The organism is Leifsonia sp. Y878, assembly GCF_057669685.1.
Map to the genome: position 1 here is coordinate 1 of NZ_JBYHFS010000001.1, position 115,343 is coordinate 115,343.

96 protein-coding genes (1 of these 96 running past the window's edge) are annotated in these 115,343 nt (G+C 65.2%); 54 read left to right on the top strand and 42 right to left on the bottom strand.

Going from position 1 to position 115,343, the window contains the following annotated elements:
* Positions 1-163: 163 nt before the first annotated feature.
* From AC25Y4_RS00005 to AC25Y4_RS00015, 3 genes are read right to left on the bottom strand one after another with little or no spacing between them, the layout of a single operon-like run.
* The gene (locus tag AC25Y4_RS00005) at positions 164-910 is read right to left on the bottom strand and encodes an alpha/beta hydrolase (protein ID WP_488118319.1); all 747 of its coding nucleotides are present in this window, start codon (positions 908-910) and stop codon (positions 164-166) included.
* A gap of 29 nt (positions 911-939) precedes the next feature.
* The gene (locus AC25Y4_RS00010) at positions 940-1,863 is read right to left on the bottom strand and encodes an alpha/beta hydrolase (protein WP_488118320.1); all 924 of its coding nucleotides are present in this window, start codon (positions 1,861-1,863) and stop codon (positions 940-942) included.
* Positions 1,860-2,681: an alpha/beta fold hydrolase gene (locus AC25Y4_RS00015; RefSeq protein WP_488118321.1), complete on the bottom strand. Its 822-nt coding sequence runs from the start codon at positions 2,679-2,681 to the stop codon at positions 1,860-1,862. The genes AC25Y4_RS00010 and AC25Y4_RS00015 overlap by 4 nt, the downstream gene beginning before the upstream one ends.
* Before the next feature lie 391 nt (positions 2,682-3,072).
* Here AC25Y4_RS00015 and AC25Y4_RS00020 point away from each other — a divergent pair, with 391 nt between their 5' ends.
* The 9 genes from AC25Y4_RS00020 to AC25Y4_RS00060 all read left to right on the top strand — a co-directional run bounded on the left by AC25Y4_RS00020 (position 3,073) and on the right by AC25Y4_RS00060 (position 12,259).
* Positions 3,073-4,359, top strand: a complete 1,287-nt coding sequence (locus tag AC25Y4_RS00020; RefSeq protein WP_488119493.1) for an aminotransferase class V-fold PLP-dependent enzyme — start codon at positions 3,073-3,075, stop codon at positions 4,357-4,359.
* Positions 4,356-4,814, top strand: coding sequence for a Fe-S cluster assembly sulfur transfer protein SufU (gene sufU, locus AC25Y4_RS00025; protein WP_488118322.1), 459 nt, complete (start codon positions 4,356-4,358; stop codon positions 4,812-4,814). Before AC25Y4_RS00020 ends, sufU begins: the two co-directional genes overlap by 4 nt.
* Before the next feature lie 201 nt (positions 4,815-5,015).
* Positions 5,016-5,375: a YidH family protein gene (locus tag AC25Y4_RS00030; RefSeq protein ID WP_488118323.1), complete on the top strand. Its 360-nt coding sequence runs from the start codon at positions 5,016-5,018 to the stop codon at positions 5,373-5,375.
* On the top strand, positions 5,372-5,725 hold the full coding sequence (locus tag AC25Y4_RS00035; protein ID WP_488118324.1) for a DUF202 domain-containing protein: 354 nt from the start codon (positions 5,372-5,374) through the stop codon (positions 5,723-5,725). The genes AC25Y4_RS00030 and AC25Y4_RS00035 overlap by 4 nt, the downstream gene beginning before the upstream one ends.
* Positions 5,726-5,911: 186 nt before the next feature.
* Entirely contained in the window at positions 5,912-7,336 is a 1,425-nt protein-coding gene (locus tag AC25Y4_RS00040) for an FAD-binding protein (RefSeq protein WP_488118325.1), read from the top strand.
* Entirely contained in the window at positions 7,333-8,823 is a 1,491-nt protein-coding gene (locus AC25Y4_RS00045; RefSeq protein ID WP_488118326.1) for a class I SAM-dependent methyltransferase, read from the top strand. Before AC25Y4_RS00040 ends, AC25Y4_RS00045 begins: the two co-directional genes overlap by 4 nt.
* Before the next feature lie 78 nt (positions 8,824-8,901).
* Positions 8,902-10,533, top strand: a complete 1,632-nt coding sequence (locus AC25Y4_RS00050; RefSeq protein WP_488118327.1) for an FAD-dependent oxidoreductase — start codon at positions 8,902-8,904, stop codon at positions 10,531-10,533.
* 223 nt (positions 10,534-10,756) lie between these two features.
* Positions 10,757-11,302 carry a hypothetical protein gene (locus AC25Y4_RS00055; RefSeq protein WP_488118328.1) on the top strand — a complete coding sequence of 182 codons (546 nt, stop codon included), beginning with the start codon at positions 10,757-10,759 and terminating at the stop codon, positions 11,300-11,302.
* A gap of 18 nt (positions 11,303-11,320) precedes the next feature.
* Positions 11,321-12,259 (top strand): hypothetical protein, encoded by a 939-nt coding sequence (locus AC25Y4_RS00060; protein ID WP_488118329.1) that lies wholly within the window; start codon positions 11,321-11,323, stop codon positions 12,257-12,259.
* A gap of 5 nt (positions 12,260-12,264) precedes the next feature.
* On the opposite strand, the gene AC25Y4_RS00065 is transcribed toward AC25Y4_RS00060, so the two are convergent.
* Both AC25Y4_RS00065 and AC25Y4_RS00070 read right to left on the bottom strand, forming a co-directional pair.
* The gene (locus AC25Y4_RS00065; RefSeq protein ID WP_488118330.1) at positions 12,265-12,777 is read right to left on the bottom strand and encodes a hypothetical protein; all 513 of its coding nucleotides are present in this window, start codon (positions 12,775-12,777) and stop codon (positions 12,265-12,267) included.
* Between the two features lie 179 nt (positions 12,778-12,956).
* Complete coding sequence (locus tag AC25Y4_RS00070; protein ID WP_488118331.1) at positions 12,957-13,766, bottom strand: nuclease-related domain-containing protein; 810 nt, start codon at positions 13,764-13,766, stop codon at positions 12,957-12,959.
* A 359-nt stretch (positions 13,767-14,125) separates the two neighbouring features.
* On the opposite strand from AC25Y4_RS00070, the gene AC25Y4_RS00075 reads away from it, so the two are divergent.
* A complete protein-coding gene (locus tag AC25Y4_RS00075) occupies positions 14,126-15,157 on the top strand; it encodes a DNA methyltransferase (protein ID WP_488118332.1) in 1,032 nt (343 codons plus the stop codon).
* On the opposite strand, the gene AC25Y4_RS00080 is transcribed toward AC25Y4_RS00075, so the two are convergent.
* The gene (locus tag AC25Y4_RS00080) at positions 15,117-16,076 is read right to left on the bottom strand and encodes a hypothetical protein (protein ID WP_488118333.1); all 960 of its coding nucleotides are present in this window, start codon (positions 16,074-16,076) and stop codon (positions 15,117-15,119) included. The genes AC25Y4_RS00075 and AC25Y4_RS00080 overlap by 41 nt on opposite strands.
* Before the next feature lie 478 nt (positions 16,077-16,554).
* On the opposite strand from AC25Y4_RS00080, the gene AC25Y4_RS00085 reads away from it, so the two are divergent.
* Positions 16,555-16,935, top strand: coding sequence for a hypothetical protein (locus AC25Y4_RS00085; protein ID WP_488118334.1), 381 nt, complete (start codon positions 16,555-16,557; stop codon positions 16,933-16,935).
* Between the two features lie 30 nt (positions 16,936-16,965).
* Here AC25Y4_RS00085 and AC25Y4_RS00090 read toward each other — a convergent pair whose 3' ends face one another.
* Positions 16,966-17,271, bottom strand: a complete 306-nt coding sequence (locus AC25Y4_RS00090) for an MmcQ/YjbR family DNA-binding protein (RefSeq protein WP_488118335.1) — start codon at positions 17,269-17,271, stop codon at positions 16,966-16,968.
* Between the two features lie 166 nt (positions 17,272-17,437).
* A complete protein-coding gene (locus AC25Y4_RS00095; protein ID WP_488118336.1) occupies positions 17,438-18,895 on the bottom strand; it encodes an MDR family MFS transporter in 1,458 nt (485 codons plus the stop codon).
* 70 nt (positions 18,896-18,965) lie between these two features.
* Between AC25Y4_RS00095 and AC25Y4_RS00100 the strand changes: the two genes are divergently transcribed.
* The 5 genes from AC25Y4_RS00100 to AC25Y4_RS00120 all read left to right on the top strand — a co-directional run bounded on the left by AC25Y4_RS00100 (position 18,966) and on the right by AC25Y4_RS00120 (position 22,434).
* On the top strand, positions 18,966-19,613 hold the full coding sequence (locus tag AC25Y4_RS00100) for a TetR/AcrR family transcriptional regulator (RefSeq protein ID WP_488118337.1): 648 nt from the start codon (positions 18,966-18,968) through the stop codon (positions 19,611-19,613).
* A gap of 344 nt (positions 19,614-19,957) precedes the next feature.
* Positions 19,958-20,185 (top strand): hypothetical protein, encoded by a 228-nt coding sequence (locus AC25Y4_RS00105; protein ID WP_488118338.1) that lies wholly within the window; start codon positions 19,958-19,960, stop codon positions 20,183-20,185.
* A gap of 35 nt (positions 20,186-20,220) precedes the next feature.
* Positions 20,221-20,451 carry an AbrB/MazE/SpoVT family DNA-binding domain-containing protein gene (locus tag AC25Y4_RS00110; RefSeq protein ID WP_488118339.1) on the top strand — a complete coding sequence of 77 codons (231 nt, stop codon included), beginning with the start codon at positions 20,221-20,223 and terminating at the stop codon, positions 20,449-20,451.
* Positions 20,452-20,617: 166 nt separating this feature from the next.
* Positions 20,618-21,712, top strand: coding sequence for an S-(hydroxymethyl)mycothiol dehydrogenase (locus tag AC25Y4_RS00115; protein ID WP_488118340.1), 1,095 nt, complete (start codon positions 20,618-20,620; stop codon positions 21,710-21,712).
* A complete protein-coding gene (locus AC25Y4_RS00120) occupies positions 21,712-22,434 on the top strand; it encodes an MBL fold metallo-hydrolase (RefSeq protein ID WP_488118341.1) in 723 nt (240 codons plus the stop codon). Before AC25Y4_RS00115 ends, AC25Y4_RS00120 begins: the two co-directional genes overlap by 1 nt.
* A 415-nt stretch (positions 22,435-22,849) precedes the next feature.
* Here the strand turns inward: AC25Y4_RS00120 and msrA are convergent, their stop codons facing one another.
* Positions 22,850-23,371, bottom strand: coding sequence for a peptide-methionine (S)-S-oxide reductase MsrA (gene msrA, locus AC25Y4_RS00125; RefSeq protein ID WP_488118342.1), 522 nt, complete (start codon positions 23,369-23,371; stop codon positions 22,850-22,852).
* Positions 23,371-23,925 (bottom strand): peptide-methionine (R)-S-oxide reductase MsrB, encoded by a 555-nt coding sequence (gene msrB / locus AC25Y4_RS00130; protein ID WP_488119494.1) that lies wholly within the window; start codon positions 23,923-23,925, stop codon positions 23,371-23,373. Before msrB ends, msrA begins: the two co-directional genes overlap by 1 nt.
* Before the next feature lie 379 nt (positions 23,926-24,304).
* Here msrB and AC25Y4_RS00135 point away from each other — a divergent pair, with 379 nt between their 5' ends.
* On the top strand, positions 24,305-25,261 hold the full coding sequence (locus AC25Y4_RS00135; protein WP_488118343.1) for a manganese catalase family protein: 957 nt from the start codon (positions 24,305-24,307) through the stop codon (positions 25,259-25,261).
* A 174-nt stretch (positions 25,262-25,435) separates the two neighbouring features.
* Here AC25Y4_RS00135 and AC25Y4_RS00140 read toward each other — a convergent pair whose 3' ends face one another.
* Positions 25,436-25,726 carry a DUF4287 domain-containing protein gene (locus AC25Y4_RS00140; RefSeq protein ID WP_488118344.1) on the bottom strand — a complete coding sequence of 97 codons (291 nt, stop codon included), beginning with the start codon at positions 25,724-25,726 and terminating at the stop codon, positions 25,436-25,438.
* Between the two features lie 404 nt (positions 25,727-26,130).
* On the opposite strand from AC25Y4_RS00140, the gene AC25Y4_RS00145 reads away from it, so the two are divergent.
* Together AC25Y4_RS00145 and AC25Y4_RS00150 are read left to right on the top strand one after the other, a co-directional pair.
* A complete protein-coding gene (locus AC25Y4_RS00145) occupies positions 26,131-27,450 on the top strand; it encodes an HNH endonuclease signature motif containing protein (RefSeq protein ID WP_488118345.1) in 1,320 nt (439 codons plus the stop codon).
* A 204-nt stretch (positions 27,451-27,654) separates the two neighbouring features.
* Positions 27,655-28,038 carry a PH domain-containing protein gene (locus tag AC25Y4_RS00150; protein ID WP_488118346.1) on the top strand — a complete coding sequence of 128 codons (384 nt, stop codon included), beginning with the start codon at positions 27,655-27,657 and terminating at the stop codon, positions 28,036-28,038.
* A gap of 108 nt (positions 28,039-28,146) precedes the next feature.
* Here the strand turns inward: AC25Y4_RS00150 and AC25Y4_RS00155 are convergent, their stop codons facing one another.
* From AC25Y4_RS00155 to AC25Y4_RS00170, 4 genes are all read right to left on the bottom strand, one after another.
* On the bottom strand, positions 28,147-28,830 hold the full coding sequence (locus AC25Y4_RS00155) for a DUF1294 domain-containing protein (protein WP_488118347.1): 684 nt from the start codon (positions 28,828-28,830) through the stop codon (positions 28,147-28,149).
* A gap of 98 nt (positions 28,831-28,928) precedes the next feature.
* The gene (locus tag AC25Y4_RS00160; protein ID WP_488118348.1) at positions 28,929-32,300 is read right to left on the bottom strand and encodes a beta strand repeat-containing protein; all 3,372 of its coding nucleotides are present in this window, start codon (positions 32,298-32,300) and stop codon (positions 28,929-28,931) included.
* A 121-nt stretch (positions 32,301-32,421) separates the two neighbouring features.
* A complete protein-coding gene (locus AC25Y4_RS00165; protein WP_488118349.1) occupies positions 32,422-33,051 on the bottom strand; it encodes a hypothetical protein in 630 nt (209 codons plus the stop codon).
* A gap of 50 nt (positions 33,052-33,101) precedes the next feature.
* Positions 33,102-33,458: an A1S_2505 family phage non-structural protein gene (locus tag AC25Y4_RS00170; protein ID WP_488118350.1), complete on the bottom strand. Its 357-nt coding sequence runs from the start codon at positions 33,456-33,458 to the stop codon at positions 33,102-33,104.
* Between the two features lie 198 nt (positions 33,459-33,656).
* Here AC25Y4_RS00170 and AC25Y4_RS00175 point away from each other — a divergent pair, with 198 nt between their 5' ends.
* Both AC25Y4_RS00175 and AC25Y4_RS00180 read left to right on the top strand, forming a co-directional pair.
* A complete protein-coding gene (locus AC25Y4_RS00175) occupies positions 33,657-34,409 on the top strand; it encodes an avidin-fold protein (protein WP_488118351.1) in 753 nt (250 codons plus the stop codon).
* 71 nt (positions 34,410-34,480) lie between these two features.
* On the top strand, positions 34,481-34,924 hold the full coding sequence (locus AC25Y4_RS00180) for a YdeI/OmpD-associated family protein (protein WP_488118352.1): 444 nt from the start codon (positions 34,481-34,483) through the stop codon (positions 34,922-34,924).
* Between the two features lie 51 nt (positions 34,925-34,975).
* Here AC25Y4_RS00180 and AC25Y4_RS00185 read toward each other — a convergent pair whose 3' ends face one another.
* Positions 34,976-36,064, bottom strand: a complete 1,089-nt coding sequence (locus tag AC25Y4_RS00185; RefSeq protein WP_488118353.1) for a hypothetical protein — start codon at positions 36,062-36,064, stop codon at positions 34,976-34,978.
* Entirely contained in the window at positions 36,065-36,484 is a 420-nt protein-coding gene (locus tag AC25Y4_RS00190) for a DUF1761 domain-containing protein (RefSeq protein ID WP_488118354.1), read from the bottom strand. It abuts the gene before it with no gap.
* Positions 36,485-36,812: 328 nt separating this feature from the next.
* Between AC25Y4_RS00190 and AC25Y4_RS00195 the strand changes: the two genes are divergently transcribed.
* The 3 genes from AC25Y4_RS00195 to AC25Y4_RS00205 all read left to right on the top strand — a co-directional run bounded on the left by AC25Y4_RS00195 (position 36,813) and on the right by AC25Y4_RS00205 (position 42,072).
* Positions 36,813-37,187 carry a TM2 domain-containing protein gene (locus AC25Y4_RS00195; protein WP_488118355.1) on the top strand — a complete coding sequence of 125 codons (375 nt, stop codon included), beginning with the start codon at positions 36,813-36,815 and terminating at the stop codon, positions 37,185-37,187.
* A gap of 140 nt (positions 37,188-37,327) precedes the next feature.
* A complete protein-coding gene (locus AC25Y4_RS00200) occupies positions 37,328-40,924 on the top strand; it encodes a TM0106 family RecB-like putative nuclease (RefSeq protein ID WP_488118356.1) in 3,597 nt (1,198 codons plus the stop codon).
* A gap of 392 nt (positions 40,925-41,316) precedes the next feature.
* Positions 41,317-42,072, top strand: coding sequence for a DarT ssDNA thymidine ADP-ribosyltransferase family protein (locus tag AC25Y4_RS00205; protein ID WP_488118357.1), 756 nt, complete (start codon positions 41,317-41,319; stop codon positions 42,070-42,072).
* Positions 42,073-42,309: 237 nt separating this feature from the next.
* On the opposite strand, the gene AC25Y4_RS00210 is transcribed toward AC25Y4_RS00205, so the two are convergent.
* The 3 genes from AC25Y4_RS00210 to zapE form a co-directional block, all read right to left on the bottom strand.
* On the bottom strand, positions 42,310-42,900 hold the full coding sequence (locus tag AC25Y4_RS00210; RefSeq protein ID WP_488118358.1) for an NADPH-dependent FMN reductase: 591 nt from the start codon (positions 42,898-42,900) through the stop codon (positions 42,310-42,312).
* A gap of 78 nt (positions 42,901-42,978) precedes the next feature.
* On the bottom strand, positions 42,979-46,266 hold the full coding sequence (locus AC25Y4_RS00215) for a DEAD/DEAH box helicase (RefSeq protein ID WP_488118359.1): 3,288 nt from the start codon (positions 46,264-46,266) through the stop codon (positions 42,979-42,981).
* A gap of 67 nt (positions 46,267-46,333) precedes the next feature.
* Positions 46,334-47,422, bottom strand: a complete 1,089-nt coding sequence (zapE, locus tag AC25Y4_RS00220) for a cell division protein ZapE (RefSeq protein WP_488118360.1) — start codon at positions 47,420-47,422, stop codon at positions 46,334-46,336.
* Between the two features lie 142 nt (positions 47,423-47,564).
* Here zapE and AC25Y4_RS00225 point away from each other — a divergent pair, with 142 nt between their 5' ends.
* The 5 genes from AC25Y4_RS00225 to AC25Y4_RS00245 are packed head-to-tail and all read left to right on the top strand — an operon-like array spanning position 47,565 to position 52,821.
* Positions 47,565-49,136: an ABC transporter substrate-binding protein gene (locus AC25Y4_RS00225; RefSeq protein WP_488118361.1), complete on the top strand. Its 1,572-nt coding sequence runs from the start codon at positions 47,565-47,567 to the stop codon at positions 49,134-49,136.
* Complete coding sequence (locus AC25Y4_RS00230; RefSeq protein ID WP_488118362.1) at positions 49,120-50,241, top strand: ABC transporter permease; 1,122 nt, start codon at positions 49,120-49,122, stop codon at positions 50,239-50,241. The genes AC25Y4_RS00225 and AC25Y4_RS00230 overlap by 17 nt, the downstream gene beginning before the upstream one ends.
* Positions 50,238-51,164, top strand: a complete 927-nt coding sequence (locus AC25Y4_RS00235) for an ABC transporter permease (protein ID WP_488118363.1) — start codon at positions 50,238-50,240, stop codon at positions 51,162-51,164. Before AC25Y4_RS00230 ends, AC25Y4_RS00235 begins: the two co-directional genes overlap by 4 nt.
* Positions 51,161-52,042: an ABC transporter ATP-binding protein gene (locus AC25Y4_RS00240; protein WP_488118364.1), complete on the top strand. Its 882-nt coding sequence runs from the start codon at positions 51,161-51,163 to the stop codon at positions 52,040-52,042. The genes AC25Y4_RS00235 and AC25Y4_RS00240 overlap by 4 nt, the downstream gene beginning before the upstream one ends.
* The gene (locus AC25Y4_RS00245; RefSeq protein WP_488118365.1) at positions 52,042-52,821 is read left to right on the top strand and encodes an ABC transporter ATP-binding protein; all 780 of its coding nucleotides are present in this window, start codon (positions 52,042-52,044) and stop codon (positions 52,819-52,821) included. The genes AC25Y4_RS00240 and AC25Y4_RS00245 overlap by 1 nt, the downstream gene beginning before the upstream one ends.
* 141 nt (positions 52,822-52,962) lie before the next feature.
* Here AC25Y4_RS00245 and AC25Y4_RS00250 read toward each other — a convergent pair whose 3' ends face one another.
* Complete coding sequence (locus AC25Y4_RS00250) at positions 52,963-54,036, bottom strand: dipeptidase (protein ID WP_488118366.1); 1,074 nt, start codon at positions 54,034-54,036, stop codon at positions 52,963-52,965.
* Between the two features lie 143 nt (positions 54,037-54,179).
* Entirely contained in the window at positions 54,180-55,631 is a 1,452-nt protein-coding gene (rox, locus tag AC25Y4_RS00255) for a rifampin monooxygenase (protein ID WP_488118367.1), read from the bottom strand.
* Between the two features lie 468 nt (positions 55,632-56,099).
* On the opposite strand from rox, the gene AC25Y4_RS00260 reads away from it, so the two are divergent.
* On the top strand, positions 56,100-57,377 hold the full coding sequence (locus tag AC25Y4_RS00260) for an exonuclease SbcCD subunit D (RefSeq protein ID WP_488118368.1): 1,278 nt from the start codon (positions 56,100-56,102) through the stop codon (positions 57,375-57,377).
* A complete protein-coding gene (locus tag AC25Y4_RS00265) occupies positions 57,374-60,508 on the top strand; it encodes an AAA family ATPase (RefSeq protein WP_488118369.1) in 3,135 nt (1,044 codons plus the stop codon). Before AC25Y4_RS00260 ends, AC25Y4_RS00265 begins: the two co-directional genes overlap by 4 nt.
* A gap of 191 nt (positions 60,509-60,699) precedes the next feature.
* Here the strand turns inward: AC25Y4_RS00265 and AC25Y4_RS00270 are convergent, their stop codons facing one another.
* The 5 genes from AC25Y4_RS00270 to AC25Y4_RS00290 all read right to left on the bottom strand — a co-directional run bounded on the left by AC25Y4_RS00270 (position 60,700) and on the right by AC25Y4_RS00290 (position 69,614).
* Entirely contained in the window at positions 60,700-62,898 is a 2,199-nt protein-coding gene (locus AC25Y4_RS00270) for a S9 family peptidase (protein ID WP_488118370.1), read from the bottom strand.
* Between the two features lie 38 nt (positions 62,899-62,936).
* Positions 62,937-63,989 (bottom strand): baeRF11 domain-containing protein, encoded by a 1,053-nt coding sequence (locus tag AC25Y4_RS00275; protein ID WP_488118371.1) that lies wholly within the window; start codon positions 63,987-63,989, stop codon positions 62,937-62,939.
* Positions 63,990-64,171: 182 nt separating this feature from the next.
* Positions 64,172-65,836 (bottom strand): APC family permease, encoded by a 1,665-nt coding sequence (locus AC25Y4_RS00280; RefSeq protein WP_488118372.1) that lies wholly within the window; start codon positions 65,834-65,836, stop codon positions 64,172-64,174.
* 227 nt (positions 65,837-66,063) lie between these two features.
* A complete protein-coding gene (locus AC25Y4_RS00285) occupies positions 66,064-68,265 on the bottom strand; it encodes a DEAD/DEAH box helicase (protein ID WP_488118373.1) in 2,202 nt (733 codons plus the stop codon).
* Between the two features lie 326 nt (positions 68,266-68,591).
* On the bottom strand, positions 68,592-69,614 hold the full coding sequence (locus AC25Y4_RS00290) for a LacI family DNA-binding transcriptional regulator (RefSeq protein ID WP_488118374.1): 1,023 nt from the start codon (positions 69,612-69,614) through the stop codon (positions 68,592-68,594).
* 221 nt (positions 69,615-69,835) lie between these two features.
* Here AC25Y4_RS00290 and AC25Y4_RS00295 point away from each other — a divergent pair, with 221 nt between their 5' ends.
* From AC25Y4_RS00295 to AC25Y4_RS00315, 5 genes are all read left to right on the top strand, one after another.
* Positions 69,836-71,878, top strand: coding sequence for a beta-galactosidase (locus AC25Y4_RS00295; RefSeq protein WP_488118375.1), 2,043 nt, complete (start codon positions 69,836-69,838; stop codon positions 71,876-71,878).
* On the top strand, positions 71,875-72,804 hold the full coding sequence (locus tag AC25Y4_RS00300) for a carbohydrate ABC transporter permease (RefSeq protein ID WP_488118376.1): 930 nt from the start codon (positions 71,875-71,877) through the stop codon (positions 72,802-72,804). Before AC25Y4_RS00295 ends, AC25Y4_RS00300 begins: the two co-directional genes overlap by 4 nt.
* A 152-nt stretch (positions 72,805-72,956) precedes the next feature.
* On the top strand, positions 72,957-73,763 hold the full coding sequence (locus tag AC25Y4_RS00305) for a carbohydrate ABC transporter permease (RefSeq protein WP_488119495.1): 807 nt from the start codon (positions 72,957-72,959) through the stop codon (positions 73,761-73,763).
* A 109-nt stretch (positions 73,764-73,872) separates the two neighbouring features.
* Positions 73,873-75,195, top strand: a complete 1,323-nt coding sequence (locus AC25Y4_RS00310; RefSeq protein ID WP_488118377.1) for an ABC transporter substrate-binding protein — start codon at positions 73,873-73,875, stop codon at positions 75,193-75,195.
* Positions 75,196-75,202: 7 nt separating this feature from the next.
* Positions 75,203-77,371 (top strand): alpha-galactosidase, encoded by a 2,169-nt coding sequence (locus AC25Y4_RS00315; protein ID WP_488118378.1) that lies wholly within the window; start codon positions 75,203-75,205, stop codon positions 77,369-77,371.
* A 101-nt stretch (positions 77,372-77,472) separates the two neighbouring features.
* On the opposite strand, the gene AC25Y4_RS00320 is transcribed toward AC25Y4_RS00315, so the two are convergent.
* Positions 77,473-77,889 carry a VOC family protein gene (locus AC25Y4_RS00320; protein ID WP_488118379.1) on the bottom strand — a complete coding sequence of 139 codons (417 nt, stop codon included), beginning with the start codon at positions 77,887-77,889 and terminating at the stop codon, positions 77,473-77,475.
* A gap of 244 nt (positions 77,890-78,133) precedes the next feature.
* Between AC25Y4_RS00320 and AC25Y4_RS00325 the strand changes: the two genes are divergently transcribed.
* The gene (locus tag AC25Y4_RS00325) at positions 78,134-79,459 is read left to right on the top strand and encodes a M18 family aminopeptidase (protein WP_488118380.1); all 1,326 of its coding nucleotides are present in this window, start codon (positions 78,134-78,136) and stop codon (positions 79,457-79,459) included.
* A gap of 81 nt (positions 79,460-79,540) precedes the next feature.
* On the opposite strand, the gene AC25Y4_RS00330 is transcribed toward AC25Y4_RS00325, so the two are convergent.
* Both AC25Y4_RS00330 and AC25Y4_RS00335 read right to left on the bottom strand, forming a co-directional pair.
* Complete coding sequence (locus AC25Y4_RS00330; RefSeq protein WP_488118381.1) at positions 79,541-80,086, bottom strand: type II toxin-antitoxin system Phd/YefM family antitoxin; 546 nt, start codon at positions 80,084-80,086, stop codon at positions 79,541-79,543.
* A 60-nt stretch (positions 80,087-80,146) separates the two neighbouring features.
* A complete protein-coding gene (locus AC25Y4_RS00335; protein WP_488118382.1) occupies positions 80,147-81,385 on the bottom strand; it encodes a low temperature requirement protein A in 1,239 nt (412 codons plus the stop codon).
* Between the two features lie 99 nt (positions 81,386-81,484).
* On the opposite strand from AC25Y4_RS00335, the gene AC25Y4_RS00340 reads away from it, so the two are divergent.
* Together AC25Y4_RS00340 and AC25Y4_RS00345 are read left to right on the top strand one after the other, a co-directional pair.
* Positions 81,485-82,054 carry a MarR family winged helix-turn-helix transcriptional regulator gene (locus AC25Y4_RS00340; protein ID WP_488118383.1) on the top strand — a complete coding sequence of 190 codons (570 nt, stop codon included), beginning with the start codon at positions 81,485-81,487 and terminating at the stop codon, positions 82,052-82,054.
* Between the two features lie 13 nt (positions 82,055-82,067).
* Positions 82,068-82,871, top strand: coding sequence for an SDR family oxidoreductase (locus tag AC25Y4_RS00345; protein ID WP_488118384.1), 804 nt, complete (start codon positions 82,068-82,070; stop codon positions 82,869-82,871).
* A gap of 115 nt (positions 82,872-82,986) precedes the next feature.
* Here AC25Y4_RS00345 and AC25Y4_RS00350 read toward each other — a convergent pair whose 3' ends face one another.
* Positions 82,987-84,168, bottom strand: a complete 1,182-nt coding sequence (locus AC25Y4_RS00350) for a MarP family serine protease (RefSeq protein WP_488118385.1) — start codon at positions 84,166-84,168, stop codon at positions 82,987-82,989.
* 61 nt (positions 84,169-84,229) lie between these two features.
* Positions 84,230-85,012, bottom strand: coding sequence for an RNase H family protein (locus AC25Y4_RS00355; protein ID WP_488118386.1), 783 nt, complete (start codon positions 85,010-85,012; stop codon positions 84,230-84,232).
* 119 nt (positions 85,013-85,131) lie between these two features.
* Between AC25Y4_RS00355 and AC25Y4_RS00360 the strand changes: the two genes are divergently transcribed.
* Both AC25Y4_RS00360 and AC25Y4_RS00365 read left to right on the top strand, forming a co-directional pair.
* Positions 85,132-85,776, top strand: a complete 645-nt coding sequence (locus tag AC25Y4_RS00360; protein WP_488118387.1) for a dienelactone hydrolase family protein — start codon at positions 85,132-85,134, stop codon at positions 85,774-85,776.
* Between the two features lie 141 nt (positions 85,777-85,917).
* Positions 85,918-87,366: a threonine/serine exporter family protein gene (locus AC25Y4_RS00365; RefSeq protein WP_488118388.1), complete on the top strand. Its 1,449-nt coding sequence runs from the start codon at positions 85,918-85,920 to the stop codon at positions 87,364-87,366.
* Between the two features lie 633 nt (positions 87,367-87,999).
* Here AC25Y4_RS00365 and AC25Y4_RS00370 read toward each other — a convergent pair.
* Positions 88,000-89,196 carry an FAD-dependent oxidoreductase gene (locus AC25Y4_RS00370; protein WP_488118389.1) on the bottom strand — a complete coding sequence of 399 codons (1,197 nt, stop codon included), beginning with the start codon at positions 89,194-89,196 and terminating at the stop codon, positions 88,000-88,002.
* 127 nt (positions 89,197-89,323) lie between these two features.
* Here AC25Y4_RS00370 and AC25Y4_RS00375 point away from each other — a divergent pair, with 127 nt between their 5' ends.
* On the top strand, positions 89,324-89,911 hold the full coding sequence (locus AC25Y4_RS00375) for a TetR/AcrR family transcriptional regulator (protein ID WP_488118390.1): 588 nt from the start codon (positions 89,324-89,326) through the stop codon (positions 89,909-89,911).
* 157 nt (positions 89,912-90,068) lie between these two features.
* Positions 90,069-90,440 (top strand): hypothetical protein, encoded by a 372-nt coding sequence (locus AC25Y4_RS00380; protein WP_488118391.1) that lies wholly within the window; start codon positions 90,069-90,071, stop codon positions 90,438-90,440.
* Between the two features lie 197 nt (positions 90,441-90,637).
* On the opposite strand, the gene AC25Y4_RS00385 is transcribed toward AC25Y4_RS00380, so the two are convergent.
* The 4 genes from AC25Y4_RS00385 to AC25Y4_RS00400 all read right to left on the bottom strand — a co-directional run bounded on the left by AC25Y4_RS00385 (position 90,638) and on the right by AC25Y4_RS00400 (position 93,887).
* Positions 90,638-91,138 (bottom strand): hypothetical protein, encoded by a 501-nt coding sequence (locus AC25Y4_RS00385; protein WP_488118392.1) that lies wholly within the window; start codon positions 91,136-91,138, stop codon positions 90,638-90,640.
* Positions 91,139-91,847: 709 nt separating this feature from the next.
* Complete coding sequence (locus AC25Y4_RS00390; RefSeq protein WP_488118393.1) at positions 91,848-92,411, bottom strand: GrpB family protein; 564 nt, start codon at positions 92,409-92,411, stop codon at positions 91,848-91,850.
* A gap of 124 nt (positions 92,412-92,535) precedes the next feature.
* Positions 92,536-93,342 (bottom strand): family 1 encapsulin nanocompartment shell protein, encoded by an 807-nt coding sequence (locus tag AC25Y4_RS00395; RefSeq protein WP_488118394.1) that lies wholly within the window; start codon positions 93,340-93,342, stop codon positions 92,536-92,538.
* Positions 93,343-93,344: 2 nt separating this feature from the next.
* Complete coding sequence (locus tag AC25Y4_RS00400; RefSeq protein WP_488118395.1) at positions 93,345-93,887, bottom strand: ferritin family protein; 543 nt, start codon at positions 93,885-93,887, stop codon at positions 93,345-93,347.
* 67 nt (positions 93,888-93,954) lie between these two features.
* Here AC25Y4_RS00400 and AC25Y4_RS00405 point away from each other — a divergent pair, with 67 nt between their 5' ends.
* A complete protein-coding gene (locus tag AC25Y4_RS00405; RefSeq protein ID WP_488118396.1) occupies positions 93,955-96,513 on the top strand; it encodes a DEAD/DEAH box helicase in 2,559 nt (852 codons plus the stop codon).
* 182 nt (positions 96,514-96,695) lie between these two features.
* Here the strand turns inward: AC25Y4_RS00405 and AC25Y4_RS00410 are convergent, their stop codons facing one another.
* Complete coding sequence (locus AC25Y4_RS00410) at positions 96,696-98,585, bottom strand: glycerophosphoryl diester phosphodiesterase membrane domain-containing protein (protein WP_488118397.1); 1,890 nt, start codon at positions 98,583-98,585, stop codon at positions 96,696-96,698.
* Positions 98,586-98,855: 270 nt separating this feature from the next.
* Here AC25Y4_RS00410 and AC25Y4_RS00415 point away from each other — a divergent pair, with 270 nt between their 5' ends.
* The 8 genes from AC25Y4_RS00415 to AC25Y4_RS00450 all read left to right on the top strand — a co-directional run bounded on the left by AC25Y4_RS00415 (position 98,856) and on the right by AC25Y4_RS00450 (position 107,740).
* A complete protein-coding gene (locus AC25Y4_RS00415) occupies positions 98,856-100,484 on the top strand; it encodes a TIGR04028 family ABC transporter substrate-binding protein (RefSeq protein ID WP_488118398.1) in 1,629 nt (542 codons plus the stop codon).
* A 167-nt stretch (positions 100,485-100,651) separates the two neighbouring features.
* Positions 100,652-101,692, top strand: a complete 1,041-nt coding sequence (locus AC25Y4_RS00420; protein WP_488118399.1) for an ABC transporter permease — start codon at positions 100,652-100,654, stop codon at positions 101,690-101,692.
* Entirely contained in the window at positions 101,689-102,633 is a 945-nt protein-coding gene (locus AC25Y4_RS00425; protein ID WP_488118400.1) for an ABC transporter permease, read from the top strand. Before AC25Y4_RS00420 ends, AC25Y4_RS00425 begins: the two co-directional genes overlap by 4 nt.
* Positions 102,630-104,312 (top strand): dipeptide ABC transporter ATP-binding protein, encoded by a 1,683-nt coding sequence (locus AC25Y4_RS00430; protein WP_488118401.1) that lies wholly within the window; start codon positions 102,630-102,632, stop codon positions 104,310-104,312. Before AC25Y4_RS00425 ends, AC25Y4_RS00430 begins: the two co-directional genes overlap by 4 nt.
* Positions 104,309-105,430, top strand: coding sequence for a putative FMN-dependent luciferase-like monooxygenase (locus tag AC25Y4_RS00435; RefSeq protein WP_488118402.1), 1,122 nt, complete (start codon positions 104,309-104,311; stop codon positions 105,428-105,430). The genes AC25Y4_RS00430 and AC25Y4_RS00435 overlap by 4 nt, the downstream gene beginning before the upstream one ends.
* Before the next feature lie 39 nt (positions 105,431-105,469).
* A complete protein-coding gene (locus AC25Y4_RS00440; protein WP_488118403.1) occupies positions 105,470-106,198 on the top strand; it encodes a CMD domain protein in 729 nt (242 codons plus the stop codon).
* Positions 106,198-106,842, top strand: a complete 645-nt coding sequence (locus AC25Y4_RS00445) for an alkylhydroperoxidase domain protein (protein ID WP_488118404.1) — start codon at positions 106,198-106,200, stop codon at positions 106,840-106,842. The genes AC25Y4_RS00440 and AC25Y4_RS00445 overlap by 1 nt, the downstream gene beginning before the upstream one ends.
* A 94-nt stretch (positions 106,843-106,936) precedes the next feature.
* Complete coding sequence (locus AC25Y4_RS00450) at positions 106,937-107,740, top strand: SGNH/GDSL hydrolase family protein (RefSeq protein ID WP_488118405.1); 804 nt, start codon at positions 106,937-106,939, stop codon at positions 107,738-107,740.
* Between the two features lie 22 nt (positions 107,741-107,762).
* Here the strand turns inward: AC25Y4_RS00450 and AC25Y4_RS00455 are convergent, their stop codons facing one another.
* Together AC25Y4_RS00455 and AC25Y4_RS00460 are read right to left on the bottom strand one after the other, a co-directional pair.
* A complete protein-coding gene (locus tag AC25Y4_RS00455) occupies positions 107,763-108,695 on the bottom strand; it encodes a sulfurtransferase (protein WP_488118406.1) in 933 nt (310 codons plus the stop codon).
* An 81-nt stretch (positions 108,696-108,776) separates the two neighbouring features.
* On the bottom strand, positions 108,777-109,253 hold the full coding sequence (locus AC25Y4_RS00460) for a LysM peptidoglycan-binding domain-containing protein (protein WP_488118407.1): 477 nt from the start codon (positions 109,251-109,253) through the stop codon (positions 108,777-108,779).
* Between the two features lie 230 nt (positions 109,254-109,483).
* On the opposite strand from AC25Y4_RS00460, the gene AC25Y4_RS00465 reads away from it, so the two are divergent.
* Entirely contained in the window at positions 109,484-110,515 is a 1,032-nt protein-coding gene (locus AC25Y4_RS00465; protein ID WP_488118408.1) for an ATP-binding cassette domain-containing protein, read from the top strand.
* Positions 110,512-111,327 carry an ABC transporter permease gene (locus tag AC25Y4_RS00470; RefSeq protein WP_488118409.1) on the top strand — a complete coding sequence of 272 codons (816 nt, stop codon included), beginning with the start codon at positions 110,512-110,514 and terminating at the stop codon, positions 111,325-111,327. The genes AC25Y4_RS00465 and AC25Y4_RS00470 overlap by 4 nt, the downstream gene beginning before the upstream one ends.
* Positions 111,328-111,598: 271 nt before the next feature.
* Here AC25Y4_RS00470 and AC25Y4_RS00475 read toward each other — a convergent pair whose 3' ends face one another.
* Entirely contained in the window at positions 111,599-114,880 is a 3,282-nt protein-coding gene (locus AC25Y4_RS00475; RefSeq protein ID WP_488118410.1) for an ATP-binding protein, read from the bottom strand.
* A 10-nt stretch (positions 114,881-114,890) separates the two neighbouring features.
* Positions 114,891-115,343, bottom strand: partial view of a helix-turn-helix transcriptional regulator gene (locus AC25Y4_RS00480; RefSeq protein WP_488118411.1) — the end only. Its footprint extends 537 nt past the window's final position; only the last 453 of its 990 coding nucleotides appear in the window; the start codon falls outside the window, past its right edge; the stop codon is at positions 114,891-114,893.

Genomic DNA, 115,343 nt, shown 5'->3' on the forward strand with positions numbered 1-115,343 from the left:
GGCCCCTTTCCCCGGGTCGGCCCTCGGTCGCTCCTCAACCAGCGGAGGGTTGCCGGTTTCGAGACGCGGCCTCGTTCCTCGGTCGCTCCTCAACCAGCGGAGGGTGGCCGGTTTCGAGACGCGGCCTCGTTCCTCGGTCGCTCCTCAACCAGCGGGGGAAGTGCTACAGGCCGAACGCGGCCAGCGCCTTCGTGATCTGCTCGTGCGCCTCGCTGTTGCTGATCGTCGCCTCGCCGTCGCCCGGTTGGGCGCCGTAGTCGCCGAAGCTCGCGTGGTTGGCGCCGTCGATCTCGACGAAGGTGGTGTTGGCGGGGAGGAGGTGGGCGGCATCCGCTATCTTTTCCGGCGTGCTGAGGCCGTCGTCGCTGCCGCCGATACTGAGCACGTCAAGGTCGGAGTCGCGGAGGTCGTTGGCGCAGTAGCTGCCGAACAGTACGAGGCCGCTCACCTCTGGTGAGTCGGCGAGCTGGCAGGCCCGCACGCCGCCGAGGGAGTGGCCGCCGATGAACCAGGTGGAGACATCCGTCACGTCATCGGTGAATGTGGAGAGCGGGCGGGTGTCGAAGAAGGCCAGGTTGAGGGTCGGCTTCGTGATGACGACCGTCGCGCCGCTCTCGGCGACGATGCCCGACAGCACATTCATGTATGCGTACGGGTCGACCTTGGCGCCGGGGATGAAGACAAGCCCGGTTCCGGAGGCATCCTCGGTGGGCGAGAGGATGACGGAGTGGTCGGTCGAGGTGATCTCCACCGCCGGATTGCGCCACACCTCCAGCGCTGCGGCACGGTCGCCCTGCATGACGATGTTGGCCCACGCCAGCACGCCGATGACCAGGAGCAGCAGCACGGCGAGCGCGGCGCAGGCGATGAGGACGATTCGACGACGGATGCGAGTGGCTGAAGTAGGCACGTGGACATACTCTCACCTCGGTGCCGGAACTACGGGGAGTCGCCGGGTGTGGCCGGGGATATGCGCGGGTCGGGCTCGGGGTCGGGCTCGGGGTCGTTGCTGGCGTCTGGATCGGGGTTGGCACCCGTGGACGTGCGCACTGCGTCGGCCAACTCGAGCGTCGCCTGCTCGACGGCATCCGCGAGGCTCGGGTCGACAAGCGGCAGGAAGTGCCCGGCGATCGGCAGCTCAACGTTGTGCGCTCCGGCCAGGGCACTCTTGCTCGGAATGTGCGGGTCGAAGTCGGCGTAGATCGACACGATGCGCTTGTTGACGTCCTGCTGGGCGAGTAACTCCATCACGACCTCGTCACGGGGCGAGAAGTCGCGGAGGATGCGAGACGGCATGAATCGTGCGTAGGTCGACCCGGAGAACGGGGTCGAGATGGCCACCATGCCGACGATGTTCAGAGGGGCAGGAGCAGGGGCAGGCTCGGCGTCCGTTTCGTGCGGCGCGGCATCCGTTTCCCGCAGTGCAGCCGAATCCGGCACCAAGCTCGCGTCGTGCAACACGACCGCGTCGTCAGGGTCTGCCGCCGCGGCGAGCATCAGCTGCTTGCCGATGAGGCCGCCCTTGCTGTGCGCCAGCAGGATGAACGTGTCCACCCCATGCTCGGCCTGCACCTGGCGTAGCGCGTCCTCGACGATCTCAGCTGAGCGGCGGATCGGCATCCGGTTGAAAGCGAGTTCCGGCACGGAGAACACCCGGAATCCGAGGGAGTTCAGGCGCAGCGCGAGCGGTTCGAGAAAGAACCAGGTTTCGAAGACGCCCGGCAGCAGCACGACCGCGGGGCGGGCAGGGTCGCCGTGCGTGAAGTGCGCGGGAACGTCCCGGTGGAACAGCGAGCGCGCCTGCTGCAACCCGGCGTAGGCGTAGTCACGCCCTCGCCACCCGAGTTGCCGCAGGAGATTCATGCGGGCTGCAGATGTTCCACAATGAGGTCCGCGGCGCAGACGCCGTCTTTGACCATGGTTTCGTGGCCCCTGCCCTCGATTTCGGCCAGGCGGGCATTCGGCAGGAGCGCCGTGACTTCCGCAGCCCAGTCGTGTGGGCAGACCGGGTCGCGCAGCCCGCGAATCACCAGGGTGCGGGCCTGAATGTGCGGCAGCGTCGCCTCGATCTCGTGCGCCATCATGCTGCGCAGCTTCTTCGCGAACCAGCGCGGCCCCGCTTTGAGATAGTTCTGGATGCCGAGGGCGAGCACGCGCGGGTCGTCGTTGTAGAGGTCCTGCACCATCCGCCACGCCTGAAGCCCGATGCTTCGCTCATGCCGGTTGACGGTCGGCGCGATGAGCACGAGTTCATCGAACAGGTCGGGGCGCTGCCTGGCGGCTTCGGCCACGACCTGCGTTCCCATGGAATGCCCGACGAGCACCGGATGCTCGAGTGCCAGCGCCTCCACGAATTCCACGAGCACCCGACCCAGCTCGGCCATGCTCATGTCGTTGTCTGGTTCGGGGGAGTCGCCGAAGCCGGGAAGGTCGATCGCGATCACGCGGCCGTACGGTTCGAGCGCATCACGCAGCTCGGCGAAGTACGACGTGCCCATGCCGATGCCGTGCACCAGCAGGAAGAGTGGAGATGCGGGGCTGGTGAAGGCGGTGAAGTCGACGTCGCTAGTGGCGTCGTCAGTTGCGTCGCCAGCAGTATCGGCGACGGCGGAGTCTGTGAAGGCGATGTCGTACTCGCCCACCCGCACCCGTCGCATCGCCATCTCACCATCATCGTGCATGACGGCAGCTGAGGGGCAGCTGTGGACGAACGCGACGCGCGGCGGCGGTTGCGCGGGGGGCGGACACGGGCGGACCTGCGGCGGATGCGCGGCTGGTGCGCTGCACGCGCCGCTCGCGGATGTCGCGAATACAGGATGCCACTGCGAATTCGGGCGGTTTCTTCCTGTTTTCGACTACAAATGGTCGATTCGTCCTGTTTTGGCGACGGGCACTGGCACGAGCAGGCACGCGGGTGTTCGCGGCTAGCGGCATCCGTTTCACTTAGTCCGGATGTTTCGGAACACGAAGGCGAGGAGAATGGTTACAGTCGTTGGTCGCCTGGGCGGCCGCAATGAGAGGTAGTCCGTGTCACACACCGAAGCACGCGAAGCAGGCGCCACTGCGCATCGCATCGCCGCCGAACCCTTGACCGAGCAGGAGGTCGAGGCGATTCGCGCTGACTTCCCCGCACTGGCGGAGCAGGTCAACGGCCTGCCGCTCGCCTACCTCGACTCTGGAGCGACGGCGCAGCGCCCACAGTCTGTGCTCGATGCCGAACTCGACTTCCTCGTGCACAGCAACGCTGCCGTGCATCGCGGCGCCCACACTCTCGCCGGTCTCGCTACCGAGGCCTACGAAGACGCCCGCGCCACGGTCGCAGCGTTCGTCGGCGCTCGTGAAGACGAGATCGTCTGGACCTCCAACGCAACGGATGCCCTCAACCTCGTCGCGTACGGCTTCGCCAACGCCAGTCGGGGCCGTGGGGGAGACGCCGCCCGCCGGTTCGCGCTGAGCGCCGGCGACGAGATCGTCATCACAGAGGCCGAGCACCACGCGAACCTCATCCCGTGGCAGGAACTCGCCGCGGTCACCGGCGCCACGCTGCGCTACGTGCCGGTCAACGACGAGGGCGTCTACACGGTCGCCGACGTCGAAGCCGTCATCAACTCGAAGACCCGCGTTGTTGCCGTCGCTCACGTCTCCAACGTCACCGGCTTCGTCGCTCCCGTCGCCTCGATCGTCACGCTGGCGCACGGCGTCGGCGCATACGTTGTGCTCGATGCCTGCCAGTCGGCGCCGCACCGCCGCCTCGACCTGGTCGCCCTCGACGTCGACTTCGCTGCGTTCTCCGGGCACAAGATGCTCGGCCCCACCGGCATCGGTGTTCTCTACGGCCGCCAGGAGCTGCTGAACGCGCTGCCGCCGTTCCGCACCGGCGGGTCGATGATCACGACTGTCACCATGGAGTCCGCCCAGTACCTGCCAGCCCCGCAGCGCTTCGAGGCCGGCACGCAGCCCGTCTCCCAGGCCGTGGCGCTCGCCGAAGCCGTGCGCTACCTCGAACGCCTGGGCCTTGACCGCATCGAAGCCCGCGAAGAATTCCTGGCAGAGCGGATGCTCGTGGGCCTCGCCAAGATCGACGGCATCCGTATCGTGGGCCAGCCGGCTGGCACCCCGCGCGCCGGGCTCGTCGCGTTCGACGTCGCCGGCGTGCACGCGCACGATGTCGGCCAGTACCTCGACGCGAAGGGCATTGCTGTGCGGGTCGGGCACCACTGCGCGCAGCCGCTGCACCGTCGCCTCGGCCTCACCGCCACCACGCGCGCCAGCGCCTACCTGTACACCACGACCGACGAGGTCGACCGCTTTCTCGCCGCCGTTGCCGAGGTCCGTCCGTACTTTGGAGAAACCTCATGACCGACCCGTTGGCCGGGCTCTACCAGGAGCTCATCCTCGACCATTCCAAGAAGCGCAGCGGCTACGGTGCGCTCGAGAACTCCGACGCCGAACGCTTCGAACGCAACCCCACCTGTGGCGATGAGATCACGCTGCAGATCGCGCTGGAGCCCGGCTCCGACCGGATCGCGTCGCTCGGCTGGGTCGGATCTGGCTGCAGTATTTCGCAGGCGTCGGCATCCGTTCTGGCCGAGATCGCGCCCGGGCAGACCATGGCTGAACTGCAGTCGACCATCGATGTGTTCCGCGAGATGATGCGCTCGCGTGGCGCCGGCGAACCCGATGAGGATGTGCTCGGCGATGCGATCGCCTTCCACGGCGTCTCCAAGTTCGTGATGCGTGTGAAGTGCGCGATGCTCGGCTGGGTCGCCGCCGAGGGCTGCCTCGCCGATGTGAAGGCGTCGCAGAGCGCGTAGTAACTCCTCGCTGATTGAGGAACGAGCGCCAGCGAGTGTCTCGAAATCTCGTAGGCCGATCTCTGATCTGTCTGGGATTCACGCCCGCGCTGGTTTCGAGACGGCCGCGGGCGGCCTCCTCAACCACCGGACTCCCGCTGGTTGAGGAGCGCCCGAGGTACGAGGCCGCGTCTCGAAACCCGCGCCCGCTACACTCGCAGCGTGAGTCCGAAACGATTTCCCCAGCGTGTGTACGCGCAGGGAACAGAGCCCGATCCGCGCTTCAGCCTGGCCAATGAGCGCACCTTCCTGGCGTGGATCCGCACGTCGCTCGCGCTGCTGGCCGGCGGAGTGGCGGTCGAGGCGCTGAACCTGAACATGGTCGAGTGGATCAGGGTCACGGTGATCGCGGTGCTGCTTGCCCTCGGCGTGATCACGCCGATCTACGCGTGGGTCAGTTGGATGCGTATCGAACTCGCCCTGCGGCTGAACCGGCCGATGCCGGGGCCGTCCCTCGCCCTGATCCTGGGCCTCGGCCTCTCATTCGTCGGACTGCTGGTGGTGCTGGGGCTGGTGTTGTGAGCGCGGCGTCCCCGTTCGATCCTGGCCTGCAGGCTGAGCGCACGCTTTTGGCCTGGCAGCGCACCACTCTGTCGCTGGCGATCTGCTGCGCCGTGGGAATTCGGCTGGCGGCACCGCTCATCGGTGTCACCGCGGTGGTGGTCGGTGCCGGGGGCGTCGTGCTTGCCCTGGTCGCGTACGTGACTGCGCGCAGACGATATCGGCACACGCACCGCGAGTTGACGGCATCCGGTTCGCTGGAGGCGGTGTCTTCCTGGCCGCTCGCCGCCCTCGCAGCAGTGACCCTGCTGGTGGCGGTGCTCGCGGTGAGCGTCGTGGTTGCGATGATGACGGGCCAGCGCCTCAGCTGAAGGGGTGCCGATTTAGCGTCCTGAACTTCCGGCTCATATGAGCCGCAAGTTCAGAAGGCAATCTCGACAGGGTCGGATGCTGCCCTCCCGCTGGTTGAGGAGGCCGCCAGGCCGTCTCGAGACCCGGTCGACTTCACCGCCAAAAGCCCTGTTCACCCGCAACCACCCGGGACTAACGTGGGAGGCGTGCCCGCTCCCGTAGCCGATGTGCGGAGCGCTCACGCCGCTGGCGTGCAGCGCCTTCTGGCGAGCTATCGGGCTGTGCCGGCGGCATCCGCTGTTCGGCTGGCTAAACCGACGTCGAATCTGTTCCGCACCCGAACCAAGACCCAGGCCAAGGGCCTCGATACGTCGGGGCTGACGGGCGTCATTGGTGTCGACGCGGAGTCCTGGACGGCCGAGGTGGCCGGCATGTGCACCTACGAAGACCTCGTCGACGAGACGCTGCGCTACGGGCTGGCGCCGCTGGTGGTGCCGCAGCTGAAGACCATCACGCTCGGCGGCGCGGTCACCGGTCTTGGCATCGAGTCGACGTCGTTCCGCAACGGCTTGCCGCACGAGTCGGTGCTGGAGATGGATATCCTCACTGGCGCCGGCGAGGTGGTCACCGCATCGCCACGCGAGAACTCGGATCTGTTCCGCGCTTTCCCCAACTCCTACGGCACGCTCGGCTACGCGGTGCGCCTCCGCATCGAACTCGAACCGGTGAAGCCGTTCGTCGCGCTCACCCACCTGCGGTTCCACTCGCTCACCGACCTGATTGTCGCGATGGACGGTATCACCCGCACCGGCAGCCTCGACGGTGTTGCCGTCGACTACCTCGACGGTGTGGTGTTCAGCGCCGACGAAAGCTACCTGTGCGTGGGCAGGCAGACGATGGCGCCCGGCCCCGTCAGCGATTACACCGGCCAGCAGATCTACTACCGGTCGATTCAAGAGAAGAGCGGCCAGCAGCAGGTCGTCCAGCACACGAGCGGCCGGCACGACAAGACGACAGCGGATGACCGCCTCACCATCCACGATTACCTCTGGCGGTGGGACACGGATTGGTTCTGGTGCTCGGAGGCGTTCGGCGCGCAGGATCAGCGCATCCGTCGGATGTGGCCGAGACGCTATCGACGCAGCAGCGTCTACGGGAAGCTGATGAAGTACGAGCAGCGGTTCCACATCGGCGATCGCATCGAGAAGCTGGGCGGACGGCCGCCGCGCGAGCGGGTCGTGCAAGACGTCGAGGTGCCGATCGAGCGGTGTGCGGAGTTCCTGGGCTGGTTCCTCGACAACGTGCCGATTGAGCCGATCTGGCTGTGCCCGCTGAAGTTGCGAGATGTGAGCGGATGGCCGCTCTACCCGATCCAGCCGCAGCGGCGCTACGTCAACGTGGGCTTCTGGTCGACGGTGCCGGTCGGGTCCACCGAGGGGGAGACCAATCGGAAGATCGAACGCTCGGTCGCCGATTTCGACGGCCACAAGTCGCTGTACTCAGACTCCTATTACTCCCGCGAGGAGTTCAACCAGCTGTACGGCGGGGAAATCTATCGCGCCGTCAAAGAACAGTACGACCCCGATGCACGACTTCTCGACCTCTATGCGAAGGCGGTACAACGACGATGACGACGTTCAGGGATGATTCGCCAGAGGTTGCTGGGCAGGCGGAGACAGTGGGCGGCGCGGAAGCGGTCGGTGCCGCGGAGAATGTCGGCGCCGCAGAGAATGTCGGCACAGGGGCCGACACCGCGAAGAACACTGACGCAGCTGAAGCGGCCGAACAGGCCGAAGCAACGGAGGCGGCTGAAGCGGCCGAAGAGGCCGACGCAGGGAAGTCACTCTCCCTCGCCGACGTCCTGGAGATCCTGGCCGGCAGCCAACTCCCACTGCGGTTCACGGCGTACGACGGCAGCTCGTCCGGCCCGGTCGATGCGCCGTTCGGGCTCGACGTGAAGACCCCGCGCGGCACGACCTACCTGGCGACGGGTCGGGGTGACCTCGGTCTGTCCCGCGCTTACATCGCGGGCGACCTCGACATCCACGGCGTGCACCCCGGCGATCCCTACGAACTGCTCAAGGCGCTGGCCGACGAGCTGGTCTTCAAGCTGCCGCCGCCTCGGGTGATGGTGGACGTCATCCGCTCAATCGGCATCCGTCATCTGCGTCCGATTGCGCCGCCCCCAGAGGAGGCACAGCCGCGCTGGCGTCGAATGGCCGCGGGACTTCGGCACAGCAAAAGCCGTGATGCGGATGCGATCCATCACCACTACGACGTGTCGAACACGTTCTATGAGTGGGTGCTTGGGCCGTCGATGACCTATACCTGTGCGTGCTATCCGGCCGCCGATGCGTCGCTGGATGAGGCGCAGGAGAACAAGTATCGACTGGTGTTTGAGAAGCTGCGGCTGAAGCCGGGGGACAGGTTGCTCGACGTCGGGTGCGGCTGGGGCGGCATGGTGCGGTACGCCGCGCGTCGCGGTGTGCGTGCCACCGGGGTGACGCTGTCGGCCGAGCAGACGGCGTGGGCACAGCAGGCCATCGCCGACGAGGGCTTGAGCGAGCTGGCAGAGGTGCGCTACGGCGACTACCGCGACATCGCGGAGGGCGGCTTCGATGCGGTGTCGTCGATTGGGCTGCTGGAGCACATCGGGGTGCGCAACTATGCGTCGTACTTCGAATTTCTGCGGTCGAGGCTGCGCCCTGGGGGGCTGCTGCTGAATCACTGCATCACGCGGCCGGAGAACGGTTCAGAACCGGCCGCTCACGGGTTCATCGATCACTATGTCTTTCCCGATGGCGAGCTCACCGGCTCGGGTCGGATCATCAGCAAGGCTCAGGATGCCGGCCTCGAAGTGCTGCACGAAGAGAATCTGCGGCAGCACTACGCGCTGACCCTCCGCGACTGGTGCGCCAACCTGGTCGAGCACTGGGACGAGGCGGTCGCCGAGGTCGGGCTCCCCACCGCGAAGGTGTGGGGCCTGTACATGGCGGGGTCGCGACTGGCGTTCGAGAAGAACGGCATCCAGCTGCACCAGGTGCTGATGTCGCGCACCGACGCTCACGCCAAGGCTGTAGCCGATGCTCTGCCGTTGCGCCCGTGGTGGACTCCGTAAAGTCAACGTGGCGGTAACGTGCGGCGCGCGTGGGCGTTCCGCACGCCGCCGCCTCCACCGAAAGTTGAGGCATTTGCCGTGGTCGAATACCAGACGGGTTCCGAGACAACTCCGACGCCCACGGATGTGCAATGGGCCCATCTGACGCAGTACGCCGTGCCGTTCGACGTTGCAGCGGGGGAGCAGATCGTCGGCACGGGCGACCCGGATTACCCGATGATCCTCGTCGAGGCCGGGCAAGTCGAGATCGTTCGCGATGCGTTGCGTTGGATTGATGAGGAGGTCCTGGCAATCGTTGGCCCGCGCAAATTCGCGGGAGAGCTGGGCCTCCTCAATGGTCAGCGCGCATTTCTGTCCATTCGGGCGAAGACACCCAGCCGAGTCTGGCGTCTGGATCGCACCGCTCTCCGCCGGGTGCTCTCCGAAGACGACGACCTGGGCGACATGGTCCTGCACGCGCTGTGGGCACGCCGGGAATCGCTCCGGAAGGGGTCGGCGGCGCTCACCCTCAAGTTCGTCGGGGCCGGCGACTCCCGCGAATTCCTCGCGCTGCGGCGATTCGCTGAGCGCCTCGACCTCGTGCACGCGGCCATCGGACTCGAGCCCGGTGAGACCGTTTCGCATCCCGGCTACGAGTGGGGCCCGGAAGATTTGCCCATCGCGTTCATCCAGGGGGAGGCGTTCGTGCGGGCGACGCCCGGCATGGTCGCCGAACATCTTGGCCTGAGCTACGAGCCGATCGGCGAGGACGCCGTCGATCTCGTCGTCATCGGCGGGGGACCTGCAGGGCTTGCCGCGGCCATCTATGGAGCATCCGAAGGGCTCAGCACGCTGTTGTTGGAGGCTGTCGCTCCGGGCGGGCAGGCGGGCGCAACCGCGAGGATCGAGAACTTCCTCGGGTTCCCATTCGGGGTCAGCGGAACGGCGCTGATCGGGCAGGCAACTCTTCAAGCGATCAAGTTCGGTGTGCGCGTCTGCGCCCCCTGCGAGGCCGCCGAATTGCGCTCCACCGCAGACGGCCTTGAGGTGGTGCTTGATGACGGGCGGGTGATCCGTGCACGTTCGGCTGTCGTGACATCAGGCGCCGCCTACAAACGGTTGCACCTGGAGCGCTGGGAAGACTTCGAACGCACGAGTATCCACTACGCAGCGACCGCGCTCGAGCTCAAGCAGGTACTCGGCTCCCCGGTCGTCGTTGTCGGCGGCGCCAACTCCGCCGGCCAGGCCGCCATCTATCTCGCTACTAACGGCTGCAGCGTGCATCTTGTGGTGCGCGGTGACGACCTCGGCACGCGGATGTCGTCCTACCTCGTCGACCGGATCGTGGACGACCCACGGATTCACCTGCACACGTCGTCGAACATCATCAGCCTCGGTGGCGGTCACGCCCTCGAGACCGTACAGATCGACACGGCCGGCACGATCCCGGCACGCGGCCTGTTCTGTTTCATCGGCGCCGACCCCGCGACGGGCTGGGTAAAGGACCTGGACTGCGATGAGGCGGGATTCATCCGGACCGGAAGCGACATCACGTCCCAGATGCTGGAGCGCTGGCAGGCTCTTGAACGAGAGCCCCTTCCCTTCGAGACGTCCACGCCACGCGTCTTCGCAGCCGGAGATGTGCGCCGAGGATCGATGAAGCGGGTTGCGGCCGCCGTCGGCGAGGGGTCTAGCGCAATCGCCTCAGTCCACCGCGTACTCGCCGAGTGAGCAACGCGCGCCGTCAAGCGGACCGGTGGATCGAGGCTTAGAACACGCCCAACCCGCGTCCGCTCTCCTGATCGCTGATTGAGGAGCACCGAGGAACGAGACCGTGTATCGCCGCTGCGCGACTGACTAACTCTGCCCGCGTTCCCACCGAAGTTGCAGCGCGATGATCCGGTGCCACTAGGCGACTTCGCGTGCCGAGACGCATGACCGATATGGTGAGCGAATGAAGACTCGGGGGAGCGTTCGGTGGGTCGCGGCGGCAGTGGTGACAGCCGGGATGAGCAGCATGCTGATGGGCTGCACTGTGGTCATTCCGCCACCACCGGTTGCGGTCACGGCGGTCGTTGACCACGCGGTGGCGATGATTCAGACAATCGAGGGTGTCGCATCCGCTGACTCGCACATATCGGCTGATGTCCTGCGGGGCGGCCCGCTGTCGAGGTCAGAGGCTTGGAGTGCGAGCATCAGCATCGATGTGGAACCGAACCTGCGTGATCTGAGCGCGGTGTCCAACAGCGTCGAGCAGGAAGTCGCGGCCGCAAATGCCACAGTTGCGACCTTCGGGACGATTCGCATCCCGGCGGACGCTGGCGGCGTGCAGGCATCGATCACGTTCTCCTCTCACGATGACTATCCGGCTGGGCCGCTCACCCCTGCGGAGCTCGCGGCCGCCGCCGTGTCGCTTCGAGGAGTCGACGGCGTGATTGACGTCCAGGTTTCGGACGACAACCGGCCGGTGAGAGTGTCGGTGGATTCGCCCCACGAGTGACCGCGCGTTGCTGCCACGATGCGCGCGCTCCGCGGATTTGGCGATCGGGCCCTCGCCGCCGTGACACTGGATAGTTCGCTCTCCAACTCGCTGCTGACCCTCAATTCCGTGTCGCCAAGCCAGAGCCTCATCGCGGATCTCAGCGCGCTGGCTGTGGATCCTGCCGTTGAGGCGCTCGGCTACTCCGGTGCACCGCCGAATGGCGACTCCAGCGGGTTGGCTATCTGGCGGCCATCGCTTTACGTCAGGGTGTCAGCGGATGCTGCCGCGCAGGCCGCTGAGGGGTCGACCAGCGCGCCGACGGCTAGCTCGAAAGCCAGGGCGGCGGCTCAGGCCGATGTCGAGCGGATCACCGCGATGCTGGTGCACCTAGACGACTCGCAGACGGCCGTGGAGGGCATTCCGCGGGCGTCGTTCACGGTCTCCGCCGACGTGGGAGCCACATCCACTGAAACCACAACGACCATCGAGCGAGTTGGGTATGTGGGCCTGCCGCTCGGCTCGGCAGAGCCCGACGACCACATCGTGCCACCCATCGACCCTGCCGTGTTCGGTATCCCGCTCGATGCGGATGCCGCCGCCGCGCGACTGCAGGGCGATCAGCTGCTGGTCAGGACGCTGCTCGACGATGCGGGCGACGCTGCCGGCATCCGTGGGCCGGCTAACGTCGCGATAGCCGCGTGCACCTCCGGGGTGGGGGAGCAGGTCAGCGGCTCGGTAGTGATTCCGATTTTCGAGATCGCTGACAGTGCCGACGACGCCTTCGACGCCATCACCTCGTCGTGGGTTGCCGACGGATACTCCGCGACGGATCGGGCGATGGGCAGGGACTTCTATTCGCTGCTGGGCTTACACGAGGATGGCGCCGAATACGTCGAGCTGGGGTTGTTGTCGATCCGCGGCACGGCGGACGGCATCTCGATCCTTGTGCAGTCGGAGTGCATCGTTGCGACGTGATGTTGTCAGGGAGCAGAAACCACTCGCCCGGCCTTGCGGTTGGCGAATGGGAGAGCGCCGAAATCAGCGACAAAGTCGGCGATCATCTTTGATTCCACGGATTCCGGATCGGAGTCTGGCGTCTCTTTCCACGCGACGAGAAGCTGGTCGCTTTCGGCGATCTGCCATAGGTAGCGACCGCCCCAATGTCCCACAGGTTCGCCCGCACCGTGGCGCCGGAATTCATCGAGGCGTTTCCGGAGTCCACGCCGACCCGTCGCCCCGGCGCCAGCTTTGCCAATGTAGAGGACCTCGGCACCGCGGATCCACGCTGCTCGCAGCTGCTCGATATCGACGGACGGGTCCTTTCCCTTGAACCATCCGGCTGCGCTTCGTTCGCTGAATGCTGGTGGCGACGAATCTGCGCGGAGCACTACATAGACACCGGGCGTTGCCGGGACCGTCGAAGTGGGTAGCTCCGCAAACCGTACGAAGCCGTTGAAGCCTGAATCTCTGAGTCCTTCGAGCGCCCAATTCACAGGTGCAGTCTATTGTCCTGGTGCTTTGGGATGAAGCGATTGTGGCGTGAGATGCGCACGATGACGTGGGATCAGCCCAAACCCAAATGGGGGGATGGAAGCATGAATCGAAATCGTCACATGACACAAGCAGCAAGACGTGGCAGATGCGAGTGCAGCCACAAAATCATGCGAACCCCTCATCGAGTCGACATCCACCAATACAAAACAGCGGATGCGCCAAGCAGAACCAAAATCGGAACAAGGCCCTTGGCCAGCCCCCTCCAATACGCCCGACGTCGATTGTGCGCATCCATCACTGCCACACCGGAATGAAGCGCATCGAATGCTGAATTGATGGCGGCCCCGTCTACGGCAATCTCAGGTGATGTGTGCCACGTGCCTGGCAGCACCGCAGCATCCACGATTCGTTGAACCTGCTCAACGCTTAAGACCGGCCGGGTCGTCAGTGTTCGCAAAAGCCGGCGCTCAGTGACGATGTGCAGTGCAACGTTTCCGCCATCTGGCGCACGCTTCGTGACGATCTCGCTTGCCCCGACGAGCGTGATGACGGCCGTCACTGGAACTGTCATTCCGCTTGCAGTCGAGAGCAGGGTTGCGGCGCGCTCGGCCTCGTGCGTGGCGTTGCGAATGTAGGGCACTTTGTGCCCGCCAACGCGCATGCCCTTTCCGCCTATCCACACCGACTTGCCTGGGTGGTGCTTCGTATTGATCGTAAACACGCCCGCCTGACCGATCACGACGTGATCGATGTCGCTCGCTCCGCTCCCGACCGGCACGGAATGGAGCACCGTCCACTCGCGCCCGAGCTCAGCGAGCACCTTCCCTACCCGTCGTTCACCAATTGCGCCGGTGTACCAGGGGCGGGCCTCGTCGCTGAGGCGAATCATTCCCTGGCGGGGCGACAGCTGCGCCTCGCCGCTTTCATGTGCGCTGAGCACCATGGCCATCAGCCCCTGGGCGGGCACTCGACTGCGTAGATCTGTCAACGGATGCTCCCCAAACCGGCGCACTTGCGCCTCATCCGATCTTTCAGGAAGCTTCCTTGCGGTGCTAACCCCCAAGCGGGGTTCCGTGGTCGGGCGTCGTTGCATCCTCGCTGCCGGCCGGCCGACCGAGCGTGGCCAGGTCGCCACCTTCCGCCCGATTCGCAATCATGACCAGAATTATGGCCGATGCCGCCTTCCGCAAGGGATTGCGTTTGATGGATCGTACCCACTTCGAAATTGATTGCCTGGTCGAAGTGGGGCAACCAACTGTTTCACACGTTCTTGTCTCTAGCGAATGAGAGACGCCTCCCCGCGGCGACGATTCGGACAGTGTCTCAGGCCGCCCTTATGCTGAGACGGTGAGTGAATGGGAAATCTTCAACGGAGACGCACTAGACGTCTATCACAAATGGGAGTCACCGACGACAATCGTGAGTGATGGCGCCTACGGTGTGGGTGGCTTTCACGGCGACCCACGTACAGCTGAGGAGCTACCCGACTGGTATCGACCGCACATCTCGGCGTGGTCGAAGCATTCGACTTTGTCGACTTCGCTTTGGTTCTGGAACACGGAAGTCGGGTGGGCGAGCGTCCACCCTGAATTGGTGAGCGCCGGGTGGCAGTTCGAGTTCTTGAACACCTGGAACAAGGGGATCGGCCAAGTTGCTGGGAACGTTAATAGCAAGACGATCAGGCGCTTCCCGGTTGTAACCGAGGTTTGCGCCTACTACACACGCACCCCCCAGCTTCCTGTCGAGCCTGGAAGCGATCACATCATCCACATGAAGAAGTGGCTGCGCGATGAGTGGAAGCGTTCTGGGCTCCCCGCTCGAGCTGCCAATGCGGCGTGTGGCGTCAAAGATGCAGCAACGCGCAAGTACTTCGATCAAGGCTGGCTTTGGTATTGGCCTCCCGTCGAGGTGATGATGAAGCTCGTCGCCTATGCAAATGAGCACGGAAAGCCTGAGGGCGCTCCGTACTACAGTTTCGACGGCGAAGCGCCGGTGACGGCTAAGGACTGGGCTGCGACCAGGAGCAAGTTCAATTACGCCCACGGAGTAACGAACGTTTGGGATCTTCCGTCATTGCGGGGCGCTGAGCGCTATCGAGGCAGCGGCAGCCGGTCCGCCCCAAGGACCCACAACCCCGGCAAGATGAGCACGAGCCATTTGAATCAGAAGCCACTGGCGCTTATGGATCGAATCATCAGCGCTTCAACGGACGAGGGGGATGTTGTGTGGGAACCGTTCGGTGGGCTGTGCACGGCTGCGCTGAGCGCTGTCAACCTACAACGCCGAGCCTTTGCCGCCGAGATCGACCCGAGACACTACGATCTCGCTCAAGAGCGGTTCAGAGATCGTGTGCCAACTCTGTTTGAGGTTCAGCCCTAAGCATGTCCGCGTAGAGGTCGACGATCATCCGCTCTGCTCGTAATCGCAGTCTGTCGCTGGTTCCATTCAGGTTTCTGAGGATAGTTATCCATTGAGCAAATGACTTGCCTAGGTATTTCTCTGCGAGCAGCTCTTTCTTGAACGTTTCTACCGCATCGGCGCCGACACGATCGATCTTGGCGAAGTTCGTGTCCAACCTGTAGACGAGCCTATTTTGTAGAGCAACAGCCTCGGCTTGCGCTTTGGGCGAATGCGGATCAATAGTCTTTGATCTATTGGCGTACTCAGCGCGCACTTCAGCAAGCACCACTGGGTCGCAGTGCGACTCTTGCAACTTGAAACCGTTGACATTGCTCTGCTGGAGGTTTGCCGTCCGAGCGGTCGTGTTGTTCGGTTCGATAATTAGGTAGTCAGGCGGCTGGTGATAGTGGCTGTCTCTGCTGGCTGCGAGTTCCGAACCTGAAACGGTAAGAACGCCGAGAATCTTGGGCTTCCCGTAGATCAGGTGGCTCATACACCATGCCACAATCGCGACGTTAACGTTCTTGCCGGAAAGCAGGTTCTGTGACTCTTTGAAGCGACCGGTGATCTCGGTGCTGAGGACATACCAAGCCTTGATTTCGAAGCCAGTGTCCGTGTTCAGGCCATCGGCGGTTCTCAAAATCGCGTCCGGGAAGCCGGGGTCTTGTCGATGCCAGTTATAGCCCTCGATGCTCGTCTTATCGAGCAAATCAACGATGCGTTGCTCCATGAGGTTGCCGACCATCGGACTCAGCTTGCTCACGACCTTCGCGAGGAACGGTGCCTCTTCAGTCCGCACGCTCTTCACTTCTATCGCATCGACGTTTTCACCCGCGAGTTCAAGCAGGGCGCTATTCGCGAGCTTTAGTAGCTCGGCAAGTTCATTGGTGATCGGCACGTTCCAAAAGTACTGTCTTACGCGGGCCACGCCTCCACATCAAGGTTTAGAGGTCAGCCCCAGTTAGGGGGGCGTTCATGAAGTAGTCAAACGATCTCGTAGTTCCCGGCATTGTCAGTTGCTTGCTTTCTTAGCTCAAACAGTGTGAGAATCGGGCTCTCGCTGTCTCCCGTTCTGTCGCGACCATTCCCTGAAGAGTGCCGCCGCCGAATTTGTTGCCCTCCTGCGCCCATCGCGGAGGATGCCGCGGGGTCACCCGCCAAGAATCATCGGGCTCGCAAGCCAGCGACGCGGACTGGCGATTTGAGACTTGATTAGAGACCTTAGAGCGCGCAGCGGAGGCGCCCAAAGAGAAACGCCCTGGCGCAAAAGGTCGACCTGGTGGCCGACGTCCACGCGTAGGTCGGTTGCCGCCTACTGGGGTGAGTAGTCGCAGCGACCAGGATTGCGAAGGCGCCGTGCTCCCTAAGCTGAGCCCATGACATCCGCTGCCGCCGTGCTCGTCTGCATCATCCTCGGGCTCCTCGCCGTCTTCCAGCTGCTGCTCATCGCTGGGCTGCCGCTCGGCCGGTTTGCCTGGGGCGGGCAGGACGAGGTGCTGCCGCGGGGCAAGCGCATCGGCAGCGTGATTTCGATTCTGCTCTACGCGCTGTTCGCGCTCATCGTGCTGGAGAAGGCGCAGCCGACGGACGTCATCTCGAACGAGACGTTCGTTGACGTGGCCATGTGGGTGCTCACCGGCTACTTCGCGCTGGGCATCGTCATGAACGCGATCTCGCGCAGCAAGCCGGAGCGCTTCACCATGACGCCGGTGTCACTGGTGCTGGCCGGGCTGTGCCTCGTGGTGGCGCTCGGCTAGCCGCCGGGGCGAACGCTCAACGCCCAACGGTCAGCGCACCGCACCCGCGATGCGATACGACTCCTCGAGCAGCTCCCCGAGTTCGTCCTCCTCCACCCTGGCCATCCGCACGAGCACCAGGCGGGGCCAACGCTCGTGGTGCGGGGTCCAGAAGTAGGTCTCGGGGTACGTCCCGGCCAGCGCCTCGCGATAGTCACTCTTCACGGTCAGGATGCCGTCGTCCCAGATCCTGGCCATCATGGTGCGCGCGAACCAGGTTGGCTGCCCCCAGCTGAGCCGTTCGGTCACACCCGGCATCGACAGGCAGATGCGGCACACGTCGTCCTCGGTGACCATGGCCGCCACTCTGCCACGGTGCACGGCCGCAGGGAACGGCGGGGGAGCGGATGCCGTCCCACGATACCCAGGAGCAGCCGCCCGGCCTAGGGGTCTAGACCGGGCGGCTCTGTTTACCGTCGAACCCGAGCGTGTCGGACTCGTCGCAGTGTGCAGCGACCAGCGCTCACTCGGCCGCGAGGGCTGGTGAGCGTTCGATTGTCGGGGCGGTCGCTTTCGACGCGGCGGGGAGGAGCAGTGCGAGAAGGAGCGGGATCGGGCTGAGCGCGAAAACCCACCAGAAGGTCGCGCTGAAGGCATCCAGCGCCTGCGGCACGGTACCCGCTTCGGTTAGGTAGCTCTGGAGGATCACCGCGATCACGGTGACGCCGAACGGGGCTCCGACGCGTTGCACGACGCTGAACGCCGCACTGCCGCGAGGAGTCTCTGCGTGGCTCAGGCCGGCGAAGGCGAGCGTCATCACTGGCATCGAAACGGCGCCCATGCCAAATCCTTGCAAGAACTGGCCGGCCAGAAGCAGGCTGTCTCCACCCGTGGATCCGGCCAGTGCGAAGGGCAGGATGCCGATCATGGTCAGGATGACGCCGCCCGCGATGACGAAGCGAGTGTCGACGCGGCCAGCCAGGCGTCGGTTGACGAGGATGAAGCACATCGTCCCGAGGCCTTGCGGGATCAGTAAGAGACCGGTGGCGAACACAGATTCTCCGCGGATCTGCTGGTAGAACATCGGCAGCAGGAACATCAAGGCGTAGAGCGAGAATCCGCCTGCGAAGGTGATCACGCTGCTGAGCCCGAAGCTGCGGCGAGCGAACAGTCGCACGTCCAGCAGTGCGGGGTGCTTCGCGTGCAAGGAGTGCATTGCGAACGCGACAACAATGGCTGCGCCGATGGCCAGGGGGAGCCAGGCTCCGACCGCGGCGAATCCGTCGACTCCGGCCGTCTGGACCCCGAACGCGAGGGCGGCAATCCCGGGAGTAAGGAGGAGGAGGCCGAGAACGTCCAGCGAGCGAGTGCGATCCTTCTCGCCGACCGGGAGGAACATCGGCGCGAGGATGAGGGCGGCCAGGCAGATCGGGATGTTGACGAAGAACAGCCAGTGCCATCCGATTGAGTCGATGATCGAGCCACCGATGAGCGGGCCGAGGATGGGGCCGAGCTGGCCGATGAGTCCGATCGTCGCGATGGCACGGCCGATCCGCTCCCTGCCAGCCGCGCGAGTGAGGATCGTAACGGTGATTGGCAGCACCAAGCCGCCACCGATGCCCTGCAGCACGCGGAAGCCGATCAGCGCCGGCAGGTTCCACGCGAGTCCGCACATGAGCGAACCGACCAGGAAGACGGCTACCGCGAACATCCATACTCGACGAGCGCCGAACCGTTCGGACGCCCAGCCTGAGACCGGGATGACGGCGACGTAGGCGAGGAGGTATCCGGTGGCGACCCACTGCGTGTTGGCGACGGAGGCGTTGAATGCCGAGTGGAGATGCTCCAGGGCGATATTCACGATGGTGGTGTCAAGGATGGTGGTGATCACGCCGAGCACGAGGACAAGGCTGATCAGGTTCAGTCGACGTTGCGAGACCGGCGGTGGGACAGGGGATATGAGTGGCGGAGAAAGAGTCATGGCAGTGACACTACACCGTGCAGTGTAGCCAGTACACTGGTCAGTGTAGAATCGTCGTCGGAGGCAGCCGATGACCGTACCGAGCACGAAAATCCTGCGCGAGGGTTCTTCGACGAAACGCGCCGCAATCCTCGTTGCAGCCAGAGAGCTGTTCCTGCGCGACGGGTTCGAGCGCACCAGCATGGATGCCGTTGCAGCGCAGGCGAACGTTTCCAAGCGCACGGTCTACGACTATTTCGGCGACAAGGCTCGTCTCCTGGTCGACGTTGTCAGCGACGCCGCAGAGTCGCTGCTGCGCTCGCTGAACACGGCCCTCGACGAGCACCTCGCCGATGATGCCCCCATCCGCACGACGCACGACCTTGAACAATCGCTGACCGCCTTCGTCGTCGAGATCGGCACGACAGTCGTCGGTTCCGCCGACTACGCCGCGGCGCTCACGCTTACCAAAGAGCACCGTGCCCTGCTTCCGGCAGCGGGAGGTTTGGAGTCCGCAGCGCCCGAGGAGGCAATCGCGGAACGCCTGGCGCATTTCCGAGACGCTGGCCTTCTGGATCTCTCGGATGCGCGTCTGGCGGCCGATCACTTCACCGCCCTTACCGTGCTCCTCGCTTACAACAACCAGCCCGATCCCGCTCGAGTCGACCCCGATGAGGTCCGACGGAGCATGACCGCCGGCGTCCACGTATTCATGCGCGCGTACGCGGCCCGCCCCTGATCCGAATCGTTGGGGTTGCTCTCGGAGCGGGTTTCGACGTCAAATGCGTTGGACACCTAGACACGGATGTCGCGCACCGGTTCGCACGGCTGGCCCTGTCGACCTGGGTCTGACGCGCTCTACTGTGGAGGTGCTCCCTCACAGGCGGCTCATCACTGGCCCCCATCCACAATCCGCTCGCTCGTCGATGCTCACCTCGTGCACGTGCGGTGGAATTCGGTATGGCAAAACCTTCGAAGAGAAGAAAACCCGTCCGACACCGGCCCGCGCGACCGGCACGTGCCCCAGCCGCGATCGAGGCCGATCGCTCTGACCCCACCGGCCACAACGAACTGAAACTTCTTATGGCGGATCTGAGACGAGCATCCGCTGGATTCACGACGCACGCGGCGGAACAGGCTGCCACGCCGCTGACCGATGAGGAGCTCGTCGAATTCGAGAGCGCCTTGACGGAGTACTCGCTTGCCATCGACAGGCTGAACGCGGCGTTGTTCTCAGAAATAGTACGGCGGGTCATGCTGAACCCAGGACTGTACGCAGAGAGCTACGCGGCGATCGAGCGCAAATTATGAGTATTACTTCTGGCGGTAAGAATTACGCTGAATTCATGCGCATAACGTCGAAGGGCCAGGTCACGATTCCACAGTGGGTTCGGGAGCGATATGGCCTGATGCCGCAAACCGATGTTCAGTTCATCGAGCGCGACGGCATGGTCATCCTCTCGCCGGCCGATGCAGCGTCGAAGCCTGATCGTGCCGACCAGCTTCTGGCGCGGCTTCGCGGGTCGGCCCAGCGCTCGTTGACCTCCGACGAGATCATGCGGCTCAGCCGCGCATAGCGGGTACTTCGGGCTCGATAGAAACGCACCCGACTCAATGATCGAGTCGCGCCGGGCGCGACGGCCCAAGCCGCCCGTCAGGCCCCCTCCGTTAGGGTTAAAGGAGTCCCAGCCGTACCCGGCAATACCCCTGCCTTACCCGGCAACCCCCAATCGGAGGAGCACCATGCCCACCACAGTCTCAGGCGTCATCGCCCGCTCGAAGGGCGCGCCGGTCGAACTGGTCGACATCGTCATTCCCGACCCAGGTCCAGGCGAAGTCATCGTCGACATCGAAACGTGCGGCGTCTGCCACACCGACTTCCACTACAAGGAAGGCGGCATCAACGACGACTTCCCCTTCCTCCTCGGACATGAAGCCGCCGGACGCGTCAGCGTCATCGGCGAGGGCGTCACCCACGTCGCCGTCGGCGACTTCGTGGTGCTCAACTGGCGCGCCGTCTGCGGCGAATGCCGAGCCTGCAAGCGCGCAGAGCCCTGGTACTGCTTCAACACCTTCAACGCCACCCAGAAGATGACCCTCACCGACGGCACGGAGCTCACCCCGGCCCTCGGTATCGGCGCCTTCGCCGACAAGACCCTCGTGCACGCCAAGCAGTGCACCAAGGTGAACCCGGATGCCGACCCGGCCGCCGTCGGCCTGCTCGGCTGCGGCATCATGGCCGGCATCGGCGCGGCCATGAACACGGGCAACGTCAGCTACGGCGACTCGGTCGCCGTGATTGGCTGTGGCGGGGTGGGGGATGCCGCGGTTGTGGGATCACGCCTGGCCGGAGCATCCGTCATCATCGCCATCGACCGCGACGCCAAGAAGCTCGACAAGGCGCAGCAGCTCGGTGCCACCCACGTCATCGACTCGTCGGCTCTCGATGAGGATGGCGTCGTCGCCGCCGTGCAGGCCCTCACCGGTGGATTCGGCGCCAACGTCGTCATCGACGCGGTCGGCCGCCCCGAAACTTGGCGCCAGGCGTTCTATGCCCGCGACCTCGCCGGCACGGTGGTGCTGGTCGGCGTGCCGAACCCTGACATGATGCTGGAGATCCCGCTGCTCGACGTCTTCGGACGCGGCGGCTCACTCAAGTCCAGCTGGTACGGCGACTGCCTGCCGGAGCGCGACTTCCCGATGCTGACCGACCTCTACCTGAAGGGCCGGCTGCCGCTCGACGAATTCGTCAGCGAGAAGATCGGCATCGGCGAGATCGAGGCCGCCTTCGAGAAGATGGCCCGCGGCGACGTGCTGCGCTCGGTGGTGGTGCTCTGATGTCCGCGATGTCCGCGCGCATTGACCACCTCGTCACCGTCGGCACCTTCAGCCTCGATGGCGGCACCTGGGACCTCGACAACAACGTCTGGATCATCGGCGACGACACCGAATGCGTCGTCATCGATGCAGCCCACGATGCCGACGCCATCCTGAAGGCTGTGGGCGACCGCACGTTGCTGGCCGTCCTCTGCACTCACGGGCACAACGACCACATCGGCGCGGCCGGCGGCGTGCACGCGGCAACGGATGCCCCGGTTTGGCTGCACCCGGACGACACCATGCTCTGGGAGATGGTCTACCCAGCGGATGCCGCGGGTGCGACTGATTCAGCGGATGCTGCTGGCGAGATCGGTGGCGAGACGGCTGCTGCTGGCGCAACTGCTGCGGCACCCCTGCGCCCGAACGCCCTGGCAGACGGCCAGCGCATTGCCGTCGCCGGCATCGAACTCCAGGTGCTGCACACACCAGGACACTCGCCCGGGTCGGTCTGCTTCTACGCGCCGGACCTCGGCACGGTCTTCAGCGGCGACACACTGTTCCACGGCGGACCGGGGGCAACCGGCCGCTCGTTCAGCGACTTCCCGACGATCATCGAGTCGATCACCAACAAACTGCTGACGCTGCCTGTCGACACCGTCGTGCGCACTGGCCACGGCCAGACCACGTTGATCGGCGATGAGACGCCCCAGCGCGAGGAATGGATCGCTCGCGGGCACTAGCTGCTGCCGCTGGTTGAGGAGCGACCGAGGAACGAGGCCGCGTCTCGAAACCAGTACGCCGACCCCGGTTTCCTGAGATCGGCTTGCGAGGTTTCGAGACGGCCGCGGGCGGCCTCCTCAACCACCGGGATTTCGCTCGAAACCAGTACGCCGACGTTCGTGATTACAACTGGGCGCGCGGTTTTCCGCCAGGCGCGCGAAATACCGCGCGCCTGGGGGAAAACTGCGCGCCCAGACTCGGCTATGGGCCCAAATGGGCGGTCTTGCGCATTCCGGTGGTTGAGGAGCGACCGAGGAACGAGGCCGCGTCTCGAAACCAGCACGCCGACCTCAGTTTCCTGAGATCGGCTCGCGCGGTTTCGAGACGGCCGTGGGCGGCCTCCTCAACCACCGGGGGGAGGCGGGTCGGACTCCGCTACGCGACGGACTCCGCGTCGCGCTTCGGCAGCACCCAACCTGGGCGTGCGAAGTGGCAGGTGTATCCGTTCGGGTAGTGCTCGAGGTAGTCCTGGTGCTCAGGCTCTGCCTCCCAGAACGGGCCAGCCGGCGCGATCTCGGTGACGACGGGGCCAGGCCAGAGTCCGGAGGCGTCGACGTCGGCGATGGTGTCGCGGGCGATGGCATCCTGCTCAGGGCTGGTCGGGAAGATCGCCGAGCGGTAGCTCACGCCGACGTCATTGCCCTGTCGGTTGCGGGTCGACGGGTCGTGCACCTGGAAGAAGAACTCCAGCAGCTCGCGGTAGCTCGTCTGGGTGGGGTCGAAGACGATCTCGATTGCCTCGGCGTGCGTTCCGTGGTGACGGTAGGTGGCGTTCGGCACGTCGCCGCCGCTGTAGCCGACGCGGGTGGAGAGGATGCCGGGGCGCTTGCGGATGAGGTCTTGCATGCCCCAGAAACATCCGCCGGCGAGGATGGCGGTTTCGGTCGCGTTGGTCATTATGCGTTCTCCTTCGGGGAGCTGTCGGGTGGAGTGGAGTCAGGAGTGGAGGAATCGGAGGCGGGGGCTGAGTCGGAGGTGGGGGCAGTCGCTGCTGTGGGGGAGTCGGCTGCTGCGAACAGCGAACGGTACTGTCCGTAGCCCTCAGCTTCGAGATCGGCGACCGGAACGAAGCGCAGCGCCGCGGAATTCATACAGTAACGCAGCCCTCCGGCATCCGCTGGGCCGTCGTCGAAGACGTGCCCGAGATGGCTACCGGCACCTGACGAGCGTACCTCGGTGCGCTTCAGGAACAGGGCGCGGTCGGTCTTCGTGGTGACGGCATCCGGCTCAATGGGCTTGGTGAAGCTCGGCCAGCCGGTGCGGCTGTCGTACTTGTCGGTGGAGGCAAAGAGCGGCTGCCCAGAGACAATGTCGACGTAGATGCCGGGGTCGTGGTTGTTCCAGTACTCGTTGCGGAAGGCGGGCTCTGTGCCCTCCTCCTGCGTGACCTGGTACTGCGCGGGGGTGAGGCGGGCGAGGGCCTCTGGGGTCTTGCGGTAGTCGGGCGACATGTCATCCTCCTTCTCGGCGGCGCTGGCTGCGTCGCTCGCTGACGCCTGTTCGTCGGCGTCATCTGAGTGAACCGTTGGCAAGCGGATGCTGTTCCACGAAGGCTGGGAGCCAGCTGTGGGTTTGGCTGGTGGGCGAAGCGGATGCCGCTGCTTGCCGCTTGCCGTCTGCCGCCGGTCGCCCCGCGACCCGCTGGTCGAGGAGTGAGCGCCAGCGAGCGTCTCGAGACCTCGTGAGCAATCCTCTCGACGCTGGTCGTGCATCCGCTTGCCGAGAGGTCATTGTGCTGCAAACCGAGCGCCCTGGCGTGGAGCCAACACACATGTACTCGGAGGATAGTCCTGGCTACTTCGTATTTTGTAACCAATTCAGGGGGTATACATGTACTTTCACGTGCAACGACTAATCAATGACATTGAGCAGGACGAGCCCGATCCCGCCGCAGCCAACGCCCTGCAGGAAGGTCTCGGCGGCCAGTTCGGCGAGATGCGCACCATGATGCAGTACCTGTTTCAGGCCATGAATTTTCGGGGCGCGGCAGCGAAGCCGTACCGCGACCTGATTCAGGGGGTGGGTACGGAGGAGATCAGCCACGTTGAGCTCATTGGAACCACCATCTCTCGTCTTCTGGACGGCTCACCGCGGTATCAGGGCAAGCCAACCGACCCGCTGGATAAGCCGGGTGCTGGTGGCGCGATCCCACTGAACATTGCGCTCGATCACAGCAATATCCACCACTATCTCGTTGGCGCTCAGGGGGCACTCCCCGTCGATGCTGCCGGAAACCCGTGGAGTGGTAGCTACGTCTACAACTCCGGAAACCTCGTGCTCGATCTGCTGTACAACCTGATGCTGGAATCCACGGGTCGGCTGCAAAAATGCCGGATCTATGAGATGACGGACAACAAGACTGCGCGGTCGACGCTGTCGTATCTCATCGTTCGTGACCAAGCGCACGAGAACGCCTATGCCAAGGCGCTGGAGACGTTGGGGGTGGACTGGAACAAGCTCTTGCCGATCCCCAAGACGAACGCGGAGAAGTTCCCCGAGGTGAAGAAGCTGGTAGACCTCGGTCTGCAAAGTAAGCAGTACAGCTTCGATCTGGCTGGCCAGTCTGAAGCGGGCAAGATCTTCCAGGGCCTGTCGCCGTCGAAGGACGGCACGAAGCTGGACGCCAGCGAACAGGCCCCAGAGGGTGTTCCGTCCACCATCGCGGAAGAGCGCTTCGAAGAGTTTGCGCCTGGCCTTGATCCTGAGCTCCTCAAGCTGATTCAGGCCACGGCCGATCTGGAACTCGCTGAAGTCGACGCGATGTTTGGCCCCGTTGCCAAGAAGTAGTTGTAGCTAGTCGTTCGAGGAGCGGCCAGGTCTCAGTGAGAGGCCTGGCCGTTTCGCTGTCTGGGCAGGTGCGTGGGCATCCGCGCGCACCAGCGTGCGCCACCGTGCGCCAGCGTGCGCCAGCGTGCACCAGCGTGCACCAGCGTGCACCAGTGTGCACCAGTACGTGTTCTCTTAAGCCGGGCGGCTTTGCTTTCCGTCAAGCCAGAGCGTGTCGGACTCGTCGCTGTGCGCGGTTCCTGTTCCCACGTGCTTGGCGTCGATCTTGTCGCCCTTTTTGATCACGTGCACCAGCGCCATGGCGTGGCCGCGGCCCAGATCGTAATCCTCTTTCAGCCAGTCGACGATCACGCCCGACTTCGTGGCCGGGTCGTCGAGGCCTTTTTCGTGGGCGAGGGCGATGAACTGGCGCGGTGTCAGTCCCGTCTTTTCTTCAATGTTGTCGAGGTAGGCCTGGAATGACATCTCAACTCCTTTGTGCGCGGGGTGATCGCGCGTGGGGACTGCGCGTGGTTGCGATGGTAGCGAATCCGGGGTGGGGGAGGGAAGGAGGCGGATGGGACGTGAGGCGCTCTCTGTCGCTCTCTGCCGCGCTCCGCTCCCCGCCTGTCATTTCGCTTCGAGCGGAGTTTTTGCAACACGCCGGGCTCACGCGCCACCTTCCCTCGGCGTGTTGCATTTTCTCCGCCTGAACTTGCCCCGCTGGTCGAGGAGCGAGCGCCAGCGAGCGTCTCGAGACCCCTTCAACTGTCTCCAGACAGGCTCCTCCACAGGTCGCCCCTCGCGGGAGTTATCCACAGCAGAATGCCCAGATCAGAGAGTATTTACGGCCAGTAAGAATGTCAGTGGTGTCGAGGATAATTCAGTGTATGAACCCCCTCATGAAACAACTCGGCAGAGAAGTCGACGAGGCCGCCCGATTGCATCGGAGCGAAGCCTCTATCGCTGCGGCGAAAGCCATCGCGATCGACCGGGCCCGTCTAACCAGCGAGTCCATGACCACGGCCCCGGCCACCGTGCCACAGGCGGAACAGGCCTGGGCAAACGAACGCCTGCTCGTCACCGAACTGGTCTGCGCGTTCCGAGTGCCCGAACGCACCATGGAAACGATGATCGCCGTCAGTAAAGCTCTTGTGCACACACTGCCCGCGACACTGGCAGTGTTGGAAACCGGGGAAATCAGCTACCGGCACGCCACCACTCTTTTCGACCAGAGCATCGGACTCTCCCCGGAGAACATCGCAGCTTTGGAGGCGGCGGTGTTGCCTGATGCGGGCCGGCTGACGGTGGCGAAGTTCGCCCAGAAGGCCCGGCGTGTACGGGAACGGCTCGACGCGGAGTCAATCACCGCCCGGCACGAGCGCAGTGTCGCGGATCGAGCAGTGTTCTTCGAACCCGCCAAGGACGGCATGTGCTGGGTCAGCGCTTTCCTCCCGGCCGCGAATGGGCAGGCGATCGTGAACCGGGTGACGAACTTCGCGAGGAGTCTGCAGGGTTCGGACGACGCCCGCACCCTCACCCAGCTGAAGGCCGACGTGTTCGTCGACCTGGTCCTCGACACGGATGGCGGCAGCGGCAGCGACGGCGGTGCTGGCGCTGGTCGGCAGGCTAGCCGGGGCATCAAGGCCGATGTCGCCATCCTCGTTCCCGCCCTGACACTGCTCGGCCGCAGCGACGAACCCGCGGTGCTCGAAGGCTACGGGCCAATAGACCTCGACACCGCGAAGGAGCTCGTGGGAACTGCAACGAGCTTCGTCCGCATCCTCACCCACCCGGAGACGGGAGCGTTCCTGTCGGTAGGCCGGGATCGCTACCGGCCGCCCGCCGATCTCCGCACGGTATTGCAGCTGCGAGACGGCACCTGCCGGTTCCCCGGCTGCAACCGAGCGGCGAGGCAGAGCGACCTCGATCACACGGTGCCGTTCACTGAGAACGGTCACCAGGGCGAGACGAGGCTGACGAATATGGCCTGTCTCTGCGCGAAGAACCACCGCGACAAACACGAAATTGGCTGGCAGGTCACTCAGAACGGCGATGGGAACCTGCACTGGACGTCCCCGACCGGCCACAAATACGACACCGAACCTGAAAACCAGATCGGGCCGAGCATCCCGGACGTCGCCACCGCCACAGTGCCAGTTGAAGCAGTCCTCGAGGCGGTACCAGACGCGAGCATCCCACCGTTCTAGCCACCAGCATCGACAGTCCCAATCTGAGCGCGGGAAGAGTTCCAGTCAGAGCGCCCGAAGAGCTCCAGAGCGCCGGAAGACTAGCTCGACACAGCAACCCTGCCCCGGTCTGGGGGCGTGCTGATGGCTACGCCTTCCGAGCCCCGTCAATAGAGTGGCCATTCCGCGTCAAGTGAAGCGGTGCCCCTGACATGAAGGATCCCCATGGAAACCGCCGCCATCACCGCTTGGACATTCGTCTCAGAAGTGCCCATCCCGGACGACGTTGAATCGATGCTGGTACCGGGTGAGAAAGCAATCGCCGCGTACAAGACGATGCGCGACAGTGCGGTCTTCACCACCAAACGCCTCATCGTGCGAGATGCTCAGGGAATCACGGGCAAAAAGGTCGAGATGTACTCACTGCCGTACTCCAGCATCAACATGTGGTCATCAGAGAATGCCGGCACGCTTGACTTCAATGCCGAACTCGAGCTGTGGACCCGTGCTGGTCACATCAAGATCAAGGTCGGTAAGGGCGTTGATGTTCGGCGCCTTGACCGCCTCATCGCGCACGCCGTCCTTGGCGCCGAATTCGCCACGATTTAGCCAGCGCTACCGAGCGCGACGATGTGAGCCAGGGCATCTGGCATCCGTTAACGGATGCCCTGGCTGGGCCGCGACGATGAGCCAGGCGTGCAGCGCATGCGCATGCGCTTAGCGCTCGACAAAAGCCGCAAACAGTGGCGTAGCGAACACGGCAAACACAACCAGGTTCAGCACAACCGTGACCCAGAAAGCCGCCCGGAAGCTAGCCTTCTTCGTCTTGTGACGCAGCGTTTGCTGGGCAACAATTGCGCCCGGCCAGCCGCCGATGACGCCCAACAACAGGAGCGTGTTCTCCGACACGCGCCAGCGCCCGTTCGTCGCGGCCGACTTGTCGACCGCGTAAACGATGAAGCTCACGACGCTTGCTCCCAGGTACAGCCCCGCCACCCAGAGGGGGAGCGGCCAGAGTGCGTTCACGGCAAGGTATCCGGCCACGAAAACAACGACCATGAGGTAGTCCGCGAACCGGGATTTCCTCCCACGGGTATCACCGCGCTGTGAGTTGCTGCGCGGCGACATCGACCTCTGAGGTCGCCCCGAAGGCTGTCCTTGTCCACGCACCTGCTCGTACCCCGCCGGACGAACACGCGTCGCCCGATTCTTGCCGTCAGCCGTCTGCTCGACGTCAAAGGTGAGTTCCGTGCCGAGCTGCGGCCTGGCCGGCCCCGGTGGGAAGGCCTTGATGTGCACGAAAACCTGCTCTGTACCCGTCGCAGGGGAGATGAAACCGAATCCGCGCTCGTCGTTCCACGAGGTCAACGTCCCGCTCAGTCGCTTAGTCGTGGAACCCATCCTCAGAGCGTAGCGTCCAGGGCATGGGGGCTCGCCGAGGACCGGCGCGAGGACGTTGCAAGAAGCCCAACCGCCGCCGACAACTTATCTACGGCTCGCTACTTGTCATCGCCGTTGGTCTGGTCCGTGGCCTTGCGCCGGCGACGCCCCAGGAAGAGCACGACCGCGCCGACTGCCAGCAGTAATCCGCCGACGATCAGCGGAGCTGCGATGTTGGCTCCCGTCGACGCCAATGACGACGCCGTCGCAGCGACAGCTGCTGGTGCAGGCGTCGGCGCCGGCGTCGGAACGACGGGCGTACCAGCACCCGGGATGGGGCCGGTGGTCGAGACAGCACCGACGGACTGGTTTGCCAGGACAGAGAACCAGATGGTCTGGCTGAGCGGAGTGCCATCGGCGGCGGTTGCCTCAAGGACCAGGCGGTGGGAACCCGGCTCGACGTGAGACGGCAGGGCGGTCGTCGCGGTGTACGCACCTGCCGCATCCGCTGAACCGGCGTGAAGCACAACGGGCGTGGAGTGCATGGTCACGGTGACGGGCGAGCCCGGCGCCAAACCGAGGGCGGACACGTTCACGGTTGTGCCGCCGACCAGAGTACCGACGACGAAGTCAGTGACGACGTCGAGAGACGGCACAACGACGGGAGGGAGTACGACGACGGGAGGGAGTACGACGGGAGGGAGCGCAGCACGGGTCAGCATGACCGAGTAGGTCTTGAGGGTCGTCCCGTTTTGTGCAGTGACCACGACCGTGACGGCGTTGTCGCCGACGCTCAAGCTGATGGGTGCGGATGCGGCACCGCTCACGACCGCGGTGCCGTTCACGGTGACGGATGCCGTGGCATCCACAACTGTTGGAGTGACGGTGAGGGAGTCGGTCGCGTTGTCGACCGACGCCGTGTAGCTGGTCGTGCTGGCCGCAAATGCCGGGTCAAGCGTTCCAGCGGACAGCGCCAGGGCCGAGAGGTCGGCGACGGCCGAGGCGGCACGGGTGACGGTGACGGTGTAAGCCGTGGTGGTTGTGCCGTCCTGGGCGGTGACCACGACGGAGACTGTGCTGTCGCCGATTGCCAGTGCGATGGGTGCGGATGCGGCGCCGCTCACGACCGGGGTGCCGTTCACGGTGACCGATGCCGTGGCATCCGTCACTGTCGGGGTAACGGTGAGGGAGTCGGTCGCGTTGTTGACCGATGCCGTGTAGCTGGTGGTGGCGGCGTCGAAGGTCGGGGCAAGCGTCCCGGCAGACAGCGTGAGTCCGGACAGATCAGCGACCGCTGATGGGGCACGAGTCACCGTCGTCGTGTAGACCCGTGTGGTTGTGCCGTCTTGGGCGGTGACCACGAGGGTCACGGTGGTTTCGCCGACAGACAATGCAATGGGTGCGGAGGCCGTGCCACTGACGACCGCGGTGCCGTTCACGGTGACGGAGGCCGTGGCATCCGTGACCGTCGGGGTGACGGTGAGGGACTCGTCGGCGTTGCTAACCGCGACCGCATAGTCGGCGGTCCCGGTTGCGAAGGCGGGGGTGAGGGACCCGGCAGACAGCGTGAGGGCGGCGAGGTCAGCGTTCGACGAGGCGGCGCGGGTGATGGTGACGGTGTAGGTCTTTGTGGTCGTCCCGTCTTGGGCGGTGACAATGGTGGTGATGGTGTTGCTGCCGACGTTCAGGGCGATGGCGCCGGATGCGTTTCCGCTGGTGGTGTTGACACCGTTGACCGTCACGGAGGCACTGGCGTCGGTCAGGGTCGGGGTGACTGTGACCGACGTCGTCGCATTGCCGACCGATGCCGTGTAGCTCGTTGTGCCGGATAGGAACGTCCCGTTGAGGGTGCCGTTGCTGAGCGAGAGCCCGCTGAGGTCGGCATTCGACGAGCGCGCGCGAGTGATGGTGACCGTGTATGTTTTCGTGCTCGAGTTTTGTGCGGTGACAACGATGGTGAGGGTGTTGCTGCCGGCGGCCAGAGCGATGGCGCCGGACGCTGAACCGCTAGCCACCGCCATACCGTTGACCGTAACGGAGGCAACGCTGGTGGACACAGTCGGGGTGACCGTGACCGACGTCGTTGCGTTGCTGACGGATGCCGTGTAGCTGGTCGTGTTTGGCGCGAACGTGGGGCTCAGCGTGCCGGCGCTCAGCGAGAGTGCGCTGAGGTTGGCGTTGGACGAGGCTGCGCGGGTGAGGGTGACAGTGTAGGTCTTCGTGGTCGTCCCGTCTTGCGCGGTGACAACGGTGGTGAGGGTGTTGGGGCCGACGGCCAGGGCGATGGCGCCTGACGCTGAACCGCTGGACACCGCCATGCCGTTGACCGTCGCGGAGGCAGTGGCATCGGCCACTGTCGGGGTGACTGTAATCGACGTCGTTGCGTTGCTGACGGCTGCCGTGTAGGTGGTCGTGTTGGCGGCGAATGCTGGGCTGAGCGTGCCGGAGCTGATGGAAAGTGCGCTGAGGTTGGCGTTGGCCGAGGCGGGGGCAGGGCGGGTGATGGTGACCGTGTAGGTCTTCGTGGTCGCCCCGTCTTCTGCGGTGACAACGGCGGTGATGGCGTTGTTGCCGACGTTCAGGGCGATGGCGCCGGATGCAGTTCCGCTGGTGGTGCTGACGCCGTTGACGGTGATCGTCGCGTTGGAATTTGACGCGGTCGGGGTCACCGCGACCCAAGTCGTCGCATAGCTTACGGATGCCGTGTAGCTCGTCGTTCCCGCTGCGAACGTCGGGCTAGGCGCGCCGTTGCTGAGCGAGAGGCTGAGGAGGTTGGCGTTGGTCGAGGCTGCGAAGCGGGTGACGGTGACCGTGTAGGTCTTTACGATCGTCCTGTCTTGCGAGGTGACTTCGATGGTGAGGGCGTTGGGGCCGGTGTTCAGGGCGATGGCGCCGGATGCGTTTCCGCTGGTGGTGCTGACGCCGTTGACCGTAACGGAGGTCCTGGAATCGGCCAGGGTCGGGGTGACCGTGACCGACGTTGTTGCGGGGCCAACGGCTGCCACGTAGCTGGTTCTGCCTGACGCAAATGCCGGGCTGAGCGTTCCGGTGCTGAGGGTGAGTCCGCTGAGATTGATGTCGTCGTAGCCTACGGAGCGGGTGATGGTGACTGTGTAGGTAGTCGCGCTTACCCCGCCTGGTGCGGTCGCAACGATGGTGACGGTGTTGTCATAGAAGTCCATTGCGATGGGGCCAGATGCCGACCCGCTGGCAGCGCTGACTCCGTTGACCGTGACGGAGGCATTGGCGTCGGCCAGTGTCGGGGTGACGGTGAGCGACGTCGTCTCGCGGCCGAGGTACGCCGTGTAGCTGGTCGTACCCGGCGCGAACGCCGGGCTGAGCGTGCCCGTGCTGAGTGAGAGTGCGCTGAGCGACGTATCCGTTGCGGCGCTCGCCGGTGCGGCGGCCACCGTCGACAGGCCGGAGAGGGCGAGAACGGCGACGAGCGCCATGGCACTCAGACGGAGGGAGGTGAGGCTAAAGGCACGCATGGAACGAACCTACAGGACACGACAACTCGTAGTGGTTCAGATGGTCGAACGCGCCCGAACTGGGGTGAAAGCCCGCAACCTCTGTGACGATCACGTTCAACCCGCTCACGGCCGGTCACCGTCACTCCTGACCCGCCGATTTTCGGCTGAGCAAAGCGGCCGCCAGGAAGCACACGGCACCGAGAAACGTACCGAGATTCGCCCAGAAAAAGCTGACGAGATCATCCGTTTCAGGGATCACGAAAGCGCCGATCGCCGAGATGCCGAAGAAGACCGACCCAAGCAGGTTGAGCCATGTGCAGCGCCAGGTGCGAGCGCTCGGATCCCAGAGCTTGTCGCGCTCCGTGGTCGCCACCACGGCGAAAACGCTCGCAACGAGGAAGCAGACCGAGCCAAAGGCATCCGGTCGCCATCCGCTGTTCACCTGTGTCTCACTGTTCGCCGCCGTGATGAGGGCATCTGTGGTGCTGACGTTGAAGAAGAGCGTGCCCAGGAATTGCGCGGCCGAGCCCCACCAATCGAATGCGTCAGGCCGATTCATCGCGTGGTGCGGAGGGCGGCGCCCGCTCAGGCCGAGCTGAATGAAGGCCGCAGCGGTGAAGAACAGTGCGCCGACGAAGAACGTGATGTCGTCGATCAGCGTGCCGACTGCGAGTGCATAGAACGGCACGGCCCCGACCAGAAAGCAGAGTGAACCGATGGCGAATCCCCAGGCTTCGCGTCGCAATCGGACTGTTCGCTGAGGGGACACGCCGTTGCTTCGCCCGCTTGTTGTCCGCTGTGCGCCGTGGGTCCTGGGCGCTACCCGATCAGAATGCTGAACGCTTCGGGCAGCACCACGTTCACAGGTGCCCCGACAAACAGCGGCGCGATCTGCGCCGGTCGGTAGCCGGCAATCCCGCAACCGATCTCGGTCACGAGAAACCGCAGCTCTGGGTGCACCGTGGCGAAGTCCAGAAAGCCGGACACCTCGGTGATGATCACGTTCAGGCCGCTCATGGTGTCGATGGCGTACGAGCTGCCATGCAGGCCGTGGCCTTCGCCCCACACCGCACCGAACTTGTCGGCAGCGAGTGCCGCCGCCCCCGCAACGTGCTGGCCACTGGCGTTCGACCCGAATACGAACACTTCGCCCGGAGCAAGCTCTGTGATTCTCATGCTCGCGATTCTAGAACTGGAGGATGCGCGGCGGCTATGGGACCGCGCCAGCGAACGCGTGTAAGCCGGGGAGACAAAACGCTGCCCAATGTTCCCCCCAACAGCCGATTGTCCGGGCTGCAACATCCGCTTCCCCGGCAGGGAAGACACTTCGCGCACCCGGCTGTGGCGCATCGAATCACACGGCATACTCAGTGCGTGACCAACCCCCACCACCCGACAGGCCCCTCGCTCAATGGCGTCGAATTCGTCATTCCGCAGTCGTCGACCGTGGCCAGGATCCATCAGCTGAACGCAATGGTGTGGGGCGAATACGTGCAAGGCTCCGCTCACCTCGGAGGGTTCGTCGGTCGCCGCAAGGACGACACCCTTGAACTGCAATACGTGCACTTCGACGTTGAGAGCGGACAGCTGTCGTCTGGCGATGCGGCCGGGCTCATCCAAATCAGGAGTTCCGACGACACTGCTGCCGGCGTTCCGTTCGTGCGTGTGACGCTGGATGCCTTCGGTGACGATGACTTCTCCCGCCACATGGAGCTTCTCCCTGCCGGTTCCGATGCGCTCGGCGCTGAACGATTCGACGCCCTCCTGGTTGCAACCGCAGCGCGCTTCAAGGGCGAAGCGATGATCGACGGTGCTGAGTTCGTGCTGGAATCGTCCACGGCCAGCGTGGTCAACCAGCAGTCGCCGTCGCGCTTCTTCTTTCACGAAGCGAGCGGAATAGTCTTCGCCGAATACGAGGGCGACACCGTCACCTTCGGCCACACCGTTGGTATTCGCGAGGGCAACGTGCTGCGCGAGTGGTTCGTTCACGAGTTCAAAGCGACCGGCGAAGCCATGATCGGCCAGAGCACCAGCCGCATTGAAATGCGAGCGGATGGCCAGCTCGAGTTGAAAGAGGACTTCGTGCTCAACGGGGCGCCTGGCTACAGCGTCTGCGTGGAGGTCTAGCGGGCGTCAGCCGCGACCTAGGAATCGATCGCTGGCCGTGTTAACCTCGCCGGTGGGCGAAGGGAACAACCATGGTCAGCTTTCGAACAACGCTGTGGGCCGCTGGCGGCAACAACGTCGGCATCGTCGTGCCGGAGGAGATCGTGCTCGGCTTTGGCCGCGGCAAACGCGTGCCCGTCGTCGTCACCATTGATGGCGACTACTCGTACCGAAACACGATCGCCTCGATGGGTGGTCAATTCCTGATCTCATACAACGCCGAGACCCGTGCCGCCACAGGCAAGGGCGCTGGAGATGAAATCGAGGTCACCCTCGACGTCGACGACGCCCCGCGCACCGTCGACCTCCCGGCAGAACTGGCTACGGCGCTCGAGGCTGACGCGCTGGCTGCGCAGGCCTGGTCGGCGCTCTCGTACAGCAAGCAGCGCGCATTCGCCCAGTCAGTTGACACTGCCAAGAGTGACGACACCAGAACGCGGCGGGCGCAGAACATCGTCGAGGCGTTGCGGTCCTAAGCGGGTGCAGCGCTAGCTCGACGGAGTTCTCTCGGGCGACAGAGGCGGCGGCTACAGCGACCGCCACGTGACATCCGAAGTGCCGCCGTCCGCCCTGACCCAATCCGTCGCGGAGGAGTCGCTGCTCAACACGTCGGTCAGCCAATACGTTTCGTCCGGGCTCCAGCCGGCGAGTACTGTCAGCGCAGGGCCGGCCGGCAGCGGACGACCCGCAACAGTGAGGTACGCCCACACGCTCAGGTGCACGCCATCGAAGTCTTGGGCGACAGCGCTCCAATCGGGGACCATCCAATCGGCGCTCACGCCCGTTGTCCGCCACCAGTCATGTCGCCTCGAACGACGCACATCGAGCGGATAGCGCGCCACGAGCCTTGACCAGGCCGCGGCATCCGCTATCTCGTAAATCCTCGCCCCGGAGCTCACCTGGATCGGCTGCACGCGAGCGCGTGTCCAGCCAAGTGTGTCTTCAATGCATGCCAGTCGCAGTGCGCCGAGCCCCGGTAGGGATCGGGTGGTGACGGGAACGGCCTCCGGGGCAGGCGTCGACCACCATCGCCCGCTCCAATTCGCCTGTGGGTCGGCCGGGCGCGAGTGCGCGTGAGCTTCGTCTGCGAGGGTCGCGGATTTCCAAGCGGTCAATCGCGCTGCGGCACCCTGAAGGGTCAGCGGCTGGGGCACGGGCACGGAGTACGGCTGGTCCGCGCCCTGCCAGGTGACGAGCTGCTGATGCTGCTCGTCCACCGGGCTCCGCCACCAATGCGTGGCAGGGGAGTCGGCGGCTGCCATGGCGAGCGGGCGCAGGGCGTCGATGATGGCATCCTCACGCAGGATGACGTCGACGTCGTCCGGCTCCTGCCAGTACTTCGCGGAGGAGACGGCGTGCGCAAGAGATTCCAGCAGCATGGTACCCGTGGCGCCAGCTTCACCCGCCACGATCGCCGCGGGATCAACTGCACGTAGCTCGGCGGCCAAGGCGTCCCGCACCTGCTCGCTTCGCGGCGCTTGAGCAAACGTGGGCAGCATTGACCACACTGCGGGATTGAGCTGCGTGGCCACGCCCAGGCAGAATCGGCGTCCCCGCGGACCGTCGAGGAGGTCATCGAGCGTTCGCCCGGCATCCGCTTGTATGGGGGACGTCACCTACGCCGGCCAGACGCCGATGATGATCGCCATGATCACGACGGTCACGAGCTCGTGCGCGATGTTGAGCACCGTCAGTCCAGGTGGGCGCTGGTCGAACGCGTCATGCGTCACGAATCGAGCCGCGGTGAAGCCCGCCCACAGCACAATCGCGGTCACGATCGCATTCCACAGGAAGCTGCCGCCGTAGAAGTCCCACGCGATGAACGTCGCGCCGGCGAGCACCCACGCGGTCACGAAACTCACCAGCACCGTGACGGCGATGGGGCCAACGGCATCCGAGCCCTTGCCAGACGGGGTGACGCCTGCCGCCTTCATCCAGTAGTTGCCGAAGACCCTGGGCGTGTACCAAATCGAGCCGACGATCATGCTCGACAACGTCGCCAGGATGACCGCCCAGTAGTTGATATCGGGGAACATCAGCGTCCTCTCGTCTAGCATCGTCACCCGCGCTCAGCAGGCGACTCTCCCAGAAGTCTCGATAGCCAGAAGTCTAGGTCGCTGTGCGCATCACCGACACGAGTCAGTGAAACGGATGCCGGATCGCAACAGTCGGTTACCTGGCCGCCGCTTCGTAAAGTTTCTACAACGAAACCGCTGGTCGGCCATTGAATTTCCCGCGAATCGAGCCATCCCCGCGATATGGTGCGACGGCGCACCGCTCGCGTGCGCTCACCCCGACGCGGGGGAGCCGTTGCTCCGCCGCTCATCACGGGCGCGATCCACTCGCGCTATCGATTGGAGAAGCATGACCGTCCTGAACAACGAGTCGCCATACACGCCGTCTGCTTACACGGCCCAGACAACCGTTTCGCAGAAGTCGTTCGTCGTGAATTGGCTGCTCGCCCTGCTGCTTGGGGGCCTCGGCGTCGACCGCTTCTACCTGGGCAAGGTGGGCACCGGCATCCTGAAGCTGATCACCCTCGGTGGCTTCGGCATCTGGAGTTTGATCGACCTGATCCTCGCGCTCACCGGATCGACCCGCGACAAACAGGGTCTGTTGCTGGCCGGTTACGACCAGAACAAGAAGATCGCCCTCATCGTGACCATCGTGGTGCTCGTCCTCAGCTTCCTCGGCAGCGCGAACAGCGCGGCCCACACGATTGCGAACCTGTACTACTAGGTCCTGGCTTGCTGGTGGGGCGAGCTCCAGTGATGGCCGCTCGCCTCACCAGCCAGACGGATGTCGGTCGCCCCGGCTACGCTCGAATCGTCGACGAAAAGCTCGATGGGAAGCGAAAGTTCGAGAGAAAGTAGGCGCGGATGTTCGTCCTCGACGACAGCCTGGTCACCAGCGCAACCGACCTGACCGCCGCGTCGACCTGCGAATTCGCCTTCCTGCGGAAGCTCGACGCGAAGCTCGGACGACGACCAGCAGAGGCAGATCCCGCCGACGCCATGCTGGATCGCACGGCCAGGCTCGGCGACGCGCATGAACTCCGGGTGCTCGAGGCCTACCGCGCGCAGTACGGTGCCGGCGTCGTTGAGATTGAGCGCCCCGATCGCCTGAACCGCGAAGCGCTCGAATCGGTCGCTGCCCAGACCGTGACGGCTTTCGAAGCGGATGTCGACCTCGTCTTCCAAGCGACATTCTTCGATGAGGGATTCGGGGGGAGGGCCGGCGCACCCGGCGCACTTCCTGGCGAAGTTCCCGGCGCAATCCCGGTCGCGTTCATCGGATTCGCCGACTTCATCGTGCGCCAGAGCGACGGCAGCTACCTCGTGCAAGACACCAAGCTGGCCCGTCGCGCGAAGGTCACCGCCCTGCTGCAGCTCGCCGCCTACGCCGACCAGCTGGAGTTGATCGGGGTACGCCCCGCCGAGACGGTGGAACTCTTGCTCGGCGACGGTGGGGTGAGTGTGCACCGGTTGGCGGACATCCGCCCGGTGTATCGCCGCCGGAAGCGCCGCCTGCTGCAGATCATCGAGGAGCGCCTGCTCGACGCGGAGACCGTGGCGTGGGGCGACCCCCGCTATGCGATCTGCGGTCGCTGCGCCACCTGCGAAGCCGAGGTGCAGGCGCACCGCGACCTGCTGCTCGTCGCCGGCATGCGCGTGACCCAGCGCGAGCGACTGGCCGAGGCCGGCATCCACACGATTGACGAGCTGGCGGCATCCGCTCTACTCGCCTCCGGCGGAACTGTCGACGGCATCGCAGACAGCACCCTCGCCGCGCTCCGCACCCAGGCGCAGCTACAGCTCGACGCAGTGAGCGGCCAGGCGCCGCCCATCGAGATGTACAACCCGTCGGCGCTCGCCGTGCTGCCAGAGCCAGACCCCGGCGACATCTTCTTCGACTTCGAGGGCGACCCGCTCTACACAGAGGGCGCTGCCGACCGCTGGGGGCTCGACTACCTCTTCGGGCTGGTCGAACCCGACGGCACCTTCCGCGCATTCTGGGCGCACACCTTCGAGGAGGAGCGGCAGGCGCTGCGCGACTTCCTCGACTACCTCGCAGAGCGGCGCGCGCAGTACCCAGCCATGCACATCTACCACTACGCCGCCTACGAGCGCACGCACCTGCTGAGCATCGCCGCCCGGCACGGCGTCGGTGAAGACGAGGTCGACGACCTGCTGCGGGCCAACGCGCTCGTCGACCTGTACCCGCTGGTGCGGAAGACGCTGCGGGTGGGCTCGCGCTCCTACTCGATCAAGAAGCTCGAACCGCTCTACATGGGCGATGAGCTGCGCGGCGGCGACGTCACCAACGCCGCAGACTCCATCACCGAATACGCCGCAGCACGCGAGCTGTTCGACAACGGCGACGTCATCCAGGGCCAGCGGATGCTCGACTCCATCGCCGACTACAACCGTTACGACTGCGTGTCCACGTTGCGCCTGCGCGATTGGTTGCGCGGCAAGGCGGAGGAGTACGGCATCCCGAGCAATGCGGCGTCGTCCATGGAGGAACCGCGCCCAGAGCTAGAGCCGTCGCTGCTGCGTGACGCGCTGATGGCGATCGCCGGCGACCCGCTGAACCCCGATCGCACCCCAGACCAGACGGCCGCCGCATTCGCCGCCGCGGCACTCGACTATCACCAGCGCGAACAGAAGAGCTTCTGGTGGGGGCACTTCGCCCGGCTGGAACAGCCCATCGAGGAGTGGGAGACCACCCGCGATGTGTTGCGCATTCACGATGTGCGCGTGGAGAAGGACTGGTACCGCGAGGGACGCCAGCGCACCGACCGGCGTGAGCTGTGGCTGCGTGGCACCCTGGCCCCCGGCAGCAGCATCAAGCCAGGAGACCAGGCCGGCCCGTACCTGCTCTACGAATACCCCGGCCCGTTCATCGACCCGAAGGCATCACCTGGCGCGCGCACCGCACGCACCGTGAAGGTGCTCGAGGTCGCCGACGACGGCAGCATCCTGGTGGAGGAGACCCTCGGTAAGGACATCGCGCCGTACTCGCACCGCCCGTCTGCCCTGGCGCCATCCGCGCCGCCACCCGCCGGCCAGCAGAAGCCGGCCATCGAAGAGTGGGCAGAAACCATCGTCGATGCCCAGCCGGAGTGGCCAGCGCAGCCGACTGTCGACATCCTGCGCAAGATCGAGCCGCGTACCCGGTCCGGCCAGCTGGCGCCGGTTCCTGCCGACCCGCAGGGCAACGAACGCATCGATGCCGTCGTGTCGAGCCTGCTCGACCTCGACCACTCCTACCTCGCGGTGCAGGGCCCGCCAGGCACCGGCAAGTCGTATCTCGGCGCCCACGTGATCAAAGCCCTCGTGCTTGGGCACGGCTGGAAGATTGGTGTTGTCGCGCAGTCCCACGCTGTGGTTGAAACGCTGCTGGCCGCCGTCGCGAAGGCCGGCCTCGACCGCTCCCTCGTCGGCAAGGTGCAGAAAGCGGGCACCGCGAAGGCAGCGGCGGGGGAGACCGCCGGCGACGGCTTCGACGACGCGGACGACACCGACGACTCCCCGTACACCGAGCTGCCGAAGGACGGCCAGCTGCTCTTCGCGCTTGACCACGCAGACACCGGCTTCGTGCTGGGGGGTACAGCCTGGGACTTCAGCAACCCGGCGCGCGTTCCCCGAGACAGCCTCGACCTGCTGGTCGTCGACGAGGCCGGGCAGTTCTCCCTCGCCTCCACCATCGCCGCGAGCGTCGCGTCGAAGAACCTGCTCCTCCTCGGCGACCCGCAGCAGCTGCCGCAGGTGAGCCAGGGCACCCACCCTGAGCCCATCGACCAGTCGGCGCTCGGTTGGGTCAGCGCCGGTCACGATGTGCTGCCGCCCGCCCTCGGCTACTTCCTCGCGGAGAGCCGCCGCATGCACCCCGCCGTCACCGCCCCGGTATCGCAGCTGTCGTATGAGGGTGCGCTGCACTCCCACCCGGTGGCTGCCACACGCTCACTGCACGGCATCACGCCAGGGCTGCACATTGTGCCGGTGACCCACGTCGGTAACTCCGTGGAATCGCCAGAGGAAGCGGCGGCCGTGGTCGAACTCGTCCAGAGCCTCCTCGGCACACGCTGGGACGATCCAACAGAGAAGCGCCACGACGACCCACTCACCGAAGACGACATCATCATCGTCACCCCGTACAACGCACAGCTGAACACCGTGCGCGACGCGCTAGCGGATGCCGGCCTCACCTCGGTGCGCGTCGGCACCGTTGACAAGTTCCAGGGCCAGGAAGCTGCCGTTGCCATCGTGACCCTTGCGGCCTCCTCGGCGGCGGATGTACCGCGCGGCCTGTCATTCCTCATCATGAAGAACCGCCTGAACGTGGCAATCTCCCGAGCAAAATGGGCGGCATATCTCGTGTACTCGCCGGCGCTCGTCGACAGCCTTCCGGTGACCCCTGCCGGGGTGGCAGAGCTCAGCGCGTTCATCACGCTCGTCGAGTCTGGAGTCTGATCAGCGAAAACGCTGGGTGACGGTGCGGTGGAGGTGGCGCGCGGCATCCGTTTCAGTCGATCTCTCGAAATGTGCACGTGCTGCAATTTTCGAAATTGAGGTTCGATACCCAGCCGAAACGGTAATCGGAGTGCCTCAAAGCACCGTAACGTTGACAGGTGGTCTCCGCTCCTCAGATCTTGAAGTGAATGCGTGCCACGCACAGGAAAGGTTTTGCGTTGAGCGACGAATGTATCCATGGACTTGCTGGCGGCCTATGCGCCAGTTGTTACCCGAAAGCAGTCCCAGACGAGTCACTAATCGTTAAGGCGCCACGTGCTCGTGCGTCGAAGCCCATGTCGCTGCGATCAGCTCCCTCTCCCATCTCGGTCACCCTCAAGGGACCGAACTCGGTGAGTTCTGTACAGACGTCAACTGCGAAGACGGCCGTCTCCATGCCGCCGGCTCGCGTTGGCGAACAGCGCATCTACCACGTGACCCACATCGACAACCTGGCTCAGATCCTGGATCGCGGCGCCCTGCTCGCCGATTCCAGCGATTCAACGCCTGTCGTCGACATCTCGTCGCCGGAGAACCGCGCTGCCCGTCGCGAGACCCCGGTCTCCGCAGCGGATGGCGCGAAGGTTGCCGACTACGTGCCGTTCTTCCTCTCGCCGAACGCCAGCGTGTGGAACAGCATCCGTGCGCACACCGTCGATCCCCGGATCGCCCAGGCCGCAACCGACTCGTCGGTCTTCGACTACGTGATCCTCGTGAGCACGGTCAAGTCGGCCATCGAGTCGCTGCCGGAGGCCACCGTTGCCGCCGAAGCAGCAGACGAGTCAGCGGATGCCGCAGCGAGCGACCCCGCGTTCTCCGTCACCGACGGCGACGCCGTCATCGGTCACACTCGCTTCACGACGAGCCGTGAGGAGACGGAGCGCCTGCTCTGGACCCTCCGCGCGAACGATGCCGGCACCATCCTTGAGTCTGAGTTCCTCGTGAAGGACGTCTTGCCCTTCGACCGCATCACCCTCATCGGTGTCGCAAACGACAAGGTTCGCCAGACGGTCCGTAGCATCCTGAGCCCCTCAGGTTTTGCCACCAAGGTCGCCGTGTACCCGCCGTGGTTCCAGCCGACAGACGAAGACGCCGACCTCGAGGCGTAACCGAGCTTCGCTCGTTGGGGACCACGCGCTAGCGAGCGACTTTGGTCCTCTCACACCAGTGGTTCGAAGGGGCATTGTCGTCAGACAGTGCCCCTTCGCTGTCCCACCGCGCCCGTTGTCGCTGGTCGCGCCCGCTATAGCGGTAGCGGCGCCCCGCAGCGGGCGCGATGGGCGCGCGGTACGGGTTTCAGGAGCGATCTCGTTCCTCGGACGCGCCTCTAAACCGAAGGCCGGAAGCTACCGGCCAGGTACCACCGTCATGACCCGCAGCACGAAGTTGTAGAAGTCCACCATGTACGCCCGCAGAAACTCTGCGGTTCCCTCGTTCGTGACCTCACCGTCGTCAGTGATGAGTCCGGGGGTCACCTGGATGTAAGCCTCCGGTGCCGTCATCTGCGGGGCGTTGCAGAACGCGAGAGTTCCGCGCAGGCTCTGCTGGGCCAGGGCGGTGCCGATCGCTCCGGGCGACGCACCGATCACCGCTGACGGCTTGCCGGTGAGCGCGTTCTGCCCCCAGGGGCGGCTGGCCCAGTCCAGTGCGTTCTTCAGTGCGCCAGGCACGGAGCGGTTGTACTCCGGCGTGACGAACAGCAGCGCGTCCACGGACTCGATGGCAGCCTTGAAGTCCCGCGCAACCGGTGGGTAGTCGGCGTCGAGATCCCGGTTGTAGAGCGGGAGATTCTTAATCGTGATTTCGACGAACTCCATCTCGGGCGGAGCGAGCCTGATCAGCGCCTTCGCCAGCGTGCGATTGATCGACTGCGATGACAGGCTGCCGACGAAATAGCCAACCGAGTAGGGCGGTTCGTGTTCAAAGATAGTTGTCATCACCTCAGCTTGCGCTCGATGCCTGCACCTGTCGAGGGAGTGAGTACACCCGAACGCACTCATGCAGCCGGCGCGCGCCTACCGCTCGAGCAAACCCCTGATGTCATCTGCCGTGAGCGTCGAGCTGAACAGGGCGTCGTCATCCACAACGGCGTTGAACAGGGCCGCCTTGCGGTCTTTGAGCGCCATGACCTTCTCTTCGATCGTGTCGGTGGCGACCATCCGGTACACCATCACGTTCTTGGTCTGGCCGATGCGGTGGGTGCGGTCGATGGCCTGGGCCTCGCTGGCCGGGTTCCACCACGGGTCGAGCATGAACACGTAGTCGGCCTCGGTGAGGTTGAGGCCGAACCCGCCTGCCTTCAGGCTGATGAGGAAGACCGGTGCGTCGCCGGTCTTGAAGCGGGCGATGACCTCCGGGCGCCGGAGGGTCGACCCGTCGAGGTACTCATAGGCGATTCCCTCTGCGTCGAGCCTGGCCGCGGCCTTCTGCAGGTAGGAGGTGAACTGGCTGAAGATGAGCGCGCGATGCCCCTCGGCCACCACGTCTTCGAGCTGCTCGAACAGTGCATCGAGCTTGCTCGAGGGAATCGACGCGTATGCCGGATCGATGAGTGACGCGTCGAGGCTGAGCATCCGCAACAGGGTCAGCGAGCGGAACACGATGAAGCGGTTGCGATCGAGGTCTTCGATGAGCCCGAGCAGCTTCTGCCGCTCGCGCTGCAGGAACGTGTCGTACAGCTCGCGGTGCTCCGGTGCCAGGTCGATCTGCAGCGTCTGCTCCTGCTTGGCGGGCAACTCTGGCGCCACGAGTTCCTTGGTACGGCGCAGCATGAGCGGGCGGATGCGACGCTGCAGTCGACCCAGCCGCTCCCTGTTCTTCTCCAGCTCGATCTGGCGCACGTAATCTTCGGTGAACTTGCGGGCAGACGGGAACAGTCCTGGCGCGACAATCGCGCACAGCGACCACAGCTCAAGCAGGTTGTTCTCCATCGGCGTGCCGGTGACGGCCAGCTTGAACGGTGCTTTCAGATCGACGGCGACGCGGTGCACCTGCGATTCGCGATTCTTCACGAACTGGGCCTCATCGAGAATCAGGCCGGCCCAGTCCTCGGCCTGGTAGGCCTCTGCGTCCAGTCGGAACAGCGCATATGAGGTGACCACGACGTCGGGCCTGGCTGCCGTAGTTCCGGCGCCGGTGCCCGAACCCATGGCATCCGGGAGCCCCCCGATCTTCGTCACCACACGCACATCGAGGCCCGGCGTGAAGCGCGCGGCCTCGCTCGCCCAGTTGCCCACAACGGATGTCGGCGCCACGATCACGAACGGACGGCTGGGTTCGTGGGGCGCTCGTTCCTTCACGTGCGCGAGCAGGGCGAGGGTCTGCACTGTCTTGCCGAGGCCCATGTCGTCGGCGAGGATGCCGCCGAGGCCGTGTGTCCACAGGAACACGAGCCAGTTGAAACCGTCGACCTGGTACGGGCGCAGTGTGGCGTTGAGGCCTGCTGGCAGGGGGATCGCGGGCACGGCTGACGTGCTGGGCGTGCGGCCTGAGCCGCCTGAGCCGCCTGAGCCGCCTGAGCCGCCTGAGCCGCCTGAGTCACCTGAGTCGCCCTCCGCACCGGCAGCTGCTTCGTCGCCGAGGGTGCCGGCTGCCGCTGTCAATGCGATGAGTCCGCTGACGGCGGCGCGCCAGCTTTCTGCCTGTTCTGTCTCGTCGGCGAGGTCTTCGAATTCTGCCCAGAGGCCGACTTGGTGCCGGTTGATCCGCAGCTTTGTCTCCCATTCGGCGAGGTCCCTGGCCTCGTCGATGAGCTCTTTCAGCCGGTCGAACTCCGGCTGGTTCAGCGAGAGATAGGAGTTGTCAACGAGCAACAGTTTCTTCTTGCCCTTCGACAGCGCCTTGAACAGTGGGCCGAACGGGATGCTGTGCCCCGCAACCTTCACCACAACGCCGAGATCGAACCAATCGCGGTGATCGCTTTCGACCGTCATGAAGACCATCTCCGGCCGGTCGGTGAGCTCGCGGTAGCGCGGTTTGACGCCGACCACGTCGACACGGATGCCGGCCCGGCGGGCGAGCCTGGGCAGCATCCGCTCGGTGAATTCGGCGGCGTCGACGTCGCGCAGCGTGGTGGGTGCGAAGCTGTCGATACCGGTGCGCGACAGGATCGCCCGTTCGGAGCGAAGGTTGCGCCAGTCGGCGTCGGGTGCTGCGGCAGATTCAGGACCTGTGGACGTGGCCGCGACAGCCGCGGCCGATGCAGCAGCCGCTGCAGACCGGGCTGACGTCGACCTGGCAGCCGCGGTCGCCCGAGCTGCTGCGGCAGAGGCAGAGGCCGCAGCGGTGGGTGAGGCCATGGCCCGTCCCTGCGCGGTCATCTGCTGCACGGGCAGCGTTGTGATCGCCGTGCCCAGCGCATACTCCCAGTGCCAGGCGAGGTGCAGGTTGTGCTTCGGCTGGAACGTGGCCGTGAGCACGAGCGTGGGTGGGCCGGGCTTCGGGAAGTCGACGGAGGCATCCGTGCTGGTGATCGTGATCGAGCTGCGCAACCGGGGATAGTGCTCAGCGAGGAACTCGGCCACATCGGGCGCCGGAATGGTGAGCGATGCGCTCTCGCCGAGCAATCGTCGCTGCTGTTTGGTGAGCGGACGAGTCGTGGGAGCGAGCGCGAAACTCTGCCGGGGGAGAAGCTGTGCGCTGTAGATGCCGTGGGTGCCGATGAACCCGCCGGACTCCGGCGGGTACGACCGGCCATCGATGGTGAGGTGGGTGGTGAGCTGCACGGCACCGGATGCGGTGGGCTCAGCACCACCCGCACTACTCGCAGCGCGCGTCGCATCGACGCTCACGCTGGCTTCCGTTCCCACGATGACAACGGCATCCTTCTTCGTGCCGACGAAGTCGATGCCGAGGGACGTGGCTTCAGCGAGAAGGTGCCAGAGCACGGGGCTGACGAAGTCGTCGAGGTAGATCCAGTCGCTTTCCTGCCCGGAGTACGCGCCCCTGGTTGCCCGGTGCATGGCGACGAATTGCGAGAACCAGCGGTGCTGCTCCGGGTACAGATTCAAACGATTCAGCTGGTGGGAGACGCTATTCCACGCCACGGTCGACTTGACCCAGTTGCCCAGGGAGTTGCGGAGCACGGGCCGCACGCCCAACCGAAATTGGCCAGCGGATGTCACGGCCTCGCTGGTGACCGGCCTCGCCGTTGGTCCGCGCCAGCGTTCGCTGGTGCGCGGGGTTTGCTCGCGCAGCTCGAACTGCAGCGCCAGCGGAGTGAACGGGGTGGCAACGACCGCGTGGGGCTGATCGGCCGGACCGGTGAGCGCCAGCACGGCGGTCTTCCAATCGGGCTGCGGCATGCCCCCATGCTCTCACGCGCGACCGACAGTTCCCGTCGCGCGCGTGGTGGGCATCACGCCTGCGGAGTCAGCGAACTTGCCGCAGCAGCGCGAGTCGACTGGTCGTGCGCTCGAAGTCACGCGTCGCGGGTGTCACGCGCAGCGCATCCGCTGCCGCATGCTCGCTCACGATGTGCAGTGTCACGTCCCGATCGGCCAGCACGTCGATGAGATTCGCGAAGCGCTGCCTGGCCTGCATGGTCGCGGTCTGGAGCACCGGCACGCCCTCGACGACCCAGCGCTGATAAACGGATGCCCACCTCAGGTAGTCGCTCACCGCCGAGTCCGCCTCGCACAGCTCGTCGAACTGGAACCACACCTCGCCATCGTGCGCCCGGCGTGCAGCGAAGTGGTGGCCGCTCGCCGAAAGAGTCGCCTGCTCATCGGCGTGCGGGGCGACCAGGCCGGCGTCGCCGAGCTGCTGCGCGCTGCCGGGAGTCAGCCAGCAGCCGGCTGCGAAACCCGTCCCTGCCGTGGCCGGGGCGAGGCGGCGGTAGTCGATGGTGCCGCCGAGTTCGAACACGTCGAGATGGCGTTCGATGAGGGCGATGCCCGGTTCGAACAGGTCGTGGAAGTCAGCGTCCGGCAGCAAGTCTGTCGGAGCGTAATTCGACGTCCCCAGCACGCTCACCCCGCGCGCGAAGATCTCTTCGAGCACGCGGGTGATGAGCGCGGCATCTCCGGAGTCGTGCACGTGGAACTCATCGAAATAGAGCAGGTCGATGCCGTCGAGCAGCTCGGCGATGGCATCCGCGATGACTTGCCCAGGCTCGGAGAGTCCACTCGACCGGTTGCGCCAGATCGCCTCGTGCAGGCCGCGGAAGAATCCGTGAAAATGCGTGCGACGTTTCGCCTCGGTGGGCAGCGCATCGAAGAAGGCGTCACACAGCCACGTCTTCCCCCGCCCGACGGGACCATGTATGTACAGGCCGCGACCGACGCCGGTTGCCGGCCTCGCGGCATCCGTCATCTGCGTGCCGAAGGCGCCCAATGCCGCGACGAGGCGCTGCTGCTCTGCATCGAGAACCACGCTGTCGAGAACCAGGCTGTCGAGAACCAGATCATCCAGAACCACCCCTCCGCTCGCGAACGGCGCGGCAGGGGTGGCGATGCTCATGAATCGAACCTACAGGGGCGGCAGCGATGTGCCGCACTCAGCGCTTCAACACGTTTTCATCACGACCCGCCAGCCGAAACGTGTCAGAAATGCGCCGACGCTATACAAGGAGATACAAACCACAGCGCGAAGGGGTATGACCATGTTCAAGCACCGCCTGAGGGCGTCCGGGGCAGTTGCCATCGGACTGGCATCGATGCTGGCTGTCACGGCCTGTACAGCTGCCTCGCCCGCCGCCACCGACGCCGGGGGCAAGACCCTCGTCATCAATAAGTCATTCGATTTGAAGACCAGCGATCCGGCCCGTTCGTTCGAGCTCACCGGCAGCGTTGTGGATAAGGCGCTCTACGAGACGGCGCTCGACTTCGAGGGCAGCGACGTGACGACCGTGGTCAACGGTGTCACCAGCTACGAGTCGAACGCTGACAACACCGTTCTCACGCTCACCATGGATGGCGAGCACACCTTCTCAGACGGCACCCCGGTAACCGCTGACGACATCGTTTTCTCCTACCAGCGCGTGCAGGGCATCGCTGGTAACCCCTCGTTCCTGCTTGACGGCGTGACCGTCGCCAAGACCGGTGATGACACCGTCACCCTCACCAGCGCCACCCCGAATCCCGCGCTGCCATTCATCCTGCCGAACCCGTCGCTCGGTATCGTCAACTCGAAGCTGCTCATCGCAAACGGCGGCACGACAGACGCAGATGACAAGGCAGAGGCCTTCCTCAACGAGACGTCGGCCGGCTCCGGCCCGTACATACTCGAGTCGTACAGCGTCACCACGAAGGTGACCTTCACGCTCAACCCTGAATACAGCGGTGAGGCTCCTGTCTACAGCCGCGTCGTGCTCGAGAATGTCGAGGGCCCGACCCAGAAGATCAATGTGCAGGCCGGAGCAGCGCAGGTCGCGCTCGACCTGAACGCCGACCAGGTCTCCGACATGGGCGACAGCGCCACTGTCGTCAAAAACGTCTCGCCGTACCTCATCTACTCCTGGTTCAACCAGGATGCGGCCGTGAGCGCTGGCGTCACCAACCAGCCCGACTTCCTCAAAGCCGTGCGATTCGGCATCGACTACGACAAGATCCTGTCGATCGCCGGTGAGGGCGCAGTGCAGCCTGGCGGAATGGTTCCCTCCATCTTCCTTGGCGCGCTCAAGGAAGACCCGGCCAACGTCTTCGACCTGGCCGAGGCCAAGAAGGCGCTCGCATCGAGCGGCTACTCAGGGGAGGCCGTGACCTTCTCATACGCGAACGACGTCACGGTGAACGGCCTGCAGATGCAGACCCTCGCAGAGGCGATCCAGTCACAGCTGAAGGACGTCGGTATCACGCTGACCCTCGCCCCAGGGCCGATCTCCACCTTCCTCGACGCATTCCGTGCCGGCACCCTCCAGTCCGGAATCATGTACTGGGGCCCTGACTTCCCCGACCCGTCGAACTACCTGGTCTTCAACCCTGGGGAGTCCCTCGGCCTCCGCGCCGGCTGGGCAGAGGGCGCCGATGAGGCCGTCACTGCCGCGGCAGCAGCCGCGGCAGCAGCCACCGGCGACGACCGCGTCGCCGCCTACGAGGCCTGGCAGAAGGCCGGCAATGCGACAGGGCCATTCATTCCCGTCGTGCAGCCTGGCCAGTATGCGGTAACCACCCCCGAGATCACCCGTCTCGACCTCAACCCGGTGTGGACCGTCAACATTGCCGACATCGAATAACAACATCGTCGATAACAGCGTCGTCGAAACCGGCATCGCCGAGACGCCGGGGGCGCGTGTGCAGAGCACGCGCTCCCGACACCTCCCGCCGCTCGTCCGCTACATCCTGGTTCGCGCCGGCATCAGCGTCCTGCTGATCTTCGGCGTGACCCTGGTCACCTTCACGCTCGCCAACCTTGTGCCAGCCGACCCCGCCCAGGCGGCGCTTGGCGAGCGTGCGGCGAGTGACCCCGCAATCGTGGCGGCCTACCGCGAGGCCCACGGCCTCGACAAGCCGCTCGTCACGCAGTACCTCCTCTATATCGCCAATATCTTCCGCGGCGACCTGGGTACCTCGACCCAGACGAACAACCCGGTGGTCCAGGACCTCGGCGTCGCCTTCCCGGCGACCGCAGAGCTCGCGCTGTTCGTCATCGTGTTCTCGATCATCATCGGCGTCGGCCTCGGTACCTGGGCTGCGCTCCGACAGAACCGCTTCTCCGACCAGTTGTTCCGCGTGCTCAGCCTCGTGGGGATCTCAATCCCCACCTTCTGGCTGGCCCTCGCCGCGTTCTACGTGTTCTTCTACCAGCTGCGGTGGGCGCCAGGAACGGGCAGGCTGAGCGCCGCCCTGCAACCCCCGCCGCATGTCACGGGCATGTACACGGTTGATTCCCTACTCGCCGGGCAGTTCGCCACGTTCGCCGATGCCCTCGCGCACCTCGTGCTGCCAGGCTCTGTGCTGATCCTCTTCACCGTCGGGCTCCTCGTGCGCTTCACGCGCTCCGCCGTGCTCGACGTGCTGAACCAGGAGTACGTGCTGGCCGCCAGAGCTAAGGGACTGAGCCCGGTCACCGTGATCTTCCGCTACATCCTCCGAGGGGCGTCATTGCCCATCCTCACCGTCGTCGGCCTTGCCTTCGGCTCACTGCTCTCTGGGACAGTTCTCACCGAGCAGGTCTTCGGCTGGGGCGGCATCGGGCAGTACGCCTACAAATCGGCGACGACGCTTGACCTGCCAGCCGTGATGGGTGTCGGTCTCGTGGTCGGTGTCGTCTACATCATCACCAACTTCATCATCGACGTCGTATATGGCGTTGTCGACCCCAGGGTGCGTGTCGAATGACCAACACTGAGTCACGTCTCGACCTCGAAGCGGATGCCGCGGCCGGCGCCATCCTCGACGAAGCCAGACCGCGTCGCATCCGCTTCAGGCTGCCAGCTGCCTATCGCCGGCCGATGGCCATCATCGGCATGGCGATCATCGCCGCGTGGTTCCTCATCGTGATTTTCGTGCCGCTCATTGCGCCGTACGACCCGCTCGCCCAGAACTTTGAGCGCCTGCAGCCACCGAACGGCACAAACCTCTTCGGCACAGACGCGCTCGGACGCGACGTCTTCAGCCGCACGCTATACGGAGCACGCATCTCGCTGCCCCTCGCGTTGTTCCTCGTGGTGGCATCGGCCATCATCGGCTCCGTGGTCGGCGCAATTGCGGGCTATTTCGGCAAATGGCTCGATGAGATCATCATGCGCTTTTCCGACCTCGTCTTTGCGTTCCCCACGATCATCCTGGCGATGATCGTGACGGCTGCGCTCGGCCCGAGCCTCACGAACGCGGTCATCGCGCTGCTGCTCGTGTCCTGGCCGAGCTATGCCCGCGTGATGCGGTCGATGGTGCTCGGTGCGCGCTCACGCGAGTACGTCGTGGCCGGCCGGCTGCTCGGATTCGGCCCGTTCACGTCGCTCCGCCGAGACATCCTGCCCAACGTCGCCGCACCCATCCTCGTGCTCGCCACCCTCGACTTCGGCAACGCCATCCTGTTGCTGTCAGGGCTATCCTTCCTCGGTCTCGGTGCCACGCCGCCGACGCCGGAGTGGGGCGCCATGGTCGCCGACGGTGTGCAGCAGTTCAGCGACTGGTGGCTCGCTGCCTTCCCGGGCCTCGCGATCTTCACCGTCGTTGTCGCCTTCAACCTCCTCGGCGACGCCCTGCGCGACTCGCTCGACCCGCGCACCGCCGGTGCTGTGCAGGGAGTCAAAATATGAGACATCAAGATATGAACGACCAGCTCACCACGTCGGGGCTGCAGGTCCGCGGACTCACTCTCGAACTCGGCCCGAAGAACGACCCGAAGCGCATCCTGCGCGGCATCGACATCGACGTGCCGGCCGGGTCGATCACCGGTCTCGCGGGCGAGTCAGGGTCGGGGAAGACCATGACAGGGCTGGCCATCTGCGGCTTGCAGCCTGCCGGGTCCCGTCTCGGCGGCTCGATCGCCTACGAGGGTCCGCGCGGCCGTGTCGAGAATCTCCTGACCATCGGCTCCCGCTCCATGAACGCGCTGCGCGGCCGCGACATCGGCATGATCTTTCAGGACCCAACCGCGAGCCTGCACCCGATGATCACGATCGAGCACCAGCTCACTGACGGGATGCGGCACCACCTGCGCGTTTCGAAGAGTGAGGCCAGGGAGCGCGCCGTGGCGCTGCTCGAACGTGTCAAGGTGCCAGACCCTGAGGCGGCTTTGAAGAAATACCCGCATCAGTTCTCGGGAGGGCAGCTGCAGCGCATCGCCATCGCGACCGCGCTGGCCTGCGAGCCGTCTGTGCTCATCGCCGACGAACCGACAACAGCGCTCGACGTGACAGTGCAAGCCGGCATCCTGCGACTGCTGCGCGAGTTGTGCGACAGCCTCGACCTGGCGATCCTGCTCGTGACTCACGACCTCGGCGTGATGTCGGCCCTCGCCGATACGGTCACGGTGATGCGTTACGGGGAAGTTGTCGAGCATGGCACTCGCTTCCAGGTGATCCGCGAGCCGAAGAGCGACTACACGAGGTCACTCATCGACGCGCTGCCAGCGGCGTGGTCGTCCGACGACTCCGTTTCGAACGATTCACTGTCGAACGGAGCGGATTCCTGATGGCCGGTCATCTCTCAGTCACTGACGCCCGCGTCACATACAAGCTGCCCGGCCGTCGCACCCTCGCCGCCGTCGACGGGGTGAGCATCGACCTCGCGCCAGGGGAGGTGCTCGGCCTGGTCGGGGAGTCCGGATGCGGCAAATCGACTCTTGCCCGTGCGATCTGCGGCCTTGAGCCGCTCACCTCCGGATCGATCAACTTCGACGGCGACACCGTAAAGGCGCTGGGCCTGCGGAAGCGGCCGCGTCGGCTGCTGCGCATCCAGATGGTGTTCCAGAACCCATACAGCTCGCTCAATCCGCGCCGACGGGTCGGCGCGCAGATCGAGGACGCGCTGGCGATCGCCGGGGACGAGCGCTCCACCGTCGCGCAGCTGCTCGACGACGTGCACATGGACCGCAGTGCGGCCTCGATGTTCCCGCACCAGTTCTCTGGCGGGCAGCGCCAACGCATCGCCATTGCCAGGGCGATGGGCGCGCGGCCAGACGTCTTGGTCGGTGACGAGCCGATTGCCTCGCTCGACGCCTCGCTGCAGGCGAAGGTCGCGACGCTCATGCGCGACGTGGCGCTGAAGAACGGCGCTTCCTTGTTGTTCATCAGTCACGACCTATCAGTCGTGCGCGTGGTCGCCGACCGAGTCGCCGTGATGCAAGCTGGCCGCATTGTCGAAACGGATGCTGTCGCATCCGTTTGGTCTGCGCCGCAGCACCCCTATACCCAACGGCTGCTCGCCGCGATTCCGGTCGCAGACGGCCTCGGCACCCTGCCGCGCGGGTAAGCCTCTCTCGTTGGTTGAGGAAGGTGCGAGCGTGCGAGCCCCTGTCTCGAAACCAAGGCAGTGATCTCGAGACGGCCGTGAACGGCCTCCTCGATCAACGGGGGAATAGCCACGAGCGGCCACCTCACCCACCGGCAGGGGCTAGAGCTCCAGCGCCGGGCGCCCCGCTCCGCCGTGGGCAAATGCCGCATCGGTCTCGCGCAGCACCCTCAGGATGTTGCCGCCGGCCAGCGCGGCCAGGTCGTCGGCGCTCCATCCACGGTCGGCGAGCTCTGTGAGCAGCGCCGGGTAGCCGTCCACGCCCTCGAGGCCGACGGGAAAGAACTCAGTGCCGTCGTAATCTCCGCCGAGGCCGATGTGGGCCACCCCAGCGACCGAGCGGGCATGGTCGACGTGATCGGCGACATCCGCAATGCTGACCACCGGCATATCGCCTGCGCGATCCGAATCGAACCACGTCTGGAAGTCCGCGCTGAGGAACTGCGGCACGAACGTGATCATGACGACGCCCCCATTCTCGGCGAGGCGCTCAAGCACGTCGTCTGGCACATTGCGCGGGTGGTCGCTGAGCGCCCGGCACGAGCTGTGGCTGAAGATGACCGGCGAGGTGGTGGCATCCAGCGTTGCGTGCATGGTCGCGGGCGATACATGCGAGAGGTCGGCCAGCACCCCGAGGCGGTTGAGCTCGGCGATGTACTCGACGCCGCGCGGGCTGAGGCCTCCGTGCACGGGCTCGTCGGTCGCCGAGTCGGCCCACGACGAGTTCTTCACGTGGGTGAGGGTGAGGTAGCGCACGCCGAGCCGCGCGAGCATGCGCAGAACGGCCGGCGAGTCGTTGAGGCTGTGGGCCCCCTCCGCGCCGAGCAGCGACGCGATGCGGCCCTCGGCCCTGGCGCCCTCGACGTCGGCAGCGCTCGTGGCGATCACGAAGTCGTCTGGATACCGGGCCGCAAGTCGGTACACCCAGTCGATCTGTTCGAGAGTCTGCTGCACCGCGTGCGCGCCGTCGGTGGTGTCTTCCACCCAGACCGACCAGAACTGGGCGCCGACCCCGCCGGCTCGGAGTCGGGCAATGTCGGTGTCGCTGGCGAGTCCGCGTTCCAGGCCGTCCACCGAGTAGTCGCGATTGACACGGCACTCCCACGCACAATCGTTGTGACCGTCGATGATCGGGAATGCCGCGAGGGCCTGCTGCACAATGTCGCTGGAGGTCATCCGCCAACGCTAGGGGAGAAGTCATCCGACGTCCTTCTTGTTGACCGGCGCGGCGGCTGAGTCGCCAAGCTGCGGCCGAGTCCGCCAACCTGGGACTGCGTTCGCCAACCTGCGGCTGCGTTCGCCAATCTGGGAGTGAGGAGTTAGCGCGCAGATGCAGCGCCGAACCATGTGGGCAGGTGACCGATCAAATCGTGCTGATCGTCACCGATCCACGCCACGTGGCCGTCTGGACGCAGCAGCGCGGCCGGTACGTTCAACTCCGGGCTGATATCAACCTCAGCGATCACGTCCACCACATGGTCGACCCGATCCTCCCAGCCCGCCACCGACAGCTTGCCGGTCTGGTCGAGCAGGAGCCCGCGGCCGTCCCGCATCCGCTCATAGAGGCGACCGTGTTTCGTCAGGCGAACGTCTCGCATCCGCTTGCCGAGTATTTCGGGCCCCTCGCCAAAGTCATAGCGGATGCTGATCGCAATGACCTTCTCAATGACGTACCGGTTCACGTCGTTGAACTCCATGAGCTCCGCCAGGAGGCGGCGCACCGCCTGGGGGCCGGGCTCGAGGGAGAGCAGCTCCATCTGTGCACGGGTGTTGTCGAGCACGTCGGCGGCGACGGGACGCCGTTCGGTGTCATAGCTGTCAAGCAACCCGTCCGGCGCCCAGCCATCGAGCGTTGCAGCAAGCTTCCAGCCCAGATTGAACGCATCTTGGAGGCCGAGGTTAAGGCCCTGTCCGCCGGTCGGCGGGTGGATGTGTGCCGCATCGCCGGCCAGCAACACGCGACCGACTCGGTAGTCCGCGGCCAGCCGGGTGGCGTCTCCGAATCGGGACAGCCAGCGCGGCGAGTGCACGCCGAAGTCGGTACCGGCGTGCGTCCGCAGCTGCCGCCCGAACTCCTCAACTGTCGGTGGGATGGTGGGGTCGTCCGCCAGTCCATTCGCGGGCACGACGATGCGGTACGCCCCGTCACTCTGGCGCATAGCGCCGAACCGTTTCTGGGTTTTGTAGACCTCCGCCACCACGGCGGCCAGCGTCTCCGGCGACACGGCCACCTCCATCTCACCGATCAACGTTTCGATCCTCGTTGGTTCACCAGGGAAGTCGACGCCGAGCAGCTTGCGCACCGTGCTGCGGCCGCCATCGCAGCCGACGAGGTAGCGCGACGCAATGTGAGTGCCGTCGGCCAGCTCGATGGTCACGCCGTCGCCATCCTGGCTGAGACCAACCAGCTCAGAGCCGCGCCTGATCTCCACGCCGAGTTCGATGGCGTGCTCGGTCAGCAGGCGCTCCGTTTCAGTCTGCGGAATGCCGAGAACGTAGGGATGCGCGGTGTCCAGCCCCTCTGGTGACGGCTTGGTGATGCCGGCGAAGAAGCCGCCAACCGGGTACTGGGTGCCGAGTTCCAGGAAGGGTTCGAGCAGGCCGCGCTGGTCGAGCACCTCGATGCTGCGCGCGTGCAGGCCGTACGCGCGAACAATGCGCGTCGGCTCTGCCTCCTTCTCGAGGATGAGCACGCCCACACCGTGCAGCCGCAACTCGCTGGCCAGCATGACGCCGGTCGGCCCTGCGCCGGCAATGATCACGTCGATCACGAATCCCCCTCATCGTCGCCGGCACGCTGCCGGCGTCCCCATCCCGGTGTTCGGAGAACGAAGGTACTCGTCTCGTGGCGGGTGAACAAGAGTGTTCTGTGACACAGCGCGGGCGGACTCAGCTGGGGCGGACGCAGCTGGGGTGGACCAGCTGGGGTGGATGCAGCTGGGCGGACGCAGCTGGGGCGGACTCAATCTGGGCGCGCGGTTTTCCCGCAGGCGCGCGCTTTATCGCGCGCCAGGGGGGAAACCGCGCGCCAGGACTCGCTGGCGACCTCCGTAACGAAAGTGAGGTGACCGGCCCCGCCTGCCCGCTGGTCGGGGAGCCTCCACGCCGGTCGCAGGCCCGTCCGATGGTCGAGGTGCAAGCGACAGCAAGCGTCTCGACCGGGGAGCTGCAGGCACGTGGCTCGTCGGAGAGGGACTGTCGCGCCAGGGACTGTCAGGGGCAGCAGCTAGCGTGAACATATGAGAATCCTGCACACGTCGGACTGGCACATCGGACGCACGTTCCATGGGCATTCGACGGTGGAGAACCTGCGAACCGTGCTCACGGCGCTGGTGGAATCCGTGCGGGAACACCACGTCGACGTGGTTGTCGTCGCCGGCGATGTCTTCGACTCGGCCACGCCGGCAGCGGACTACTACGCGGTGCTCACCGACACGCTGCGCGCCATCCGTGGCACGGGAGCGACCGTCGTCATGACGAGCGGTAACCACGACTCCGCCGCACGCCTCGGCTACCTCTCCGAGTTCGCACGCCTCGCCGGCATTCACATCGTGACCAGGCCGGAGCAGCTCGACCAGCCGATCACGCTCACCGATGAGCACGGCCCCGTGCATTTCTACGGCATTCCCTACCTTGAGCCGGCGCTGATTCGGCACCTTTATCCGGATGCCACGTTGCGCACCCACGAGCAGACCCTCGGTTTCGCCCTCGACAAGATCAGAGCCGACCTCGACGCTCGCGGCGGACGCTCCGTGGCCATCTCGCACTGCTTCGCTGTTGGCGGGGTGGCGCTCTCGGCACCCGCGGCCACCGGATCCACGAAAGCCACCGAGGCCACCGGATCCACGAAAGCCACCGAGGCCACCGACGTTGAGCGGGACATCACCGCCGGCGGGCTCGACTACGTTCCGCTCGCTGTCTTCGACGGGCCCGACTACGTGGCGCTCGGTCACATCCACGGCCGCTCAGCCCTGAGCGACCGGGTGCGTTACTCCGGCGCTCCGCTGCACTATTCATTCTCAGAGGCGAACAAGCCGCGCGGATCCTGGCTCGTTGATCTGGATGCCGGGGGACTGGCATCCGTTGAATGGGTGCCGCTTCCCGTGCCGCGGCCGCTGGTCGTGCTCACCGGCACGATCGACGACCTCCTGGCCGATGCGGCGCACGCCGAGCACGAGGAGCACTGGGTGTCCGCGGTGCTCACCGACCAGGTGCGGCCGATGGACTCGATGCGTCGCCTGCAAGAGCGCTTCCCCTGGTGCGTCACGCTGGAGCATCGCCCCACTTTCACCGCGCCGACGGCGAAGACGTCGTACTCAGACCGCGTGCACAAGAAGGCCGACCACGAGATCGTGGCCGGGTTCCTCGAGCACGTGCGGAACGGCGTCGGCCCGTCGAGCTTCGAGCACGACGTGCTGGCCGATGTGCTCGCCGAGGTCGTTGCTGCGAGCGGATCTGCCGATCGATCTGCCGACCAGGCCGGCGCACGCGGCGCTGCCGGGCGGGCAAGCGTATGAGGATCAAGCGTCTCACCGTCGCCGGGTTCGGCCCATACAAGAACGAGCAGCACGTCGACTTCGAGCGCTTTCGAGACGATGGCCTCTTCCTGATCACCGGCAAGACCGGCGCTGGAAAATCAAGCATCCTCGACGCAATCTGCTACGCGCTCTACGGCAGCATCCCGCGCTATGACAACGCCCAGCAAAAACTGCGGAGCGACTACTGCACGCCAGACGACCCGACATTTGTCGAGCTGGTCTTCAGCGTCAACGGCACCGAATACCAGGTGCGCCGCAGTCCCGAATTTGAGCGCCCGAAGGCCAAGGGCGTCGGCACCACCATGCAGAAGCCAACGGCCGTGCTGTCGCAGCGGAGTGAAGCCAGCAGTGTGGGCGCTGGGGCCGCGGTTTCTCGCATTGATGACAGCGACTGGGTGGGGGTAGCCGCCAGGCCCGTTGACGTCGGCCATGAGCTTGACCGCATCCTGGGCCTCACGAAAGACCAGTTCCTGCAGGTGATCCTGCTGGCGCAGAATCGTTTCCAGGAGTTCCTGCTCTCGAAGAACGACGATCGGCAGGCGGTACTCCGCAGCCTCTTCGGCACGCGACGGTTCGATCACATTGAGACCACGCTCGTCGAGCGGCGGAAGGCCCTGGCCGCCGACCTGGAATCCGCGCGCGAGAAACTGCACCAGCAGGCAACGCTGGTGCGCACCCTGCTCGGTGATGCCGAAGGGCCTCCAACCGGTGATGCTGTCGCGAATGCCGCCGGCGCCCCGACCTTGTCGTGGTTCGAGACGGCGCTCGCCGCGATCAACGAGCAGCTCGATGCCGCAACCCTGGTGGCCGAGGACGCCGATGCGGCGTTCGACGCAGCGGATGCCACGGTGCGAGCTCTCATCGATACCCGACGACTGCAGATCCGTCGCGATGGCGCCGCGGCAACGCTCGTGGAGCTCGACGCGGATCGCGACGACATCGAGGCCGATCGACGTGCGCTCGCTGCGGCACACAGGGCGGCGGTCGTCTGGCCGCACCTGGTGGCCGGGCAGAAAGCGGAGGCAGCCCTCGACACTGCGCTCACCGCCGAAGAAGCAGCACGTGAGGTATTCGAGCCGTTCGCCGCGCAGTTGGCACCTGGTGAGCGGGTCCTGGCTGCAGCCGGAACCGCGATCGGTACTGAGACCGGTGCTGCCGTCGCTGGCCCTGCGCCCACATATGTCGCTGACAGTGACCCCGCAGCCGCATTCTCTGCCGAGTCGCTCGCCGCAACGATCGATGAGCTCACCCGAACCATCGGCACGCTCGACACCGTTCGCGCCGACGAACGTCGACTGCCAGCATTGCTGCAGGAGGTCGAAGGCCTGCAGCGTCGAGTTGGCGACATCCAGATTGAGCTGGAGGAAGCATCCGCTCGCAGCGCTGTGTTGCCGGCGCAGATCGACGACGTCGCCGCCGAACTCACCGAGGCGCAGATCGCGGCTGCCGCCCAGCAGGCGGCGGCCGAGAAGATCAATCGCTTGACCGCGGCCGCTCATGCCGCGCGCTCAGCCATTGCCCTTGAGTCCCAGCACCGCGATGCGCTTGCCGCCGAGACCGATGCCAGCGGCAGGCACTCGACGGCAGCCGCACTGATCCACGAGTTGATGCGTCGACGTCTGGCCGGACACGCGGCCGAACTGGCTGCCGAATTACAGCCGGGGGAGGCGTGCTCTGTCTGCGGATCGCCCGCGCACCCGGCACCCGCCGCTGCCCAGGCAGAGCCCGTCACCGCCGACGATGTCGAGGACGCGCGCACAGCGGCCGACGTGCGCCGAAGCGAGATGGACGCCGCCCACGAACGCGTCCTGCACGCAGCGACTGCACTCGCCGAAGCGCGCTCGGCTGCGGTCGGCAAAACCGTCGACGAACTCGACGCCGAGCTCATCGATGCGCGTGCAGCGCTGGCGGACGCAACGACGGCAGCCCAGCGCGTTGCTGTTCTCGAGGCCAGGCATCAGACGCTCCGCGGTGAGCTTGACGGCGCGGCGGCACGCCTCGCCGCGCTGCGCGACGAAAAGGAGATGGCAGCGGCCACGCTCGCGGAGGTGGAACACACCTGCGCTGACATTCGCACGCGGATCGCGCGATACCGCGGCGCATTCGACTCCGTCGCAGAGCGGGCGAGCTGGCTGCAGGATGCACTGGCCGCAGCCACGTCGCTGGCGGCAGCCCTCCGCAGTACCCGAGCAGCGCGCGACGCATACGCCTCTGCGGCTGCGGCCCTCGTCGAGCAGCTGCGCGAGCAGGGATTCGCCGCCGAAGACGACGTCGCCATCGCCCGACGCACGAGCGCCGAGATGACCGCCCTCGATGCCCGCGTCGCTCTGCACGACCAGGCGCGCAGCACCGCGTTGTCGATCCTGACTGAACCTGAAATTGTGGCCCTCCCTGCAGAGCCTGCCGAGCTTGACGGTCCGACCGCGCGCCTCGCGGAAGCCAGGGCTGCCCGTGACGCCGCACTCAGAGAGCGCAGCGTCGTCGCCGAGCGCCAGGGCCAGCTGGCCCGCATCGTGGCGACGGTGCGAGACGAGTCTGCGGCATCCGCCCAGCTGCAGGAGGAATACGCGCAGCTCCACGAGCTGGCCAGCGTGGTTCAGGGAAAAGACCCGAACACGAAGCGGATGCGACTCGAAACGTACGTGCTCGCCGCCCAGCTTGAAGAGATTGTCGCGTCGGCAAACGTCCGGCTGCGTGCCATGACGAGCGGTCGCTACGCGCTGGAGCACGACGACTCGGTGCAGTACCGGAACACCCAGTCAGGGCTCGGACTGACGATTCTCGACCAGCACACCGGGCGAGCCAGGGCCACGAACTCTTTGTCGGGTGGAGAGACATTCCTGGCGTCGCTCGCTCTTGCCCTTGGACTGGCTGAGGTTGTCACCAACCAGGCCGGCGGCATCACGCTCGACACCCTGTTCGTCGATGAAGGCTTCGGATCACTCGACAGCGACACCCTCGAAATCGCGATGGGCACGCTCGACAGCCTGCGCGCCGGCGGACGCACAATCGGTTTGATCAGCCACGTCGACGCGATGAAGGAACAGATCCCGGCCAAGCTGCGCATCATCGTCACCGATCGCGGCTACAGCGAGATCCAGGCGGGCTGATCGGCGGGGTCTTGAGACACTCGCCGGGTCTCGAGACACTCGCTGGCGCTCGTTCCTCGACCAACGGAAACCCGCTGGTCGAGGAGGCCGCCAGGCCGTCTCGAGACCCGCTGCGCGGTACGTGCGCAGCTGCGCGGTAGCTGCAGGGTGCGCGCAGCTGCGTTCAACCCGCGCAGCGGCCAACCCGCGGCCTAGTCCCGCGCGAGCCGCGCCTTCCTGCCCTCGCCAGAGGGATGTGCACTCGCAGCGTCGATGATCCAGGCGTACTCGAAGGCACGCTCGCGCCAGGCGCTGTATCGGCCAGACACCCCGCCGTGTCCGGCCGACATCTCTGTCTTGAGGAGGACATCCGCTCCCACCTCGCGCAGCTTCGCCACCCATTTCGCTGGCTCGACGTAGAGCACCCGGGTGTCGTTGAGACTGGTCACCGCCAGGATGCGCGGATACTGCGTCTCCCACACATTCTCGAGCGGCGAGTACGACTTGATGTTCGCGTATGCGCCAGGGTCGTGCAGCGGGTCGCCCCACTCGTCCCATTCGATGACGGTGAGCGGCAGCGACGGATCCAGGATCGACGTGAGCGGGTCGACGAACGGTACTTCGGCCAGGATGCCGGAGAAGAGCCTCGGCGCCATGTTGGCGACGGCGCCCATGAGTAGGCCACCGGCGCTGCCGCCCTCAGCGACGAGGCGGTCTGGAGCGGTGTAGTCGTTGTCGATCAGGTGATTGGCGCAGGCGATGAAGTCGGTGAACGAATTGCGCTTGTGCAGCTTCTTGCCGTTCTCGTACCAGAGTCGGCCGAGCTCGCCACCGCCACGCACGTGCGCGACAGCGAAGATCATGCCGCGGTCGAGCAGGCTGAGGCGCGCGATGCCGAACCCAGGGTCGATGCTGTGCTCGTACGATCCGTACCCGTACAGCAGGGTGGGTGCCGGTGTTCCCAGCTCGACCAGATCCTTGCGGTACACCAACGAAATCGGGATACGCGTGCCGTCTGCCGCCGTCGCCCATTCCCGGCGCTGCTCGAACAGCGACGGATCGAACTTGCCGAGCACAGGCTGCTGCTTCAGCAGGGTCAGCGTGCCGGTCGCGACCTCGTAGTCATAAACGGATGACGGCGTCACGAAGCTCGTGTAACCGAGCCGGAGCGTCGGCTGGTTCCATTCAGGGTTGGCCGCGGTGCCGACGGAGTACAGCTTCTCGTCGAACGTCAGCTCGGTGAGGCCGCCCTTGTCTTCCGGACCCTCGCGACGCCGAGCAACCGCCACCTGGGTCAGTCCGTCACGTCGGTATTCGACGGCGACGAAGTCCCGGAAGGCGTCGACGCCCTCGAGCCGAATCTGATCGTGATGCGGCAGCAGCATCTTCTTGATCCCGCGCGGGTCGTCCGCTGCCACACTGACGAGCTCGAAGTTGACGGCATCGTCGTTGTGCACGATGAGCAGCCGGTCCTCGCCGTCGATAACGGCATGTTCGACGTCGTACTCGACGCCGTCGCGGCGCGGCCAGACCACGTCGAACTCGCCGGTGGGATCGCTGCTGTCGAGCAGTCGCGTCTCACTCGTGATGCTCGAACCGGCCTCGATCATGAGGTACTTGTGGCTGCGGGAGCGGCCGACGCCGACCCAGAACCGTTCGTCCGGCTCGTGGAACACTGTCACATCGTCACTGGCCGGAGTGCCGATCTCATGTCGCCACACGGTGTCTGGGCGCCAGGCGTCGTCGACGGTCGTGTAGAACACGAAGCGCCCGCTCCGATCGAGGATGGCACCGCCGCCGGTGTTCTCGATGACGTCAGTGAGGTTCTCGCCCGTTTCGATCGTGCGCAGCTTGATCGTGTATCGCTCGTCACCCTCTGTATCGACGCCGTACAGGAGCAGAACGCCGTCCGCGCCGATGTCGTAGCTGCCGAGCGAATAGAACTCGTGATCGGCGGACTCGATGTTGTCATCGAGCAGCACCTGTTCCCCTGGCACGACGCTGTCTGTCGCGGCAGCACCAGCACCAGCAGCAGGACCGCCAGCACCAGCAGCACCGGGCTCGACGTCCAATACCGGCGGCGTCCAGTCATCCGGCCCTGAGATCGGCGCGCGACAGTGGATGCCGTATTCCTTGCCTTCGATGGTTCGGGTGTAGTACCACCAGTCGCCACGGCGCACTGGAACGCTGAGATCGGTTTCCTGCGTGCGTTCCTTGATCTCCTCGAAAATCAGTTCCTGCAGGATGCCGAGGTGCGACGTGCGCGCCTTGGCATACTCGTTCTCTGCTTCAAGGTGAGCCTGAACTTCGGGACTGTCCTTGTCCCTCATCCACTCGTAATTGTCGACGTAGACATCGTTGTGAAAGATGCGTTCGGTCGGCTTCTTAGCGGCGACGGGAGGAGTGATCATGTTTCTCAGCGTACGTGACTGCTACCGGAGCGCGCCGACTAGGCGGGGAATCGCACGGTCGCTGCGACGGCACCGCCGCCGGGCACGTCTTCGGCCCGAACCGCGAAAACCCGCGCATCGGAGAGCAGTGCGCGGCGGAGGATCTCATCAACAACACCGTAATTGGAGGCGTCGTCGTCGGTGTCCAACGTGATAACGCCCGTCTCCTCATCGACGTAGCCAGGAACCCGCTGGTCGATGTCGACGAGCAACGTCTCAATCGCCTTGTTCGTGGCGGCGCGGGCGATGTCGGTGAGATCGCTAACAGCGCGGCCGTGCGCAGCGTTCGTACCGAAGCGATCCTTGAGGTCGGCGAGAACTGATGCGTAGAGGGTGTCGAGCAAGGGACGGGCCGCGGCGGCGAGCTGCTCGTCTGACTTCTCCTCTGGGTTGCCGGCGATGACAGGTTCCACCATTCGCGGGTACGTGCAGACGGAGCGGAAGATGCTGGTCAGAGGCTCGGCGCCCGCGAGAATCAGCGGCCGGCTCGAGGTGGCCAGGATGGGATGGATCGCGGCCTCGATTGCCTGCGAGTACTCGCGCATGCGCACCTTCTGGCCTTCGCTGCCCTGGATGCGACCGTCCTGGGTGCGACCCTTGACGGATTCGAGGCCCACCGCGTTGGCGACATCCGTTGGCATGTCAGGAACGTTCAACCGGTTGGCCGGGGCTGCAGCCGAGATTTCAATCAGTCGCACCGAGTTCTGGGCAAGTGCCAGGATGAACGCTGACTGGGGGAAGGTGACCGCCCGAATCAGGGGTTTGATGTAGAACCGGTCCGACACTTCGAGGGCGGAATCCAGCCGGTTCGGAACGCGGTAGGCATAAAACGACGTGCCATTCACGAACAGTGCGAGGCTGTTCGACTGGTAGCGCCAGAACGTGGGGTCATCGACTTTCGCGGCGACGGCGGAGGTGATCGCGGTGATGATTTTTTCATCGGTTCCCGCGGCGGTGAGCTGCTCTGTGGCGTCTTTGAGCATGTTCTTGAGTTCTATTTTCCAGACATCGGCCTCGGTGGGGAGGCTGCCCGTCGGGAGGTAGATCGACACACATCCCGGTTCCCGAGTTGTAGCCAAAACTTCGATTTCGCTTCGGGTTGGGATATCGGTGTGTTGCATATCAATCTCCTTCGAATCGACGAGAAGCGAGGCATCCGCTGAATTCCAGACTATGAGTTTGCTCACGGCGTTCATAGAGGGGGACCCCAAACGGACCCGTTGCAGGCGTGGCCTCAGCGGTTCTCAAGGGTGGGTGGAACGATGATTGTCGGCTGTGCTCCAGGCTCGTCCCAGCGCCTGGGCAGCGTCCGTCCCCGGAAGAAATCGGGATGCCTGATCCACCAGATTCCCATGAGAATGAGCCCGATCACGAGGCCACCGATACCGACGACCGCCTCAGCGCCGATGCCGAAGATGGTGACGTTGTTGCCGTCATCGTCGGTCAGCCAGTCTGGAGCGGCGAACTGGATCGTGCCGTAGATGAACACCGCGAGCAGCATCAGGCCGCCGAGGAGGGGGAAGAGGCCGCGCATGATGAAGTTGCGGAACGACGACGTGAGCGTCTTGCGGTAGAACCAGGCGCAGGCGAACCCGGTGAGCCCGTAGTAGAACGCGATCATCAGCCCGATCGAGCCGATCAGGGCGTTCAGCAGATTCGAGCTGATCAGCGTGAAGATCAGGTAGAACGCAATCGAGACGATGCCGAAGCCGATTGTTGACCAGGTGGGGGTCAGGAACTTCGGGTGGATGCGAGCGAACCGCGCAGGAATCGCCTTGTACGTCGCCATAGAGAGCGCAGTTCGTGCGGTGGGGAGAATGGTCGTCTGGGTTGAAGCGGATGCCGAGGTGAGGATGGAGGCCACCAGCAACAGCACGCAGAGATGGCCAATGACGCTGTCGCCGAACAACGCGGGGCCGATGGCTGAGAACACGTCTTCGGCGTTCGCCTCATTGCCAAGCCCAACACCCTCCGTGCTGACACCGGCGAATGCGACTGTCGCCGTGGTGACCAGTGCGTAGGTCACGAGCAGCAACACGGTGCTGATCACAGCGGCGCGACCCGGCGTCTTGCTCGGGTTCGACGTCTCCTCGTTCACGGACACCGCGCTGTCCCAGCCCCAGTAGAGGAAGATGGCCGTCAGCATCGCGGGCGCGATGATGCTGCCGAAATCGAGGGTGAACGGATTGAACCAGTCGAGCGATGGCGTGATCGAATACGCTTCTGCGGTTCCGGTGTAGACACGAACCAGGGCGAAGGCGGCGAACAGGACGAGCACCAGCACCTCGATGCTGAGCAGGATGATCTGGACGCGGGCCGTGATCTCGATGCCGCGGTAACAGATCCAGGTCATCACGACGATCCACAAGATTCCGACTGCTGTCGACCAGAACACGTTGCTGCCGAGATCAGCGACGTCTGGGAGTCCGAATTCGCCGATGAAGATGAAGGTGTACGAGCCGGCAATTGCTGCGAGGTTGGCCATCACGATGACGTCGGCGACGATGATGCCCCACCCGCCCATCCAGCCGGTCACCGACCCGAATGCCCTGCTGGCCCACGTGAAGGTGGTGCCGCAGTCTGGTTCGGCCTTGTTGAGTTCCTGGTATGCGACGGCGATGAAGTACATGGGCACGAACGCGAGCAGCACAATCCCCGGAGCCTTCACCCCGGAGAGAAGAGCACCGCCGCTGGCGACGATGAAGCCCAGGCTTGCAGCGAGGCTATAGGCGGGCGCCGTGGATGCGACGCCAATGACGATGCTCGAGGTCAGGCCGAGCTTGCCGTCATTGAGTCCTTTGCTGTCGACGGAGAGCGATCCGGATTGCCCGGCAGCGCCGGATGATCCTGGTCGCCCTGATGGTGTCGGCTGGGAATTCGGAGAGGCTGTCGTACTCATGCGAACACGTCCCTTGCACAAGGCCGTCGCGTGAGACGGCATCGCCTGGCTCAGTGCGGTCGCTCGATCGGGAGCGATCTCATGCTCGATCCCGAGCATTCTTATGCTGGTTATGGTACGCCGACCCGCCGCCGTCGGGGAAAAATACTGCGGTTGTTCGGGCCTGTTCAGGTCTGTTCGGGGCTTCCAGCGCGGCTGCGTACGCCCGGCTCGTTACGCGCAGCTCACTACGCCCGAAGCGCGAGGGTGAACGGCAAGACAGCACCGGCGCCGTGCTGGCGGAGCAACCGGCCGGCCACCGTGAGGGTCCACCGGCTGTCCGCGATGTCGTCAACGAGCAGGATCGGTCGCCCGGCCAGCGCCTGGAGCGTCTCATCGAGGTCGCTGCCGATGCCAAACCTGTCCCACACGCTCGACAGCCGGTAGGCACTGTTGCCGCCGGCCTCGCCCTGCGGCCCACCGTTTTGGAGTTCCAGGCTTCCGATCAGTGGAATCCGGCCGATGTCGGAGAGAGCCTGGCTGATCGAACCGACGAGAAGCGGATGCGACCGGCTCGGCATGCTGACGATGGCCGCTGGCCGCTCCTCCCAGTTCCACTCGGCGAGCACCTGCACGGCGGCAGAGATCAGCCCGGCGCTCGCCGGGGCATCCGGTGTACCAGGGGCGAAGATAGTGCGGAGTGGTCCGCCCCAGCCGAGGTCGGTGAGACGCGCGACGGCGCGGCCGGGGGAGAGGCGCTCGGCTGGCGGGATGTTGCCGCGCACGTTCACCCCGAGGCTGGCCACCCCGGTTGGCCACTGGGCGCGCGGTTCGATGACCACGCCGACGCGGTCGAGGGAGTGGGCGGCCATGTCGGTTGCCGCCCCGGCGACATCCGTTGGATACCAGATGCCGGCGCAATTGTCGCAGCGACCGCATGGCTTGGCCGTGTCGTCGTCGAGGGCGCGCTGCAGGAATTCCATCCGGCACTCTGTGGTGCGCTCGTAGTCGAGCATGTGCTGCTGCTCGGCGACCCTGGCTGCTGCGATGCGCTGGTAGCGGTCGGCGTCGTACACCCATGGTTGCCCGGTGGCGACCCAGCCGCCCTTCACGCGGCGCACCGCGCCGTCGACGTCGAGCACTTTGAGCAGGAGTTCAAGCGGGCTGCGACGGATGTCGACCCTGGCCTCAAGAGCCGGTGTCGACAGGGGTGCCCCACCGTTCTCGAGCAGTGCGCCGATCACGGACTCAGCCCTGGACTGGCTGGGCATGGACGAGGTGGCGAAGTACTGCCAGATGGCCTCGTCCTCCGGGCCTGGGAGGAGGAGAACGTCGGCGTTGTCGGTGGCGCGACCGGCGCGACCGACCTGCTGGTAGTAGGCGACGGGGGACGACGGTGCGCCCAGGTGCAGTACGAAGCCGAGGTCTGGCTTGTCGAAGCCCATGCCGAGGGCGCTGGTGGCGACGAGTGCCTTCACCTTGTTGGCCTTCAGGAGCTGCTCGCTCTCCTCGCGCTCTGTCGTGTCGGTCTGGCCGGTGTATGCGCGCACCTCGTGGCCGGCCTCGCGGAGGAGGCGGGCGGTGTCTTCGGCCGCGGAGACCGTGAGCGCATAGATGATGCCGCTGCCGGGGAGGTCATCGATGTGGCTGAGCAGCCAGGCGAGCCTGGCCTTAGCGTCTGGCAGGCGGAGCACGCCGAGCCGGAGGGATGCCCGAGCCAGCGGGCCGCGGATCGTCACGACCTCTGCGGCGCCGCTGGACGCGGCGGTGGGCGTTGTGGTGCCGAGTTGCTCTGCGACATCCGTCACGACTCGGCTGTTGGCCGTTGCCGTTGTCGCCAAAACCGGCACGCCGACCGGCATCTCGGCGATCAGGTCGCGGAGCCGCCGGTAGTCCGGCCGGAAATCGTGGCCCCAGTCTGAGATGCAGTGGGCCTCGTCGACCACGAGCAGGCCGACCCTGGCGATGAGCGCCGGGAGCTGTTCATCGCGGAAAGACGGGTTATTCAAGCGCTCGGGTGAGACGAGCAGCACGTCGACCTCGTCGGCCTGCAGCGCGCGAAGCACATCGCTCCACTCGTGAGCGTTCGACGAGTTGATCGACATCGCGCGCACGCCGGCACGCGCCGCGGCGGCAACCTGGTCGCGCATGAGGGCAAGCAGGGGAGAGACGAGAATGGTGGGGCCTGCGCCGCGCTGGCGAAGCAGCAGGGTGGCCACGAAGTACACGGCTGACTTGCCCCATCCGGTGCGCTGCACGACGAGGGCGCGGCGACGCTCATCGACGAGCCTCTCAATAGCCTCGAACTGGCCATCGTGGAAGTCGGCGTCATCGCGGCCGACCAGCGTGCGCAGGATCTCCAGCGCGCGAGTGCGAGTCTCTGAGGCGTCGGGTGCACTGGGAGCGGCTGAAGCGTCGGGTGCAGCGGATGTCTCGTCGGCGTCAGTCATGGGTCCAGCTTGTCAGGTGCCAGTGACAGTTTCGTCAACATACAGTTGCGCCACCGCTCGGCGCGGGTGCGTGGTGCCGCCGTGGACGCCCATCGCGCCCGTTCCGGGCGAGCGCGCCCGCTATAGCGGGCGCCATCCGCCAGAACGGGCGCGGTGAGACAGAGGCGAGCCGAATTGGTCGCCAATACAGGACGAATCGGGCATCTGTCATCGAAAACAGGACGAATCGGCCCTGCTGCGACGGTGCTTCCGGTATTCGCGACGCGCTGCTCGTATTCGCGAGCGCTTGCGCCCCGCCCACGCCGCGCGTGCCGTTGATCGCGCCTTTACGCCGACCCGCGCCAGACGACGGGTGTGTCGAGCAGGATGCCGCCCAGTTGGGGCGTCTCGCCGCGCAACTGACTGAGCACGGATGCCGCAGCAGCCTCGCCGAGGCCCTGCGCCGGCTGGTGCACGGTTGAGAGCGTCGGTTTGGTGCGAAGCGCCCACGTGCTGTCGTCGAATCCGACGATGCCGACGTCGCCGGGGATCTTCCGTCCTGCGCTCCGCAGGGCACTCATCGCGCCGGCCGCCACAGCGTCGGAGGCCGCGAAGACGCCGTCGATCTCCGGTTCGCGCCGCAGCAGCTCCTGCATCGCGGTCATTCCCGCCGAGAACTCATACAGCGGAACACTTTCGACCAGCTTCTCGTCGAACCGGTCGCCGAGGGCATCGCGGAATCCGGCCAGCCGGTCGGCGCCTGAATCACGGTCGAGAGCAGCGGCGATCATGCCGATGCGCGACCGCCCCGTTGCAATCAAGCGCTCGGTGATGGCCCTGGCCGACGCGCGGTTGTCGATGCCGACGAATGGCATGTTCCCGGCATCCGGCGGATGCCCGACAAACGCCGTCGGCAATCCGATTTTCTCGACAACCCGGGTGATGGGGTCGCGGGTCCTGGCGGAGACGATGATGACGCCGTCGACGAATCCGCCACTCAGATAGCGCGAGACACGCTGGGTATCCCGCTCTGAGTCAACGATGAGCAACACCATTTGGTAGTCGGCATCTGACAGCGTCGCGTTGGCACCGAGCATGATGGCGCCGATGTTGGGATCTTCGGCGAACAGGGAGGCTGGTTCGTGCACGACGAAGGCCACGGCCAATGAGCGCTGCATCACCAGGTTGCGCGCTGCCGCGTTCGGGAGGTATCCGACCTTGGCAATGGCTGCCTCAATGACCCGCTGCGCCTCTGCGGACACATAGCGCTCACCGTTGATGAAACGGCTGACTGTTCCGCGCGACACCCCAGCTTCCCTGGCGACATCGATGATCGTCGCACGCTTCTGGCGGGGATGGTCAGTGAGCATTTGACCACTGTAGCGGGAGTGTCAGGTTGACACTCTGCGAAAACCACCACTAATGTGTGAACGTTCCCAGATCCTCAGCGTCGAGTCGTCACTGTCGCATCTGTGCACGTTCACAGACCGGCTGGTCGCCGCATTGGTTCGTCCCAGTGCCAACCGGCACCACGGCCACAATCCGCGGCCACAATCCGCGGCCACAATCCGCGGCCACGACAGGGAGAGCATTGACTTCGCGAGCAACACCACCAGCCGAGCGCCCGGCGTTTGATCACGCCGGCATTGCATACGGGTGTGACTACAACCCTGAGCAGTGGAGCCGCGAGGTCTGGAACGACGACGTCATCCTTATGCGCGAGGCAGGCGTCGACCTTGTCGCGATCAACATCTTCGGCTGGTCGCACATCGAACCGCGCGACGGCGAGTACGACTTCGACGGCCTGGACGCCATCATCGAGCTGCTGCATGCCAACGGCATCCGGGTGAATCTCGGCACAGGAACCGCGTCGACTCCACCGTGGCTGACCCACAAGCATCCCGAAATCCTGCCGGTCATGGCAGACGGAACCACCCGCTACCCCGGCGGTCGCCAGGCCTGGTGCCCGAGCTCGCCCGTGTACAGGGAGCGCGCGCTCCGGCTGGTTGACAAGGTGGCAGAGCGTTATGGCTCGCACCCCGCTGTCGCCCTGTGGCACGTGTCGAACGAGCTCGGCTGCCACAACGCGCTCTGCTACAACGACGAGAGCGCCGACGCGTTCCGTACGTGGCTCGAACGCCGCTACACGACCATCGACGCGCTCAACGCCGCGTGGGGCACGTCGTTCTGGAGCCAGCGATACAGCGCCTTCGAGGAAATCCTCCCGCCGATGCTCACGGTCTCAACGAGCAACCCCACCCAGCTCATCGACTTCCACCGCTTCAGCTCAGACGAGCTGCTCGACTACTACCGCAGCGAATACGCGGTGCTCCGCCGACACAGCAGCATTCCGATCACCACGAACTTCATGGTCACAGCGCACATCAAGAACATGGACTACTGGAGCTGGGCGCCGGAGATGGACATCATCGCCAACGACCACTACCTCGATCACCGCCTGGCTGACCCCACCGCAGAACTGTCGTTCTCCGACGACCTCACCCGCGGCCTGGCCAATGGCGCGCCCTGGATTCTCATGGAGCACTCAACCGGCGCCGTGAACTGGCAGCCACTCAACCTGACCAAGCAGCCAGGGGAAATGACCCGTAACTCCCTCACCCACGTCGCCCGTGGCGCCGACGGTGTGTGCTTCTTCCAGTGGCGTGCGTCGCTGCAGGGATCGGAGAAGTTCCACTCTGCCCTGTTGCCGCACGCCGGCACAGACACCGATCTCTGGCGCGAGGTCGTCGAACTCGGCGCCACGCTTGACCGTCTCGACGAAGTTGCAGGCAGCAGGGTCGTCGCCGATGTCGCAATCCTGTTCAGCTGGGAGTCGTGGTGGGGCGCTGACGGCGAATCTCGCCCGTCGCGCAGCCTCGACTACCTCGAACAGATGCACGCTGCGCACGGCGCACTGCGCGACCTGGGCGTCACGGCCGATGTCGTCGCCCCAGGCGCCGATCTCAGCGGCTACCGCCTGGTCATCGTGCCAGGGCTGTACATGGTGACGGATGCCGACGCCACGAACATCAACGACTACGTCGCGGCAGGCGGTCACGCCCTGGTCACCTTCTTCAGCGGCATCGTTGACGAGGACGACCGCGTGCGCGCCGGCGGCTACCCCGGCGCCTTCCGCGAGATGCTGGGCGTGAGCGTTGACGAGTTCGTGCCCCTGGACCCCGCCACGCGCGTCACCCTCGATTCGGGTGCGACCGCGAGCCTCTGGACCGAGCGACTGCGCTCGACCGGCGCCGAGGTCCTCGCCCGCTACAGCGACGGCCCATTGGCCGGAGTCCCCGCCCACACCCGCAACACATTCGGGCAGGGCATCGGCCACTACCTGGCGACAGTGCTTGATCGCGCCGATCTGAAGGATGTCCTGCGCGACATGCTCGTCGACGCGGGTGTCACAGCGGTAGGGCCGGAAAGCGACGGGGCCGTCGAAGTCGTTCGTCGGGCATCCGCTGAGGCGAGCTACCTCTTCGTGATCAACCATTCGACAGAGTCGATCACCATCCCGGCCACGGGCATCGACCTGGTCACGGGCGCTCACATCGAATCGAGCATTGAGGTGCCGGCAGGTGCCGTTCGCGTCGTGAAAGAACAGGCAATAACAGAGGAGAGTGCAGCATGACTGCAGCAGTGACCACGGGGGTCCCCACAACGGATGCCTCGCGCAGCCTGAAAGCGGCCAGGCGGCCCATCCCGCACAAGAAGGCAATCCTCGCTTTCGTGTTGCCGTTCGGCATCCTGTTCGTGCTGTTCTACCTGGTGCCCATCGTCTACGCCGTATACCAGTCGCTGCTGGTCATCGAGCGCGAGGGTACCTTCGGCGAAGCACACGAGGTGTTCGGCGGCTTTACCCAGTACATCGCCGTGTTCCAGAACGGGCCGTTCTGGGCGTCGATCGGTCGTGTGCTGACCTTCGGTGTCGTACAGGTGCCGGTGATGCTCGGCGTCGCCCTGCTCCTGGCGCTGCTGCTGGATTCGCCGCTCGTGAAGGGCAAGAAGTTCTTCCGCCTGGCGTTCTTCGTGCCCTATGCGGTGCCGGGCGTCATCGCCGCCATCATGTGGGGCTTCCTGTACTCGCCGAACCTGTCACCGTTCACCGCGGTCACGGCGAACATCAACTTCCTGTCGGCAGACCTCGTGCTGTGGGCCATGGCCAACGTCGTCACCTGGGTGTTCGTCGGCTACAACATGCTGATCATCTACTCGGCGCTGCTGGCCATCCCGACCGATATTTACGAGGCAGCGAAACTCGACGGTGCGGGCCAGTTGCGGATCGCCTGGTCGATCAAGATCCCGCTCATCGTCCCTGCGCTGACGCTCACCGCGATCTTCTCGGTGATCGGAACACTGCAGCTGCTGGCTGAGCCCCAGGTGTTCCGCACGTTCAGCTCCGCTGTGACCAGCACGTTCACCCCGAACCTTGCGGTCTACTCGACGTCAGCCGTGCCGAACTTCAGCCTGGCCGCCGCCATGTCTGTCGTGCTCGCCGTTGCCACGTTCGCCCTGTCATTCACCATTCTCAAGTTCACCCAGCGGAAGGCAGACTAGTGAGCACTGTTGCCCCATCGCCCAGCGTGTCATCCCCGGTGCAGGCACCGGCCGTCGCCACGAAGCCGTCATCCAACCGCACTGGCAGTCGTCGCCAGAAGGACACCGGCCTGCGCGGCCCGAAGGAGAGCATTTTCTCCCGGTCGGGCGCCATGCTCGTCATGGGCATCTCCGCGGTCTACTTCCTCATTCCGATCTGGTGGCTCTTCGTCGCAGCGACGAAGGACCAGTCCCAGTTCACCAACACGAATCCGCTGTGGTTCGCCGACTTCTCGTTGTTCGCCAACATCGGCGACCTGGTCGCCTACCGTGACGGCGTCTTCCTGCGCTGGATGCTCAACTCGGTGTTGTACGCCGGCGGCGGCGCCCTCATCGCCACCCTGCTGGCGGCGGCCTGCGGCTACGCGCTCGCCAAGTACCGGTTCCCTGGCAGGGACTTGCTGTTCAACATCGTGCTCGGCGGCGTTCTGGTTCCGGCCACGGCACTGGCGCTGCCGTTGTTCCTCATCTTCAGCCAGATCAACGCCACAGACACCTTCTGGTCTGTCTTCCTGCCGAGCCTCGTGAGCCCGTTCGGTGTCTACCTGACCCGCATCTATGCGGCATCCAGTGTGCCGGACGAACTGCTTGAGGCTGCACGTCTTGATGGTGCAGGCGAGGTTCGAACCTTCTTCACCGTGTCGGTCAAGCTGATGTTCCCTGCCCTCGTCACCGTGTTCCTGTTCCAGTTCGTCGCCATCTGGAACAACTTCTTCCTGCCGCTCATCATGCTGCGGAGCGAGAGCCTCTTCCCGGTCACCCTCGGCCTCTACGCCTGGAACTCCCAGGTCAACCAGATCCCCGAACTGCGTGGCTACGTGCTGATCGGCGCCCTGCTGTCGATCATCCCGCTCATCATCATGTTCCTGTTCCTGCAGCGCTTCTGGAAGAACGGCCTCGGCGCCGGTTCCGTCAAATAGAGCGCTCACCTCCTGCTCCACTTACCGCGTCACCTGCACCACCATCTGCATTACCCGTCTGCACTACCCACCCGCACTACCCACCTGCATCACCCATTAGAGGAGAATCATGCAACTCAAGAAGCGAGCGGTCACCGTCGTCCTGCTCTCCAGCCTGGCACTGACAGGCTGCGCAACATCAACCGGATCGGACAGCACTGACGCGTCCGCCTGCGCGCCATCCGATGGCGCCGTGAAGCTGAACTTCACCTCATGGATTCCGGGTATCGAAGAAGTCACAGAGGTGTGGAACAAAGCGAACCCCGACATCCAGGTCACCGTCCAGACCGGTCCGAACGGAAACGGCGGCACCTACCAGAACTTCTTCAACCAGCTGAAGGCCGGCAACGCGCCAGACCTCGGCCAGATCGAGTACGACGCCCTCCCGAACTTCCGCGTTCAGGATGGCCTGACCAACCTCGCTGCCTGCGAAAACGTCGCGGCTGCCCAGGACGAGTTCGTCGACTGGACCTGGAACCAGGTGAGCTTCGGCGAAGATGACGCGGCATACGCCATCCCGCAGGACTCCGGCCCCACCGCGCTGTTCTACCGCGCGGACCTCTTCGAAGCCAACGGCATTGCCGTTCCCACAACGTGGGCCGAGTACGCTGACGCCGCCGTCAAGGTGCGCGCTGCCGGTGGGTACATCACCAACTTCTCGCAGAGCGACATCAACCAGTTCGCCAGCTTCGTCTGGCAGGCCGATGGCAGCTGGTTCCAGAACGACGGCACCAACTGGACCGTCGACCTGACCAGCGACGCCTCCATGACCGTTGCCGACTACTGGCAGGACCTGATCGACCGCGACCTCGTCTCGACGTACCCCGCCTGGACCAGCGAGTGGGACAACGCGTACAACTCCAGCCAGGTATGGTCATGGAACTCCGCCGTGTGGGGTGCGAACTCCATCGCCAGCGGAGCGCCAGACACCGCGGGCAAGTGGGCAGTGGCACAGTCGCCGCAGTGGAAGGCCGGCGACACCGCGGCAGGTAACTGGGGCGGCTCGTCGACAGCCGTCTTCAAGGGCTCGAAGCACCCGTATGAGGCAGCAGAGTTCGCGCTGTGGCTGAACACCTCAGACGAGGCGCTCACCCTGCTGAACAAGTCGGCCAACATCTACCCGGCCACCAAGGACGGTCTGAACCTTCCCGTGCTCAAGGAAGGCGTCGAGTTCTACGGCGGCCAGCCCATCTACGATGTGTTTGCAGCGGCATCCGCTGAGGTCAACCCTGACTTCACCTGGGGACCGACCATGACGCAGACCTACAACGACGTCTCAGACGGCTTCAAGGCCGCTGTCTCCGGCGACGGCACACTGGCCGACGCACTGGCGTCTGGTCAGGCTGCAACCATCAAGGCGCTCAAGGCGCAGTCGATTCCTGTCAAGGAGTAGTTGAAAAGTGATCCACCACCTTCGTGCCGCGGGCGTCAGCCTTCTTCTTGATGCCCGCGGCACGCGGGTGCCCTCGATCGTGCATTGGGGTGCAGATCTCGGCGAGCTCGCTGCCGACGAGCTGACCGTGCTCGCCGATGCCGTTGTTCCGGCCATCTCCCCGAGTTCGATCGACGTGCCGCTGCGGCTCTCGATCCTGCCAACGCTGGCCGAAGGCTGGAGCGGGCGACCGGGTGTCGATGGGTTCCGCCCCGGCATGCCTGTGACAGCGTCGCTGGGCGGCGCGTCGCTGGGCGCCGCGTCGTTCTCCCTCGCCGGCGTGCAGGCGACCTCGCCGCTGTCGCTGGTCATTGAGTTGACGGATGCCGGCGCAGAGGTCTCGGTGACCACTGAGCTAGAGCTCACCGAACACGGCGTGCTGCGCATGAGGCATACGCTGACCAACGCCGGCGCGACCGCGCTGGAGCTGGCCTCCCTCGACGTGACGCTCCCCATTCCCGATCGGGCGCGCGAGATCCTGGACTTCTCTGGGCTCTGGACCCACGAGCGCCGCCCGCAGCGCACCCCGCTGGCGAACGGCCTGTGGAGCAGGGAGTCCAGGCACGGCCGTCCAGGCCACGACGATTCCTTCCTCATGGTGGCCGGTACCCCCGGCTTCGGTTTCCGTGCCGGAGAAGTGTGGGCGACGCACCTGGCCTGGAGCGGCGACAAGCGGCAGTGGGCGGAGAGTTCCGCCCTTGGCGCTGCGACGCTCGGCAGCGGTGAACTCCTCGCCCCAGGCGAACTGGGCGTGCCCGCTGGCGGCAGCTACACCTCGCCGTGGACCGTCGCCGTGTACTCGGCAACCGGACTCGACGGTCTCAGCGACCGGCTGCATCCGTGGATCCGCTCGTGGTCAACGATCGCGCGCCCACGCCCTGTCGTGCTGAACACCTGGGAAGCGGTGTACTTCGACCACGACCTGCCGACCCTGAAGCGCCTCGTCTCGGCCGCGGCCGAGGTGGGCGTCGAGCGCTTCGTCCTCGACGACGGCTGGTTCACCGGACGCACCGACGACCGCCGTGCACTCGGCGACTGGTTCGTTGACGCCCAGAAGTGGCCGTCCGGGCTCTCGCCCCTCATTGCCGCTGTGCACGACGCCGGAATGGAATTCGGCCTGTGGGTCGAGCCGGAGATGGTCAGCCTCGACTCCGAGCTGGCCCAGGCGCACCCCGACTGGGTGATTGGCGCATCCGCTGCCCTGACCTGGCGGTTCCAACGGGTGCTCGACCTCGGCAATCCGGATGCCTTCGACTACATCCTCGGGCGCCTCGACGCCCTGCTGAACGAGTACCCGATCGCCTACCTCAAGTGGGATCACAACCGCGATCTGCTGGGCGGCTCAGCCCATCGCCAGACCATGGCGCTCTACCGGCTGATTGATGCGCTGCGCGCTGCTCACCCGGATGTCGAGATCGAGTCCTGCGCATCGGGCGGCGCCCGCATCGACCTCGGCATCCTCGAGCGAGTCGACCGGGTGTGGACGAGCGACACGAACGACCCGCTTGAGCGTCAGGAGATCCAGCGCTACACGAGCATCCTGGTGCCGCCTGAGTACCTCGGCGGACACCTCGGCGCCGCGACCTCGCACACCACCTGGCGCACCTCCGACCTCGGCTTCCGCCTGGCGACAGCGCTGTTCGGCTCTGCCGGCATCGAATGGAACCTCATCGAGACGACGCCGGACGAACGCGCGATCATCTCCGGGTGGTCGGCGCTGTACCGCTCTCTCAGGGGCTTGCTGCACACCGGCACCGTGGTGCGGGCTGACAGCAGCGACCCTGCGCTTGCCCTGCACGGTGTGGTCGCTGCCGATCGTCGGTCGGCTGTCTTCGCGCAGGTGGCGCTTGCGGCCCCGCGTGCTGCGGTGCCTGCGCCTCTGCGGTTCCCAGGTCTTGATCCGGAGTTGTCGTATGTCGTCAGCCCGGTTTCGCTGTCGCTTTCCGCCGCAGCAACGGATGTCGCCCAGGTTGCGGATGCGCCCCTGGTGCTCTCGCGGGCGATCCAGGATGCTCCGCCCCACTGGCTGGCTGCGGGCAGCGTCACGCTCAGCGGTCGCGTGCTCGCGGAAGTCGGCTTGCCTGGCGCGCTGCTGGCACCTGAGCAAGCGCAGTTGTTCTCACTCAAAGCGATGTAGCCGTCGCCGCGCCCGTTGCCGGTGATCGCGCTCGCCATAGCGGGCGCGACCGGCAAGAACGGGCGCGGTGACGGGCCAGCGACGGGCCGAGCAGCCGAGGCTCAGGCCCCGGGCGTCGGCGGCGTCTGGGTCATGTCCATCCAGGTCACTTCCCACTGGTGGCCGTCTGGGTCGAGGAAGCTGCGCCCGTACATGTAGCCGAAGTCCTGTGGGTCAGCCGCCGGGCTGCCACCGTTGGCCAGCGCGGCATCCGCGAGGGTGTCGACAGCGTCCCTGCTGTCTGCGCTTAGAGCGATCAGTACTTCGACCGACGTCGAGGTGTCTGCGATCTCGCGTGGCGTGAAGGTCTTGAAGAAGTCCTCCACGAGCAACATGGCGTAGATGTGACCGTCGTCAATGACGAGGCAGGTGGCGTTCTCGTCGGTGAATTGCTGGTTGAAGGAGTACCCGAGCGCCGTCCAGAAGTCCACGGACCGCTTGAGTTCTTTCACGGGCAAATTGACAAAAATCATGGTCATTGTGGTTCGCTTCCGATCTGATTCGTGGTGGGACGTGAGCCTCGGCGCACGCAAGTGGGCGACGTCGTACGCCGCGTGTTGCGCGACAGCGGATGTCTCCCATTAAGCATGAGCGGCGAGCGCAGGTCTAGTCCCGCGAGCTTCCCGCCAGCACGCCGCCAGCACTCCGCGAGCACGCCGCCAGTGTCCAGCACCCGTACAGGAGCTGCACAGCCCGCGCTCCAGCCCGTGATTGGATTGACCCATGGATGTCATGCCACCTTTCATCGACGACTTCGCCGCGTTCATCGCCGCATCGCCCACCTCGTACCACGCCGCCGCCGAGGTTGCCCGGCGCCTCGACGCCGCCGGGTTCACCGGCCTCTCCGAATCGGACGCATGGGGGAGCGACGCCGGAAAGCACTACGTCATCCGCGACGGAGCGATCATCGCCTGGATCCAACCGGTCGGAGCGCTGCCGACGACACCGTTCCGCATCCTGGGTGCCCACACCGATTCACCGGGCTTCAAGCTCAAGCCGAAGCCGACCACTGGGTCGAACGGTTGGCTGCAGGCTGGCGTCGAGGTCTACGGCGGGCCGCTGCTGAACTCCTGGCTCGACCGCGAACTCGAGCTCGCCGGACGCCTCGTCACCCGCGACGGTGCCACGCATCTCGTGCGCACCGGCCCGTTCCTGCGCATCCCGCAGCTGGCCATCCACCTCGACCGTGAGGCCAACAGCGGTCTCACCCTCGACAAGCAGCGCCACCTCAGCCCCGTCTTCGGCGTCGGAGATGCCAGCGAGGCCGACCTCGTCGGTCACCTCGCCCAGCTCGCCGGTGTCGCGTCAGCGGATGTCGTCGGCTACGACATCCTGACCGCAGACACCAACCCGCCTGCGCGATTCGGTTTGAATGATTCGCTGTTCGCGGCCGGCCGCATGGACAACCTCAGCTCGGTCTTCGCCGCCCTGATCGCGCTCCTCGGCACGGCGGAGGAAACCGCCGAGAGCACTGACGCCGCCGAGAACGCGACCGCCGACAGCAGCGCTGCGCCGTCTCACATCAGCGTGCTCGCCGCGTTCGACCACGAGGAGCTCGGCTCAGAGTCGCGCTCCGGCGCGAGCGGCCCGATGCTCGACGACATCCTCTCTCGCATCGGTGAAGGCCTCGGCGCGACCGTCTCAGACCGGCTGCGTGCCTACGCAGAATCGTGGTGTGTCTCCGCGGATGCCGGCCACGCCGTGCACCCGAACTACCCGGAGCGCCACGACCCGGTGAACCGCCCCATCGCCGGCGGTGGGCCGCTGCTCAAGATCAACGCGAACCAGCGCTATTCAACGGATGCCGCCGGAGCCGCCCTCTGGACCCGCCTGTGCGAGGCCGCCGGTGTGCCGTTCCAGGAATTCGTCTCGAACAACACGGTGCCGTGCGGCTCCACCATCGGCCCGCTCACCGCGACCAGGCTCGGCATCCGTGTCGTCGACGTCGGTGTGCCGCTGCTGTCAATGCACTCGGCGCGCGAACTGTGCCACGTGGATGACCCGGTGGCATTGTCTGCCGCGCTGTCGGCGTTCTTCGCCGGCGAATAGACGAATAGACGAATAGGCGAATAGGCGAATAGGCGCAAAGGGGAGTGGGCGAACTGATCCACTCCCGCCTGCAGACGCGAGCTAGTGCGGCAGCCGCTTCGCCCGTCGTCTGATCGGCTTGGTTCCATCGACCCCGTGTCGGCCGTCGCGCGGGCCGGGGTCTGGAAGCTCAGGCAACTGCTCTTCGCCCTCGAATTCACGCTCTGGTTCAGGTTCAGGCTCCGGCGGGATCTGCTGCGCATCCAGGTGAGCTCCGAGCGTTGTTCCTTCAGCCTCTGCGTCAGCCTCCGCATCCGACATCGCCGCGGCCGCATCCGGTTCAACATCGGCGGCCACCGGCACGGTCGTGCTCGGGGTGCGGGCCAGAACAGACGTCAGTCGTGCCACCGCGTGCCCATTGCGCATCAGAATCACGTCTTCGCCCTGCCACACCCGATCAACCAGCACCGAGAGGTGGGTTGCCGCATTCGCGATCGGCACGCGCAGCGGAATGACAGGGCGGCCCGGCTCGATCCTGAGCGGCGGGAAGGGGTCGTAGTCTGAATCGCGGTCGACGCCATGACGGCCATCCCGAGGGCCTGGCTCTGGCAATTCTGGTAGTTGATCTGGGTCGTCGACGTACGGCACGATGGGCTCCTTCCGGTGACGGATGCCTGGTTCGAGGCTACGCCGATGCCGATCGGCTGGCTACAGGTCGACATCCGCTGGAGGGGTGCCCGCCGGGTCGGCGCTGGCGTCGTCGTCCGTGCCTGCGCGCACGCTTCGTCGCCAGCTCACTTCGTCCGACAGGAGGACCGCGAGCAGCACCACGTTCACCAACCAGGCGAGGGCCAGCGGTGACAGCGCCGGGTAGGCGATGGCGAGTGCCACGAGCGCGAGAATGCCGATGAGGTGGCTGATCAGGGTGCGCCCGCCGATCGCCCGCCTGAACAACACATTGCCGCCGAGGAACAGGGCAGCAGACCCGCAGGTGAGTCCGGCCGTCCACGCCTCTGGCTCTGCGACGGGAGCCTCAAGCACCAGCCCATCCGCCACAGCCGACAGCACGATGCCGAACACCATGATGATCGGAACGTAGGTGTACGCGACCCTGGCGATCGAGCCGCGCTCGGTTGCGTGGCTGATGAAGTCGCTGCCACGCTGCTGGCCGTGTGCGAAGTACAGCAGCCACATCAGCACAGTGCTGGTGAAGGCGGCCAGGAAGGCGAGCACGTACGGCCACTCGAGCGGTGCCTCAGCGAAGCTCGATCCAGTGACGATGATGGATTCGCCCAACACAATGATGAAGAACAGGCTCACCCGCTCTGCCATGTGTTCGCCAGAGATATCCCAGGTCTCGTATCCCGATTGGCCGAGGCCGGGGACCCAGTAGCGTGCGCGCGCGCCGATGCTGTCGATGAACAGGGCGACGAGCCAGATCCAGATGCGCACGTCTTCCGGCGCGAACGCACCCCAGAGCCACAGCGCGCCAGCCGCCACCTGCCACAATCCGATGCGCACGAAGTTGACCGCGTGGGCAGGGCGATGCTTCGCGAAGGCGAGCACGGTGAATCCGCTCCGTATCAACTGGATCAGCACCAGTGTGCTGGCGAACAGCACCGCCTTGCTCGTGAAGGCGTCTGGGAGGGCGCTGGCCATCAGAATTCCGAGCAGCATCAGCACAATGAGCAGCGCGCGAACCTGTCCGCGTTCCGGATTCAGCCAATTGGTGACCCAGGTGGTGTTGATCCACACCACCCACACGACGATCATAAGCATGACGGTATGACCGAGTTCGATCGCACTCTGCTCGTGCAGCAGCACATGGGACACCTGGGTGACCGCGAAGACGAACACCAGGTCGAAGAACAACTCCACAAAGGTGACGCGGTGCGAGTCGGTGCCCGTTGCCGGACGAAGCAGGTCGCGACTGAATCCGATCGTCATGCGCACCAGCGTAGTGTGGAGAAGAGTAGACTATTTTCCATCGGCAAGTAGATTCCTGCTGCTGGATTCATCTCCGCAGCCGTGAGGAGTACGTACAGCATGGCACGCAAGATTGACGACAGCTCAACGTCGGCGACGAGCGGCGCACACGCCGCGGTCGAGCGCACCGCTACGCTGCCGTACGAGTCAGACCTGCTCACCTCGCTGCTCGCGATCGTGTCTGAGTGGACATCCGCTTCGTTCCTCGAGGAATTCGCGCGACGCTCAGGAGTCCAGCTGGATTCCAGCGCCATCTCCGCTGTCTACCTGCTCGGTCGTCGGGGCCAGCTGCGTCCGTCAGAACTCGCCGCGGGGCTCAAATTGTCTGCCCCGACGGCGAGCAAGTTGATTTCGCGGCTCAGCGCGGCGGGCCTCGTCACCAGAGTTGCTCACGAGAGCGACTCCCGGTCATCGCTCGTCGGCCTCACCGCCGCCGGATCTGCAGCGGCAGTCCAGCTGTTCCAAAGCGGTGACCTGATGATGACCGACCTGCTCACCGACTGGGCGCCCAAAGACGTCAACACGCTGACGGCGCTTGCGCATCGTCTGGCCGAGACGGTCAAGACAGAGGATCGAACGCCGGTCGCGGCCGCCAAGCCACACCTCAAGAAAACGCAACACACCAACTGAAAGTGAGTTCCCCATGGGTACATACGTCGTTACCGGATCTGCCTCTGGCATGGGCAAGGCAAGTGCAGACAAGCTGCGCGCCGAGGGTCACACCGTCATCGGCATCGACCTGCGCGATGCGGATGTCGTCGCCGACCTGTCGAGCGCTGAGGGCCGCGCATCCGCTGCCGAGGCTGTCATCGCCGCCTCAGGTGGAAAGCTCGACGGCGGCGTCTTCGCCGCTGGCCTCGGCCCGATTCCCGGCCGCGAAAACCTGATCGCCCAGGTCAACTTCAAGGGCACGACCGAACTCCTCGATGCGCTGCACGACTCGTTCGCCGCAGCCGGCACCAGCAAGATCGTGGTCATCGGTTCCAACTCGTCGACGACGATTCCCGGCATCCCCGACGACGTCGTTGAAGCCTTCCTGAACGACAAGCTCGACACGCTGCCTGAATTGACGGCACACTTCGGCGAGTACGCCTCGAACTTTGTGTACGGCGGATCGAAGCTTGCACTCACCCGCTGGGTGCGTCGCATGGCTGTGCTGCCTGAGTGGGCTGGATCCGGCATCCGTGTGAACGTCATGGCACCGGGCGCCATTCTCACTCCGCTGCTGCAGTCGCAGCTTGACGGCCCCGGCCGTGCCGCAATCGAAGCCTTCCCGGTTCCGGTTGGCGGATTCGGCGACCCTGAGGCCATCGCAGCGTGGATCATGTTCATGCTGTCGCCGGCAGCCGACTTCCTGTGCGGCAGCATCATCGTCGTCGACGGTGGCACAGAGGCGCTCTTCCGTGCGAATGACTGGCCTGTCAGCATGGCCCCGCGCAGCAAGTAGGCAGCAGCTCTCGAGCAGCAGCTCTACAGCAGCTCAGATAGACCACGAAGCGGATGCTCGGCTGGCGACACTGGTCGCTTGCCGAGCATCCGCTCAATTCAGTGGCTGATGCAGGTCAGTCGCTGATGCAGGCGCCCGTCGTTACCGGTGCTCTCAACGAGGGTGCCTTAGCGGCTACCGGCTGCACCTCAGCCATGGCCAGGGCGTAGCCGATGTTGTCGGTGGTTGTCGACTTGGCGAACACGACGCCGGCCACGCTGCCCGACAGGCTCAGCAATGGGCCTCCTGAATCGCCCGGTTCGATATCGGCCGCGAGCGTGTAGACCTGCCTGGGCGACGGATTCTGCCCGTAGATGTCGGCGACGAGTTGGTCAGTGACAGCCATGACCTGCGCGGGGTTCGACGTGAATGGGCCGCCGAACGGGTAGCCGGCGCTGACTGCGCTCGCACCGACCGGCAGGTTGGGTGTCAGCGACAATGGCTTGGTGTCGAGGCCATCGACGGCGATCACGGCGAGGTCGTCGATCGGGTCGAAATAGACGACGTTCCCCTGGATGGCCTGACCGTCGAGCGCCTGAACCACGGGTTCGGTCACCCCGGCCACGACGTGCGCGTTGGTGATGATCCGGTCGTCGGAGACGACGAATCCGCTGCCTGACTGGTTCTGTCCGCAGGCATATGCGTTTCCGGTGATACGAACAACCGACTGCGCTGCCGCGTTCAACTCTGCGGTGCCGAGGTCGAGCGTGGGAATCTGCGGTGCCTCACCCGTGAACGCGTCGACGACCCGGGGGAGCCCCTCATCGACGGCTGCGGAGCGCAGCTGGGCGAGGAACGCCTGGACGGGCGTTGGCGTCAGCGTGTCGATGGTGCGGAGGACAGTGGATGACGCGATGGCCTGCGAGATGCCCGGCGCCCCCAGCGCGCCAACGCTGGTGGCCAGCATCGCCAGAATCAAAGCGGATGCCACCGTCGCGACGGCCGCTCCCAGAAGTCGGTCGATGATCTGCAGCGGCGAGCGATGAGTGCGGCGGCGAAGTGCGTGGCCCACGGTTTGCCCGAGACTGAGGCCGGCGAGCACGAGGATCACGGCTGCGGCCAGGGCTGCTGGCGTGCGCCACTCAGGCGCGGGAATCCAGGCGCTGACGAGCGGAACCAGAATGTAGGCCGCAATCCCGCCGACCACCACGCCGATGAGTGCGCTGAGGCTGCCGAGGAAACCGCTGCGATATCCGGAGACGAAGAACGACACGAGCAGCAGTGTCAGGATCACGTCAAGGATTACCGAGCCGATCATTGCGTCCTTTTCCTTGATTGTTCCTGGGTCTACCCAGTGGCTGCCAGCCGGGGACCTGCGCTTAGATCAGGCTGCGCAGAAATTCCTCGACCCCTACGCCACGTTCCCGTGCTCGTGCAACAAGGCGTGCGTGTTCGGTCGAACTGAGCGTGAGAGCGAGCGTAGTCCAGTCACCTGAGTCGTTGCCTGACTCGTCCGGCATCGAATCTGAGAGGGTGGCGAAGCCTTCATCGTCATCTGAAAAGTCGAAGAGTCCGAGCGGCTCAGCGGTGGATCGCTCGGCTGTTGCTCGCTCAGCCGTTGCTCGGGAGGCCGTCTTCGTGGCGCTGGCCGTCGAGGCAGCGGATGCCGGAGCTGCGGCATCCGCAACAGGGTCGCCGGCTCGCACCCAACCGGGGCCTGAGGGAATCGGCAGACCGCGCTGGTACGCCTCAGACACGGCACGCGCGCGGGAATCGGCAGCCTCGTTCAGCGGGTGGTTTGCGTGACCCTTGACCCACTCAAACCGGTAGCGGCGGCCGGCCAATACCTCGTCGAGTTCTTTGAGCAACTCGATGTTCATCACGGCCTTGCCGTCGGCCTTCTTCCAGCCCTTACGCTTCCAGCCGGGCATCCACTTGGTGATCGAGTTGATCACGTACTGGCTGTCGCAGAGCACGAGCAGGTCGTCGTCGAGGTGCGCGGTGGCCCGAAAGAGCTCGAGCACGGCCTTCAACTCGCCCTGGTTGTTGGTGGCGTGCTTCCAGCCGCCGGCCCCCCAGCAGGAGTCATCGACGTACCAGGCCCAGCCTGCAGGTCCTGGATTTCCGAGAGCAGAACCGTCGGCGGCAGCGGTAATCGTCATGAGTCCAGTCTTTCATCTGGCTCGATGCGTTTTTACCCGTTTCCCTGTCTCTCCGGGGTTCCGCGGTGCTTAGGTTATGAGACACCGATCATCCAGTGCGAGCAGATGGAGCTGAAGAAATGGCCGAAGTCGTTCTGTTCCACCACGCCCTGGGGCTCACGCCGGGCATCGTGCGTTTCGCCGACGAACTGCGCGAGGCTGGGCATACCGTGCACACGCCCGATCTCTATGAAGGTCGCACCTTCGAGACCGTGGATGAGGGGATGGTCTATGCCGAGCAGATCGGATTCGGCGAAGTGATCGCCCGCGGCACGCGGGCGGTTGAGGGACTACCCGTCGAACTGGTCTATGCCGGTTTCTCGCTAGGTGTGCTCCCCGCACAGATACTTGCGCAGACCCGCGTGGGCGCACGAGGCGCTCTACTGTTCTCTTCCTGTGTTCCCGTCTCTGAGTTCGGCTCTGCCTGGCCGGATGGCGTTCCTGTGCAGGTGCATGGCATGGACGCCGACCCGATCTTCGTCGGCGAGGGCGACATCGACGCTGCCCGCGCGCTCGTCGACTCGACTGGTGATGCTGAGCTGTTCCTCTATCCGGGTGACCAGCACTATTTCGCCGACAGCACGCTGCCTTCCTATGACGCGGCTGCGGCCGCGCTGCTGCTGGACCACACGCTGACGTTTCTCCAACGAACTCGCTCTGATGGTGCGCCATCATCGCGAGGCCTTGACCACGATCGTCCAAATGTCACCGAGGGCCAGCCATAGGGCTCCGCCGAGCTGGTCGGTGGAGCACGGCTCGGTCACCGGTGAAGACCAGGTGGACGCTTGGCACGTGAGGATCAATCGCCTCTTCCCCGACAGTGAGTCCAGACTGCTGGGGGCGTGATCAGCCCGTAACCTGAACGCGTGACCAACAGCACCAACCACCGGCGTGACGTCCTTCGAGATCGCGTGAGCCGATCCATCTCGCGGCTGGCTGGTGACGCCATTCGCACGATCGATGCTCCCACCCAGGTCATATCCATCGTCACCGCTGACGACCAGATGCCGCAACGGCACGCCAGATTAGTGATCGACCTGTGCCTGCGTGCTGGGGAGGCGATGTTGGCCACTGGCGCTTCTGCTGCTGACGTTGTGGCCACCGTGTTGAGGGTCAGCACTGCATACGGCGTCAGCGGAATGCACGTGGACATCACGTTCACATCTCTTACCGTTTCGATCCATCGCGGGATGAATGAAGACCCCATGTCGGTGATGCGAGTCGTGAAGGTGCGAACCACGGACTACTCGCGGCTGCAGAATGTGTACCTGCTGATCGACGAGATAACCCGCGCCGATAGTCGGATCGGTGTCGAGGAAGCACGTGAGAGTCTCAGCTCGATTCTGACCAGCCCGCATCCGTACCGCCGCTGGGTGGTCACCGCGGGCAAGGCCATTCTCGCTGCCGGAGTTGTGGTGATGTTCGACGTGAGCTTCGTCCTGGTGTTCATCGCGGCGGCAACGGCAATTCTCTCGGACTTCATCACCCGCAAGCTCGGACGATTGTTAGTACCCGACTTCTTCGCCCAGATTGCGGCGGCCATGGCAACGACCAGCATCGCGGTATTCATCTTCTGGTTGCGGTCGATGGGCATCGAACTGCCGGGATCCAATAGCCCCACCGTCATTGTTATCGCGGGGATCATCACGCTTCTCTCCGGCGTCGGCCTCACCGCATCCGCTCGCGACGCCATCGACGGGTATTACGTCACTGCGACGGCACGCGGTATGGAAGTGTTCATGCTCACTCTCGGCCTCGCCGTCGGCATCTCGATCGTTCTGGGCGCTGCGATGCGGATGGGACTGCCCGTGACGATCGGGACATCGCTCGGTGGCGAGATTGGTCTCGTTCCCGGCGTAGTCGGCTCCGCGCTCATCGGCGTGGGATTCGCGCTCACCTCCTACGTGCGACTGCGCTACGTACTACTGATGGGCGCCTTGGCCGGTCTCGTTTTCGCCGTGTATTCGCTGGTACTTCCCCTTGCCTCCCAACCGGGACTCGCGCCGGGGATCGCCGGCATTGTGGCGGGCGTGATCGGGTACCTCATTTTCCGCTGGGTCAAAGTGCCGGAGAGCGCAATGACTATGGCGGGCATCATCGGCCTGATTCCTGGGCTCGCGGTCTACCGGTCGTTGTATGCGTTGATGGACTCCGCGAACGGAGTGACAGAGGCCCTTCCCGCGATGGTGATTGCGCTGGCGACAGGCATTGGACTCGCAGCGGGAACGACTATCGGTGGTTTTGCTGCCAGACGGATCTTTGGCCTCGACCGCTCGGCCATGCTCGCGGGGCGCCGGACCCGCGGGGCGCGTTAAGCGCTTCCTTTCTCCAGGGGCCGGAATCGTAGAGCGACCACTCCCGACCGGAAGTCGTGGCGATCCACGAGCTCGAGCTGAATGCGCTCGCGTAAACCGCCAATCGACCTCACTCAGCGTGCTCGACACGATGTACTTCTTCGCCTGGTCGATGGTCTCAGCGAACGGGATCTCCCACTCATCCATCCAGTCAGGCCACCTACCCGAGACGGGCTTTCGCCACGCCGACTCCATCATCTGGTAGGTCGTGCGGCCGAACAACAGTGCATCCGCTCGCGCCATCTCCGTCGTCCAAAAGTCCATCGATTCCTCGTCCGGAGGAAGGCCTGCCTCGTGATGGCAGCAGCCATCGAGCGTGACGTTGATGGAATATCGAAGCGGTCTCATCTCGTTGCTCTCCCTCGATGCGCGCAGCGCGTCTCACCGGGCCATGCTCAGACCATAGTCCGCGCCGTTCATCTCACCACTCGTAGCGCGTCCAGAAGTGATCCCTGCGTCTCGTATCCCATGGGTCGCAAGGGGGATCTTCGCCTCACCTTCGACCAATCTCTCTGCGCTTGTCCTGGTGAAACTCCGCAGCCACCCTCAGGTCCACTTCGGCGAGGGTAAGGCTCAGTCGGAAGCGCAGGTCGTCTACGGGGTCGGTGTGCTCGCGACCAGTCCGCTCACCAGCTCATTCGGTCCCTCGTCCGCGCTGTCGGTGTCGCTGAAGTGGGGTCGCGCTCCGTCGTCGAGGAGGAAGTCGGCGTGGCCGTCGAGGCGCACGGCGAGCTCGATCGAGCGGGGGAGCATCGTGGACTCATAGGCGCGAATGGCCTCGGCGATAGTGTCGGATGCGACGAGGGCGAGGGCGAGCTCGCTGGCGTCGAGCATGGCGAGATTCACGCCGACGCCGACTGGCGGCATGAGGTGGGCGGCATCGCCGAGCAGCGTGATTGAGGCGGAACGCTGCCATTCGTGCGGTGCGGGCAGCACGAAAAGGGGCCGATCGACATACTGCCCGTCGTTCTCCGTGATCATCCGGAGTACGTCGTCCGACCAGCCCTCGAACTGGCTCACGAGGTGACGGCGGATGCCATCGGTGTCGGCCGGGGTGAGATCGTTGCGGCTCATCCAGTCCAGTGGCTCCCTCCGCACGATGTAGACCCGCATGTGGTCACCGCTGTTGCGCTGGGCGAAGAGGGCGGCATTCGCGTCGGCGGCCATGGCGCTCCCGCCGCCGACCAGCTTGGCGAGTTGCGGATGACGGGCCTCCAGATCGTCGAACCAGGCTTCGAGGAAGTCGACACCCGAGTACGTGGGCACGGAATCCGAGATCGCTGCGCGCACACGGGAGAAGGCGCCGTCCGCACCGATCACGAGATCGGTCTCGATCGCGCTGCCATCGCTGAAGGTCAGCACGCGCGGCCCCTCGTCGGGCCCGGTGACCGACTCGAGCTTGCGACCCCACTGCACTGTCCCCGGCTCAAGCGAGTCGAACAACAGCGCCCGCAGCTGTCCGCGGTCGATCTCGGGCGCTGAGGTCTCGCCGGCTTCGGGCCGGTGGTGCATGAGAAGCTCGCCCGCGGGGCTCAGCTGGCGCATTTCCTGCCCCTCGAAGCGGGCGAGGGCGAAGAACTCGTCCAACAAGCCCGCTTCACGAAGTGCCACCTGCCCATCTTCCGCGTGCAGGTCGAGTGAGCCGCCTTGGTTGCGGGTGGCGGCATCGGGGTCCCGGTCGTAGACGGTTACAGCGATTCCGTGGTGTTGCAGGATGCGCGCGCAGGTCAGGCCGCCGGGGCCGGCACCGATAATGCTGATTCTTTTGCTGATCAGTGTCTGAGTCGTCATGGGGTTGTCCTCTCGGATGGGTCTCAGCGAGCACTCGCTCACTGCGATCACAACAAAAGCACACTCAGACCAAAAGTGCAACGAGTACACTTTTGCAACAGTGCAACCGAACAGGTATCATGATGGCATGACGGATGTCGAGCCCATCGGGCGACGAGAGCGCAAGAAGGCTGCCACGAGCCGAGCGCTCGCCGACGCAGCCTGGGAATTGTTCATCGCCCGCGGCTTCGATGCGGTGAGCGTTCGCGAGGTCGCTGACAAGGCAGACGTTTCCACCACCACGCTTTTCAAGCACTTCGCGAGCAAGGAAGCCCTGGTTTTCGATCGAAGCGACGACTTCGAAGCAGAGCTCGTCGCGGCCGTGCGCGACCGGCCAACCGGGCAGGGAATACTCGACGCTCTGCGCGTCCATGCCGTCCAGGCCTGGGCGCCGGTTGCCGAAGACCCTCGCCTCCAGCAGCTGGCCGCCCTGATCGACTCCACACCGTCCCTGCGTCACTACTACGAACGCACCTGGCTCCGACACGCAGACGCACTCGCCGCAGCCATCGCCGAGGCGACCGGCCGCCCACAGAGCGACCTGGCAAGCGCGGCACTAGCCCGCTTCGCGCTCGACGTCCCCACACTCATCCGAGGGCACCCCCGTCCCCACGACGCCATAAGCGAGATCTTCGAACTCCTCGCCAGCGGATGGGCGACCACGTTTCGAGACTGACCCGGGCGTGCCGGACTTCCGCCGCTATGCACCCGTCCGAAAATGCGACCTCGCGGCTAGATGACTGCAAATGATGGAATCGAAGGACGACATGTTCGATGGACAAGGTTTGATAAAGGCGTCGCGGACGCCCAGACTCGATGTGCCCTCGAAAGAAATGAGCCAACGACCGTTGACCCTCTGGCTCGGTGCCTCGGCGCTGCTCGTAGCCGGAGCATTCAACCTGGTCACGTTCGTGACAGGAGTCTTCGTGCTCCTTTTCGATTTCGACGAGTCGACCACCGTGGTACTTCTGATAGCCCTTTTGCTGACGGCCATATTTCTCGTCGTACTGCCCGTCTGGGCGGGCCTTGCCGTATTGCAGCGATCCGCAGCTGCGGCGGTCTGGGCCGTCCTCTACTTCGTCGCTCAGATCCTTACGGCCTTCCTAAACATTGACCCAATGCAGTACTTCATCTCCGCGATTGCACTCATAGCGGCGATCCTGCTCTGGATTCCAGCCACGAGGGCCTACTCGCGGGGATCATAAGCAATGCGCGGGAAAAGTCAGGCCTCACTCCGGGCACCCTGACCTGGCAACGCTGCAGCGATGCGCCTCATAACCCATGGGTTATGAGGCGCAGAGACTATGACACACTGCGCCCGTGGTCGGGCGATTTTCCTCACCATCTGTGAGCGCTCTTGGCCGCATTCTTTTCATTACTCGATTCGTGATGAGCTACGGGATCAGGTCAAAGGGAGAACAATTGGACCGGCTTCGGCTGGGCCTCCACATTCAGCGGTGCTGCGAATCCAGACGAAGTCTGTGGCAACTTCTGCTGCCACGGAGCCGTCGGCATAGTAGGCCGTGATCGTGCCCTGTTCAGGCTGGTTGGGCATCCGGAACGACCATGAGTTCCCGCTTCCGCTGGCCGTGTATGGCGAGAGGTCGTCCAACGGTGAGGTAGATGCGACGGTTGGAGTGACGCCGCCGACGAGCGGAGAGGAGGACGTCTCGACCGGCTGTATTCCGTGACCGAGTTGAGAGCAGAAGCCGTCGAGATCGCATAGGCGCACCTCTTCGATTTGGCTGGCGTCGCCGGTCAGCTGCACGGACAAAGTGTTAATGTAGCCGACAGCCGAGCAGTCGATGTATGGCGCCCCGGCGCACCCCGAGAGTGTGGCGGAGACAATGACGCCGATGACGGCCGTCCACGCTTTTCGGGAACGATCCACGTGTCTGCTCATACTTCGACGCTCTCACACCACTGAATGCGACGGTAGGCTCCAGAGGTTTCGTTATTAGCGTGTTAGATCTGCGGGTTCCGACCGGATCCCGGTCGGAGAGCGGCGCCAACGCCCGGGACGGTCGCCCGAACATCTTCGATCAGTCGTGTTGGCGTCCGTAAGTCGAACGGGCGATGACTAGCTTCGCGGAGTAGCGCTTCGTTCCGCTGTCCGGCATGCTTCGAGGATGACGAGATGGGGAATTACGGCACTCGTAACACTCTCTGCCGTGATGCTGCTCGCTGCCTGCACGGGGGTACCGCCGATCGCCTCGGATCAGGGAGAGCCGTCGAGCGTCGCGGATCGCACGAACCGAGGAACCGCTGAAACGTCCAGTGGCCCCGTCGAAGGGACGGCGTTCTCTGAGTCTGCACCACAAGGCACTTGGCTTGAGAGGAATCAGACGTTCGCCATCACCACCTGGGGTAGCTCTAGCTGCCCACCCATCCCGACATCAATCGAATCGGAAGCCGATAATACGGTCACGATTCATTTCGAATCGTCGCCACACGATCCGTGCACGGCTGACATGGCGGCGACAACACACGAGTTCACCGTGCCCAGCGGCTCGGGAGCGACCCCGCTGACAATCACATTGACCTACGCCGACTGGGACGGCACCGACTCGATAACCCTGGACTAAGTGTCACCGGGATAGATGTAGATCGCATTAGGCTCCAGCCGAGAGCGCCCGACTCATGATGCCCGCAATCACGTCGGTCTTGGCATCGGAGTATGCATTCATGTCGTCGAAGCCCTGATTCAGCAATGCTCGCTTTGTGTCTTCGTATAAAGCGCGGTCGTCCGAATCCGCGCGGAGATGGTTGCGGAAGAGGAGGTAGTTGTCTGCAGCGTGGTCGCCTCGTTCCAGGATGTGGATATGCACATCGCGTGCTGGAGTGCGCACCAGACGATGGCCAGGCTCACGAGTTCGTAACTCATATCCTGCGGCCAAGAGAGGAACGAGATAGTCCTCTTCTGCGGTGATGTCGTCAACCGTGACCAGGATGTCGACAATCGGCTTGGCTGCCAGTCCGGGAACGGATGTCGATCCGATGTGTTCGACCTCGACATCCGCCGTTCCAAGCGCCTTCCGCATTCGTGCATGGTGGTCAAGAAAAATATCGGGCCAGCTCTCGTCGTAGCCGACCACTTCGAGATGGCGCTTTTCAGATCCGCCGACTAGCTCGACCTCTTCAACGTCTGCTCGACGACGTTCAACGTTGTTGGCCATGCGATCATCCGTCCATTCGGTCGTAGTGTTTCGATGTCGCATTGCCTACCGCTCGAATCGCAATGCGCACCGTTAAGTATGAGACAGCCAACACGAGCAGAACGACGATGTTGCTTGGGGGCGTCTAGGACGCATCCAGGCTGATCGCCGCTTCTGGGGTCGCCACCCGGAAGCTGAAGGTCTCCTCGAGGTAGAGGTGCACGTCGTCCGGGTCGTGGTACTCGTAGCCGACCGAGAGGTCCTGGCCGGATTCGAAGAGGAAGTCCCCGCCGCGCAGGCTGACGACAACGCCCCCGCGCACGCCGGGCGCCCACACGATCGGCCCGCCCAGGATTTTGCGCACGTGGTCGAACAGCGGATATCCGCCGTGCTCGGCCGTCTCGATGATCGCCGTGTAGTGCGCGGGGCCAACGGCGAGCCCGTATGGGCCGCTCACCCCGCTCGACAGCAACACCTCGACGGCTTTGGCCACCCGTTGCGGATAGTCGTAGAAGTCCTCGACCCGCGGCACCGGCGTGTGCGGGGACGCCTCTGAGATGCCGACGATTCCCGCCGCCATCCAGCCGTGGAACACAGCAATGTTCTCGGCGAGGGCGATCTGCATGGCCGCGTCGTCGAGGTTGTCGAGATTGGTGTCGACGGCGCCCCGGTCGTAGTCGAGCAATTCTTCGCGGGAGACGGTGAACTCTGCCCGGATCTCCGCCAGCGGAAGCACCAGGCGCCGCCTGGCGGTGACCGCCTCGACCGGCGAGATCGGTAACGACTCCGTGCGCCCCAGGTTCGTCGCTGAGTACTCCCAGCCGAACGGGCCGGCGAAATCAACGAGCCTGCGAGCGCCGAGCGCCGCGATCAGTCGTTGCTTTGCCTCTGAATCGAGCAGCGCCCAACCGGCATCGGAGATCGGGGCGTGAGCGCGCAGCAGATGGTCCATGGCTAGAATCCCGTGCCTTTCAAGCTTCCAATACCGAGGTCGGCGCCCTGTGTGGCTGCGTCGCGTCTGGCACTCACCGCGGGGTTGCCGCCGGTCGCGCGCGATACGCCTGTCCCGTTAAACCGGCTGTCCGCGGCGGGAACGCCAAGGCCGCCAGACCCAGCCGCACTGCTCGAGCTGCCGCCAGCCCCACCGCCACCAGAACCGCCGCTCGCGCCGCCATCCGCTTTCGCGCCGGCCTCGGCCTCTGAGCGTTCGCCGTTCTCGACGATGTCACCATCCTGGAACAGGATGCCGCGCGCGGTTTCCCGCCAGAGCGGCTTCTGTCGCAGTAAGAACTCCAGGTCCATGCTGAAGTGCTTGAACTCTTCCCCTAGTGAGTCGGCCATGATGGCGTGGGAGACGGCATCCGGTTCAAGCGACATCCGCTGCTCATACCATCCGATGGCTTCAGCCTCTTCGGTGAGGTTGGCGCACATGCGCGCGAAGGTTCGGGTCTCGGCCGAGAGCTCATTCGCCGGCTCGTGATACTGATCAAATCCCATGAGAACTCCTTCTCAACCAACAGATCTGCTCCGACAGTACGCCCGGGTAAGGCAAGATCGAAGGATCATGTCAACACTCGAAGCACTGCCGCACGTAACCGATCCCGATGTGCTGTTCGAGGCGTTCGAACTCTGGGCCGGCCGCCAGGGGCTCACGCTGTACCCAGCGCAGGAAGAAGCGGTCATCGAGATCGTCTCCGGCGCGAACCTCATCCTCAGCACCCCGACAGGCACCGGTAAATCGCTGGTCGCTATCGGCGCCCACTTCGCCGCGCTCTCCGCCGGCAAGCGCTCGTTCTACACCGCGCCCATCAAAGCGCTGGTAAGCGAGAAGTTCTTCGCCCTCGTCGAGGTATTCGGCGCAGAGAATGTCGGCATGATGACGGGGGACTCCTCCGTCAACTCCGACGCTCCCATCATTTGTTGCACCGCGGAGATCCTCGCGAACCTGGCCCTCCGAAACGGTGAGGACACTCCCGTCGACCAGGTCGTCATGGACGAGTTCCACTTCTACTCAGACCCCGATCGCGGCTGGGCCTGGCAGGTGCCGCTGCTCACGCTGCCGAAGGTGCAGTTCATCCTGATGTCGGCCACGCTCGGTGATGTCACCGACCTGGCTGCAGATCTGAAGCGCCGCACCGGCCGGGAGACCGCCGTCGTTACCGGTGTTGAGCGCCCGGTACCGCTGCACTACTACTACGAGACAACGCCGATCCACGAGACGGTCGAAGACCTGCTCGGCACCGGCCAGTCACCGATTTACGTCGTGCACTTCTCGCAGGCCGCCGCCCTCGAGCGCGCGCAGGCACTGGCCAGCGCCAAGGTGGCCACGAGAGAGCAGCGAGATGCCATCTCGGAGCTGATCAAGGAATTCAGGTTCACGACAAGCTTCGGCAAGACGCTGTCGCGCCTGATCAAGATGGGCATCGGCGTGCACCACGCCGGCATGCTGCCGAAGTACCGGCGTCTCGTTGAGCAGCTGGCCCAGCGCGGCCTGCTCCGCGTGATCTGCGGCACAGACACTCTCGGCGTCGGCATCAACGTGCCTATCCGCACCGTGTTGTTCACCGCGCTCACCAAGTACGACGGCACGAAGATGCGCCAGCTGAACGCGCGGGAGTTCCACCAGATCGCCGGGCGTGCGGGTCGCGCGGGTTACGACACCGCTGGCACCGTCGTCGTGCAGGCACCAGAGCACGAGAGCGAGAACCTCAAGGCCATCGAGAAGGCCGGAGACGACCCCAAGAAGCGCCGCAAGATCATCCGCAAGAAAGCGCCTGAGGGCTTCGTGTCGTGGGGAGAGCCGTCGTTCCAGCGCATCGTCGCGGCCGAGCCTGAGACGCTCACCTCGAGCATGCAGATGACCAGCGCCATGCTCATCAACGTGATCGCCCGCGGCGGCGACGCCTTCGCCAACGTGTACTCGCTGGTCTTCGACAACCACGAGCCGTGGAAGCGCCAGCTCGAACTGGCCAAGCGTGCGCTCGGCATCTACAAGACGCTGCGTGCCGCCGGGATCGTCGAGCAGGTGACCGACGCGAAGACGGGGGAGACCATCATCCGTCTCACCGTCGACCTGCAGCCGAACTTCGCGCTCAACCAGCCGCTGTCGCCCTTCGCGCTCGCCGCGTTCGAGCTGCTCGACCCCGACCCCACTGTGCAGACTGGCACGGGCAACTACGCGCTCGACATGATCTCCATCGTCGAAGCGACCCTCGATGACCCGCGTCCGGTGCTCTCAGGGCAACAGTTCCACGCGCGCGGCGAGGCCGTCGCCGCCATGAAGTCTGAGGGCATCGAATACGACGAGCGGATGGCACTGCTCGACGAAATCACGCATCCCAAGCCGCTGAATGAGTTGCTGACCTACGCCTTCGACACGTACAAGCTGTCGCAGCCCTGGATTGCGGACTTCGAACTGCGGCCGAAGTCTGTCGTGCGCGACATGTACGAGCGGGCCATGTCGTTCGGCGAGTTCATCGCGTACTACAAGCTCGCCCGCAGCGAGGGCGTGGTGCTCCGCTACCTGTCGGATGCCTACCGGGCAACCAGGCAGACCGTGCCCGATGAGGCGAAGACCGAAGACCTGCTCGACCTCATCGAATGGCTCGGCGAACTGGTGCGCCAGGTCGACTCCAGCCTCCTCGACGAGTGGGAGGAGCTGATCCACCCCGACCTCGCCGCGCATGAGGCCGGCGCCACCGCTGTGCTGCCGCCAGCGCCGAAGCGCCTCACGATGAACGTGCGCGCTTTCCGCATCCTGGTGCGGAACGAGATGTTCCGGCGCGTGCAGCTCGCTGCCCGTGAGCAGTACGAGGCGCTCGGCGACCTCGATCGGGACAGCGGCTTCGACGCTGACGCATGGGCCAACGCCATGGACGACTACTTCGACGAATACGACGAGGTGCAGACCGGCGGCAATGCTCGCAGTGCGTCACTCATCATCTTCGACGAGACCGGCACTCGGCCAGACGGCACAGTGGCAAGCGGATGCTGGACCGTGCGCCAGATCTTCGACGACCCTGCAGGAGACCACGACTTCGGCATCAGCGCGGAGGTCGACCTGGCCGCCTCGGACGAGGCGGGGGCCGCTGTCGTGCGGGTGACCGGGGTGAACCGGCTCTAGAACCTGCTGCGCGGGTCGAACGCAGCTATGCGGGTGTTGCAACTGCCGCGCAGCTGCGTTCAGCCCGCGTGGCTCGATTTCGAGACGCGGCCTCGTTCCTCGGGCGCTCCTCAATCAGCGGGATTGCCGTTGGTCGGCGATGCTTGAATTCACGAGGCCCGCCAGGGCCGTCTCGAGACCAGCTAGCGGAACACGCTCAGGTCGCTCAGCGCATCGCTCACCTGGAACGACAAGCCGCGCTCGTCGGCGATGAGTGAGCGGTACCGGATGGCCGTGTCCGGATGGTCGGTGACGATTCCATCAACGGGAACGCGCAGCAGGTCGCGAATGGTCTCCTCGCCGTTCACCGTCCAGACGTAGACCGGCTTGTCGATGGCGTGCGCCTCAGCGAGGAACTCCTCACTGAAGGAGGCCTGCTCCACGACGAAGAAGTCGCAGTCGACATCTGGCAGGTCGCCGATCGTCATCGCGATCGTGTACCCGACCCGGAGCTCAGGGCGTTTCGACTTCAGTTCTGCCACCGCCTCTGCGCTCAACGAGTGGTAGATGTTGCTCTCCGTCACCCCGAGCGAATCCAACTCGGCGAGGAACTGATCGACGAAATCGGGCGACTCGTGCCCGTGCACCTTGAGCTCAATGAGCAGGGGAACACCGAGTTCGGCCGCGCGGGTGACGTACTCAGCCATCGACGGAATCGTGGAGCTGTGCCCACCTACCCGCACTCGGGTCGATGTGACCTCCTCGAATGTCATGTCGAAGATGTTCCGGTTGATGCCGGCGACCATGAAGAGGTTGCTGTCGTGGCTCGCGACGAACTGGCCATCCTCGGTCTGCTGGAAGTCGGTCTCGACGTAGTCGACATCCGCTTCTGCCGCCGCCTCGAGCGCGGGAATCGTGTTCTCAACGCCACCGCCGATGAAACCGCGGTGGGCGATCACGAGCGTGTCCGACGCCGCGGCGACGGGCGTGGCGACCGCGGGAGCCGCATCCATCCCAATGCCCATGACCAGGATGGCCGAGACCGACCAGGCGAGAGCAGACTGTGCACGCGCACCCCTCGGACGAACCGTCATCGGCTCCGGTCGAACAGTGTGCATGCCGAGCAGGTCACGGCTGATCGCGACGAGGATATGGGCGACAACCACCTGGGTGATTCCGACGACGATGAAGCCGAAGGCACGGCCGGTGCCGATGGCCACGGATTCCACCACAACGGCCGCCCCCGGTCGGAGGTCTGCGGCGAATTCGGTCACCCTGATGATCAGCTCAATGCCCAGCGACGACACCAGCACGGCAACGAGCACAGGGCCGCCGACGGAAACCAGCAGCTGCCAGGACCGGCGGCGGGTCGCGAGGATGCTCCGGCCGAGGGAGCGGAGCGGCGTGCGACCGGAGACGACCAGCAACGGCAGCGCGAGGATGAGGCGCAGGTTCACGTAGAAGATCGCGATGATGACGACGACGTATCCGGTGGCGCCGATGGGCGTCTTCATGTACTCGCCGGTGACGAACGGCGGAATCCCGATTCCGCTCGTGAGCACAGAGAGCAGGCCGAGGCCACCCAGCGGAGCGACGAGGAAGAAATAGGCCAGCAGCACGGGGGACTGGTAGTGGAAGACCCTGCGCAGGTGCCAGAGCAGAGCCGCGACGATCCCTCGGATGCCGAGGGATCGTCCGGCCTGCTGCCGGTTGGCCACGATGAAGATGGTGGAGACCTGCAGGCTCACGGCCGTCAGCGCGATGGCGGCGATCAGGAGCAACAGCAATACGGCGATCGGGTCGGCCAGCATGGTGCCGAGGTTGCGGTCGGTGAGGTTTGAGAGGCCTGCAGAGGCCAGTGCCAGTTCAAACAGACTGGTGATGGCGGGAATCACGCACGTCACGATGGTGCCCTGCACCACCAGGATGATCGCCAGATAGTGCCAGAACGAGGCACGCGTCATCCGCAGCACTGCTACGAACCGGGCGGCGTCGATCAGGGCAACGCGCTGCCGGTGCGCTGACGGTGCAGATTCCTGCTCGGCGTCGCCTCGCAGCGGGGCAGATGGCAGAGGGGCAGATGCACGTCTCACTGCGCTGTGCGCTGGGTGAAAGTTGGTACGACGCAAGGCACTGCGCTGGGGCGTGTGGGAGATCTGTGCACTAGTGCATTGTAGGCACGCCGAAATGGGAGAAACCCCCGCGCGAAGCCGCCCGGGCGTGGCGCCAGATCCCCACGAATCGCGAGAGTGCAAGGACGTGACGTTCCGTGACGAACGCGGTAGCCATGTGACGGCCTTTCTCGCCGGTGTTGACATCTGTTGCCACGATCAGTCCCACACCTCACAGCGAAAGGATCCACAGTGTCTCGCATCACACGAACTTCACTCATTGCCGGAGCGGTGCTTAGCACTGCCGTCATCCTCAGCGCCTGCGCCGCCCCCGCGTCCCAGGAGTCAACGTCGGGCGCGTCGGCCGGCGAACCGGTGACCGGCGGCTCGCTCACGTACCTCGAGTACCAGGCTCCGACCTGCCTCTACCTGCCGGGAACCGGGTTCTACCCGAACGGCGGAATCGTGAACCAGATCACCGACAAGCTCACCTACCAGGACCCCGAAACGCTCGAGGTCGAGCCCTGGATCGCCTCGTCATGGACGATCAACGACACGGCAACCGAGTACACCTTCGTCATCCGCGACGGCGTGACCTTCTCAGACGGCACCCCGCTTGACGCCGCCGCCGTCGCCGCGAACTTCGACACCTATGGCAAGGGAAACGCTGAGTTGAAACTCACCGTGTCCGAGGCCATCAACAACTACGACCACAGCGAGGTCATCGACGATCACACCGTGAAGTTCGTCTTCACGCAGCCCTCGCCTGGGTTCCTGCAGGGCACCTCGGTGATCCAGTCGGGCCTGGTATCGCCGGCCACTCTCGCGCTGCCCTACGAAGAGCAGTGCCAGCTGAAGAACATCGTCGGCTCCGGCCCGTTCACGGTGTCGAACCAGATCGTCGACAAGGAAATCGACCTCGCGGCTCGCGAGGACTACGACTGGGCACCGCCGTCGAGCGATCACCAGGGCCGCGCGTACCTCGACGAGGTCAAGGTCATCGTCACCCCTGAAGACAGCGTGCGCATCGGCTCGCTGCTCTCCGGCCAGGCCGACTACGTACGGTACGTGCAGGCGTTTGATGAGGCATCCGTTGAAGCAGCAGGGTTCGACCTGTACGCGCCGCAGACCCGCGGCGTGAACAACGGGCTGTTCCTGCGCCCCGCGAACTCGATCCTGCAGGACATCAACGTGCGGAAGGCGCTGCAGGCCGGCACCGACACGCAGGAGATCGTCGACACGATCTTCACGAAGAACTACCCGCGGGCCACCTCGGTGCTGTCCCAGAGCGCGCTCGGCTACGAAGATCTCTCCGACAAGCTCGAGTACGACCCCAAGAAGGCCAACAAGCTGCTGGATGCCGCTGGCTGGGTCGCCGGGGATGACGGCATCAGGGTCAAGGATGGCGTGCAGCTCTCGCTCAACGTGTTCGTCGCGTCCGCCCAGCCGCTGTCGAAGCAGACGCTCGAACTCGTGGCGCAGCAGTGGACCAAGATCGGCGTGCTGCTGAACGTCAAACCGGCTGACTCTGGATCGCTCGCGGCCGACATCAAGGACGCGGAGAAGACGGCGCTCAACCACTCGATGGTCGGGCGTGCAGACCAGGACGTGATCAAGAGCCAGTTCCACACCAAGAACCGCAACGTCATCCTGTCGAACGACCCACAGCTCGACGCGTTGCTCGAAGCTGAAGCCGCCGAACCGAACCTGGATGCCAGGAACGCGGATGTCGCCGCAGCCCAGGAATACATCATCGACCAGGGCTACGCGATTCCGTTCTTCGAGGAACCGCAGGTGTATGGAGCCGCAACGTACGTGAAGGGCGTGACCTTCGAATCGGTCGGCCGCCCGAGCTTCTACAACGTCTGGCTGAACAAGTAACACGCACCACCTCCGGTGGTTGAGGAGGCCGCCATGCCGTCTCGAAACCGCGTGAGTCGATCCCGACTCGCCTGGTTTCGAGACAGGGGCTCGCACGCTCGCGCCTTCCTCAACCACCGGGATGGGCCAGATACCCACAGACACGAACGACAAGGAAAGGGGCGGATATGAGCAGGCTCAGGTACGTCGCCGGACGAGTAGGGCAGGCAGCCCTCGTATTGTGGGCGGCGTTCACGATCACGTTCGTGCTGTTGCAGTCGCTGCCGGGCGACTCGGTCATGATCAAGTTTGAGAATCCGGAGCTGGGTCTGTCACCGGCCCAGATCCTGGAGATCCGGGAGCGCTACGGTGTGGATCAGCCGGCCGTCATCCAGTACCTGCACACGCTGCTCGGCTTCCTCCGCGGCGACTTCGGGTACTCGATCCAGACCGGCACCCCGGTGATCGAACGGTTGGCCGAGGGGCTCCCAGAGACGCTGAAACTCGCGACCGGCGGTTTCCTGCTGGCCATCCTGCTCGCCGCAGCCATCGCCTTCACCGCCAGCTACACACGCTTCTCCTGGCTGCGGAGCGTTTTGCTCTCGGCCCCGAGCCTGTTCATCTCCATCCCGACTTTCTGGCTCGGCATCCTGCTCGTGCAGGTGTTCTCCTTCCAGCTGCGGCTCGTGCCCGTGATCGGCGGGACAGAAGCGCAGCTGTTGATCCTGCCGATCCTCACCCTGGCCATCCCGATCTCCGCCCCACTGGCCCAGATACTCTGCCGCAGCCTCGACGCGGTCTACACACAGCCGTTTGTGGCCGTTGCCCAGGCCAAAGGGGCATCCCGCCAGTGGATCCTCTGGCGCCACGTGGCCCGCAACGCCCTCGTGCCAACGCTCACCATCGCCGGCCTCATCTTCGGCGAGCTGATCGCCGGCTCAGTCGTGACCGAGACCGTCTTCGGCCGCAACGGCATCGGGCGCCTCGCCGAGCAGGCCGTCACCTCGCAGGACGTTCCCGTGCTGCAAGCCATCGTCGTACTCTCTGCGCTCGTCTTCGTTGCCGTGAACCTGGTCGTCGACCTGCTCTATCCGGTGCTCGATCCCCGGCTTGCCCCGAAGCGAACCGGGCGTCCGCGCTCTGGCACCGGCAGCGCTACAACAACGGATGCCGTGACTTCTGCCACCACTCCAGCCGCCGCCGAGTCGAAAGGCACCGTGCTCGCATGACCGTCCTGAACTCTGAAGCCGCTGTTTCAGCGGATGCCGCTGGTGCCGCTGATGCCGCTCGTGCACGTACTGGCGTCGCTGCGATTCCCGCCACCGCGCCTGCTCCTGATTCCGCCAGCGGAGAACGGCAGCAGAGCCGTCGTCGCCGTCGCCCGTCGCTCGGCCTCATCCTCGCCTGGGCCGTGGTCGTGCTTGTCGCACTCTGGGCTGTCCTGCCCGGCGTCTTCACCGGATTCGATCCCCTCAGCGGCGTCGCCGCCGAGAAGCTGCAGGCCCCGAGCGGCGCGCATCCGTTCGGGACGGATGCCCTCGGCCGCGACCTTCTCGCCCGGGTCATCTTCGGCGCCAGCAACTCACTGACGGGCGCGTTCGTGGCCGTGACGGTCGGGCTCGTGGTCGGCACAGCCATTGGCCTGGTCGCCGGGTCGGTCGGTGGCATCATCGACGACATCCTGATGCGCGTCATCGATGTGTTGCTGTCGATCCCCGGCCTGCTGCTGGCGCTGACCATCATCATCCTGCTCGGCTTCGGCACGGTGAACGCCGCGATCGCGGTCGGTGTTGCGTCCATCGCCTCCTTTGCTCGGCTGTCGCGGTCTGAGGTCGTGCGGGTGCGCCGCGCCGACTATGTGGAGGCAGCTTTCGGGTCTGGTGGGCGTTTCGGAACCGTGCTCATCCGTCATGTGCTGCCGAACTCGCTCGCGCCGGTCATCTCGCTCGCGGCCCTGCAGTTCGGTGTCGCGATCCTGGCCATTTCGACACTGGGCTTCCTCGGCTACGGTGCACCGCCGCCCACGCCGGAGTGGGGCCTGCTCATCGCGGAGGGCCGCAACTACGTGGCGACCTCGTGGTGGCTGACCACTTTCCCCGGCATCCTCGTCGTGCTCGTGGTGTTGTCGACGAACCGCATCAGCCAGTCCATCGGAGGTGAGCGCGCATGAGTCTGCTCGAGATCAACAACCTCGCCGTGTCGTACAGCACGGCTGCCGGAACAGCCCGCGTCGTGCATGACGTGTCGTTCGCGATCGAACCCGGTGAGGTGGTGGCCGTCGTCGGTGAATCCGGCTCTGGCAAGTCGACCACCGCGCACGCCATCATCGGCCTGCTTGCGGGGAATGGACGGATCGACCATGGCTCCATTCTGCTGAACGGCACCGACATCGCCGGCTGGCCAGACAAACGACTCGAAACCGTGCGCGGCGCTCAGATCGGCCTCGTGCCACAAGACCCGACCAGCTCGCTGAACCCGGTGAAGACCATCGGCGCGCAGGTGGGCGAGGTGCTCCGCATCCACCGGAAGGGTGCCAGGCGCGACATCGCTGCCCGTGTTGTCGAGCTGCTCACCCGCGTCGGCCTGCCTGACCCTGAACTGCGCGCCGCGCAGTACCCGCACCAGCTCTCCGGCGGCATGCGCCAGCGTGTGCTGATCGCCATCGCGATCGCACTAGAGCCGCAACTGATCATCGCCGACGAGCCGACGAGCGCCCTCGACGTCACCGTGCAGCGTCGCATCCTCGACCTGCTCGACGACCTGCGCGCCGAGTTTGGAACCGCGATCCTGTTCGTCACCCACGACCTCGGCGTCGCCGCCAGCCGGTCGAGTCGGCTGGTTGTGATGCAGGACGGCCGCATCCAGGAGCAGGGCAACACGAGTGAGGTGCTGGCCAACCCGCAGAGCGAGTACACCAGGCGCCTGCTGGCCAACGCTCCGGCGCTGGCTCCCGTTGCGTTCCGGTCGCAGAAGCCGCCCATCTACCTGCGTGACGCCGGCAGTGTCGCGGCCGAGAACCCGTCGGCCATCCAGGTCACGAACCTGGTCAAGGAATTCGCGGCTCCGACCAGGAACGGTGCGAGCTTCCGCGCCGTCGACGACGTGTCGTTCAGCGTGCGCCGCGGTACCACCCACGCCATCGTCGGCGAATCAGGATCGGGCAAGACCACAACAGCGCGCATGATCGTGCGGTTCGAGGAGCCGACGAGCGGGCGCGTTGAGGTGGATGGGGATGACGTCGCGCCCTTGCGCGGTGAGGCGCTTCGGCAGCTGCGCCGTCGCATCCAACTCGTCTATCAAAACCCATTCGCCTCGCTCGACCCGCGCCAGAGCGTCGGCCAGATCGTCGCAGAACCGCTGCGCAACTTCGCGCTCGCCGACCGTCAGGGGCGGGCGAAGCGTGCCGCGGAACTGATCGACCGCGTTGCCCTGCCGGCTGCCGCCCTCGAGCGGAAGCCCCGTGAGCTCTCCGGCGGGCAGCGCCAGCGCGTTGCGATCGCCAGGGCGCTCGCCGTCGACCCGCGGGTGGTTGTGCTTGACGAGGCAGTGTCGGCGCTCGATGTGACGGTGCAGGCGCAGATTCTCGAGCTGCTCAGCCAGCTGCAGGGCGACCTCGACCTCACCTACCTGTTCATCTCGCATGACCTGTCGGTCGTCAGGCAGATCTCCCACACCGTGTCGGTGATGAGCCGAGGCCGCATCGTCGAGAGCGGCAGCGCTGAGCAGGTCTTCCAACGCCCGACCCACGACTACACCCGTGAGCTGCTGGCCGCCGTGCCGGTGCCGCTCCCGGTGCCAGCGCAGGTGCAGGTACCACTGCAGCCCCACGAAAGGAACATCCTCGTATGACCACCAGACGCCTCGGCTTCTTCACTCGCCTCCTCGACGAGGTGCCGGCCGGCGACCGCTACCGGTTCGCGGCCCAGCAGATCACCACCGCTGAACGATTCAGCTTCGATTCGGCCTGGGTCGCCCAGCACCACTTCCATGAGAAGGAGGGCGGTCTGCCATCGCCCCTGGTCTTCCTCGCGCACGTCGCGGCGTTGACCTCCGAGATCCGGCTCGGCACAGGCATCATCACGCTGCCCCTCGAGAACGCGATCAGGGTCGCAGAGGATGCCGCCGTGCTCGATCTGCTCTCCAACGGGCGGCTCGAGGTGGGCGTCGGCTCCGGCGGAACGCCATCCTCGTTCACGGCATTCGGACACGAGAGCTCAGACCGCGGCCGCATCTTCGCCGAACACCTGCAGATCGTACGCGACGCATTCGCCGGCGAGGAGTTCGGGGCGCGACAGGCTGCTGCCGCGCCGTCCGATGCGCCGTCTTCTGCTGCGGCCAACCGGCTCTACCCGGCAGCGCCAGACCTACTCGGCCGCATCTGGCAGGCAACGTTCTCCGCGGCCGGCGCAACCAGGGCAGGCGCTGCCGGCGACGGCCTGATGCTCTCCCGCACACAGCCACGACCAGCGGATGCCCTGGGCGCAACGCTCTCCGACATCCAGCTCCCCATCATCGACGCCTACTTCGAGGCGCTGCCTGCAGGGACCCCGCCGCGCATTATGGCGTCGCGCACCCTGTTCGTCGCCGACGATCGCGCCGAAGCGCGGCGCTACGCCGAGATCGGGCTGCGCAGGGCCATCGCGGGATTCCGGGCATCCGGCCAGACCATCTCCGGCGACACCCTCGACGAACTCATCGTCTCGCTCGACACCCACGTCGGCACCGTCGACGAGGTCATCGAATCGCTGGCGGCCGACCGGTCGCTCGACAACGTGAGTGACGTGGTGTTCCAGGTGCACTCCGTCGATCCGCCACACGAGCTCATCCTGCGCTCGATCGAGCTCATCGCCACGGAGGTCGCACCGGCGCTCGGCATCGGCGCGCGCGTGGGCGGCACTGGCACGGCCACCGGCACCGCCACGCACGCCAGCGGCGCCGGGCGCGCGGCATCCGCGTTGATCTCCTGACCACACCCACAGCACTACGACCCAGCACTGGAGCACACCATGACCATCACCACACCAGAGGTCGCGGCCGGCATCGCCTCGTCGGGCCCCGACGGCCGCGCCGACGTGATCAACCAGCTCGTCGGCATCGAACCAGGGTCTGCCATCGCCGCACTGCGCGACGCGCGCCCAGCAACCAAGGCGAACGCGCAGGCCAGCTACGACGCGCTGTTTGAGCCGGAGTACCCCGGAACCGTGACCGCGCGCGAGCGTTTCGCGGTCGCCACCTTCGTCATCGGGCTGCACGACGACGCCGAGACCCGTGCGTTCTACGAAGCGCGACTGCGGGATGCCGATGGGGCGGCCGGCGACGGAGACGGCGCCGACGTGACCGCCGCAGTGCAGGGCGAGATTGTCCTCGGCGCCACCACCGGGCCGTATGGCGCGTACCCGGCGGAGGCGTTGAGCGCCGAGAACGTCGACGGGCCGCGCTACCTCGTCGCTGACCAGAACCGAGACGCACTCGGGTCGCGCCTGGTCGCGGCGCTCGAGCACGCGCACCTGCTAATGTTCCGTCCGCGCGAGGCGAGCGCGGATGCGCTGCAGGTGCTGCTGGATGCCGGCTGGTCGACGACCGACATCGTCACCCTGTCGCAGCTGGTCGCCTTCCTCAGCTTCCAGGTTCGGGTGATCGCCGGACTCCGGCTGCTCGCCGCCGACATCGCTGCGTCGTCCGACATCGCTGCGTCGTCTCCCGCTGCATCCACTGACATCCCGAAGGGCCTCTGATGACTGACACCGCCACACCCACCACGTCGACGACCGCGACGTCTGAATCCACTATCCCGTACCCAGAGCTGGCGCGTCCGCAGGTCTTCACGCAGGACGATCTCGGCTGGGTGCCCTGGCTCGAACCGCTTGCAGAGGCTGAGCTGACCGAGCGGCACTGGGCAGGACTCGTGGATGCGTCCCGCGCGAAGTCACCGTACTTCTCGCTGCTGGCGCGCGACCCGGAGATCCTCGGCGCCCGCACCCGCACCGACAAGGACATCTTCTACAACACCCAGGCTGGCCTGCCCCGCGCCGAGCGAGAACTGGCTGCCGCCGCCACCAGCCGGTCGAACGGCTGCATCTTCTGCGCATCCGTTCACTCGCGCTTCGCGACGCACCACTCCAAGCGCGGCGACGACGTGCAGCGCCTGCTCGATGAGGGAACGGATGCGCCACAAGACCCGCGCTGGACGGCCATCATCGCGGCATCCGTTGCCCTCACGGCAACGCCGCCCGCACTGACGGGGGAGCACCTGGCCGAGCTGCGTGCGCAGGGTCTTGATGACCTGTCGATCGCGGATGTCATCCATGGCGCGGCGTTCTTCAACTGGGCGAATCGCCTGATGTTGAGCCTGGGAGAGCCGGAGCTGCCGAAGGCCTAGCCCGATACTTGAGTCGTGGCGTCCCGGTTGCCTTGACAATGTGTGGGGTGCCGATGAGGCTTGCGTTCACACGCTCCGTGGTGGGGAGGCACGCATGCCGTACTCGAAGATGGTCGCCCTGGGCAGCTCCTTCGCCGCGGGACCGGGAATCAAGCCCGTTGTGGATCGGCGTGCCATGCGTTCGGGGCGAAACTACGCGCACCTCGTCGCGGCAACGCTGGGCGCGGAGCTTGTCGACGCGACGGTTTCAGGTGCCACAACGGCGAACGTCCTCGACCTGCCGCAGCGCAGCCGGGACCACACGTTCCCACCACAGATCCAGGCAGTTGGGCCATCCAGCGATCTGGTGACGGTCACAGTGGGCGGCAACGATCTCGGTTACCTGCCCGCGGTCATGACGACGGGCATTGTGGAGCGCCTGAAAAGTTCGCAGCTGACGTACACCCTCGGCCGGCGCCTCCGTGCTCGAAACCCCCTTCATCCCGTGACGGAGGAGGAGGTCGATGTCGCCACCGACGGGCTGGTGCGGATTGTCGAGGACATCCGTGAGCGAGCGCCCGATGCCCGTGTGATCTTGGCCGACAATCTGCCGATCCTCACCCAGGAATCCCGGCCAGGACCCACGCTCCGATTCACGGGCGACGAGATTGAGCACATCCGCCAGCTGGGCCAACAGCTATCGGCAGCATTCATGGAGGCGTCACGCCGCACAGGGGCAGACGTGATTCCCGCCTCGGCGTACAACCAGTCCCATGGGCTTGGTTCGAGCGATCCGTGGATCACGCCGCTGAGAATCACGAAGATGTCGAGTTCGTTCCACCCGACCGCCCGCGGCATGCAGGAGGTTGCCCGCCGCATCCTTCGGCTCCTTGCAGATCACGACGTGACGTCAAGCTGACTTTGCGGATGGGCACCCAGAGCTAGACGGTCACGGTCAGGGGAGCGGCGGCATCCGCTGCCCACTCGTTGAGCGAGCCGTCGTAGATAGCGACGTTCTGCTGCCCGGCACGCACCAGCGCGAAGGCGCTCGACGCCGCAGCGATGCCGCCCCCGCAATACGTCACGAATCGAGGTGCGCTGACGAATGGGGCGAGCTTGGCATCCAAGGCATCACCCTGGAGAAACGCATTGGTCTCGCGGTCGACCAATCGGCTCGCCGGAACACTCACGCTCCCCGGGATGTGCCCGGCCCGCGGACGCGAGCTCACTTCGCCGGAGAACTCGGTCGGAGGTGCAGAACAGACGAGCGCGGCATCCGTTTCACCGGCCACCACGGACTCGACGTATGCCTTGTCGACCCAGAGGCCGTCGCGTTCGACGGCCGTGAAGCGGGAGGCCGAGCCGGCGACGCTTCGGGGCTCAACGAAGCCGGTTTCGGTGGCGCGTTCCTCTGCCGTCCACTTCGTGTAGCCGCCGTCGAGCACGGCCACGTTGTCGTAGCCGAAGGCGCGAAACAGCCACCAGATCCGCGCGGCCCAGTGCCCCACCGACGTGTCGTAGACCACGACGGATGTCGCATTGTCGATTCCAACGGATGCCGCCGCCTGCTCGAATAGCTCGGCATTCGGCCGCGCGAAACCGAATTCGCCGGCCGGATCGGAGAACACCTCCAGCAGGTCGGCGAAGACCGCGCCTGGAATGTGACCCTCGACCAGATACTGGTCGAGACCGCTCAGCCAGCGCGATCCGCCGCTCGGCGCCTTGGTGAGCAACACGGTGGCGTCGAGCACGACGAGGTCGTTCTCACCGAGGTGGTCAGCCAGCCACTGTGTTGTAACAAGCGGCGTAGAAACAAGCTGCGTAGAAACAAGCTGCGTGGAATCGAGCGGGGCGGATGCGGCGGAAGCTGTCATGCGGCAACGCTAGGCCCGGGGCGCGGAATCCGCCCCTCCGGGTGAAACAAGGGGTAATGCGGCGCGAGAATCAGTACGTGGTTAGCGCTTGGTGGTCCAGTCCAGGTTGATGACCTGGTTGATGTAGATCTCCTCGCCGAGGCCGGGCACCGACGGGTTCATGTGCAGCAGCTGCTGCACGGGAACGTCGAACCGCTGCGCAATGTCGAAGAATGAGTCACCGCTGACCACCGTGTAGGTCAGCAGGTTGCCGGAGCCGTCGGTGGTCGTCGATCCGGTCGCCCCTGGAATCGAGCCGAGCTCAACGGCCGGTCCTGGTTCAACGAGCGGCGCAGGCGCGTTCGGCACGACTTCACCGAGCGGCGGGTTCGGCACGAGCTCTGGTTCTTCGACGGGCGCCGGTTCGGCGGTGGGCACGGGGGCCGCTGTCGGGGTGGGGCTCGGGGTCTTCGTCGGGGTCGGCTTCGGTGCCATCGTCATGGTCTCTGTCACGACCGGTTCAGGGGCGCTTGCGCAGCCGACGAGTGTGAGCAGAAGAACGGATGCTGCGCCCGCCACAACGGTGCGGCGCAGGTTAGTCGTGCTGAAAATAGTGATCCCCCGGTTGTTCCGCTGCTGAGAACATCGCTGAATATGTCTCTGACCTGCGGATCGTCCCGCGGTGCAGCGTGTGATCATCCTAGGCGGATTCCCGCGCGTACCGCTGCCCCCAAAACTGGACAGCAGTGACAGCGCGGTGACAGCACCGTGACAGCGCCATGAAAGTCGCCGCGACCAGCATGGTGCCTATGACAACCACAACCACCTCAGACTGGGCCGTCGAAGCCCACGGACTCGTCAAGACGTTCGGCGCGAACCGCGCGGTCGACGGGATCGACCTCAACGTTCGCACGGGTACCGTCTACGGAGTGCTCGGCCCCAACGGTGCCGGAAAGACCACCACCATCCGCATGCTCGCAACCCTGCTCCGACCGGATGCCGGCGAAGCCCGAGTCTTCGGCCACGACGTACAGCGGGAAGCGCAGATCGTTCGCCAGCTGATCGGTGTCACCGGCCAGTACGCGTCCGTCGACGAGAACCTCAGCGCCACCGAGAACCTCGTGCTCTTCTCCCGCCTGCATGGCCTTGGCCGCGCTGCCGCCCGAAAGAAGTCGGCAGACCTGCTCGACGAATTCGGGCTCACCGAAGCATCCAAGCGCCCCCTCAAGAACTTCTCCGGCGGTATGCGCCGACGCCTCGACCTCGCTGCCAGCCTCATCTCGCAACCGCCCCTCATCTTCCTCGATGAGCCGACCACCGGCCTCGACCCGCGCACCCGCGCCCAGATGTGGGACACCATCCGCCGTCTGGTCGCGACAGGGTCGACGGTGATGCTCACCACCCAGTACCTCGACGAAGCCGACCAACTTGCCGACCGCATCGCGGTGATCGACCGCGGAATCGTGGTTGCAGAGGGAACGGCCGACGAGCTGAAGGCATCCGTTGGCGAAGCCTCGCTGCAGGTGACCCTCGTCGACCAGACGGATGCCGATGACGCGTTGCGCGCCATCCACTCACTCCTCGGCGTCCCCGGCACCGTTTCGCCAGAGCGCTCCCGCATCAACGTGCCGATCAATAACCCAGACCGCGTCACCGAACTGCTCGTGGTGTTGCGTGAGGCCGGCATCCGCTTGACCGAATTCTCGCTGCAGAAGCCAACCCTCGACGAGGTGTTCCTCACGCTCACCGGCCACGGCGTCGCCGAGGAGACCGATACCACCGCGGCCACCGCCGCCTCCTCCACTGACACCGACTCCACCCCCGAAAGGATCAGCGCATGAGCGCCACCATCATCGCCCCAGGGGCAACGCGCACCCTGGGCAATCGCGTCAGCCTCGAGCAGACCATGCGCAACTCCTTCACGATGGCCTGGCGCGGCCTGCTGAAGATCAAGCGCACGCCAGAGCAGCTGTTCGATGTGACTCTGCAGCCGATCATCTTCACGCTGATGTTCACGTACATCTTCGGCGGGGCGATCTCCGGGGATGTGGCGAGCTACCTGCCGGTGATCATCCCCGGCATCCTGGTGCAAACGGTCATCACAACGTCGGTCGTCACCGGGGTGCAGCTACGGGAGGACATGGACAAGGGCGTGTTCGACAGGTTCAAATCGCTGCCGATCGCCCGCATCGCACCACTGGCCGGTGCGCTGCTGGCCGACACCGTACGCTACGCCATCGCGTCAACGCTCACCTTCACCATGGGATACATCATGGGCTTCCGCCCGGAAGCCGGACTTGGCGGCGTGATCCTCGCGATCCTGCTGGTGATCGTGTCAGCATGGGCGATCAGCTGGGTCTTCGCCTTCTTCGGTGTCATTGCCCGCAGCGCGAGCAGCGTGCAGGGCATCTCGATGATCGTGCTGTTCCCTCTGACGTTCCTCTCGAACGCCTTCGTACCGGTCGACACCATGCCGAGCTGGCTGCAGGGCTTTGTGAACGCGAACCCGGTATCGCACCTGGTCACCGCCGTGCGTGAGCTGACAGTCTCTGGCACCTTCGGAGTGGATGCCGCGCTCGCGCTGGCCGGCGCGGCCGTCATCGTTCTGGTGTTCGCACCCCTGACGGTCCGGGCTTACATGCGCAGGGCCTAAAACGGCGCGGGGCGCCGTTTTCGGCCCTGCGAAAGGCGGCAGCCCTCACTCAGGAATCCTGCGATACCCAATCGCTTCCCGTGAGCCGCACCCAAGCCGAGCCCGCCTCTCCGTCCTGGAGAGGCGGGCTGCGTACGCGTTGCGGGTTGGGCACCTGGTTCGCGATGTCGCGAAAACCGGAAACGTTGCCGCAGAGAGCGCGATCCGTCCTGTATTCGGTGACATCTGCTCGATTCATCCTGTATTCGCTACAGGTTGGGGCTGCGCCGCCTCACCCCAGAAGCACAGGACGGGCCAACAAGTCGTGCGCGCGGTGGGCGCGCTCATCGAGCGAGAGCGCGGCAGCGGCTGCCCGCAGGTCTGCAATCCGTTCCGCCGAATGCTGTGCTGATGCCCGGGTAATGTGGGCATCCAGATGCAGCACGGGCAGGTCTTGCCTGCCATGAATGGCCTCGGCCAGTACGAGCAGCTCCAGTCCGATCTCGGCCATGGCCGGCACCGTCAAAGCCCAGACGGCGTAGCCAATCGCCGCGGTGCCAAGCACGGGCTTGTCGACCAACCCGGGCCTGGCCCTCTGCGCGCCGAGCGTGCGGGCGCGCAGCACCCTGGCGAGTGCCGCGATCTTCTCCGGTTCGCCCGTGCCATCGCCCACCCAGGCAGTGATCAGACCGGCCAACAGCATGGTGAACCACGGCGATGTGCGCTCCCGGCCGGTGACATGCATCTGAACCGCCGTGTCGTACAACTCGGCTCCCTCATCGAAGCGGCCGAGTGCCCTGGCGATCTCGGCGTGCCCCGCCATCGTCACCGAGCGAACGTCCAGTCCATTAGGCGTCGGGGAGGCGTTGCTGCTGAATCCGTCGAAGACGGCCCTGGCCTCGTCGAGCTTGCCGATCGAAATGAGATTGGTGCCCTTGATCCACAGCAGTTGCCTGACGTCTTCGTCAGCGCCGAGCGCACCCAGACCCGCAGTCGCGCGATCAATCCAGCTGAGGGCATCCGTCGGCTGGTTGTTCTGGCTTGCGAGTTGCCCCATCAGCATCGCCGACGTGGATGCGATCCAGACATCGCCTCGCTCCGTCGCCACCTGCCAGGCTCTGGCGCCGAGTCGTTGGGCCAGCTCCAGATCGCCGTCATTCTCCGCGAGCTGGACGCCGATCAGGTGGCCGATCAGGGTGGTCGATGGATCGCTGGAGCGCTGCATCGCGGCGAGTTCGGCATCGGCACTCTGTCGGTTGGAGCTGTGCAACAGGAATCGGGCAAGAGCGCCAAGCCTCGGAGAGACCGGATGTCCACGGGCCGCCAGCTTCCGCAGCGCGCTAATGGCGACGGCGGCGTTACGAATGCGGCTGCTGTCGAACAGCAGAATGGTGCTGACAAGAAGTGCGGAGGCCAGTGTTGACTCCGCGTGGACGGCATCCGGTTCGTAGCCGCGCATGACACGCAGCACACTCGGGGCGAATGCCGCGACTTCACTGTGCGTCCCGCGTATATTCCAGTAGAACCCGATCACGGCGAACACGCTCGCCACGACATCCGGCCGACCTGCGGCAACCGATTGCCGCAGTGTCCAGAGCAGCGAGTCATGCTCGATGCGAATCTGCACGTACTGTTCCAGCTGAGTGTGGCCATCCAGTCGAGGGAATGCGGCGAGCGAGAACGACTCCGCCCAGTCGAAGATTGCCAGCTGTGCTGCCTGTTCTTCACCGGACCGACCGAGTTCGCGTAGACCGAATTCCCGTACCGTCTCCAGCATCCGATAGCGGAGCTGCCCGGTCGTTTGGTCTTCGTACACCCCCAGCAGCGATTGTGTCACCAGCGCATCAAGGATGTCGAGAATGGCGGCGGGGCTGTCGGGCAGAGTGCCGAGCAGCGCGACGCGGCGAGCAGCCGCTTCGCCGAAACCGTCTGGAAACAGCGAGAGCCGCCGGAGAGCCGCCTGTTCCCCGGGGGAGAGCAGGTTCCAACTCCATTCGATGACCGCCTGCAGGGTGCGATGACGCTCTGCCGCAGCACGGTCGCCGCCGACGAGGAGCGCGAACCGGTCCTCAAGGCGGCGTTCGATTTCTTCGACCGACATGGACCGTGCCCGGGCAGCGGCCAACTCGATGGCGAGAGGCAGGCCATCGAGGCGGGTGCAGAGCCGCGCGATGGTGTCGAGGGGAAGGGCGACGCCAGGGCGAGCTGCGCGGGCGCGCTCGCAAAACAGGCGCACGGCAGGGCCCAGACTCGAGGCGTCATCCGTGCCTTCTGCGCTGCTGGCGAGCGGCTCCAGCGGATAGACCCGTTCGCTGCCGATGGCAAGCGGGCTGCGGCTGGTCGCGATCACGTGCACTGTTGACGTGCTCGCCAGGATGTCAGCCACCCAGCGTGCGGCGCCATCGATGACATGCTCACAGTTGTCGACGACAAGCAGGGTGTCGCGTTCGCTGAGCTGCCGCAGAATGAGCGAACGAAGATCGTTCATGGGGGCATCCGCGAGCCGCTGTCCTGGCACCCGCTCACTGATCCCGAGCGTGGAGGCAAGTGCCAAGGTGACGTCGTCGTCGGTGCCGATGCTCGCCAACTCGACGACGATCACAGCAGAGGCCGACGATCTGCGCGCCAGCTCCTGAGCGAGCCGAGTCTTGCCGAGTCCGCCAGCGCCCAGAATCGTGACGAGTCGTGAATCCTTGAGTGCGACCTCGATAAGACGGATGTCCCCCTCGCGTCCGACAAGCTGGTTCGGCGGGTTGCGGAGCCCGATCAATACCTGGGGTGTCGGTACCTGGGGTGTCGGCGCTTCGTGTATCGGGACTGACGCTGGCGAAGGTTCCTGCGTCGCGACGTCACCGTCGTCCTTCAGCAAGCGCGTATTGAGCGACACCAGTGCGGCTGTGGGGGAGCTGCCGAGTTCGTCACGCAGCCGGGACCGGAATTCGCTGAACGCACGCAGCGCATCGCCAGGGCGTCCGAGTCTGGCGAGCGCGCGCATCCGCTCGTGGGTAACGCTTTCGTCGAAGGGGGAATCCTCTGACAGGACATTCCAGACGGCGAGGGATGCATTGTCGTTGCCGAGCGCGGCAAGGAGCGAAGCGCGCGCGCGAGTGAGTGAGCGATGGAGGTCGAGTACGGGTGTCGACATGCCGCTCGGCTCTGCGCGCCACAGTGCGAGAGCCTGCTCGACCAGCATTAGGGCGCCGGTCGGGTCAGCGGATGTCAGCGAATCAGCGCGGTCGCGGCGTGCACGAGCGAGGTCAAGGTCGATGGCGCCTGGGGGAACAGCCAAGCGATAGCCATTCTCGGTCGAGACGATCAGGCCCTCTGCGGCCACAGCGCGCAGCCGCGAGACAAGTGTCTGCAGGGCAGCCCGCGCGTTGACAGGCGCTTCGTCTGCCCACAGCTCATCGATCAGGGCCGCACTGGAGAGAGCATGCGTGCGAGAGAGCGCGAGCGCCTGCACAAGGGCACTGCTGCGCGCGCCATGAGGGGGAACGAGCACACCGCGACGATCTTCGACCAGGACGGGGCCGAGAATCGCGACCCGAACGTGCGCCTCGTCAGAAGAATCCACTCTGCTGATCCTAGCGAGCCCTGCCATCGGCACCCGTGGGCAGCGCGGCAGCAATCCGCCCGAGCTGCAGACGGATGAAATCCAGCACCTCAGGCGAACCGCCCACGGTGTACTCCACCCCGGCGGGTATCCACAGCAAGGCGCCGGCCAGTGCGGCAGGGGAGTCCCCGGTGAGCGGCCAGAGCGTGTGGTCGGCGTCCTGCGCGACGGTGTCTCGACCCCACCAGCCCAGGGTCGCGCGGGCCTCGGCCAGCGGCATCCGCAGTGTGATGGTGAGCTGGTATGACGTCTCGCGCCAGCTCACCGCAGCGGCAACCAGCGCGGCGGCGCCCGCAGCGCTGAGGTCGCGCACCGGGAAGAGCACCCGCGTCTGTAACAGCCTGCTGATCCGGTCAATGCGGAAGGTGCGCCAGTTGGCCCGATCCCTGTCCCAGGCGACGAGGTACCACCGGCGGCCCTGCGG

Bases quoted from the DNA above. Each gene is read 5' to 3' on its own strand.
- AC25Y4_RS00450 (WP_488118405.1), top strand. From the start codon at position 106,937: ATGCCGTACTCGAAGATGGTCGCCCTGGGCAGCTCCTTCGCCGCGGGA.
- AC25Y4_RS00195 (WP_488118355.1), top strand. From the start codon at position 36,813: ATGACCGTCCTGAACAACGAGTCGCCATACACGCCGTCTGCTTACACG.
- AC25Y4_RS00435 (WP_488118402.1), top strand. From the start codon at position 104,309: ATGACCACCAGACGCCTCGGCTTCTTCACTCGCCTCCTCGACGAGGTG.
- AC25Y4_RS00170 (WP_488118350.1), bottom strand. From the start codon at position 33,458: ATGAGAATCACAGAGCTTGCTCCGGGCGAAGTGTTCGTATTCGGGTCG.
- AC25Y4_RS00180 (WP_488118352.1), top strand. From the start codon at position 34,481: ATGGTCAGCTTTCGAACAACGCTGTGGGCCGCTGGCGGCAACAACGTC.
- msrB (WP_488119494.1), bottom strand. From the start codon at position 23,925: ATGTCGCCCGACTACCGCAAGACCCCAGAGGCCCTCGCCCGCCTCACC.
- AC25Y4_RS00245 (WP_488118365.1), top strand. From the start codon at position 52,042: ATGGCCGGTCATCTCTCAGTCACTGACGCCCGCGTCACATACAAGCTG.
- AC25Y4_RS00135 (WP_488118343.1), top strand. From the start codon at position 24,305: ATGTACTTTCACGTGCAACGACTAATCAATGACATTGAGCAGGACGAG.
- zapE (WP_488118360.1), bottom strand. From the start codon at position 47,422: ATGAGCATCGCCACCCCTGCCGCGCCGTTCGCGAGCGGAGGGGTGGTT.
- AC25Y4_RS00440 (WP_488118403.1), top strand. From the start codon at position 105,470: ATGACCATCACCACACCAGAGGTCGCGGCCGGCATCGCCTCGTCGGGC.
- AC25Y4_RS00310 (WP_488118377.1), top strand. From the start codon at position 73,873: ATGCAACTCAAGAAGCGAGCGGTCACCGTCGTCCTGCTCTCCAGCCTG.
- AC25Y4_RS00465 (WP_488118408.1), top strand. From the start codon at position 109,484: ATGACAACCACAACCACCTCAGACTGGGCCGTCGAAGCCCACGGACTC.
- AC25Y4_RS00190 (WP_488118354.1), bottom strand. From the start codon at position 36,484: ATGTTCCCCGATATCAACTACTGGGCGGTCATCCTGGCGACGTTGTCG.
- AC25Y4_RS00360 (WP_488118387.1), top strand. From the start codon at position 85,132: ATGGCCGAAGTCGTTCTGTTCCACCACGCCCTGGGGCTCACGCCGGGC.
- AC25Y4_RS00160 (WP_488118348.1), bottom strand. From the start codon at position 32,300: ATGCGTGCCTTTAGCCTCACCTCCCTCCGTCTGAGTGCCATGGCGCTC.
- AC25Y4_RS00380 (WP_488118391.1), top strand. From the start codon at position 90,069: ATGAGCCAACGACCGTTGACCCTCTGGCTCGGTGCCTCGGCGCTGCTC.
- AC25Y4_RS00110 (WP_488118339.1), top strand. From the start codon at position 20,221: ATGCGCATAACGTCGAAGGGCCAGGTCACGATTCCACAGTGGGTTCGG.
- AC25Y4_RS00290 (WP_488118374.1), bottom strand. From the start codon at position 69,614: ATGCTCACTGACCATCCCCGCCAGAAGCGTGCGACGATCATCGATGTC.
- AC25Y4_RS00100 (WP_488118337.1), top strand. From the start codon at position 18,966: ATGACCGTACCGAGCACGAAAATCCTGCGCGAGGGTTCTTCGACGAAA.
- AC25Y4_RS00260 (WP_488118368.1), top strand. From the start codon at position 56,100: ATGAGAATCCTGCACACGTCGGACTGGCACATCGGACGCACGTTCCAT.
- AC25Y4_RS00425 (WP_488118400.1), top strand. From the start codon at position 101,689: ATGACCGTCCTGAACTCTGAAGCCGCTGTTTCAGCGGATGCCGCTGGT.
- AC25Y4_RS00335 (WP_488118382.1), bottom strand. From the start codon at position 81,385: ATGACGATCGGATTCAGTCGCGACCTGCTTCGTCCGGCAACGGGCACC.
- AC25Y4_RS00010 (WP_488118320.1), bottom strand. From the start codon at position 1,863: ATGAATCTCCTGCGGCAACTCGGGTGGCGAGGGCGTGACTACGCCTAC.
- AC25Y4_RS00340 (WP_488118383.1), top strand. From the start codon at position 81,485: ATGGCACGCAAGATTGACGACAGCTCAACGTCGGCGACGAGCGGCGCA.
- AC25Y4_RS00085 (WP_488118334.1), top strand. From the start codon at position 16,555: ATGACATCCGCTGCCGCCGTGCTCGTCTGCATCATCCTCGGGCTCCTC.
- AC25Y4_RS00320 (WP_488118379.1), bottom strand. From the start codon at position 77,889: ATGACCATGATTTTTGTCAATTTGCCCGTGAAAGAACTCAAGCGGTCC.
- AC25Y4_RS00305 (WP_488119495.1), top strand. From the start codon at position 72,957: ATGCTCGTCATGGGCATCTCCGCGGTCTACTTCCTCATTCCGATCTGG.
- AC25Y4_RS00420 (WP_488118399.1), top strand. From the start codon at position 100,652: ATGAGCAGGCTCAGGTACGTCGCCGGACGAGTAGGGCAGGCAGCCCTC.
- AC25Y4_RS00155 (WP_488118347.1), bottom strand. From the start codon at position 28,830: ATGGGTTCCACGACTAAGCGACTGAGCGGGACGTTGACCTCGTGGAAC.
- AC25Y4_RS00145 (WP_488118345.1), top strand. From the start codon at position 26,131: ATGAACCCCCTCATGAAACAACTCGGCAGAGAAGTCGACGAGGCCGCC.
- AC25Y4_RS00090 (WP_488118335.1), bottom strand. From the start codon at position 17,271: ATGGTCACCGAGGACGACGTGTGCCGCATCTGCCTGTCGATGCCGGGT.
- AC25Y4_RS00430 (WP_488118401.1), top strand. From the start codon at position 102,630: ATGAGTCTGCTCGAGATCAACAACCTCGCCGTGTCGTACAGCACGGCT.
- sufU (WP_488118322.1), top strand. From the start codon at position 4,356: ATGACCGACCCGTTGGCCGGGCTCTACCAGGAGCTCATCCTCGACCAT.
- AC25Y4_RS00270 (WP_488118370.1), bottom strand. From the start codon at position 62,898: ATGATCACTCCTCCCGTCGCCGCTAAGAAGCCGACCGAACGCATCTTT.
- AC25Y4_RS00375 (WP_488118390.1), top strand. From the start codon at position 89,324: ATGACGGATGTCGAGCCCATCGGGCGACGAGAGCGCAAGAAGGCTGCC.
- AC25Y4_RS00105 (WP_488118338.1), top strand. From the start codon at position 19,958: ATGGCGGATCTGAGACGAGCATCCGCTGGATTCACGACGCACGCGGCG.
- AC25Y4_RS00200 (WP_488118356.1), top strand. From the start codon at position 37,328: ATGTTCGTCCTCGACGACAGCCTGGTCACCAGCGCAACCGACCTGACC.
- AC25Y4_RS00060 (WP_488118329.1), top strand. From the start codon at position 11,321: ATGCGCGCGCTCCGCGGATTTGGCGATCGGGCCCTCGCCGCCGTGACA.
- AC25Y4_RS00470 (WP_488118409.1), top strand. From the start codon at position 110,512: ATGAGCGCCACCATCATCGCCCCAGGGGCAACGCGCACCCTGGGCAAT.
- AC25Y4_RS00390 (WP_488118393.1), bottom strand. From the start codon at position 92,411: ATGGCCAACAACGTTGAACGTCGTCGAGCAGACGTTGAAGAGGTCGAG.
- AC25Y4_RS00140 (WP_488118344.1), bottom strand. From the start codon at position 25,726: ATGTCATTCCAGGCCTACCTCGACAACATTGAAGAAAAGACGGGACTG.
- AC25Y4_RS00265 (WP_488118369.1), top strand. From the start codon at position 57,374: ATGAGGATCAAGCGTCTCACCGTCGCCGGGTTCGGCCCATACAAGAAC.
- AC25Y4_RS00235 (WP_488118363.1), top strand. From the start codon at position 50,238: ATGACCAACACTGAGTCACGTCTCGACCTCGAAGCGGATGCCGCGGCC.
- AC25Y4_RS00250 (WP_488118366.1), bottom strand. From the start codon at position 54,036: ATGACCTCCAGCGACATTGTGCAGCAGGCCCTCGCGGCATTCCCGATC.
- AC25Y4_RS00045 (WP_488118326.1), top strand. From the start codon at position 7,333: ATGACGACGTTCAGGGATGATTCGCCAGAGGTTGCTGGGCAGGCGGAG.
- AC25Y4_RS00285 (WP_488118373.1), bottom strand. From the start codon at position 68,265: ATGACTGACGCCGACGAGACATCCGCTGCACCCGACGCTTCAGCCGCT.
- AC25Y4_RS00300 (WP_488118376.1), top strand. From the start codon at position 71,875: ATGACTGCAGCAGTGACCACGGGGGTCCCCACAACGGATGCCTCGCGC.
- AC25Y4_RS00240 (WP_488118364.1), top strand. From the start codon at position 51,161: ATGAGACATCAAGATATGAACGACCAGCTCACCACGTCGGGGCTGCAG.
- AC25Y4_RS00400 (WP_488118395.1), bottom strand. From the start codon at position 93,887: ATGGGATTTGATCAGTATCACGAGCCGGCGAATGAGCTCTCGGCCGAG.
- AC25Y4_RS00015 (WP_488118321.1), bottom strand. From the start codon at position 2,681: ATGCACGATGATGGTGAGATGGCGATGCGACGGGTGCGGGTGGGCGAG.
- msrA (WP_488118342.1), bottom strand. From the start codon at position 23,371: ATGACCAACGCGACCGAAACCGCCATCCTCGCCGGCGGATGTTTCTGG.
- AC25Y4_RS00355 (WP_488118386.1), bottom strand. From the start codon at position 85,012: ATGACGATTACCGCTGCCGCCGACGGTTCTGCTCTCGGAAATCCAGGA.
- AC25Y4_RS00055 (WP_488118328.1), top strand. From the start codon at position 10,757: ATGAAGACTCGGGGGAGCGTTCGGTGGGTCGCGGCGGCAGTGGTGACA.
- AC25Y4_RS00325 (WP_488118380.1), top strand. From the start codon at position 78,134: ATGGATGTCATGCCACCTTTCATCGACGACTTCGCCGCGTTCATCGCC.
- AC25Y4_RS00280 (WP_488118372.1), bottom strand. From the start codon at position 65,836: ATGAGTACGACAGCCTCTCCGAATTCCCAGCCGACACCATCAGGGCGA.
- AC25Y4_RS00455 (WP_488118406.1), bottom strand. From the start codon at position 108,695: ATGACAGCTTCCGCCGCATCCGCCCCGCTCGATTCCACGCAGCTTGTT.
- AC25Y4_RS00115 (WP_488118340.1), top strand. From the start codon at position 20,618: ATGCCCACCACAGTCTCAGGCGTCATCGCCCGCTCGAAGGGCGCGCCG.
- AC25Y4_RS00445 (WP_488118404.1), top strand. From the start codon at position 106,198: ATGACTGACACCGCCACACCCACCACGTCGACGACCGCGACGTCTGAA.
- AC25Y4_RS00395 (WP_488118394.1), bottom strand. From the start codon at position 93,342: ATGGACCATCTGCTGCGCGCTCACGCCCCGATCTCCGATGCCGGTTGG.
- AC25Y4_RS00120 (WP_488118341.1), top strand. From the start codon at position 21,712: ATGTCCGCGATGTCCGCGCGCATTGACCACCTCGTCACCGTCGGCACC.
- AC25Y4_RS00345 (WP_488118384.1), top strand. From the start codon at position 82,068: ATGGGTACATACGTCGTTACCGGATCTGCCTCTGGCATGGGCAAGGCA.
- AC25Y4_RS00215 (WP_488118359.1), bottom strand. From the start codon at position 46,266: ATGCCGCAGCCCGATTGGAAGACCGCCGTGCTGGCGCTCACCGGTCCG.
- AC25Y4_RS00370 (WP_488118389.1), bottom strand. From the start codon at position 89,196: ATGACGACTCAGACACTGATCAGCAAAAGAATCAGCATTATCGGTGCC.
- AC25Y4_RS00350 (WP_488118385.1), bottom strand. From the start codon at position 84,168: ATGATCGGCTCGGTAATCCTTGACGTGATCCTGACACTGCTGCTCGTG.
- AC25Y4_RS00405 (WP_488118396.1), top strand. From the start codon at position 93,955: ATGTCAACACTCGAAGCACTGCCGCACGTAACCGATCCCGATGTGCTG.
- AC25Y4_RS00210 (WP_488118358.1), bottom strand. From the start codon at position 42,900: ATGACAACTATCTTTGAACACGAACCGCCCTACTCGGTTGGCTATTTC.
- AC25Y4_RS00225 (WP_488118361.1), top strand. From the start codon at position 47,565: ATGTTCAAGCACCGCCTGAGGGCGTCCGGGGCAGTTGCCATCGGACTG.
- AC25Y4_RS00385 (WP_488118392.1), bottom strand. From the start codon at position 91,138: ATGAGCAGACACGTGGATCGTTCCCGAAAAGCGTGGACGGCCGTCATC.
- AC25Y4_RS00095 (WP_488118336.1), bottom strand. From the start codon at position 18,895: ATGACTCTTTCTCCGCCACTCATATCCCCTGTCCCACCGCCGGTCTCG.
- AC25Y4_RS00150 (WP_488118346.1), top strand. From the start codon at position 27,655: ATGGAAACCGCCGCCATCACCGCTTGGACATTCGTCTCAGAAGTGCCC.